This window comes from Erwinia sp. 2186 (assembly GCF_057812255.1).
Genome location: NZ_CM173824.1, coordinates 2,236,298 through 2,351,640, shown reverse-complemented (window position 1 = coordinate 2,351,640; position 115,343 = coordinate 2,236,298). Strand labels below are relative to the sequence as shown.

105 protein-coding genes, 1 tRNA gene, 1 other RNA gene, 1 pseudogene and 1 other annotated feature (1 of these 109 cut by a window edge) are annotated in these 115,343 nt (G+C 52.8%); of the genes and pseudogenes, 52 read left to right on the top strand and 56 right to left on the bottom strand.

Going from position 1 to position 115,343, the window contains the following annotated elements:
• Positions 1-43: 43 nt before the first annotated feature.
• From ACXKZG_RS10910 to ACXKZG_RS10900, 3 genes are all read left to right on the top strand, one after another.
• A complete protein-coding gene (locus ACXKZG_RS10910; protein ID WP_134824235.1) occupies positions 44-397 on the top strand; it encodes a putative quinol monooxygenase in 354 nt (117 codons plus the stop codon).
• Positions 381-1,076 (top strand): glutaredoxin 2, encoded by a 696-nt coding sequence (gene grxB / locus ACXKZG_RS10905; protein WP_488876181.1) that lies wholly within the window; start codon positions 381-383, stop codon positions 1,074-1,076. Before ACXKZG_RS10910 ends, grxB begins: the two co-directional genes overlap by 17 nt.
• A 160-nt stretch (positions 1,077-1,236) precedes the next feature.
• Positions 1,237-1,674, top strand: coding sequence for a hypothetical protein (locus ACXKZG_RS10900; protein ID WP_167738415.1), 438 nt, complete (start codon positions 1,237-1,239; stop codon positions 1,672-1,674).
• A gap of 105 nt (positions 1,675-1,779) precedes the next feature.
• Here the strand turns inward: ACXKZG_RS10900 and ACXKZG_RS10895 are convergent, their stop codons facing one another.
• From ACXKZG_RS10895 to ACXKZG_RS10885, 3 genes are all read right to left on the bottom strand, one after another.
• Complete coding sequence (locus ACXKZG_RS10895; RefSeq protein WP_134824237.1) at positions 1,780-2,889, bottom strand: S-(hydroxymethyl)glutathione dehydrogenase/class III alcohol dehydrogenase; 1,110 nt, start codon at positions 2,887-2,889, stop codon at positions 1,780-1,782.
• 332 nt (positions 2,890-3,221) lie between these two features.
• Positions 3,222-3,497, bottom strand: coding sequence for a metal/formaldehyde-sensitive transcriptional repressor (locus ACXKZG_RS10890; RefSeq protein WP_013202339.1), 276 nt, complete (start codon positions 3,495-3,497; stop codon positions 3,222-3,224).
• Between the two features lie 173 nt (positions 3,498-3,670).
• Positions 3,671-4,555, bottom strand: a complete 885-nt coding sequence (locus tag ACXKZG_RS10885; protein ID WP_488876180.1) for a LysR family transcriptional regulator — start codon at positions 4,553-4,555, stop codon at positions 3,671-3,673.
• 168 nt (positions 4,556-4,723) lie between these two features.
• Here ACXKZG_RS10885 and ACXKZG_RS10880 point away from each other — a divergent pair, with 168 nt between their 5' ends.
• The 4 genes from ACXKZG_RS10880 to ACXKZG_RS10865 all read left to right on the top strand — a co-directional run bounded on the left by ACXKZG_RS10880 (position 4,724) and on the right by ACXKZG_RS10865 (position 10,147).
• Positions 4,724-5,860: an alpha/beta hydrolase gene (locus tag ACXKZG_RS10880; protein ID WP_134824239.1), complete on the top strand. Its 1,137-nt coding sequence runs from the start codon at positions 4,724-4,726 to the stop codon at positions 5,858-5,860.
• Positions 5,861-5,946: 86 nt separating this feature from the next.
• Entirely contained in the window at positions 5,947-7,122 is a 1,176-nt protein-coding gene (locus ACXKZG_RS10875; RefSeq protein ID WP_488876179.1) for an MFS transporter, read from the top strand.
• Between the two features lie 396 nt (positions 7,123-7,518).
• Positions 7,519-7,758, top strand: a complete 240-nt coding sequence (locus ACXKZG_RS10870) for a hypothetical protein (RefSeq protein WP_013202343.1) — start codon at positions 7,519-7,521, stop codon at positions 7,756-7,758.
• 457 nt (positions 7,759-8,215) lie between these two features.
• A complete protein-coding gene (locus tag ACXKZG_RS10865) occupies positions 8,216-10,147 on the top strand; it encodes a methyl-accepting chemotaxis protein (protein WP_488876255.1) in 1,932 nt (643 codons plus the stop codon).
• A gap of 83 nt (positions 10,148-10,230) precedes the next feature.
• On the opposite strand, the gene uraH is transcribed toward ACXKZG_RS10865, so the two are convergent.
• From uraH to ACXKZG_RS10840, 5 genes are all read right to left on the bottom strand, one after another.
• Positions 10,231-10,650, bottom strand: coding sequence for a hydroxyisourate hydrolase (uraH, locus tag ACXKZG_RS10860; protein ID WP_488876178.1), 420 nt, complete (start codon positions 10,648-10,650; stop codon positions 10,231-10,233).
• 144 nt (positions 10,651-10,794) lie between these two features.
• Positions 10,795-12,006: a c-type cytochrome gene (locus ACXKZG_RS10855; protein WP_488876177.1), complete on the bottom strand. Its 1,212-nt coding sequence runs from the start codon at positions 12,004-12,006 to the stop codon at positions 10,795-10,797.
• 4 nt (positions 12,007-12,010) lie between these two features.
• Complete coding sequence (locus ACXKZG_RS10850; protein WP_488876176.1) at positions 12,011-13,903, bottom strand: NAD(P)/FAD-dependent oxidoreductase; 1,893 nt, start codon at positions 13,901-13,903, stop codon at positions 12,011-12,013.
• A 104-nt stretch (positions 13,904-14,007) separates the two neighbouring features.
• Positions 14,008-14,481 carry an ester cyclase gene (locus ACXKZG_RS10845; protein ID WP_013202348.1) on the bottom strand — a complete coding sequence of 158 codons (474 nt, stop codon included), beginning with the start codon at positions 14,479-14,481 and terminating at the stop codon, positions 14,008-14,010.
• A gap of 9 nt (positions 14,482-14,490) precedes the next feature.
• On the bottom strand, positions 14,491-15,918 hold the full coding sequence (locus ACXKZG_RS10840; RefSeq protein WP_488876175.1) for a gamma-aminobutyraldehyde dehydrogenase: 1,428 nt from the start codon (positions 15,916-15,918) through the stop codon (positions 14,491-14,493).
• 312 nt (positions 15,919-16,230) lie between these two features.
• Here ACXKZG_RS10840 and ACXKZG_RS10835 point away from each other — a divergent pair, with 312 nt between their 5' ends.
• Both ACXKZG_RS10835 and ACXKZG_RS10830 read left to right on the top strand, forming a co-directional pair.
• A complete protein-coding gene (locus ACXKZG_RS10835) occupies positions 16,231-16,959 on the top strand; it encodes a FadR/GntR family transcriptional regulator (RefSeq protein WP_488876174.1) in 729 nt (242 codons plus the stop codon).
• A gap of 21 nt (positions 16,960-16,980) precedes the next feature.
• On the top strand, positions 16,981-17,673 hold the full coding sequence (locus tag ACXKZG_RS10830) for a cache domain-containing protein (RefSeq protein WP_488876254.1): 693 nt from the start codon (positions 16,981-16,983) through the stop codon (positions 17,671-17,673).
• Between the two features lie 132 nt (positions 17,674-17,805).
• Here ACXKZG_RS10830 and ACXKZG_RS10825 read toward each other — a convergent pair whose 3' ends face one another.
• Both ACXKZG_RS10825 and puuE read right to left on the bottom strand, forming a co-directional pair.
• Complete coding sequence (locus ACXKZG_RS10825; RefSeq protein ID WP_488876173.1) at positions 17,806-19,287, bottom strand: APC family permease; 1,482 nt, start codon at positions 19,285-19,287, stop codon at positions 17,806-17,808.
• A gap of 204 nt (positions 19,288-19,491) precedes the next feature.
• Positions 19,492-20,757, bottom strand: a complete 1,266-nt coding sequence (puuE, locus tag ACXKZG_RS10820) for a 4-aminobutyrate transaminase (RefSeq protein WP_488876253.1) — start codon at positions 20,755-20,757, stop codon at positions 19,492-19,494.
• Between the two features lie 104 nt (positions 20,758-20,861).
• Between puuE and pdxR the strand changes: the two genes are divergently transcribed.
• A complete protein-coding gene (gene pdxR / locus ACXKZG_RS10815) occupies positions 20,862-22,346 on the top strand; it encodes a MocR-like pyridoxine biosynthesis transcription factor PdxR (RefSeq protein WP_488876172.1) in 1,485 nt (494 codons plus the stop codon).
• A gap of 78 nt (positions 22,347-22,424) precedes the next feature.
• On the top strand, positions 22,425-23,390 hold the full coding sequence (locus tag ACXKZG_RS10810; protein WP_488876171.1) for a magnesium and cobalt transport protein CorA: 966 nt from the start codon (positions 22,425-22,427) through the stop codon (positions 23,388-23,390).
• A 40-nt stretch (positions 23,391-23,430) separates the two neighbouring features.
• On the opposite strand, the gene ACXKZG_RS10805 is transcribed toward ACXKZG_RS10810, so the two are convergent.
• Complete coding sequence (locus tag ACXKZG_RS10805; protein ID WP_013202356.1) at positions 23,431-24,348, bottom strand: manganese catalase family protein; 918 nt, start codon at positions 24,346-24,348, stop codon at positions 23,431-23,433.
• A gap of 68 nt (positions 24,349-24,416) precedes the next feature.
• On the bottom strand, positions 24,417-24,923 hold the full coding sequence (locus ACXKZG_RS10800) for a ferritin-like domain-containing protein (RefSeq protein ID WP_013202357.1): 507 nt from the start codon (positions 24,921-24,923) through the stop codon (positions 24,417-24,419).
• An 835-nt stretch (positions 24,924-25,758) separates the two neighbouring features.
• On the opposite strand from ACXKZG_RS10800, the gene sapC reads away from it, so the two are divergent.
• The 4 genes from sapC to ACXKZG_RS10780 all read left to right on the top strand — a co-directional run bounded on the left by sapC (position 25,759) and on the right by ACXKZG_RS10780 (position 29,833).
• Complete coding sequence (gene sapC, locus ACXKZG_RS10795) at positions 25,759-26,649, top strand: putrescine export ABC transporter permease SapC (RefSeq protein ID WP_013202359.1); 891 nt, start codon at positions 25,759-25,761, stop codon at positions 26,647-26,649.
• Positions 26,650-27,642, top strand: a complete 993-nt coding sequence (gene sapD, locus ACXKZG_RS10790) for a putrescine export ABC transporter ATP-binding protein SapD (RefSeq protein ID WP_151037334.1) — start codon at positions 26,650-26,652, stop codon at positions 27,640-27,642. It begins immediately after the preceding gene.
• A complete protein-coding gene (sapF, locus tag ACXKZG_RS10785) occupies positions 27,642-28,451 on the top strand; it encodes a putrescine export ABC transporter ATP-binding protein SapF (RefSeq protein WP_013202361.1) in 810 nt (269 codons plus the stop codon). Before sapD ends, sapF begins: the two co-directional genes overlap by 1 nt.
• A gap of 218 nt (positions 28,452-28,669) precedes the next feature.
• The gene (locus tag ACXKZG_RS10780; protein WP_488876170.1) at positions 28,670-29,833 is read left to right on the top strand and encodes a CMD domain-containing protein; all 1,164 of its coding nucleotides are present in this window, start codon (positions 28,670-28,672) and stop codon (positions 29,831-29,833) included.
• Here ACXKZG_RS10780 and ACXKZG_RS10775 read toward each other — a convergent pair.
• Together ACXKZG_RS10775 and ACXKZG_RS10770 are read right to left on the bottom strand one after the other, a co-directional pair.
• Positions 29,822-30,757, bottom strand: a complete 936-nt coding sequence (locus ACXKZG_RS10775) for a LysR family transcriptional regulator (RefSeq protein WP_455863735.1) — start codon at positions 30,755-30,757, stop codon at positions 29,822-29,824. The genes ACXKZG_RS10780 and ACXKZG_RS10775 overlap by 12 nt on opposite strands.
• Positions 30,758-30,931: 174 nt before the next feature.
• Positions 30,932-32,479 (bottom strand): PTS transporter subunit EIIC, encoded by a 1,548-nt coding sequence (locus ACXKZG_RS10770; RefSeq protein WP_488876252.1) that lies wholly within the window; start codon positions 32,477-32,479, stop codon positions 30,932-30,934.
• Between the two features lie 286 nt (positions 32,480-32,765).
• Here ACXKZG_RS10770 and ACXKZG_RS10765 point away from each other — a divergent pair, with 286 nt between their 5' ends.
• The 5 genes from ACXKZG_RS10765 (at position 32,766) to pdeR (ending at position 41,802) form a co-directional block, all read left to right on the top strand.
• On the top strand, positions 32,766-35,075 hold the full coding sequence (locus tag ACXKZG_RS10765; protein ID WP_488876169.1) for an FdhF/YdeP family oxidoreductase: 2,310 nt from the start codon (positions 32,766-32,768) through the stop codon (positions 35,073-35,075).
• Between the two features lie 117 nt (positions 35,076-35,192).
• Positions 35,193-37,133, top strand: a complete 1,941-nt coding sequence (locus tag ACXKZG_RS10760) for an exoribonuclease II (protein ID WP_013202366.1) — start codon at positions 35,193-35,195, stop codon at positions 37,131-37,133.
• A gap of 177 nt (positions 37,134-37,310) precedes the next feature.
• Positions 37,311-39,377, top strand: coding sequence for a carbon starvation CstA family protein (locus tag ACXKZG_RS10755; protein WP_265910613.1), 2,067 nt, complete (start codon positions 37,311-37,313; stop codon positions 39,375-39,377).
• Entirely contained in the window at positions 39,370-39,660 is a 291-nt protein-coding gene (locus ACXKZG_RS10750) for a YbdD/YjiX family protein (RefSeq protein ID WP_013202368.1), read from the top strand. The genes ACXKZG_RS10755 and ACXKZG_RS10750 overlap by 8 nt, the downstream gene beginning before the upstream one ends.
• Before the next feature lie 159 nt (positions 39,661-39,819).
• Positions 39,820-41,802: a cyclic di-GMP phosphodiesterase gene (gene pdeR / locus ACXKZG_RS10745; protein ID WP_013202369.1), complete on the top strand. Its 1,983-nt coding sequence runs from the start codon at positions 39,820-39,822 to the stop codon at positions 41,800-41,802.
• Here pdeR and ACXKZG_RS10740 read toward each other — a convergent pair.
• Together ACXKZG_RS10740 and araD are read right to left on the bottom strand one after the other, a co-directional pair.
• A complete protein-coding gene (locus ACXKZG_RS10740; protein WP_013202370.1) occupies positions 41,799-42,668 on the bottom strand; it encodes a crotonase/enoyl-CoA hydratase family protein in 870 nt (289 codons plus the stop codon). The two genes, pdeR and ACXKZG_RS10740, sit on opposite strands and share 4 nt — an antisense overlap.
• A 199-nt stretch (positions 42,669-42,867) precedes the next feature.
• Complete coding sequence (gene araD, locus ACXKZG_RS10735; protein ID WP_013202371.1) at positions 42,868-43,569, bottom strand: L-ribulose-5-phosphate 4-epimerase; 702 nt, start codon at positions 43,567-43,569, stop codon at positions 42,868-42,870.
• Between the two features lie 479 nt (positions 43,570-44,048).
• Here araD and ACXKZG_RS10730 point away from each other — a divergent pair, with 479 nt between their 5' ends.
• The 3 genes from ACXKZG_RS10730 (at position 44,049) to osmB (ending at position 46,038) form a co-directional block, all read left to right on the top strand.
• Positions 44,049-45,026, top strand: coding sequence for a hypothetical protein (locus tag ACXKZG_RS10730; RefSeq protein WP_488876168.1), 978 nt, complete (start codon positions 44,049-44,051; stop codon positions 45,024-45,026).
• 37 nt (positions 45,027-45,063) lie between these two features.
• Positions 45,064-45,438, top strand: a complete 375-nt coding sequence (locus ACXKZG_RS10725; protein ID WP_488876167.1) for a hypothetical protein — start codon at positions 45,064-45,066, stop codon at positions 45,436-45,438.
• Between the two features lie 381 nt (positions 45,439-45,819).
• Complete coding sequence (osmB, locus tag ACXKZG_RS10720) at positions 45,820-46,038, top strand: osmotically-inducible lipoprotein OsmB (protein WP_013202374.1); 219 nt, start codon at positions 45,820-45,822, stop codon at positions 46,036-46,038.
• A gap of 116 nt (positions 46,039-46,154) precedes the next feature.
• On the opposite strand, the gene yciH is transcribed toward osmB, so the two are convergent.
• From yciH to pgpB, 5 genes are all read right to left on the bottom strand, one after another.
• The gene (gene yciH, locus ACXKZG_RS10715) at positions 46,155-46,481 is read right to left on the bottom strand and encodes a stress response translation initiation inhibitor YciH (RefSeq protein ID WP_134824256.1); all 327 of its coding nucleotides are present in this window, start codon (positions 46,479-46,481) and stop codon (positions 46,155-46,157) included.
• Complete coding sequence (pyrF, locus tag ACXKZG_RS10710) at positions 46,481-47,197, bottom strand: orotidine-5'-phosphate decarboxylase (protein WP_134824257.1); 717 nt, start codon at positions 47,195-47,197, stop codon at positions 46,481-46,483. The genes yciH and pyrF overlap by 1 nt, the downstream gene beginning before the upstream one ends.
• A 222-nt stretch (positions 47,198-47,419) precedes the next feature.
• Positions 47,420-48,589 carry a lipopolysaccharide assembly protein LapB gene (lapB, locus tag ACXKZG_RS10705; protein ID WP_013202377.1) on the bottom strand — a complete coding sequence of 390 codons (1,170 nt, stop codon included), beginning with the start codon at positions 48,587-48,589 and terminating at the stop codon, positions 47,420-47,422.
• 6 nt (positions 48,590-48,595) lie between these two features.
• Complete coding sequence (locus tag ACXKZG_RS10700) at positions 48,596-48,904, bottom strand: LapA family protein (RefSeq protein ID WP_013202378.1); 309 nt, start codon at positions 48,902-48,904, stop codon at positions 48,596-48,598.
• A gap of 143 nt (positions 48,905-49,047) precedes the next feature.
• The gene (gene pgpB, locus ACXKZG_RS10695) at positions 49,048-49,809 is read right to left on the bottom strand and encodes a phosphatidylglycerophosphatase B (protein ID WP_134824259.1); all 762 of its coding nucleotides are present in this window, start codon (positions 49,807-49,809) and stop codon (positions 49,048-49,050) included.
• 230 nt (positions 49,810-50,039) lie between these two features.
• On the opposite strand from pgpB, the gene ribA reads away from it, so the two are divergent.
• Positions 50,040-50,633: a GTP cyclohydrolase II gene (ribA, locus tag ACXKZG_RS10690; RefSeq protein WP_013202380.1), complete on the top strand. Its 594-nt coding sequence runs from the start codon at positions 50,040-50,042 to the stop codon at positions 50,631-50,633.
• A 68-nt stretch (positions 50,634-50,701) separates the two neighbouring features.
• Here the strand turns inward: ribA and acnA are convergent, their stop codons facing one another.
• The 5 genes from acnA to topA all read right to left on the bottom strand — a co-directional run bounded on the left by acnA (position 50,702) and on the right by topA (position 58,581).
• Entirely contained in the window at positions 50,702-53,386 is a 2,685-nt protein-coding gene (acnA, locus tag ACXKZG_RS10685) for an aconitate hydratase AcnA (protein WP_488876166.1), read from the bottom strand.
• Between the two features lie 496 nt (positions 53,387-53,882).
• Positions 53,883-54,047, bottom strand: a complete 165-nt coding sequence (locus ACXKZG_RS10680) for a hypothetical protein (RefSeq protein WP_160317808.1) — start codon at positions 54,045-54,047, stop codon at positions 53,883-53,885.
• A gap of 2 nt (positions 54,048-54,049) precedes the next feature.
• On the bottom strand, positions 54,050-54,163 hold the full coding sequence (locus ACXKZG_RS10675) for a YmiA family putative membrane protein (RefSeq protein ID WP_225309851.1): 114 nt from the start codon (positions 54,161-54,163) through the stop codon (positions 54,050-54,052).
• A gap of 549 nt (positions 54,164-54,712) precedes the next feature.
• The gene (gene cysB, locus ACXKZG_RS10670) at positions 54,713-55,687 is read right to left on the bottom strand and encodes an HTH-type transcriptional regulator CysB (RefSeq protein WP_053142852.1); all 975 of its coding nucleotides are present in this window, start codon (positions 55,685-55,687) and stop codon (positions 54,713-54,715) included.
• Positions 55,688-55,896: 209 nt separating this feature from the next.
• Positions 55,897-58,581, bottom strand: coding sequence for a type I DNA topoisomerase (topA, locus tag ACXKZG_RS10665; RefSeq protein ID WP_013202386.1), 2,685 nt, complete (start codon positions 58,579-58,581; stop codon positions 55,897-55,899).
• A 408-nt stretch (positions 58,582-58,989) separates the two neighbouring features.
• Between topA and ACXKZG_RS10660 the strand changes: the two genes are divergently transcribed.
• Positions 58,990-59,235 (top strand): YciN family protein, encoded by a 246-nt coding sequence (locus ACXKZG_RS10660; protein WP_013202387.1) that lies wholly within the window; start codon positions 58,990-58,992, stop codon positions 59,233-59,235.
• A 29-nt stretch (positions 59,236-59,264) separates the two neighbouring features.
• Here the strand turns inward: ACXKZG_RS10660 and sohB are convergent, their stop codons facing one another.
• Positions 59,265-60,314 (bottom strand): protease SohB, encoded by a 1,050-nt coding sequence (sohB, locus tag ACXKZG_RS10655; RefSeq protein ID WP_013202388.1) that lies wholly within the window; start codon positions 60,312-60,314, stop codon positions 59,265-59,267.
• Positions 60,315-60,531: 217 nt separating this feature from the next.
• Here sohB and ACXKZG_RS10650 point away from each other — a divergent pair, with 217 nt between their 5' ends.
• Positions 60,532-61,293 carry a YciK family oxidoreductase gene (locus ACXKZG_RS10650; protein WP_346567440.1) on the top strand — a complete coding sequence of 254 codons (762 nt, stop codon included), beginning with the start codon at positions 60,532-60,534 and terminating at the stop codon, positions 61,291-61,293.
• A complete protein-coding gene (cobO, locus tag ACXKZG_RS10645; RefSeq protein ID WP_346567442.1) occupies positions 61,293-61,883 on the top strand; it encodes a cob(I)yrinic acid a,c-diamide adenosyltransferase in 591 nt (196 codons plus the stop codon). Before ACXKZG_RS10650 ends, cobO begins: the two co-directional genes overlap by 1 nt.
• Positions 61,884-61,966: 83 nt before the next feature.
• On the opposite strand, the gene rluB is transcribed toward cobO, so the two are convergent.
• Positions 61,967-62,914, bottom strand: a complete 948-nt coding sequence (gene rluB / locus ACXKZG_RS10640; protein WP_013202391.1) for a 23S rRNA pseudouridine(2605) synthase RluB — start codon at positions 62,912-62,914, stop codon at positions 61,967-61,969.
• A 927-nt stretch (positions 62,915-63,841) separates the two neighbouring features.
• Here rluB and ACXKZG_RS10635 point away from each other — a divergent pair.
• Positions 63,842-64,456 (top strand): S1 family serine peptidase, encoded by a 615-nt coding sequence (locus tag ACXKZG_RS10635; protein ID WP_013202392.1) that lies wholly within the window; start codon positions 63,842-63,844, stop codon positions 64,454-64,456.
• A 98-nt stretch (positions 64,457-64,554) separates the two neighbouring features.
• On the opposite strand, the gene ACXKZG_RS10630 is transcribed toward ACXKZG_RS10635, so the two are convergent.
• Complete coding sequence (locus tag ACXKZG_RS10630; RefSeq protein ID WP_013202393.1) at positions 64,555-65,175, bottom strand: L-threonylcarbamoyladenylate synthase; 621 nt, start codon at positions 65,173-65,175, stop codon at positions 64,555-64,557.
• A 33-nt stretch (positions 65,176-65,208) separates the two neighbouring features.
• Complete coding sequence (gene rnm, locus ACXKZG_RS10625; RefSeq protein ID WP_013202394.1) at positions 65,209-66,120, bottom strand: RNase RNM; 912 nt, start codon at positions 66,118-66,120, stop codon at positions 65,209-65,211.
• 122 nt (positions 66,121-66,242) lie between these two features.
• Positions 66,243-66,342 (top strand) — a sequence feature (Trp leader region).
• A gap of 25 nt (positions 66,343-66,367) precedes the next feature.
• Between rnm and ACXKZG_RS10620 the strand changes: the two genes are divergently transcribed.
• The 6 genes and pseudogenes from ACXKZG_RS10620 to ACXKZG_RS10595 all read left to right on the top strand — a co-directional run bounded on the left by ACXKZG_RS10620 (position 66,368) and on the right by ACXKZG_RS10595 (position 73,405).
• The gene (locus ACXKZG_RS10620) at positions 66,368-67,930 is read left to right on the top strand and encodes an anthranilate synthase component 1 (protein ID WP_488876165.1); all 1,563 of its coding nucleotides are present in this window, start codon (positions 66,368-66,370) and stop codon (positions 67,928-67,930) included.
• Positions 67,930-69,522: pseudogene (gene trpD, locus ACXKZG_RS10615) on the top strand (bifunctional anthranilate synthase glutamate amidotransferase component TrpG/anthranilate phosphoribosyltransferase TrpD). Before ACXKZG_RS10620 ends, trpD begins: the two are co-directional and overlap by 1 nt.
• Before the next feature lie 2 nt (positions 69,523-69,524).
• Positions 69,525-70,886 carry a bifunctional indole-3-glycerol-phosphate synthase TrpC/phosphoribosylanthranilate isomerase TrpF gene (gene trpCF, locus ACXKZG_RS10610; protein ID WP_013202399.1) on the top strand — a complete coding sequence of 454 codons (1,362 nt, stop codon included), beginning with the start codon at positions 69,525-69,527 and terminating at the stop codon, positions 70,884-70,886.
• Between the two features lie 50 nt (positions 70,887-70,936).
• Positions 70,937-72,127, top strand: coding sequence for a tryptophan synthase subunit beta (gene trpB, locus ACXKZG_RS10605; RefSeq protein ID WP_013202400.1), 1,191 nt, complete (start codon positions 70,937-70,939; stop codon positions 72,125-72,127).
• Positions 72,127-72,933: a tryptophan synthase subunit alpha gene (gene trpA, locus ACXKZG_RS10600; RefSeq protein WP_013202401.1), complete on the top strand. Its 807-nt coding sequence runs from the start codon at positions 72,127-72,129 to the stop codon at positions 72,931-72,933. Before trpB ends, trpA begins: the two co-directional genes overlap by 1 nt.
• 157 nt (positions 72,934-73,090) lie before the next feature.
• Positions 73,091-73,405 carry a BON domain-containing protein gene (locus ACXKZG_RS10595; RefSeq protein WP_013202402.1) on the top strand — a complete coding sequence of 105 codons (315 nt, stop codon included), beginning with the start codon at positions 73,091-73,093 and terminating at the stop codon, positions 73,403-73,405.
• A 60-nt stretch (positions 73,406-73,465) separates the two neighbouring features.
• On the opposite strand, the gene ompW is transcribed toward ACXKZG_RS10595, so the two are convergent.
• The gene (ompW, locus tag ACXKZG_RS10590) at positions 73,466-74,098 is read right to left on the bottom strand and encodes an outer membrane protein OmpW (RefSeq protein WP_013202403.1); all 633 of its coding nucleotides are present in this window, start codon (positions 74,096-74,098) and stop codon (positions 73,466-73,468) included.
• A 339-nt stretch (positions 74,099-74,437) separates the two neighbouring features.
• Between ompW and ACXKZG_RS10585 the strand changes: the two genes are divergently transcribed.
• From ACXKZG_RS10585 to yciA, 3 genes are all read left to right on the top strand, one after another.
• Complete coding sequence (locus tag ACXKZG_RS10585) at positions 74,438-75,175, top strand: YciC family protein (protein ID WP_053142834.1); 738 nt, start codon at positions 74,438-74,440, stop codon at positions 75,173-75,175.
• Positions 75,176-75,242: 67 nt separating this feature from the next.
• The gene (locus ACXKZG_RS10580) at positions 75,243-75,779 is read left to right on the top strand and encodes a septation protein A (protein WP_013202405.1); all 537 of its coding nucleotides are present in this window, start codon (positions 75,243-75,245) and stop codon (positions 75,777-75,779) included.
• 57 nt (positions 75,780-75,836) lie between these two features.
• Positions 75,837-76,268 carry an acyl-CoA thioester hydrolase YciA gene (yciA, locus tag ACXKZG_RS10575; RefSeq protein ID WP_013202406.1) on the top strand — a complete coding sequence of 144 codons (432 nt, stop codon included), beginning with the start codon at positions 75,837-75,839 and terminating at the stop codon, positions 76,266-76,268.
• A gap of 57 nt (positions 76,269-76,325) precedes the next feature.
• Here yciA and tonB read toward each other — a convergent pair whose 3' ends face one another.
• The gene (gene tonB, locus ACXKZG_RS10570) at positions 76,326-77,066 is read right to left on the bottom strand and encodes a TonB system transport protein TonB (RefSeq protein WP_134824265.1); all 741 of its coding nucleotides are present in this window, start codon (positions 77,064-77,066) and stop codon (positions 76,326-76,328) included.
• A gap of 205 nt (positions 77,067-77,271) precedes the next feature.
• Here tonB and ACXKZG_RS10565 point away from each other — a divergent pair, with 205 nt between their 5' ends.
• The gene (locus ACXKZG_RS10565) at positions 77,272-77,568 is read left to right on the top strand and encodes a YciI family protein (protein ID WP_013202408.1); all 297 of its coding nucleotides are present in this window, start codon (positions 77,272-77,274) and stop codon (positions 77,566-77,568) included.
• A gap of 305 nt (positions 77,569-77,873) precedes the next feature.
• On the opposite strand, the gene ACXKZG_RS10560 is transcribed toward ACXKZG_RS10565, so the two are convergent.
• The 3 genes from ACXKZG_RS10560 to ACXKZG_RS10550 all read right to left on the bottom strand — a co-directional run bounded on the left by ACXKZG_RS10560 (position 77,874) and on the right by ACXKZG_RS10550 (position 78,949).
• The gene (locus ACXKZG_RS10560) at positions 77,874-78,155 is read right to left on the bottom strand and encodes a hypothetical protein (protein ID WP_134824266.1); all 282 of its coding nucleotides are present in this window, start codon (positions 78,153-78,155) and stop codon (positions 77,874-77,876) included.
• A gap of 309 nt (positions 78,156-78,464) precedes the next feature.
• Positions 78,465-78,560, bottom strand: coding sequence for a cold shock small protein YmcF (gene ymcF, locus ACXKZG_RS10555; RefSeq protein WP_422387916.1), 96 nt, complete (start codon positions 78,558-78,560; stop codon positions 78,465-78,467).
• A 215-nt stretch (positions 78,561-78,775) separates the two neighbouring features.
• Complete coding sequence (locus ACXKZG_RS10550) at positions 78,776-78,949, bottom strand: YciY family protein (RefSeq protein WP_134824267.1); 174 nt, start codon at positions 78,947-78,949, stop codon at positions 78,776-78,778.
• A 150-nt stretch (positions 78,950-79,099) separates the two neighbouring features.
• Here ACXKZG_RS10550 and cls point away from each other — a divergent pair, with 150 nt between their 5' ends.
• Complete coding sequence (cls, locus tag ACXKZG_RS10545) at positions 79,100-80,560, top strand: cardiolipin synthase (RefSeq protein WP_013202410.1); 1,461 nt, start codon at positions 79,100-79,102, stop codon at positions 80,558-80,560.
• A gap of 47 nt (positions 80,561-80,607) precedes the next feature.
• A complete protein-coding gene (locus ACXKZG_RS10540; RefSeq protein WP_041692021.1) occupies positions 80,608-80,931 on the top strand; it encodes an HI1450 family dsDNA-mimic protein in 324 nt (107 codons plus the stop codon).
• A gap of 58 nt (positions 80,932-80,989) precedes the next feature.
• On the opposite strand, the gene oppF is transcribed toward ACXKZG_RS10540, so the two are convergent.
• From oppF to ACXKZG_RS10505, 7 genes are all read right to left on the bottom strand, one after another.
• Positions 80,990-81,991, bottom strand: coding sequence for a murein tripeptide/oligopeptide ABC transporter ATP binding protein OppF (oppF, locus tag ACXKZG_RS10535; RefSeq protein ID WP_134824269.1), 1,002 nt, complete (start codon positions 81,989-81,991; stop codon positions 80,990-80,992).
• Positions 81,988-83,004, bottom strand: a complete 1,017-nt coding sequence (locus ACXKZG_RS10530) for an ABC transporter ATP-binding protein (protein ID WP_013202413.1) — start codon at positions 83,002-83,004, stop codon at positions 81,988-81,990. Before ACXKZG_RS10530 ends, oppF begins: the two co-directional genes overlap by 4 nt.
• A gap of 11 nt (positions 83,005-83,015) precedes the next feature.
• Positions 83,016-83,924 (bottom strand): oligopeptide ABC transporter permease OppC, encoded by a 909-nt coding sequence (oppC, locus tag ACXKZG_RS10525; protein ID WP_053142822.1) that lies wholly within the window; start codon positions 83,922-83,924, stop codon positions 83,016-83,018.
• A gap of 14 nt (positions 83,925-83,938) precedes the next feature.
• A complete protein-coding gene (oppB, locus tag ACXKZG_RS10520; protein WP_013202415.1) occupies positions 83,939-84,859 on the bottom strand; it encodes an oligopeptide ABC transporter permease OppB in 921 nt (306 codons plus the stop codon).
• Between the two features lie 84 nt (positions 84,860-84,943).
• Positions 84,944-86,575 carry an oligopeptide ABC transporter substrate-binding protein OppA gene (oppA, locus tag ACXKZG_RS10515; protein WP_013202416.1) on the bottom strand — a complete coding sequence of 544 codons (1,632 nt, stop codon included), beginning with the start codon at positions 86,573-86,575 and terminating at the stop codon, positions 84,944-84,946.
• A gap of 168 nt (positions 86,576-86,743) precedes the next feature.
• Positions 86,744-88,300, bottom strand: coding sequence for an ABC transporter substrate-binding protein (locus ACXKZG_RS10510; protein ID WP_371732192.1), 1,557 nt, complete (start codon positions 88,298-88,300; stop codon positions 86,744-86,746).
• Positions 88,301-89,003: 703 nt separating this feature from the next.
• On the bottom strand, positions 89,004-89,651 hold the full coding sequence (locus tag ACXKZG_RS10505; protein ID WP_013202418.1) for a YchE family NAAT transporter: 648 nt from the start codon (positions 89,649-89,651) through the stop codon (positions 89,004-89,006).
• Between the two features lie 488 nt (positions 89,652-90,139).
• On the opposite strand from ACXKZG_RS10505, the gene adhE reads away from it, so the two are divergent.
• Positions 90,140-92,824: a bifunctional acetaldehyde-CoA/alcohol dehydrogenase gene (gene adhE / locus ACXKZG_RS10500; RefSeq protein ID WP_013202419.1), complete on the top strand. Its 2,685-nt coding sequence runs from the start codon at positions 90,140-90,142 to the stop codon at positions 92,822-92,824.
• Positions 92,825-92,949: 125 nt separating this feature from the next.
• On the opposite strand, the gene tdk is transcribed toward adhE, so the two are convergent.
• On the bottom strand, positions 92,950-93,567 hold the full coding sequence (gene tdk, locus ACXKZG_RS10495) for a thymidine kinase (RefSeq protein WP_013202420.1): 618 nt from the start codon (positions 93,565-93,567) through the stop codon (positions 92,950-92,952).
• 536 nt (positions 93,568-94,103) lie between these two features.
• On the opposite strand from tdk, the gene hns reads away from it, so the two are divergent.
• Positions 94,104-94,511, top strand: coding sequence for a histone-like nucleoid-structuring protein H-NS (gene hns, locus ACXKZG_RS10490; protein ID WP_013202421.1), 408 nt, complete (start codon positions 94,104-94,106; stop codon positions 94,509-94,511).
• A 129-nt stretch (positions 94,512-94,640) separates the two neighbouring features.
• Here the strand turns inward: hns and ACXKZG_RS10485 are convergent, their stop codons facing one another.
• The 5 genes from ACXKZG_RS10485 to rssA form a co-directional block, all read right to left on the bottom strand.
• Entirely contained in the window at positions 94,641-95,648 is a 1,008-nt protein-coding gene (locus tag ACXKZG_RS10485) for an NAD-dependent epimerase (protein ID WP_134824272.1), read from the bottom strand.
• A 14-nt stretch (positions 95,649-95,662) separates the two neighbouring features.
• Positions 95,663-97,003: a UDP-glucose dehydrogenase family protein gene (locus ACXKZG_RS10480; protein ID WP_053142809.1), complete on the bottom strand. Its 1,341-nt coding sequence runs from the start codon at positions 97,001-97,003 to the stop codon at positions 95,663-95,665.
• Positions 97,004-97,029: 26 nt separating this feature from the next.
• Positions 97,030-97,938: a UTP--glucose-1-phosphate uridylyltransferase GalU gene (gene galU / locus ACXKZG_RS10475; RefSeq protein WP_053142807.1), complete on the bottom strand. Its 909-nt coding sequence runs from the start codon at positions 97,936-97,938 to the stop codon at positions 97,030-97,032.
• 194 nt (positions 97,939-98,132) lie between these two features.
• Positions 98,133-99,146 carry a two-component system response regulator RssB gene (gene rssB, locus ACXKZG_RS10470; RefSeq protein ID WP_013202425.1) on the bottom strand — a complete coding sequence of 338 codons (1,014 nt, stop codon included), beginning with the start codon at positions 99,144-99,146 and terminating at the stop codon, positions 98,133-98,135.
• A gap of 83 nt (positions 99,147-99,229) precedes the next feature.
• Positions 99,230-100,147: a patatin-like phospholipase RssA gene (rssA, locus tag ACXKZG_RS10465; RefSeq protein WP_105759751.1), complete on the bottom strand. Its 918-nt coding sequence runs from the start codon at positions 100,145-100,147 to the stop codon at positions 99,230-99,232.
• A 101-nt stretch (positions 100,148-100,248) separates the two neighbouring features.
• Here rssA and ACXKZG_RS10460 point away from each other — a divergent pair, with 101 nt between their 5' ends.
• The 5 genes from ACXKZG_RS10460 to xthA all read left to right on the top strand — a co-directional run bounded on the left by ACXKZG_RS10460 (position 100,249) and on the right by xthA (position 103,007).
• The gene (locus ACXKZG_RS10460) at positions 100,249-100,707 is read left to right on the top strand and encodes a YchJ family protein (RefSeq protein ID WP_013202427.1); all 459 of its coding nucleotides are present in this window, start codon (positions 100,249-100,251) and stop codon (positions 100,705-100,707) included.
• Positions 100,708-100,753: 46 nt separating this feature from the next.
• The gene (purU, locus tag ACXKZG_RS10455; protein WP_013202428.1) at positions 100,754-101,602 is read left to right on the top strand and encodes a formyltetrahydrofolate deformylase; all 849 of its coding nucleotides are present in this window, start codon (positions 100,754-100,756) and stop codon (positions 101,600-101,602) included.
• 203 nt (positions 101,603-101,805) lie between these two features.
• A tRNA-Tyr gene (locus ACXKZG_RS10450) sits at positions 101,806-101,890 on the top strand.
• A 40-nt stretch (positions 101,891-101,930) separates the two neighbouring features.
• Positions 101,931-102,027: non-coding RNA, RtT sRNA (locus ACXKZG_RS10445), on the top strand.
• Positions 102,028-102,188: 161 nt separating this feature from the next.
• A complete protein-coding gene (gene xthA, locus ACXKZG_RS10440) occupies positions 102,189-103,007 on the top strand; it encodes an exodeoxyribonuclease III (RefSeq protein ID WP_013202429.1) in 819 nt (272 codons plus the stop codon).
• A 93-nt stretch (positions 103,008-103,100) separates the two neighbouring features.
• Here xthA and ACXKZG_RS10435 read toward each other — a convergent pair whose 3' ends face one another.
• The 4 genes from ACXKZG_RS10435 to ACXKZG_RS10420 form a co-directional block, all read right to left on the bottom strand.
• Complete coding sequence (locus ACXKZG_RS10435; RefSeq protein WP_013202430.1) at positions 103,101-103,457, bottom strand: YnjH family protein; 357 nt, start codon at positions 103,455-103,457, stop codon at positions 103,101-103,103.
• Positions 103,457-105,370 carry a DNA topoisomerase III gene (locus ACXKZG_RS10430; protein ID WP_013202431.1) on the bottom strand — a complete coding sequence of 638 codons (1,914 nt, stop codon included), beginning with the start codon at positions 105,368-105,370 and terminating at the stop codon, positions 103,457-103,459. Before ACXKZG_RS10430 ends, ACXKZG_RS10435 begins: the two co-directional genes overlap by 1 nt.
• A 16-nt stretch (positions 105,371-105,386) precedes the next feature.
• Positions 105,387-106,433: a selenide, water dikinase SelD gene (selD, locus tag ACXKZG_RS10425; protein WP_134824274.1), complete on the bottom strand. Its 1,047-nt coding sequence runs from the start codon at positions 106,431-106,433 to the stop codon at positions 105,387-105,389.
• A 151-nt stretch (positions 106,434-106,584) separates the two neighbouring features.
• Positions 106,585-107,136 carry an NAD(P)H nitroreductase gene (locus ACXKZG_RS10420; RefSeq protein WP_013202433.1) on the bottom strand — a complete coding sequence of 184 codons (552 nt, stop codon included), beginning with the start codon at positions 107,134-107,136 and terminating at the stop codon, positions 106,585-106,587.
• A 193-nt stretch (positions 107,137-107,329) separates the two neighbouring features.
• On the opposite strand from ACXKZG_RS10420, the gene sppA reads away from it, so the two are divergent.
• The 3 genes from sppA (at position 107,330) to pncA (ending at position 110,915) form a co-directional block, all read left to right on the top strand.
• Positions 107,330-109,186, top strand: coding sequence for a signal peptide peptidase SppA (sppA, locus tag ACXKZG_RS10415; protein WP_488876164.1), 1,857 nt, complete (start codon positions 107,330-107,332; stop codon positions 109,184-109,186).
• 85 nt (positions 109,187-109,271) lie between these two features.
• Positions 109,272-110,291, top strand: coding sequence for an asparaginase (ansA, locus tag ACXKZG_RS10410; protein WP_134824276.1), 1,020 nt, complete (start codon positions 109,272-109,274; stop codon positions 110,289-110,291).
• Positions 110,292-110,300: 9 nt separating this feature from the next.
• Entirely contained in the window at positions 110,301-110,915 is a 615-nt protein-coding gene (gene pncA / locus ACXKZG_RS10405) for a bifunctional nicotinamidase/pyrazinamidase (protein WP_206401677.1), read from the top strand.
• A gap of 79 nt (positions 110,916-110,994) precedes the next feature.
• On the opposite strand, the gene ACXKZG_RS10400 is transcribed toward pncA, so the two are convergent.
• Positions 110,995-111,273, bottom strand: a complete 279-nt coding sequence (locus ACXKZG_RS10400; protein WP_013202437.1) for a YeaC family protein — start codon at positions 111,271-111,273, stop codon at positions 110,995-110,997.
• A 5-nt stretch (positions 111,274-111,278) separates the two neighbouring features.
• On the bottom strand, positions 111,279-111,689 hold the full coding sequence (gene msrB / locus ACXKZG_RS10395) for a peptide-methionine (R)-S-oxide reductase MsrB (RefSeq protein WP_013202438.1): 411 nt from the start codon (positions 111,687-111,689) through the stop codon (positions 111,279-111,281).
• 340 nt (positions 111,690-112,029) lie between these two features.
• Between msrB and gapA the strand changes: the two genes are divergently transcribed.
• Together gapA and ACXKZG_RS10385 are read left to right on the top strand one after the other, a co-directional pair.
• Positions 112,030-113,025, top strand: a complete 996-nt coding sequence (gene gapA / locus ACXKZG_RS10390; RefSeq protein WP_013202439.1) for a glyceraldehyde-3-phosphate dehydrogenase — start codon at positions 112,030-112,032, stop codon at positions 113,023-113,025.
• Between the two features lie 67 nt (positions 113,026-113,092).
• Positions 113,093-113,971 carry a D-hexose-6-phosphate mutarotase gene (locus ACXKZG_RS10385; protein WP_488876163.1) on the top strand — a complete coding sequence of 293 codons (879 nt, stop codon included), beginning with the start codon at positions 113,093-113,095 and terminating at the stop codon, positions 113,969-113,971.
• 48 nt (positions 113,972-114,019) lie between these two features.
• Here ACXKZG_RS10385 and ACXKZG_RS10380 read toward each other — a convergent pair whose 3' ends face one another.
• Both ACXKZG_RS10380 and ACXKZG_RS10375 read right to left on the bottom strand, forming a co-directional pair.
• Complete coding sequence (locus ACXKZG_RS10380) at positions 114,020-114,871, bottom strand: aldo/keto reductase (protein ID WP_488876162.1); 852 nt, start codon at positions 114,869-114,871, stop codon at positions 114,020-114,022.
• Positions 114,872-114,952: 81 nt separating this feature from the next.
• Positions 114,953-115,343 carry the 3' portion of a MipA/OmpV family protein gene (locus ACXKZG_RS10375; protein ID WP_013202442.1) on the bottom strand. Its footprint extends 359 nt past the window's final position, so 391 of the gene's 750 nt are visible here — the last part of the coding sequence; its start codon lies off the right edge, out of view; its stop codon occupies positions 114,953-114,955.

Genomic DNA, 115,343 nt, shown 5'->3' with positions numbered 1-115,343 from the left:
CTCCGTTGTACTTCCGCCTCCTCCCCGATCTCTGGAGATCTTCATGAAAAATGAAATTACCTGCGTATTCCACCTGGCCGTCAATGACGGACAATTTCCGGCGTTTAAAGAGTTAGTTTCCCGTGTGGTCGAAGCCACCAGCAAAGAGCCCGGCACCCTCAGCTATGTTTACAGCGTCAGCGACGACCAGAAAACGGCCCACATTGTTGAGCGTTATCGCCAGCAGGATGTGGTAAGCCATGTCGACATCACGTTCGCGCCTTTCGCCGAAGCCTTCCTCTCTTTGGTCACCATCACCGGCCTGACGGTTTACGGTGAGCCGGATGATGAAATTCGTGCACGATTGAACCCATTCGGTGCCGTGTATATGAAACCCTTCGATGGCTTTACCCGCTAAACTCCTTCAACAGACCAAAAAAGACACTGCTATGAAACTGTATGTTTACGATCACTGCCCGTTCTGCGTGCGTTCACGCATGATTTTTGGCTTAAAAGACGTTGCCTGTGAAATCGTTACGCTGCCAAATGATGATGAAGCCACGCCAACGCGACTCATTGGGAAAAAAATGCTGCCAGTGCTGGTCACCGAGAGCAAGGAGGCGATTGGTGAGAGTCTGGATATCGTTAACTATATTGATGCCACCTACGGTTCGCCGATGCTAACTGGATCTGAAAACTCAGCGATAGAAGGCTGGATGGATGACGCTTCGACACGCATTTATCAACTGGCGGTCCCGCGCTGGGCGAGTTCAGATTTTGAAGAGTTTCGTCAAGCGCCAGCAAGGCAGTATTTTACCGCTAAGAAAGAAGCTGTTTTTGGCCCGTTCCCGTCTTTACTTGAACAAACCGATTCGCTGGTTGCGGAAATGAATGAGAAACTTGCCGCGCTGGAAACGTTAATATCAGTGACGAAGCGTGACAGTGAGACATTATCACTGACCGATATTCGCCTTTTCCCCCTGCTGCGTTCATTATCCATCGTCAAGGGAATGCACTGGCCGCCACGGGTTGATGCCTGGCGCAGAGAGATTGCCCTGCGATCTCAGGTCAATCTCAACGACGATATCGCTATATAATGCCGGTCTGCGGGTGACGAAGAGTTAACGTCGCCCGGAACCAAAGCGATCGGCGGCGAAATCGAGAAAACTCCGTACGTCAGGCATAAGTCGGCAATCCGCTGCATGCAGAATATGCATTGGACGAGTTGGTATTTTGAAATCGCAAGAGAGTGTAAAAATGTTTAATGTCGAATATTCGCTATTGCCTGAAAGCACACAGTTTATCTGGCCAGATTCGGGGAAACGAATTGATGTGGCGAAAGGACTGGATTACATCCTGTCCGGCATTACCGCCGAGACGTCGCTCACCGCCTGGCATCTTGAAATGATGATTTACCGAACCGAAGAGATTATTGAATCTGATTCGACAATCCAACCGATTCACGGTGCGGCGATCAGCCACGGTCCTTTATTACGGGCCATCTGTGACAGCTATCTTGCGGGCGAATCCCCCGCCACGCCGGAGCCTATTGAAGCGGCATTTACTAAACTGGCCGATGAACTTTCCTACCATCCGCTGTCATTATCGACGGATGCACTACAGGTGCTGGCAGGGTTGGTATTTATCCGTGAGATAACACACCACCTGGCTATTACGGGCATCCACTACGCATGACTTTCAGGCATAAAAAAACCGGTTACTCCCAGCAGGGGTAACCGGTAACAGGTCTAAGCAGCGGTTATTTTAGGGGCGATCATTACCTCAAAAGACGGGCTGATATCAGTAATGGATAACGGTGCGGATAGATTTACCTTCGTGCATCAGATCGAATGCATCGTTGATGTCATCCAGACCCATGGTATGCGTGACAAACGGCTCAAGCTCAATATCCCCTTTCATCGCGTCTTCAACCATTCCAGGCAACTGACTGCGGCCTTTAACGCCACCGAACGCCGAGCCTTTCCACTGACGACCGGTTACCAACTGGAACGGACGCGTGGAGATCTCTTTACCTGCACCGGCGACGCCAATAATGATGGACTGACCCCAACCACGGTGTGAAGACTCAAGCGCGGCACGCATCACGTTCACATTGCCAATACATTCAAATGAGTGATCAACACCCCAGCCGGTCATTTCAATAATGACTTCCTGAATGGGCTTGTCGAAATCGTTTGGGTTAATGCAGTCGGTCGCGCCGAATTGTTTAGCCAGCTCAAACTTGCCTGGGTTGGTGTCGATAGCAATGATGCGACCCGCTTTCGCCTGACGCGCGCCCTGAATCGCTGCAAGGCCGATACCGCCCAGGCCAAAGATTGCTACCGAATCGCCTGCCTGCACTTTAGCCGTATTGTGAACCGCACCAATACCGGTGGTCACGCCACAACCCAACAGGCAAACGTGCTCGTGATTGGCTTCCGGATTGATCTTCGCCAGCGAGACTTCAGCGACCACGGTGTACTCGCTGAATGTTGAACAGCCCATATAGTGATAGATAGGCTGGCCGTTATAGGAGAAACGCGTGGTGCCATCTGGCATCAGGCCTTTGCCCTGGGTGGCACGAACGGCGGTGCACAGATTGGTTTTGCCGGATTTACAGAACAGGCACTCGCCACATTCAGCGGTGTACAGCGGGATGACGTGATCGCCTGGCTTAACGCTGGTGACCCCTTCACCCACTTCAACCACCACACCCGCACCTTCATGGCCCAACACCGCAGGGAATACCCCTTCAGGATCGTCGCCAGACAAGGTGAAGGCATCGGTATGACACACGCCGGTGTGGCTGATTTTCACCAGCACTTCGCCAGCACGCGGCGGCTCAACATCGAGCTCAACAATTTCTAAAGGCTTGCCTGGACCAAACGCAACCGCAGCACGGGATTTCATATATTGCACTCCACATAAATAGGGTTAGAGGAAGCGGAGGGAGAGATCGTGAGTCTCAGTTTCACCGCTCTCTGCAGGGATGAATGATTCATCATGGGGAAGAGTATAGATCGCATACCCCTATGGGGTATATAGACCCAGGGTATTAAATAGTGCTTAATGCATTAATTTATTGTTATAAAACGAATTTAAATGTCGCTAAAGGATCATGACGATATTTTGGCGGGTGCTTCTGATATTTGGCTGACTGAGCAGATGCGCAGTTTTTTGGACATAAAGCAGCCTGTGGGTGGGCTGCCGGCATCGAGATGACTGAACATACTAACAGGACGTTATTTGAAGTAGGATTTGACCAGCTTGACCAGCTCACCGATATCTTCACCCGCCTCGCTGTCAGGCTTCAACTTCCCGGCAAACTCTTCTTTTATATAGCTTTCGAGGATTTCAGTCATCAGGCCATTCATCGCGCCTCTGACTGCTGCCATTTGCATCAGTACCGGGGCACAATCCGCACCCGCTTCCAGCGAACGCTGTATCCCTTCGCATTGCCCCTGAATCCTTTTTATTCTGTTTAGCGCGCGTTTCTTATCTTCGGGGGAGTGTGGCATACATCCTCATATAGGGTACCGGGGTATATTATGACATGACGTTATAACTGATATCGGCTAAAACTGACAGGATAAATTATTCCCCCAGAAAGACCTTAACGCCTTCAGTGATGGACGTTAGCGGACAGTTTGCCAGAGGGGAACGGCTTCACCAATACCCACGCCCTCAACCTTCAGGTTTTCAATGCATCAATGACTATTCTTAATGCCGGTGACACATTCCGATGCGGGTAATAGAGGAATGAACCTTCCAGGCGTTGGCTGTAACGCTGTAACACTCTGACCAATCTCCCCCGCTGCAGATCATCGGATACCAGTTCCTCTGGAACATAAGCCAATCCAAGACCACGCCTGGCGGCTTCGGCCTCCATATAACTGTCAGAAAAGGCCCATTGTCCCTGAGGCCGGTGGGTGATTTTTTCTGCCTGCTGGTTAAGTTCCCATGCATACACACTGCCGTCGGCAAGCTGGTAGGCAATACAGGGATGGGCCACTAAATCCTCAGGAGTTTGTGGAAAACCATAACGACGAAAATGTTCAGGTGTAGCAACAATCGCCATCTCCATATCGGGCGTAATCCGTACCGCGATCATGCCTTGTCCGACTTCAGGGCCAAGGCGTATGCCAGCATCGAATCTCTCCGCAATGATATCGACAAACCGGCTTTCGCTGATCAGTTCCAGCCGGATATCCGGATAACGTTGTTGAAAAACCGCCAGCTTGGGCAGGAGGACTTTATCTATGGCATGCTGGCTGGCATTAATACGCACGGTGCCAGAAGGCGTCTGACGATAATGTGCCAGTGTGGCCAGTCCACTATTCAGAGCATCGAATCCGGTCTCCGCCGTCTTGTAGAGCTGCTCACCGGCCTGGGTCAGCGATAGCCTGCGTGTGGTACGGACCAAAAGTTGTACCCCTAACCTTTCCTCAAGCTCGCGGACAGAACGGCTAATGCCAGACTGAGCGAGCCCAAGCCGCTGCGCTGCGGCAGTAAAACTGCCTTCCCGCACCACCTGCATAAACAGGTAAAGCTCATTGTAGTTTTCCCGTTTGGCCATCACCGTCTCCGTGCATCTCGATCTATACCAATAGAGTATGAATCCTAGCACTCTTCACCGTCTAATCAGCACTATTTACGCTAAGTATAATCCCCCTTTCGAGCTCAAATGCAGCGCCTTCCCTTGCGGAAACTGCATTCACACCGTGTTTTTCAAGGGGAGTCTTTTATGAAAATTTTCACCCGTAAAGTCACAGCTGTCATACCCGCATTACTGCTATGCACGTCATTAAGTGGAGTTACAACAATGAGTCACGCTGAATCAACCAATCCAAATGCGCCCGTGTCGATGGTGGCGAAATGGGACAAAACCTTTGTTGAAAGCAGTAAGGTCGAACATCGTAAGGTGACCTTCCCAACCCGTTACGGGATAACTCTGGTCGGCGATCTGTATATTCCTAAAGATCGTGGAGACCGCAAGCTTGCAGCAATTGCGGTCAGCGGTCCCTTTGGCGCAGTTAAAGAGCAATCCAGCGGTTTATACGCGCAGACACTGGCAGAAGATGGGTTTGTTACCCTGGCCTTTGATCCCTCCTATACCGGGGAAAGCGGCGGCTCGCCACGCAATGTTGCCTCTCCGGATATCAATACCGAAGACTTTAGTGCTGCGGTAGATTTCCTTGGTTTACAAAAAGAGGTCGATCGCAACCGCATCGGTATTCTCGGCATCTGCGGCTGGGGAGGTATGGCGCTGAATGCAGCAGCAATGGATACCCGCGTCAAAGCGGTCGCGACCAGCGTTATGTACGACATGAGCCGCGCCATGGGCCATGGTGTTGGCGACGGAAAAGACCGCTATTCAACGGCCGACCGCCGTGCGGTATTACACTATCTGAACGAGCAGCGTTGGAAGGATGCAGAAAGCGGCAAAACCGCCTATGCGGGTCATGATATTTACGTTGATGAGAGCGGGAAAGTAACGACTTCCGAACGTATTCTACCGGAAACCTTACCCGCAAATCCCAATCCGGTGTTGAAAGAGTTCTTCGATTATTACCGTATGCCGCGCGGGTTCCATCCGCGTTCGGTTAACTCTGCCGGTGCCTGGACAGCCACAACGCCCTTATCGTTTATGAATATGCCATTGCTGAGCTATGCCAATGAAATCACGATTCCAACGTTAATTGTTACCGGTGAAAAAGCCCATTCACGCTATTTTGCGGAAGATGCCTTTAAGGCGGTTGGCAGCAAAGATAAAGAACTGGTGATTGTCCCAGGCGCTAACCATGTCGATTTATACGACAACGTTGCCGGTAAGATACCTTTCACCCGCTTTGATACGTTCTTTAAAACCCGCTTACGTTAACCTCCCGAGAATGATTGGTTTATAAAACCGCCTGTCAGCGACAGGCGGTTTCTCATTCGGGACTGATATTTAGAGAAGTTAATACTATGTCGATAGTTAAAACATCCCTTAACCCGCAGCGTGCAAACTGGAATGGTATTTTTGCGATGACCCTCTGCGCTTTCGTCCTGGTTGCTTCTGAATTTTTGCCGGTCAGCCTGCTCACGCCGGTTGCCAACGATTTAGACGTCACCGAAGGGCTGGCTGGGCTTGGAATCGCCATCTCCGGCGCACTGGCGGTATTGACCAGTCTGACAATTTCTGACATTGCCGCCAATATTAACCGCAAACACCTTCTGCTGGGGATGACGGTATTAATGGCCATATCGGGGATGATCATCGCGCAGGCTTCCAGCTATCTGGTCTATATGTCAGGACGTGCGCTGATTGGTATTGCCATCGGTGGATTCTGGTCTCTGTCTGCGGCAACGGCCATTCGTCTGGTGCCCTCGCATCGGGTATCCCATGCGCTGGCTATTTTTAATGGCGGCAATGCGCTGGCGACTGTCGTGGCAGCCCCGTTGGGGAGCTATCTTGGCGCAACCATCGGGTGGCGCGGCGCCTTCATCTGCATTGTCCCTGTTGCGCTGGTCGCCTTCATCTGGCAATGGTTGAGTCTGCCAGATATGCCCGGTAATAAGACGAATCAACCTCGCGGGAGGGTTTTTCGGCTATTAAGCCGTCCTGTTGTTTTAATTGGCATGCTGGCGTGTGGTTTATTTTTTATGGGGCAGTTTACCTTATTTACCTATGTGCGCCCGTTTCTGGAAACCGTCACTCAGGTAAACCCGTCCGGCTTATCACTGATTTTGCTTATTATCGGTGTTTCAGGTTTGGTTGGGACGTTAATCGTTTCCCTCTTTCTCAACGCGCGGTTTTACCCGACGCTCATGGCCATCCCTTTTCTTATGGCCATTATCGCCGGGCTGTTAATGCTAGCGGGTCACAACGTCTGGTTGGTTGCGCCGCTATTAGGGCTTTGGGGAATGCTTGCAACTGCCGCACCAACGGGATGGTGGACATGGATTGCACGGACGCTGCCGGAGAATGCCGAGGCAGGCGGCGGTCTGATGGTGGCCGTCGTACAGCTGTCGATCGCCCTGGGGTCAACGGCTGGCGGGATGGTGTTTGATCATCTGGGCTGGCTGAGCGCGTTTGGACTGAGCGGTCTGTTGCTGCTTAGTGCGGTTGTCCTGACATTGTTCACCTCTCGATCTCAATAAAACGCCGGGGTTTCACACTGCCCCGCAACTTCTCCTGAAGCCACGCCGCCATTTTCCCGCGAAGAGTAAATGCAGTTTGACGGATGACGTTTTCATTTTCTTTAACGAAATATTTATACGGAGACGATACATTTATTTAATCACGGGAATGTTTTACTTTTTTCAGATGAGTGCCACAATAGACATACGACATAAGTAGCACGCTATTATAAAGTGCACTATGTAGTTAAGCGATAACCCTTATCATTTGTAATGACAGCACCAGGGAATACCTACACTACAACCCCAAACACATAAAATTGCCTCCGCAGAATAGCATCAGCCGCGAACGTAAAATTGACGTATTAACAACGTCATAACCGGCGTCACAATGCGAGAGGCATCAGGAATACCTTTATGAGAAACCAACTTATAGAACGGCCGGTGGCCGTAAAGCATAACATTCGTGAACTCAGGATCGCCGCCGGCTTCTCTCAGCAAACTGCCGCAGAGCGTTTCGATCTCAGCCTGCGCGTCTGGCAGATGAAAGAGACGGGAAAGAATCCAACCCCGCTCAGCCAGGGAGAATACGAATTGCTATTGTTACTGGCCGGAGAGCATCCTAATTTTGCCCTTTTGTCTCAAAAGAAAAAATAAGCCGTTCTGCTCACAGGGTTCCTGAGGCTTGTAATGTTGTATTGAACCCTATCCAAAATTAAAGTCCATTTCCCGCCCCTTATCCGCGCCTCAGCAATTCATTAGGCTGATAATGAATGATTGTTTCTCACTAATAGCGCGCGCAACGTCGCAAAGGCCCGAAAAATAAAACCATAACACCCTGAAAAACAATACTAAAAATTAATTTGGCTTTATTTTTACCTCCAGTAAATTTAGTCGTTTATTCACCTGTCAATTCTCTGTTCGCCACCTATAATACAATTTTTCTGATTGACCGGGGAGGATGAATAAACCTCTGAAGCATCCACTAAAAGATAAAAATTAGCGTATCTACACCTGCAAAGATTGATGTTAATGGATAAAAAATAACTAAAAAAATTGCCTAATGGGTCTGTCTGACCAAAAACAATCAGTACTCTTACACCAGGAAATAAGAATGAAAAACCTACTTAACCGCACCAGTTTGCCTGCTAAGTTTTTACTGCTTGGGCTGTTTTCAGCGATTCTGTTTTTTTTGCCCACGGCTTTATTCATTCAAAGCGGCAGTCAGGCTATTGATGCAAAAAAAATTGAACTCAGCGGCATTCCGGTAGAGAAAAAAATGCTGACGCTGCTTAATAAAATCCAGCGTCACCGCGCCGAAAGCGCCATTGCGATTTCTCAACATAAACCTGACAACGCGCCTCGCCTGGCGTTGGCTGAAGATGCCAGCCGGGATCTCACAACGATCATCACCGACCTCAAGCAGGTGGATAACACTGCCCAGCCCCTAACCAGTTTGGCGACGTTCAATGATGATTGGCAGCAGTTGCAAAACGATATTTTAGCCGGGAGACTGAGCCTGTCTGACAGCCTGCAGCGCCACGCCAGCCTGATTCAAAAACTGCTGATAGCGAATCAGAATGTGCTGGATTTTTATGGCTTAACGCTGGATGCCGATCTCAATACTTATCAGTTTATTATCAGTATTTTTAGTCGCTTACCTCAGCTGACCGAAACCCTCGGACAAATCAGAGCCAGTGGCGCGTCTGTGATTGCTGCGGGCAATAACGTCACCGACGCGGATCGCAGTCGTATGGCGTTTCAAATCGAAAGTGGCAAAACCGCCCTCGCACAGTTCAATAGCAATATGGAAAAAGTGTTCACTATCGAACCCAGCCTGCGTGAAATCTTTGCCCGTTCAGATCAGGATGCGAATAAGCAGGCCAATGACGCCCTGCAACTGGCGGAGCATATCTTTGTCAGTAAAAGCGTTACCGTCGCGCCCGCCGAATACATTCGCGTTTTCACCCAGTCAATAAACCGTTACGCAGAGTTAGGGTCGAATAGCGCGGATAAACTGTCCCAGATGCTGGAAAGTCAGGCAACCGAAAAACGCCATGCTCAATTTTGGCTGCTGGCCGGCTTATTCAGTATCGCGTTACTCGCGGTGTATACGGCGGTTATGATTTCGCGATCGGTCACCGGACCGGTGGAATTGGCGGTTAATGCGGCAAGCAAAGTGGCTGCAGGCGATTTAACGACCTCATTTACGGTGACAGGAACGAATGAGATGTCCACGTTGTTAAACGCGTTGCTACTGATGCAGAACCGTTTGGCAGAGCTTGTATCGGGCATCAAATCCAATGCTGTCACCATCGCAACCTCTTCCGAAGAGATAGCCAGCGGTAACGGCGATCTCTCTTCTCGAACTGAACAGCAGGCGGCTTCGCTTGCTGAGACTGCCGCGAGTATGGAGCAGTTAGCGTCCATCATCAGTCATAACGCAGAAAATACCCGCTACGCGTCCACCATGGCAGAATCGGCAACCAATGCTGCCCTTCTCAGTGGGAATGCCATGGAATCCGTGATGGAAACAATGCATAAGATCCGCGGCAGTTCCGGAAAAATTGAAGAGATTACCAGCGTGATTGACGGCATCGCTTTCCAGACCAATATTCTGGCGCTGAATGCCGCGGTTGAAGCGGCGCGTGCCGGGGAATCAGGCAAAGGATTTGCGGTGGTCGCCTCTGAAGTACGCGCCCTTGCGCAACGTTCGGCTGCTGCAGCGAAAGAGATTAAAGGGTTAATTGAGCAGTCGGTTGATCATGCCCATGAGGGGATCGCTATGGCTAAGAATGCAGGAGATAGGGTCAGGCAGAGCGTGGAGGCCATTGAGCAGACCTCACAATTGATTCGCGATATTTCAACCTCATCCGCTGAGCAAAGCAGCGGTATTACGCAGATTAATATCGCCGTAAATCAAATGGATCAGGTAACCCAACAAAACGCCGTGCTGGTTGAGGAATCGGCCACCTCGGCAGATGATCTGGCACACCGTGCGGCTCATCTTCGGGATATGGTGGCCGTTTTCCGTACCGCATCCTGAGCCTCTGACCCAAAAGGGCCCGTCACCTCAGGCAACGGGCCCATTTGCGAAAAAAGACAGCTCGGTAAACCAGACGGTTTCCGTTAGTTACCGCGATAGGTCGAGTAACCATACTGGCTCAGCAGTAACGGGATATGGTAATGCCCGTCATTTTCCACATGGAACAACACCGGGATCTCAGGGAAAAACGTTGGCTTGCCCGCGCTCTTATAGTAATCGCCGGTTTTGAATACCACCTTGTAATCGCCTTCAGTCATCGGCTTATCCTGCGGAAACAGTGCAGCAATGCGCCCATGGCTATCCGTTTTGCCTGACGCCAGGTTAACCCAGTTATCCTTTTGGCGCTGTTGGAGTTCAACTTCCACGCCCGGCGTTGGCGTACCCGTTTCCAGGTTGAGGACATGGACGCTGAGCGGATTGGCAACGGGCGCAGTTTGCGCAGCACCGGCTGTGCAGGAGGCGGCGAAAAGCGATAAAAAGACAATTTTAGGGAAAGTGTTCATGAGTTAGCTCCGTGTTGTAATTGCTAGCTATATTCAACGACATTGATAGCTCACTCAATTTTTCTCTCAAATATCTGAAATTTCCCAGATTGTCATTCCACGCTCTGCCCGGCCGACCTCCTACCACCTTCCCGGCCTGTACGGTTATTGTTTATCCGCGTTTAAAACGTCCTTAATGTGGTCTTCATCAACCGGATGAGGAGAGTTCCCCCACTGACCTCTGACGTAGTTGACGATATCCCGCATCTGCTGTGGCTGAAGCAGGCCATGATAAGCAGGCATTTTGTAGGGAATGTTTCCCTGGGTGACCGGTGTTTCTGTGCCGAACGCGATGACCTTGATCAGATTGTCGGGCTCCTCAGCGCTGACAGACGGGTTATTCACCAATGAAGGGACATTGTCATCGGTTCCCTGCCCGGTTGTACCGTGACAGGTTGAGCAATAACGCAAATAGAGCGTCTGCCCGGAACCGCCTGCAGCGATCGCCCCGCGGGTTTCCGTTGCAGCCGCATGGGTATGTGAGGCCGGTTTTTTACCGCTGAGGCTGACCAGGTAACTGCTGATGGCATTCAGGTCATTGTTATTCAGATACTGGGTACTTTGTGTCACAACGTCGCTCATCGGGCCCGAAATCGCGGAATGCTTGCTTCGCCCTGTTTTCAGTAAATCTTTTATTTCTTCAGCCGGAATAGCCCCATTCCTGAGCGAGGGTGCATACCAACCATCAATCATCGCACCACTCAGGAAGGTGGCATCAGAACTGTCGTACGATTTTTCCTGCATGCCAATCCCCCTTGGCGTATGGCAGGCACCACAATGGCCAGGACCTTCGACAAGGTATTTACCGCGCTGAATTACCCCGTCGTCGACTCCCGCCGGGGTGTTAACCTCTTCGTTGCTATCGGTGAACATCCAGTTCCAGATACCCAGTGGCCAACGCGGAGAGAATATCCACGGTATTTCTCCCGGACTATTTTTTTGTGCGGATGCCTTCACATCCTGTTTGAAATAGGTGTAGAGCGCGTGCATATCTTCATCGTTCATTTTGGCATATGACGGATAGGGCATCGCCGGATAAAGATAATGCCCATCACGGGCCACGCCTTTTCTGACCGCTTTTTCAAAATCCGCATAACTGTATAAACCGATTCCCTCTTTCACATCCGGCGTAATGTTGGTTGAAAAAATATCCCCTAAGGGAGTATGAAATCGTTTACCTCCCGCCATTACATCGCCGCCCTCTTTGGTATGGCATGCGACGCAGTCCGAAATACGCGCCACATACTCTCCCTCTGGAGACGCGGCGAAACTGCTGGCAGAGATAATCAATGCGCTTGTCAGGATAATTTTAATCATGGCGTTAACCCAGGTTCTTCAGTTCATTGACGGCTCGCCATGCCTGATCAATGGCTGCATGAGCATAAGCACTCCAGTCGGAGTCAGAATTGGCGATGGCAATACGCCCAATTGGCTTGCGTGCTTCTTTGATGATCTCCGGCATTTTATCCATGTCATCGAAAAGTGAGCTGGCATAATAGGCGTAGCCATGGGCCCAACGGTTAACCGTGATGCCCGCAATATCCCGTTGATGATCAAATCCTGTCGAGCCAAGCATTTCCTGCAACTGCTCACGGATCATCTGTTCGTGAGTCTCGAAGGTTGTTCCTAATAACCAGGCGCGTCCGCGTTGAAACTGCTCGCGTGCGGTGAGGTTACTGCCGGGATAGGTGGGAACGTAGACCATATGAATAAGCATCGGGTCATCCGCATTACGCGGGTGATGGTATTTCCCCATACTGACGGGATAATCAAGTTTGACCCGACTGTATGGCGCGGCGGGAGAATAAAATTCATGGATACCCAAATCGGTAAAGGATCGCCAGTTGCGGATGGCCACGTTGGTATACACCAGTGGCGCCTTAACGTTCATTCGCAAATACGCTTTCTGTTCCTCCGGCGTTTCGGGGACAAGGAACGGAATCATCATGTTATAACCGGCCATGATGCTATTGCGACCGCGTACGCGATAAGGGTGTCCCTGATGGATATAGGTGACGATAACGCCGTTGTCGGTATTTTTCGCATTGATCACAATGCTGTTCAGGCGCAGTCGCGTGCTATTTTCTTTCGTGTCCAGACGGCTGTAATCAAGCGTTGAAGTCACGGCGTCTGCCATCGACTCTCCGGGTAATGCATCCGGTATCAGATGCCTGACCAGCATCCGCGTCAGGCCTGCATTGCCATCCGGGAAATGATAGGTGTAGGGTTCTTCCAGATCGGCAAGGGATTCCTCATCCAGCGGCGGCAGATGCATCGCCTCCATGCCTGGCAAGGCGCAGACCCGTGCGTCACTGCAGGAAATGCCCTCAATGCCGATGGCGAAAAAATCATTGGTACGCTGCTGAAAATAGAGCAACGCCATTTTGCTCAAACCGACTTTTTCAGACAGAAATTCGCTGTAACTGTGCTTATCCATCCACGCGAGTTTTTCGTCGACTTTCATCCCCGGCAGATAGTCTTTTGGCCTGACATGCAGTTCGATTAACGCGGCTTTGTCGTTTTCCCCGAGCGGAAAATCGTTGATGAAATCTTCAATTTTGCGGCCGTTCAGTCTGTCAGCGGGAATATCGTCTGATACTGCCCGTCCCGGATCGCCGCTGACTATGCGGGTTTCCCCGAAGTTCTTTTTATCGAAAAATACCCCACGACTCAGATTCAGGTCGGGATAAAAGTTTTGGTCAAAGCCCGCTTTCATTTTAACGACGCTGATGCCGACATCGGCCAGCAGTTTATTCACTTCAGGGCTGAAATTATGTTTTGGCGATTGAAAGGATTCACTGCCACCGTATCCAATCAGTGTGCTTTTTCCCGCAGTAAATTCGTTCCGTTTAGCATGTCCGCCAAAATCGTCATGATTATCGAGGATCAGGATCTTTTTATCTTTGCCTGCCACCTGCTGCCAGAAACAAGCGGACGCCAGACCGCTGATACCGCCACCCACGATCACCAGATCGTATTCTTCCTCAACCGTCAGGGAATCGAAGTCGAATTTTTGGTGCTCACGCCCGAGGGCATGCGCCATCTCAAATGAACCGGGGTGATTTCCGCGCAACCCCATCAAAGAGGGAGGATAATACTCCCCGGCTTTCTCAGCTATTCCGTTTTCTTCCGCCCTGGCCAGATCCCAGGGCGTTAACCCGGCAACGACCGTCAGCGCAACACCGTTAAGAAAATCACGTCGGGTAATGGACATTTTTAACCTTTAAAGTCTGTTAATTATCGGGTGAAGCAAAATGCTTAAATGTGACCCACTCTTTTCCGCCGCGCCTGATGGAAAAGAGCGTCAAGGTGGCGTTATCACTTTGAGGATTGCAGCTCAGCATCCAGTTTTTTTGAATCGTAATAATCGCCCTGATAGGTAATTTTGCCCTTTACCACCTTAATAAAGCTGACGCCTTCAAATTTGATTTTGTTATTTGTTGCCGGACTCCCCGCCCACTCACCCGAATTGGTTCCTGTAAACGTCCACTGAAAGGCAATGGTGTCTTTGTTGTAAACGGGCTTGCTGGTCATTTTCCATTGCAGGTCGGGCACCGCATGAATAAACGCGCCAATCACCTCTTTTTCTGCCCTGTCCTTGCCGTTAACGGGTGAACCCGTTGCCGCGTCGTAATAAATGACATCGTTAGCCAGATAACGCGACGCCTGCGAAGCGTTGTGTCCATTCCAGGCGGCCATATAATCGTTAACCACCGATTGCGGTGACTCTTCTGCCAGTACGCTAAACGAACTCAGCACAACCGTCATTGCCGCGATTTTTAGTAATTTCATGGTGAGCCTCTAATCGTTGATGTCGCACATAATGTGTTTTATGCGGGTGTACTCATCGAGGGAATAGGACGACAGGTCCTTGCCGTAACCCGATTTTTTGAACCCTCCATGGGGCATTTCTGCACACAGCGGGATGTGGTTGTTGATCCACACCGTGCCAAACTCGAGATCGATACTGAATCGCTGCGCGCGGGCATGGCTGCTGGTCCAGATGCTGGCGGCAAGACCATATTCGACGTCATTGGCTTTATGCAGGGCATCCGCCTCGTCTGAGAAGCGCTGGATGGTCATCACCGGGCCAAAAACCTCATGCTGTATGGCTTCGTCGTGCTGTTGCAGACCGGAAATAATGGTGGGTTCAAAGTAGAAGCCAGGCCCCTGGCCCGGATGGCCGCCGGCTTCAATGGTGGCGTGTGACGGCAGGCGTTCAATAAAGCCTTTAACCTGCTCAAGCTGACTGCGACTGTTCAGCGATCCGTAAAGGGCGTCGCGGTCATCTGGCAGGCCAAATGTGATCTCCCGCGTTCGCGACACCAGTTTTTCAAGGAAATCCTGATAGGCCGAATCCTCAACGAGAATGCGGGTTGCCGCCGTGCAGTCCTGCCCCGCATTGAAAAATCCGGCGGTGGTGATGATGTCCACGGCTTTGTTCATATCGGCGTCGGCAAACACGATCACCGGCGCTTTGCCGCCCAGCTCAAGGTGGGATTTAGTGAGGTTGGCGGCGGCAGACGCTGCGACCTGCAGGCCAGCCCGCACCGAGCCGGTAATCGAAACCAGTGAGGCGACAGGATTCGACACTACCAGCGATCCGGTATTGGCTTTTCCCAGCACCACGTTAAAGGCGCCCGCGGGGAAGAATGGCGCTGCTAATTCCGCCAGCAAAAGTGTGCTGATGGGCGTGGTATCACTTGGCTTCAACACCACCGTATTCCCTGCCGCTAATGCCGGGGCGATCTTCCAGACCGCCATCATAAAGGGGTAATTCCATGGTGTGACCTGCCCGACAATCCCCAGCGGCTCGCGGCGGATCACCGAGGTGAATCCCGCCGCGTATTCACCGGCGGCTTTACCTTCCAGGCAACGCGCGGCGCCGGCAAAAAAGCGGATGGCATCGCATGACGCTGCGATCTCTTCTTTCTCAATAAAATGCCTGAGCTGTCCTGTTTCTTTACTCTGTAACTCGGCCAGCCGCGTCACGTTTCGTTCAATTTCATCTGCCAGACCAAGCAGCGCCTTTTGCCGCTGGGCAGGCGTGGACTTTTTCCACACCGCAAACGCCTCTTCAGCCGCAGCATAGGCAAGATCCACCTCCGCCGTTCCCCCGTCTGGTGAAATGGCATAGGTTTCACCATCAACCGGACTGATCAGCTCAAAAAAATCCTCCCTCTGATTCGGGACATACTGTCCGTTGATAAAGTGCTGTAAGGTTTGCATCGCATTCTCCACGTCGGTTAATACATATAATATATTATGTAATATATATTGGCGTGGTTTTTTTCAATGACTCTCTCCTTACAACATGAAGCGCCTCGCATTTTTAACAAAATGATTACAATGTTGCCCTTCCCTCTGGCATTTTGGGGGAAACCCGATGCAGTGAATTGGCATCAGGCCTGCGGTAAATAACGGATTTCACACCCCATTTCTACGGTCTGCCTGACAAAAGGCGCCCCTATTTACTGCTTCCTTGCCAGGGTGGTTTATGTTAAGTATGGCGGCCTGCATAAGGGATTTTCAGAGAAGATTATGATTACTCACGCGGTAATTTTCGCACCGATAGGACAGGCCAGCCGTTCTGATCAGATTGTTCAGCGGCTCTCCAATGCCATTGTGACCGGACTGTTAGAACCCCACGAACAGCTGCCGAATGAAACGGATTTGGCAAAGATGATGGGCGTGTCGCACATTACCATCCGGGAAGCGCTAAATACCCTGCGGGCTAATGAACTGATACACACCGTCCGGGGCCGAAATGGCGGCAGTTTTGTCTGTGAAAATGTTCTGCATTCCGGCAGGAACCTCCACCCTTTCAGGGGCATCAGTACCGATTATCTTTCCGATCTGGGAGAGATGCACAGTGCTGTTATCAGCCACAGCGCCAGGCTGGCCTCACGTAGGATGACCGACGTAGATTTGCAGCGACTGCGCGAATTTACGGCATTGCTGGCCTCGGCAGAAACCCCGGAACAGAGAACGCAGGCCGACATGCGTTGCCTGCTTGCCATCGCGGCAAGTTCACAGTCTGCCAGGCTGGCAAATCAGGAACTGCAACTGCAGGCCGAATGGGCGTCGTTGATTGCGGTGCTTTATCGCTCTGATGACGTGCATCGTGAGGTAAACGGGCTTTATGCCACGCTTACTGATGCCCTGGCGTCGCATTCAGAACAGGCAGCCGTTCAAGCCGCTTCGCAGCTGATTGATACCTTCACCGTCTATTTATTAGAAAAGAAAATGAATTACCCTTCTGAAAAATAACCCGTATAGGCAATGTCGAAAATGAATTATTCAGAGCACATTCATGCGCTAACCCTCAAAATTGACGACATCTTTCAGTCATCTGTCGACAGTACCGGTTTATTAGCTGAGAAGATCGCCCATTGCCTTTCCGCTCATCCGCAACCGGGGCCCGAAGCATTGCTGGAAACAGGCGTAAAAGCGGCCATTCAACCGATCATCAAACTGACGCTGGATGAAAACCCCTACTGCTCGGGCGCTGGCGTTGCCAGCCACATTGAAAGCACCGCCTCAGTGGGCGAATACTGGGTGCTGGAGTGGTGGTATAAGAAAGATAACGGCTTAAAACAGGTCAGTCTGGACCTCGATCAGTCTACCCAGCAACGGCTGGATTTCCGCACCTTTGCCTGGTTCCAAACCCCGATCGCCGAAGGTAAACCCTATATCCATGGCCCTTACGTTGACTATATCTGCAATACCTCGCTGACGCTGACCGTTGCGGTCCCTATTCGGGTTGAAGGAAACGTTTTGGGGGTTGCCGCGCTGGATATTCTGGTGAGTCGGATTGAGGAAGAACTGCTGCCGTTGTGTGTGAACGAAAAAGCCGTCCTGACTAACCTTGAAGGCCGCATCATTTTTTCGTCAAATCCCCGGCTGCGCATTGGCGAACTGTTTACGGGTGAAGCGCAACAACGGGCTTACCAAAACAGCTACGCGGCACTGTACTGGCTGTAATGCTGCACGACGTGCAAACGCATTGCGCCGCGCCAAACGAGTCACCCTCCCACATCATGCAGTGCAAAAAAACCGTAGCGTCAGGCTACGGTTTTAGTCGCACGTCTTATAAGAACATCAGCCCGGCAGCCCTCAGAACTCCTCTTTTGCTCTGAGCTTGCTGGCATATTCGATCGCATCGTTTTCCGGCGCGCTTGAACGACCGAACGGGTTTGCGACCGTCATATAAACCAGCCCGGTCAGCAGCACGACTGCGAGCCCAATCAACACCGTCCAGCGGTCCAGGAAGCCCGCGCTATCAGCAGGCTGCGCCAGCAGCCAGATGCCGCAGAGACCATAAAGTAAGGCGAAGACATTCACCAGGATGCCCCATGCACCCAACGACCATTCCCCTGCTGGCTTCCAGCCTTTCAGGCGCTGACGTAACGCGGCAAGCACCACCAGCTGGAAAGAGATGTAAATGCCAATCACGGCAAAAGCGGTGATCCGCGAGAGGTTATCCGGCTGGAAATAGACCCAGACGCAGATGATCACCGGCAGAATGCAACTCACCAGCATGGCATTGTCCGGCACGCTATTTTTAGAAATTTTGGACATCCACTGACTGCCCGGCAGCATTTTATCGCGTGAGAAAGAGAAGATAAGACGGCTCAGCGCAGCCTGCAGCGAAAGAATACACGACAGCATGGCGATGATGGCGATGACGATGAAAACGGTGGAACCGGTGCTGCCCAATGCTTCGTTGAGGATTACCGGGATAGGATCGGCGGTTTTACCGGAGACAATGCTGGCCAGATCGGGTGAAGACAGCAAATATCCCATGACGGAAATCACGGCCGAAATTGCGCCGAATACAATACTCAGGATCATCGCCACCGGGATCTGCTTGCCGGGGTTCTTAACCTCTTCCGCCACATTGCCGCAGGCTTCGAAACCAAAAAACATAAACAGGCCCATCAGCGACGCCGACATAAATGCGGTGGTATAGCTGCCGTCCTTTGCCAACATGCCCATTGAATCAAACACCACAGAGAACGGCTGTGACCGGTGGAAGATCAACAGATAAATCCCCAGCGCGATAACGCTGACGATTTCACACCAAAACCCAATTTTTGCCACCCGCGCCAGGTTTTTAGTCCCCGACATGTTGACGCCCATCATCATCAATAACAGCACCACTGAGGTCATTAGCAAATTGAGCGGTGACTGAACGAAGTGAAATAGCGACGCCACAAAGGTCGAGGTGTATTCCGCAATCGAGGTAATGGTCACCACCAGCGCCCACAGGTAGATCCAGGCGGTAATCCAGGCAAACTTTTTGCCCCACAGCCGTCTCGCCCACGGGTAAAGGCCGCCGGTGATCGGATATTGCGATGCCACTTCACCAAACACTAAGGCAACCAGTAGCTGACCACAGGCAACAATCAGGATCCACCACACTGCGGGCGGCCCGGCTAAGGTAATGGCCAGTGCAAAGAGCGAGTACACGGCGGTTAAAGGAGAAAGGTAGGTAAAGCCGAGCGCAAAGTTGGAAATCAGACCGATTGACCGGTTGAACTGCTCTTTGCATTCAGGTTGATTGTTATGGCTATTTTTTTCAGATGTCTGTTCCATATGTCGCTCTCTGTTGGGGCATAATCGCAGGCGATAGTGACTAATTTATAAAACATAATAAGTTATATGTATATTGCGCGTGTCACACTTTTGTTAATGACTTGCTGCGGAAAGCGGGATAAAAAAAACCGACGAGTAATAACACTCGTCGGCGCTCGCGTGAGCGAAGTATTCCGGCACAGGGAATGAGGAAACGTTAGTCCTTCAGCTTTTTATCACCGATTTGAGGATGTTGAGGGCGGCATCAAACTGGTCGTCGGGAATGGTCAAGGGATAAAGGAAGCGGATCACGTTGCCATATTGACCACAGGTGAGTAGCAGCAGACCTTGTTCCAGCGCGCGTTTCTGGATCCGCTGGGCAGTGGTTGCGGAAGGCGCACCCGTCTTCGCATCACAAAATTCCGCCGCAATCATCGAACCCAGGCCGCGAACCTGCACCAGTTCCGCACAGGACTCTTTGCAATCCACCAGCGCAACACGTAAACGGTCGCCAAGAACGTCCGCACGCTGGCAGAGTTTTTCATCTTCAATAACATCCAGCACCGCATGCGCAGCAGCAACCGCCAGTGGGTTGCCGGCATAGGTGCCACCTAGTCCGCCCGGTGACGGCGCATCCATTATTTCTGCCTTGCCCACCACACCTGACAGCGGCATCCCTCCCGCCAGGCTCTTGGCCATCGTCATCAGGTCTGGCTGATGGGCATAATGATCCATGGCGAAGAGTTTCCCGGTGCGGGCAAAACCACTCTGCACTTCATCAGCAATCATCACGATGCCGTGCTCATCACAAAGAAGACGAATGGCTGCGATAAGCTCAGCAGGCGCGACATTAAATCCGCCTTCACCCTGTACCGGCTCAAATATAATGGCGGCCACCTGGCTGGGATCAATATCCGCTTTAAACAGACGTTCAATGGCGATCAAAGCATCGGCTGTTGAAATGTTTTGCAGCTCGGAAGGATACGGTACGTGGTAAACGGAACCGGGGAATGGGCCAAACCCTTTTTTATAGGGCGCCACTTTACCGGTCAGGGCCATCGTCATGTAGGTGCGACCGTGGAAACCGCCGCTGAAGGCGATAACGCCCGGACGCCCGGTATGCGCGCGTGCAATCTTAATGGCGTTCTCCACCGCTTCCGCTCCGGTTGAGAAGAAGGCGGTTTTCAGTGGGCCGGGGATCGGCACGGCAGCATTAATTTTTTCAGCCAGCGATACGTAGCTCTCGTAAGGCACAATTTGATAGGCGGTATGGGTGAAGGCCTGCAGTTGCTGCTCCATTGCCTTCACCAGCCGGGGATGCCGATGGCCGGTGTTCAGCACCGCAATGCCCGCCGCAAAATCGATATAGGTCTTCCCTTCGACGTCGGTGATCGTGCTGTTTTCAGCCGACGCAGCATAAAAATCACACATGACGCCAACACCGCGAGGAGTGGCACTCAGACGACGCTGCTGCAGCTCGTTATTGTTCATAGTCATTGCCTCATCTCTTTACAAAGTGTTTGTAATACCAGAGACAATCTGTCAGCGTTTGGTACCTTAAACGAGAGCCAGACTGTTTTATTTATAGGATCCAAATGCGTTCACTTGCTGGAGATGTGATCAGACAGGCATTTTTTCACCGTGTGGAAGGAAAACTGCATAAGCGACTCTATTCGGCGATCGCTGAGTCGATTCTGAATGGCAACCTCAACCCCGCTGCGCGCATGCCGCCGACGCGCGATCTGGCAAATGAGCTTGAGATCTCCCGAAATACCGTGCTGCGGGTCTATGAGCAATTGCAGGCCGAAGGGTATATTTCTACCCGGCAAAGCAATGGAACGTTCGTCACCCACAGCGTACTGGATAATCTGGATGCCCGGCCCCAGGCGTCGGTCAATGCCGAACACCCCGTGGCAGAAGATCGGTTGGTACTTTCAGACCGATGCCTGCAGCTGCTGCATCATGCCAGCGCAAGTCCCAGCCAGTGGGGACCTTTTCTTCCCGGCGTACCGGACGTCATTCATTTTCCTCATCGGGTGATGAAGAAGTTCCAGGATCGTCAGGTACGTCATCCCCTTCCGCAGCACCTGACCTACGATTCCACCGGCGGCGCGGAGGTGCTGAAGGTGGCCCTGACCGACTATCTGCGCACGGCGCGTGGGGTGCGATGTACGCCCGATCAGATCCTCATCACCCAAGGTATTCATCAGGCGCTGGACCTGGTAACGCGTTCGTTGTGCAATCCCGGTGACAGCGCATGGACTGAGGAGCCGGGGTATTGGGGAATAAAGAATATCCTGCGCATCAACGACGTCGGCATTACGCCGATGCCGGTGGATGAACAGGGTCTTATTCCCGAGCAGAACGTGGGTGCCTCGCCAAAGCTTATCTTCGTCACCCCGTCTCATCAGTATCCTTTGGGGTCGGTAATGAGCCTGAATCGCAGACAGCAACTGTTATCGATCGCCCGGACCTCAGGGAGTTGGATCGTTGAAGATGATTATGACAGTGAGTTCCGTTTTTCCGGCCAGCCCGTTCCCTCCTTGCAGGGACTTGAAGAGAACAGTCCGGTTATCTATATCGGCACCTTCAGTAAGACCCTTTATCCGGCACTGCGGCTTGGCTATGTGGTGTTGCCCAAAACGCTCTCAGCACCGCTTAAAAAGATGCACAGTGAACTGTATCGCGGTGGACACCTGCAGGTTCAGGCGGCGCTGGCCGAATTTATTGGTGAAGGATATTACGCGGCGCATATTCGCAAGATGCGCCAGCTCTATGGACGCCGCAGGCAGATTCTGGTCGATTTGATTACCCGCGTTATGGGGATCGATGCCCTGGGGCTCTACAACAGTAACGCCGGTCTTCATCTGATTTTGCAACTGCCCATTGATAGCGATGATGCTGACATTGCACGGCAAGCCAACAACAGTGGCCTGCTGGTGCGGCCCTTATCGCGCTATTTTGTCGGCACGGTGACCTCAAGGGGATTACTGCTGGGATTTGCTCATATGGATGAGCAAGAGCTTGAACCTGCTTTCCTAAAGTTGGCTGCCATCATAAAAGCCAGCCTGGCAGACTGAATCCTGTCATTGTCAGAAGGCATAAACGCACAACAGGCATTATGCTGTTAGCATCTCAGCAGCCCTCCCCGGAACAATATGATAATCAACAGCATGGTTTACCGGCCTGGCCGGCAGGATGAAGTCGTGGACATGGAAGATATTAGCGAGGTGATCAAAGAGCCTGACGCCTTTGTCTGGCTGGGTCTTTACCAGCCCGAGCCCGATTTTATGTATAAGGTGCAGGAAGAGTTCGGCCTGCATGAGCTGGCGGTCGAAGACGCCCTGACTGCCCATCAGCGCCCTAAGATCGAGCAGTACGGCGACTCCCTGTTTATCGTAGTGAAAACGGTGAAGGAGCATGAAGGCGATTTCAGCTTTGGCGAAACGCATCTCTTTGCCGGTAAAAACTTTCTGATTACCATCCGCCACGGCGCGTCTGAAAGCTATGCCCCGGTCCGCGCCCGCGCCTCGCAGAATCCGGAGATGCTGTCGCATGGTCCGGGCTATCCGCTTTATTGCATCCTCGATTTCATTACCGATCGCTATTCCGAACTGACTGCCGCGCTGGGCGAAAAAATCAGCGATATGGAAGAATCAATGTTCCGCAGCGATTTTGATCGGGACGCGGTGCAGGTTGTTTACAGCATGCGACGTCATCTGCTGGCGCTAAAGAATGCCGCCGCGCCGGTAGAGGAAATCTGCACCCAGCTGATCCGCATTCACGAACACATCATTCCCAAACCGCTGCGGGCCTATATTCGTGACGTGCAGGATCATGCCAGCCATGTGGTGGCGGATACCGATGACATGCGGGAAATGCTGACCAGCGCCATGCATGTGAATCTGGCGCTGGTGACGGTTCAGCAGAATGAGGTGGTGAAAAAGCTGGCCGGTTGGGGTGCCATTTTGGTGGTTCCAACGGTGGTATTCAGCATGTACGGCATGAATTTTACCCATATGCCGGAACTGCAGGCGCGCTATGGCTATCCTGCAACGCTGGTCGGTACGCTGTTACTGTGCGTGCTGATGTGGCGTAAGCTCAGAAAGTCCAAATGGATTTAACCCATCATCCTTAAAGGCTTCCCTGCCCTTGCACTGAATGCTATTTTTTCGCCGGCTTGCCGGCTGGCGGTTCCGATGCCGTTTCATTTTCAATCGGTGGGACGGCACCAATATCGGCGCCGGTCACCGGATTGACCTGGGGATCGGAGGCGGTTCGGGCCGCAAGGGCATCCAACGCCGCCTGCTGTTTCGCAGGAAGCGTCACGCTTGCCGTTCCGTCTCCGCCATCCACGGCTGGGGCCGGATCGGCAACGTAATCGAAGTTTTCATCCGAGTTCCAACTGCCTCTGACGTCCCCGTCGGCGGACATGTTGTAATAGGCACTGGCGTATTTCTCAATCGGCGGGAGTTTGCCCGGCGGAAAGTTATTACGGATGGAATAGAGCGCTTTTTCGAAGGAAATCTGGTGCGCGACTTCACGGGTCATCAGGAAGCCAAGTGCATCCTTAACGCCCGGATCGTCGGTCATATTGATCAGGCGTTCATATAAAATCTTCGCTCTTGCTTCGGCAGCAATATTGGAACGCAGGTCAGCGGTAACTTCGCCGATGGTATCGACGTATGCCGCAGTCCAGGGAACCCCGGCAGAATTGGTTAACGCCGGACCGCCTCCGTACAGCAGCGCAGTCAGGTGGCTGTCATTGCCGTTGCCGGTAATACTGCGGTACAGATCCCCTTCTTTCTCGGTGCCTTCTGCCAGGTCACCTTTGGCGCCTTTGTTCAGCATCCCGACCAGCGAACCGATAATTTCCAGATGGCTCAGTTCCTCGGTCGCAATATCCATCAGCATATCTTTGCGTCCCGGATCCTCATCACCCAGTCCCTGAGTGAAGTAACGGCAGGCCGCCGCAAGTTCTCCCTGAGGTCCACCAAACTGTTCCAGCAACAGATTTGCCAGCCCCGGATTTGGGCCTGCCACGCGAACCGTATACTGCAGTTGTTTTACATGTCTGAACATTGCTAACTCCGGATAACCAGTATTAATAACGAAAAAATGCCCACCGTAGCGGGCATAAAGGAACAGGCTTATTTTTTTGCTTCCACGCCGGGGGTGGCGGAGCGGATCATAAATTGTTCTGTGACGTCAGGGAGATGCTGCAGGCACCATTCGGACATGGCGATTTCCTGCTCACGAATTTGGGTGAAAACACGCACGCCTTCGGCGTCACCGACCAGTTTTGCCGCCGCAATCAGCGAGGTGTAGCTCGCGATTTCGAGGTTCTCAAAGACATACCCGCTGATGGCACCTTTCACCACTTCATCATCGGCCATCATCCCGCCCATCGCCTGACCCATGGCCGTCAGTTTGCCCATCGCGTCCTTGAAGGTGGAACTGGAGGTGTCGTAACGGTCGATGACGGACTGGACCAGCCCCTGCTGCTGCCGGGTTTCCTCAATATGCTGGTCGATACGCGCCTTAAGGTCGGGATAGTGCTCAAGCCGATCGGACATTTTCTCCAGCATGCTTTCAGCCTGCATTTCCATCGCATGGGCATCTTTTACCCAGGCGAGATAGTTTTCTAAATGCGTCATGATGATCCTCTCAGGTTGATGTTGTGCCCCTTAATTTAACTATTAATTTCCCGTGCAGTATGGGGTTCACTTTATTTCATCAGTACAATCATCGTAGATGGCATTTAACAATTACTTTGGATATTGCAGGAATAAATGGACGATTAAGATTAATCCTAACGTGGTTTTTTTTCACTCATTTTCCGCTAGCACTTAAATGCAATTACTGCACTGCCAACTTATCACCGTAGGTTGCGATAAAATATTCATTTCCGGCCAAATAAAATTCACAACATACTGAATGAAATAGATTTTAATAATTTCCGATCGCATGATATTTATTATCAAAGAGAGGGTAATGAAAAACTTAAGGCGTTGATGTCTTTACAGTGCCCTGATTTACATCAGCTAAATAGTGGGAAGCGTTTTTCCAAAAATTTTTTCTTGGGATGGCGTTATTAGATTAAAAACTAACACGTCTGCAAAATAATTTCGGCGGGCTGAGATGATTTTATTCCTCGCCACTTCACATGCAAAAACGCGGGAAATCGCGTCCGCTAAAAGCAACCGTCGCATGCGCTGGCGTTAACAATATTCCGCCAGCGTTCGTAAGCTTCTGTAATCCATCAGTGAAATTGTTCTCTGCGTTCCCTTGCCTGCGACAGTGATATAGAAGGATAATCGCCTATGCTGAGTTGTACGGGCCGATCTTCACCCGCGTCGCGCTTGTGACGCTGCCGGTGGCGGATAGCCTGACATTGAGCCCGCGCGAAGCATAAAAGAGAGCAAATTACTGATATGAATAAAGAATTTAACCCACGCCCAGGCCTGATTACCCCGCATCACGTGGCATCACATGCCCGCTGATAATATTTATGCCGAAGAGCGGCTCCCCAGCACGCTACGCAACGCCTGGCGTCTGTTCTATCACGACACCAGCGCGATGGTCGGTTTCTATGCCTTTATTGCGCTGCTGCTGATTTGCATCTTTGGCCGCTTGCTGGCGCCTTACGGGCTGGATCAACAGTTCCTGGGTTACCAATTGCTGCCACCTTCCTGGTCGCGTTATGGCGACGTGTCGTTCTTCCTCGGCACGGACGATCTCGGGCGGGATATTCTCAGCCGCCTGATAAGCGGCGCTGCGCCGACCGTCGGTTCAGCGATCCTGGTCACGTTTTTTGCTGCAGCATGTGCCATGGTTTTAGGGGTGCTGGCCGGCCTGACCAAAGGATTACGCTCGGCGATAATGAACCATATCCTCGATACGCTGCTTTCCATCCCGTCGCTGTTACTGGCGATTATCGTGGTGGCGTTTCTCGGGCCGCGCCTCGAACATGCCCTGCTGGCGGTGTTCCTGGCGATCATTCCCCGGCTGGTTCGCGCCATTTATACCGCGGTGCATGACGAGCTGGAGAAAGACTATGTGATTGCCGCCAGGCTGGACGGCGCAAGCAGCCTGAATATTCTCTGGTATGCCATCCTGCCGAATATCCTCGCCCTGCTGGTTTCTGAATTTACCCGCGCCCTGTCGATGGCGATCCTCGATATTGCCGCGCTGGGGTTCCTGGATCTGGGTGCCCAGCTCCCTTCACCCGAATGGGGCGCGATGCTGGGCGATGCGCTGGAACTGATCTATGTTGCCCCGTGGACGGTCATGCTGCCTGGCGCGGCGATTATGCTCAGCGTGCTAATCGTTAACCTGTTGGGTGACGGTATTCGTCGGGCCATCGTTGCGGGAGTTGAATAGATGCCGTTGCTTGATATTCGTAACCTGACGATTGAATTTATGACCGCCGACGGTCCGGTGAAGGCGGTGGACCGCGTCAGCATCACGCTGACCGAAGGCGAAGTGCGCGGGCTGGTGGGCGAATCCGGTTCCGGCAAAAGCCTGATTGCGAAAGCGATCTGCGGCGTAACTAAAGATAACTGGCGTGTCACCGCCGATCGGATGCGTTTTGATGATATCGATCTGCTGCACCTCTCCCCGCGTGAAAGGCGCAAGATCATCGGCCACAACGTCTCGATGATTTTCCAGGAGCCGCAGTCCTGTCTGGATCCGTCTGAAAACATTGGCCAGCAAATCGTGCAGGCCATTCCCGGATGGACCTACAAGGGTCGCTGGTATCAGCGATTCCGCTGGCGTCACCGCCGGGCGATTGAATTGTTGCACCGCGTCGGCATCAAGGATCACAAAGATATTATGGGCAGCTTTCCGTATGAGCTGACCGACGGCGAGTGCCAGAAAGTGATGATTGCCATCGCGCTGGCAAACCAGCCGCGCCTGCTGATTGCGGATGAACCCACCAACGCGATGGAACCGACCACCCAGGCACAGATTTTCCGCCTGCTGGCGCGTCTGAACCAAAACAACAACACCACTATTCTGCTGATCAGCCATGACCTGCAGATGCTCAGTCACTGGGCCGACCGCATTAACGTGATGTATTGCGGGCAAACGGTCGAGACCGCCCCGAGCGAAGCGCTGATCGTCGCGCCGCACCATCCTTATACTCAGGCGCTGATCCGCGCGATGCCCGATTTTGGTCTTGCGATGCCCCATAAAAGCCGGCTGAACACCCTGCCCGGTGCCATTCCGTCTCTGGAACACTTGCCGATCGGCTGCCGGCTGGGGCCGCGTTGCCCCTATGCGCAGAAGAAGTGTATTGAAACGCCGAGGTTGTCCGGTGCCAAATCCCATCTGTTTGCCTGCCACTTCCCACTTAACATGGAGAGTCAGTAATGGTTGAAACGCTACTGGAAGTGCGCAATCTCAGCAAAACGTTCCGCTATCGCACCGGGCTGTTTCGTCGTCAGCATGTTGAGGCGGTCAAAGAGGTCAGCTTTACGCTGAGAGAACGGCAGACGCTGGCAATCATTGGTGAAAACGGCTCGGGCAAATCAACGCTGGCGAAAATGCTCAGCGGAATGGTGGCGCCAAGTACCGGCGATATTCTGATCGATGACCATCCGCTGGAGTATGGCGATTATGGTTATCGCAGCCAGCGTATCCGGATGATTTTTCAGGACCCGTCAACCTCGCTTAATCCGCGCCAGCGCATTGGCCAGATCCTCGATTTTCCGCTGCGCTTAAACACCGAACTCTCTACGGAAGCGCGCGAGAAACGGATTATTGCCACGCTGCGCCAGGTCGGCCTGCTGCGCGATCATGCAGCGTACTATCCACATATGCTGGCACCGGGCCAGAAACAGCGTGTTGGCCTGGCGCGTGCGCTGATCCTGCAACCCAAAGTGATTATTGCCGATGAGGCGATGGCGTCGTTGGATATGTCGATGCGTTCGCAGCTGATCAATCTGATGCTGGAGCTGCAGGATAAGCACGGGATTTCGTATATCTACGTTACCCAGCATCTGGGGATGATGAAGCACATCAGCGACCAGGTGATTGTGATGCACCAGGGCGAAGTGGTGGAACGCGGCAGCACGGCAGAGGTGCTGGCCTGCCCGCTCCACGATCTGACCAAACGCCTGATTAACAGCCACTTCGGCGAACCGTTAAAAGCCGACGCCTGGCGTAAAGACCTGGCATAAATTCCGCTAAGCTTTGCCAGAACCGTGCGGAATGTCTGATTTCTGCACGGTTCACGCCCACTCCCGCGCCGTTATACCATTCCGCTATGTGTTAGCACCGATCATTCTTTGGTTCACCTCAGCGCTTGCGCGAGGATAGTCAGGCTCTTCAGGCCCGTTGACGCGCATACCCCTCTTTCTTTGGTTCACCGGGCCGGTTAACTTGAAAAGGAATGATCATGGAACAGCGCCGTTTTCCCGGCAACAGCCACTGGTATCATGAAACGCAGTCCACATTAACGCCCCATGCTGCGCCGCTGTTTCCAGAAGCGGCCGAGATTGAAGACCGCTTTCTGCTTGGTCTGGCTCAGCAGTATGCCGACACCTTAGGGCCGACCATCAGCCAATGTCAGCCTGCGATGCTGGCTTCGCGAGATTTGTATCAGCTGCTGTTGCCGCAGCAGCTGACCACCAGCAAAACCCATACGCTGACCATTTACGATCGTCTGAGCACCGCGCTGACCGTGGCTCAGGTCACCGGCATTCAGCGCTTGTGTAACCACTATGCCGCGCGTCTGAATCCCCTGTCCGGCCCCGACTCTTCCCGCGAGAGCAACCGACGCCTTACCCAGATCACCGAATACGCCCGTCAACTGGCTAGCCAGCCAACCCTGGTCGACAACGTGGCGCTGGCCCGTCTGGATGAAGTGGGATTAACGGCACCGGATATCGTCACCTTCCATCAGCTGATCGGTTTTGTCAGCTATCAGGCGCGTATTGTGGCGGGCATGAATGCCCTGCTGGCGTTGCCGGTGCGCTGGATCCCCGGCGTTACCCTGCCAGAAGATGCGGAGTCCGACTGCTTCCAGCATCGGGACGCCTGGCGCCCGTTTTTACCGCAGGTTGAGTTACGTTACGCCTCCGCCAGTCAGCTGGAAGCCTTAACCTGGTGCCAGCCTCAGGAACTGTTGCGTGATAGCGCCTGGCTGCTGGCCCACGATGGTGAAGCATTGTATGGCTGGGGAAATTTACTCAACGCGATGCAGGACGTGACCGGCACTGAAGCCGGTCGGCTGGCCTCCGCCGTCAGTGCACGCATTAACGGAAGCCCGCTCTGTTTCCAGCAGTTTGCCGATGCGTCGTTACGTGAAGCGTTGCTTGAAGGCGTGGAACAGGCGCTGAATAAAGCCACAGCGGAACAAAAAGCGGTGATCCACTGCGCGGCCCAGTTGACCCGCTCTCCTGAGCGATTCAGTGCCGCCCACCTACAACCGCTGAAAGAAGCCGGTTTTAGCGATCGCGCGGTGTTCAGTATTGTGCAAAGTATCGCGCTGGCGGCGTGGAACAATCGCCTGATGCAGGCTTTGGGTTCCACCGCGCCCGCAGTGGATTCAGCCCGTTAAACTCGGGGCGGATAGCCTTCCGCCCTGTCCTTCGCTTAACCAGCGACGCACCTCATCGAAGAAGTGCTGCGCAAGCGGCGTCGCCCTGCCCGGTTCAGCAATCACCACCGCAGCCTGACGTGACATCGGCGCAATCGCCAGCTTGCGGCTGTGCAATTCCGGGGTCATTTCCGGCAGCAAATGGCCGCACGGCGAAATCAGACAGCCCAGCCCCACCTGAATCCCCTGCACCAGCTGAAATATTGAGGTGGTTTCCAGCACCACGCGCAGCCGGATATCCGCTTCACGAAAATGCGTATCCAGATAGCGGCGGAAATAGCGTGTCTGCTCGGCAAGGCACAGCGGTACCTCGGCAAGATCGCTCAGTTCCAGCGGCGTGTCCCCAACCAGCTGGGGAAAATGCTGCGGATGAAACACCACTTCCACGCCGTCATCCCGCAAGGGTTCAGCCTGAAAATGCAGCTCGCGCAGGGTGGCCAGCTCAAAGAAACCGATGCCGACATCCACCGTGTGGCTGTTAAGCGCATCCAGCAGCTGGTCCGCGCTTAACACCGCGACGCGATAATCCAACTGGGGATAGCGTTCGCTGATGCCCTTCAGCATCAACGGCAGGGAAATACTGCACTGCGGCACCACGCCGATGCGCAGCGTGCCTTTCACGCCGTGCTTGAGTGATTCCACTTCCAGTTTCAGTCCCTGATATACCGAGACGATTTCACGCGCCCAGGAGAGCACGCGTTCACCTTCTGCGGTGAAGCCATCAAAGTTATTGCTGCGGTTGATCAGCGACAATCCCAGCTCTTTTTCCAGATTCTTCAGGCGCATCGACAGCGTAGGCTGGCTGACAAAGCTGGCTTCCGCCGCACGACCAAAGTGGCGCTCGCGCTCCAGATTGACCAGATAGGTAAGCTGTTTAATGTCCATCGTTGTTAACTTTCATGTGGTGAAGGCGGTCCTTAATGCTGGCATTCGGGTTATCAGATTGAATGAGCGGGCTATTTTCTGGAAAACCCGCTGAAGTTTACTCCCCTTAACAGTCTTCACAAGATGCTGTTCATCATACCGGCTTCGCAGCCGGTATTTTTTTATCGGCAGATTTCAGCCAACGCCCAGCGCTGTTTTCACCTCGTGGGCAATTTTTTCCACCTGCGGACCGTAAATTACCTGCACATCATGATCGCTGACCCGGTTAACGCCATTGGCACCCGTCGACATTAAGGTTTGATCGACCACTTCCCGCATTTCTTTTACCCGCACACGGAGCCGGGTGAAGCAGCAATCGACGTCCTCTATATTGGCTTCGCCGCCCAGACCGCTGATGATCACCTGGGTTCGCTGATCGGCGCTGACTTTTTGCGGCGCGGTTTCGGCTTCATCCGACTCCCGCCCTGGCGTTTCAACACGCATTTTAGTGATGACAAACTTGAAGCCATAGTAGTAAACCGGCACATATATCAGTCCGAGCACGATGGCCCACCACCACTGCGTTTTACTGCCGCCGAGAATACCGAACACCACCAGATCGATGGCGCCCCCCTGAATGTTGCCAATCATCAAATGCAGCGCGGACATCAGCATAAATGAGAGCCCGCTCAGCACGGCGTGGAACAGATAGAGCACCGGCGAGACAAAGATAAAGCAGAATTCCAGCGGCTCGGTGATCCCGGTGGTAAAGGAGGTTAGCGCACCCGCCAGCACCAGGGCTTTTACCCGCTGTTTATGCTCCGGTCGCGCGGTGTGGTACATCGCCAGCGCGGCGGCAGGCAGACCAAACATCATTACCGGAATTTTGCCCTGGGCGAGGAACTTAGTGGCATTTTGTACCGTTTCATCGGGGATCGAACCCGGATGGGTTAAGGCGGTGTTGAAGATGTTCAGCGCGCCGACAATGGTCTCATTGTTTACGGTCGCCACCCCGCCGATGGGGGTAAAGCGCACCGTTTCATTCAGAATATGGTGCAGACCGGTTGGGATGAGCAGCCGCTCACTGGTGCCATAAAGGAATGCGCCATACTGGCCGCTTTTACCAATCAGCTCGCCAACCCAGGCAATGCCTGCGCCGATGGTCGGCCAGATCATCGCCAGCAACACACCCACCAGCGGCAGCACCAGCACGGTGATAATCGGCACCAGCCGCCTGCCGCCAAAGAAGCTGATTGCCGTTGGCAACTGCGTGGTATAGAAACGGTTATGAATCATTACCGTCAACAGCCCGGAAATTACCCCACCCAGCACGCTCATATTGTAAGTAAAGATGCCCAGCATCTGAATGTATTCGGCGGAGGTCATCATCGCGGCCGTCTGCGCCATGCCTTTGGCCTGCAACGCGTCTGGCGTGGTGGTTGCCGCAGTCAGTCCCTGCGCACCCAGCGTGGCGCTTACCCCAACATGCATGGCGATAAAGCCGATCACCGCCGCAAACGCCGCCGTAGGTTTTTCGGCCTTCGCCAGGCCAATGGCGCTGGCTACCGCAAAGAACAACGGCAGATTGGCAAACAGCGCCCCGGCCACCTTACGAATAAAACCAATGATTAACTGCGGCGTATGCAGGCTGGCAAAGGCTTCGCCAGTGATCGCCGGGTTCTGCATCGCAGCCGCCACACCAAGGAAAATACCGGCGGCGGCGATTACCGAAATCGGCATCATCAGCGCCTTGCCGAACGCATGGATTTTGCTGGCAAATTCTTTCACAGGCACCTCGTCGTCACTGAAGAAAGGTTAATTATTAGCCTGTTCCTGGCAAGGAGTCTGGTAAATACACAATGCGACGGGCGATTCTTTGAGTCAGTTCACGCTTTTGCGATAAACAGCGCCTATCGCACCATTAAACCAATCAATTAGACAATTTTTTTACCGGGTTGCAGACTAATCCGACAAAAGAAGCAATAGTTTCTTAACAACTCTAAAACAATTAAGACACCTGTGAAGCCCAATGAAATTTAAAACTGAAATTAAGCCGTACAAGGCTGCGGCAGGCGGCTGGGGATCTCTTGAAGCCACCACCCGTTTTGTCTTTGACAGCAAACAAGTCCTTAAAAACATGCGTAACCTGATGCGCATGAACAAAGCCAAAGGCTTTGACTGCCCGGGCTGCGCCTGGGGTGATGACAATAAAAGCACCTTCAGCTTCTGCGAAAACGGCGCGAAAGCGGTGACCTGGGAAGCGACCCGCCGTTATGTCGATGCCAGCTTCTTTGAAAAGTACAGCGTCGCTTCCCTGTATCAGCAGAGTGACTACTTCCTTGAGTATCAGGGGCGTTTGACTGAACCCTTGCGGTATAACCGCGAAACGGATCACTACGAACCGATTAGCTGGGATGATGCCTTCAAACTGATCGCCAAACATATCAAGGCGATGGACAATCCGGATCAAATGGAGCTGTATACTTCTGGCCGCGCCAGTAATGAAGCGTCCTGGCTGTATCAGCTGTTTGGTCGCATGAACGGCAGCAATAACTTCCCTGACTGCTCCAATATGTGTCATGAAGCCAGCGGCACCGGCCTTAAACGCAGCATTGGCGTGGGTAAAGGCACCATCCGTCTGGACGATTTTGACCATGCTGATGCGATTTTCGTCTTCGGTCAGAACCCGGGCACCAACCATCCACGTATGCTGCACAGCCTGCGTCACGCTGCCGATCACGGCGCGAAAATCGTCACCTTCAATACCCTGCGCGAACGCGGTCTGGAACGCTTTGCCGATCCGCAAAAACCGCTGGAAGTGGTCACCAGCAAAGCCGGCACCATCAGCTCGACATATTACCAGCCGAACCTCGGTGGTGATATGGCGGCGATCCGTGGCATGGTCAAAGCCCTGTCGCAATCCCATAACGAACTGATTGCCGCCGGTGAAAAAGGCCTGTTTGATGAAGTGTTCATCAATGCCAAAACCGAAGGGATGGAAGAATATCTGGCGGTGGTTGAAGCGACAGACTGGGCGCAAATTGTCCAGCAGTCGGGGCTTACCGAGCAGCAAATCCGGGAAGCGGCGGCGATTTACCAAAGCGCCGAGCGGGTGATCTGTACCTGGGCAATGGGCATTACCCAGCACAAACACTCGGTTGATACGGTGCGTGAAATCACCAACCTGCAACTGCTGTTTGGACAGTTAGGAAAAAAAGGCGCGGGCCTTTGTCCGGTGCGTGGCCACAGTAATGTGCAGGGCAACCGTACCATGGGCATCGATGAAAAGCCTTCCAAGGCCTTCCTCGACAGCATGGCGGCGCATTTTGGCTTCGAGCCGCCACGCAACATCGGTCATAACACCGTTGAAGCGCTGGAAGCGATGCTGCGAAATGAAATTAAAGTGCTAATTGCGTTGGGTGGCAACCTTGCCGCTGCGGCACCGGACAGCCCGCGCACTGAAGAAGCGCTGCGTCGCTGCGAACTGACGGTGCAAATCAGCACCAAACTGAATCGCAGCCACCTGTGCCCGGGTGCGGTTGATGCGCTGATCCTGCCAACCATTGGCCGTACCGAGCAGGATATCCAGGCGTCCGGTCCGCAGTTCATCACCGTTGAAGACTCCTTCAGTATGGTTCACGCCTCTGAAGGCGTGGGCAAACCGATTGCCGATACCCAGCGTTCAGAAACGGCGATTGTCGCCGGCATCGCCAACGCCGTGCTCGGCAATCAGAAGCTGGACTGGCTGGAACTGGCCGCCGATTACAACAAGATCCGTGACCATATCGCCGCCACCATTCCGGGCTTCGCCGACTTCAATAAGAAGTGCGACATTAAAGGCGGATTCTACCTCGGCAATGCCGCAGCCGAATTCCGCTTCAACACCCTGAACAATAAGGCCCAGTTCAGCAGCGCACGCTTGCCGGACTCTCTGTTCCCGCAGTTGGGCGATGTTGAGGTGCCGTTCACCCTGCAGACGCTGCGTTCGCATGACCAGTACAACACCACCATCTACGGCCTTGATGACCGTTATCGTGGCGTTTATGGTCAGCGCGAAGTGCTGTTTATGCACCCGGACGATATGGCAAAAATGGGCTTCACCGCCGGCGATGATGTCGATATCGAAACCCTGTGGAATGACGGTATTATCCGTAAAGTGTTCAACTTCAAGTTGGTCTCTTACAATATTCCTCAGGGCAACCTTGCCGCCTATTATCCGGAAACCAATCCGCTGGTTCCCCTTTCCAGCTTCGGTGACGGCAGCGGGACGCCAACCTCCAAATCGGTGCCGGTGAAAATCACCCTCTCCGAGGCGAAACCGGGCCTGCGCATCGCCTGAGTTCACTGCGTTTTCAGAAATTAATCAAAGCCGGGTTTCCCGGCTTTTTACTTGCCGCGAAGCGGTTAATCGCGTAAAACTGTCTGCCGCTCTTAGGCCACGAAAACTGTTGAGATTATGTTCCAGGATAACCCGCTGCTCGCGCAGCTCAAAGAGAAACTCCACTCCCAGACGCCGCGTGTTGAAGGGGTAGTGAAAGGCACCGAAAAAGGCTTTGGCTTCCTGGAAGTCGACGCACAAAAAAGTTACTTCATTCCACCGCCGTTCATGAAAAAAGTCATGCACGGCGATCGCGTGGTCGCCGTCCTGCAAACCGATAAGGATCGTGAAGTTGCCGATCCGGAAAAGCTGATTGAGCCTTTCCTGACCCGTTTTGTTGGCCGCGTACAGCGCAAAGACGATCGCCTGTCGATCGTTCCCGATCATCCCCTGATGAAAGACGCGATTCAGTGTCGTGCCGATCGTAACGTGACGCATGATTTCCAGAATGGCGACTGGGCCGTGGCGGAAATGCGCCGCCACCCGCTGAAAGGCGATCGCACTTTCTACGCTGAACTGACGGCGTTTATCACCACGGCTGACGATCACTTAGCCCCCTGGTGGGTCACCCTCTCCCGTCACAATCTTGAGCGTGAGGCGCCAGACGCCACCGCCGGCGAGATGCTGGACGAGCAGCTGGAACGTGAAGACCTCACTGCCCTTGAATTCGTTACCATCGACAGCGCCAGCACAGAAGATATGGATGATGCGCTGTATGTGGAAGAAGCCGCCGACGGTGCGCTGCGTCTGACCATCGCCATCGCCGATCCGACCGCCTATGTGGCTGCCGGTAGCGAGCTGGATGCGATTGCCGCTGAGCGTTCATTCACTAACTATCTGCCGGGCTTCAACATTCCAATGTTGCCGCGTCAGCTGTCTGATGACATCTGTTCGCTGCGCCCGAACGAGCGCCGTCCGGTGCTGGCTTGCCGCGTGAACGTGGCAGCAGACGGCACCCTGAGTGAAGAGATTCACTTCTTTGCCGCGTGGATTGAGTCCAAAGCGAAACTGGCTTACGACAACGTCTCCGACTGGCTGGAAAGCGACGGTGCCAGCGAATGGCAGCCTGAGAACGACGCGATTGCGGCGCAGATCCGTCTGCTGCATCGCCTGTGCCTGGCGCGCAGCGAATGGCGTCAAACCCATGCGCTGGTGTTCAAAGATCGCCCCGACTTCCGCTTCCTGTTGGGCGAGAAAGGCGAAGTGCTGGATATCGTGGCTGAGCACCGCCGCATTGCTAACCGCATTGTGGAAGAAGCGATGATCACCGCCAATATCTGTGCCGGCACCGTGCTGCGTCAGAAACTGGGCTTCGGCATCTACAACATTCATCTGGGCTTTGATGCCGAGAAAGCGGAACTGGCGGCCACCATGCTGGAAAACCACGGCCTGAAAGTGGATCCGCTGGCGATCGCCACCCTGTCAGGTTTCCGCGAACTGCGCCGCGAGCTGGATTCACAGCCGACACAGTTCCTGGACAGCCGCATCCGTCGTTTCCAGTCGTTTGCTGAAGTCAGCACCGAGCCGGGCCCGCACTTTGGCCTGGGTCTGGAGGCGTATGCCACCTGGACTTCACCGATCCGTAAGTATGGCGATATGATCAACCATCGCCTGCTGAAAGCGATGATCAAAGGGGAAGAAGCCCGCCGTCCAAATGATGACATCACGGTGAAGATGGGCGAACGTCGCCGTCAGAACCGCATGGCGGAACGTGACGTTGGTGACTGGCTGTACTCGCGCTTCCTGCAGAGCGCGGCGGGCACCGACCAGCGTTTCGGTGCAGAAGTCATCGACGTTTCTCGCGGCGGTATGCGCGTCCGTCTGACGGCGAACGGCGCGGTTGCCTTTATCCCGGCACCGTTCATCCACGCCGTGCGTGATGAGCTGGTATGCAGCCAGGAAAATGGCACCGTGCAGATCAAAGGTGAAGTGGCTTACCGCGTGACCGATTTGATCGAAGTGACCATTGCTGAAGTCCGTATGGAAAACCGAAGCGTGGTTGCACGCCCGGTAGCCTAACGGCTTTTCAGGTGGGATAGCGTCCGTTATCCCACCTGACATCTCTTCCCCTCCTCCGCAACAGAAAAAAAGCTTCTCGCCTCACACTTCTCCCTGCCTTCGCTTTCATTAACAAACAATTACATTACTTTAAGTTCTTGTTCAGTCCTTCTTATGGATCCTGCAAGGAGTAATGTGATGAAAAACGTCAAAACCGGCGTCACCTGGTCAGCGGTGGCGTTAATCGGAGCCGGGGCGTTTGCTATGCTGGCGCTCAGCCGTGGCGAACATGTTAATGCATTGTGGTTGGTGGTGGCTTCCATCGCGTGCTACAGCATTGCTTACCGTTTTTACAGCCTGTTTATCGCTAAAAATATCTTTGAGTTAGACGACCGTCGCCGCACACCGGCAGAACGCAATAACGATGGTCTGGATTATGTTCCCACCAATAAATGGGTGCTGTTCGGCCACCATTTTGCCGCCATCGCCGGTGCCGGTCCGCTGGTTGGTCCGATCCTCGCCGCGCAGATGGGCTTTCTGCCCGGCACCATCTGGATCCTGGTGGGCGTGATGATGGCCGGTGCGGTGCAGGACTTCCTGATCCTGTTTATCTCGACCCGCAGAGACGGACGCTCGCTCGGTGAAATGGCCAAACAGGAGCTCGGTGCCTTTGCCGGTGTGGTCACCATGCTCGGGGCGTTGGGCGTAATGATCATTATTCTTTCCGCCCTCGCGCTGGTGGTGGTTAAGGCGCTGGCAAACAGTCCGTGGGGATTGTTCACCATCGCGGCAACCATCCCGATTGCGCTGTTTATGGGCATTTATATGCGTTTTATTCGCCCCGGAAAAATCGCGGAAGTGTCACTGATTGGCTTTGTGCTGATGATGGCAGCGATTATCTATGGCGGTGATATCGCGCAACATCCCTACTGGGGACCGTTCTTCACGCTGAAAGGCACGACCCTGACCTGGGTGCTGGTTATTTACGGCTTTATTGCTTCGGTTCTGCCGGTGTGGCTTTTACTGGCGCCGCGTGATTATCTGTCTACCTTCCTGAAAATAGGCGTTATTGCGGGCCTCGCGGTTGGGATTCTGTTTGCCATGCCGGAAATGAAAATGCCGGCGGTAACCCGCTTTATCGACGGTAGCGGCCCGGTGTTTTCCGGTGCCTTGTTCCCGTTCCTGTTTATCACCATCGCCTGCGGCGCGATCTCCGGGTTCCATGCGCTGGTTTCCAGCGGGACCACGCCGAAGCTGATTGAGCGTGAGAGCCATATTCGTTTTATCGGCTACGGCGCGATGCTGATGGAGTCTTTCGTGGCCATCATGGCGTTGATTTGCGCCTCGGTGATTGAACCGGGCGTGTACTTCGCGATGAACTCACCCGCCGCATTAATTGGCACCACGGTGGAAACCGCCTCCCAGGCGATCAACAGCTGGGGCTTTGTGGTGACGCCTGAAATGCTGACCGGCATTGCCCGGGACGTAGGCGAAAGCACTATCCTCTCACGTGCCGGCGGTGCGCCAACCTTCGCGGTAGGCATGGCGCATATCATTACCGAAGTGTTTAACAGCCGGGTGATGATGGCGTTCTGGTATCACTTCGCAATCCTGTTCGAAGCGCTGTTTATTCTTACCGCGGTCGATGCCGGCACGCGCGCCTGTCGTTTTATGGTGCAGGATTTGGTCGGCGTGGTGGTGCCTTCATTGGCCAACAACCGTTCCTGGTTAGGCAATATGGCCGGCACTACGGTGGCGGTGGCCGGCTGGGGCTTCTTCGTTTATCAGGGCGTGGTCGATCCGCTGGGCGGCATCAACACGCTGTGGCCGCTGTTCGGCATTGGTAACCAGATGCTGGCGTCGATGGCGTTGATCCTCGGCACCGTGGTGTTGTTCAAAATGAAGAAGCAGCGTTATGCCTGGGTGACCATCCTGCCGACCGTCTGGCTGTTTATCACCTCGATGACCGCGGGCTGGCAGAAGATTTTCCATGAGAAGCCGAGCATTGGTTTCCTGGCGCAGGCCAATAAGTTCTCTAAAGGGATCGATAACGGCATCATTATTGCCCCGGCAAAATCCGTGGCAGATATGCAAACCATCGTCTTCAGCAATCAAATCAACGCCGCGCTCTGCGCCTTCTTTATGCTGGTGGCGGTGACAATGTTGATTTCTGCCTTCTTCGTGATCCGTCGCGCGCTGAACAGCGCAACACCGACCACTCACGAAACCGCCGTTTCCTTGCGCAGTGAGGCTCGCCATGTCTGATGCTATTTATGCGATACCTAAACGACGTTCTCTGATCATTTATCGCTGCCTGGCGATGAATAGCACAAAATCACCAGAGAAATTAACGTTACGCCTTCTTATGTCACGTGTGGCGCAAACCTTCCGTCTGATGGTGGGCGTACAGGATTATCCTGGTTATCTTCGGCACATGAATCAGCAACATCCTCAGACTAAACCTATGACAGAGAAAGAGTTTCATCGCTACTGTCTTGATGCCCGCTTCCCGAGCAAAGCTGGGAAGTTAGGCAAATGCCCCTGCTAATCCACGCCCCCGATCGCCAGATCGGGGCATTTTATTCTCCCCGTTAATTTCTGCTCGAAAAATATATCTGAGATACACCTTGAGATTATACTGGTTGCCGAATACTGTTGCTAAAATAAGAAGATACAGCCTTCATTGCATCCCTCAAGGAGACACCAGATGACCGATGAACCGGGGCAATCATTACTTTATACCTATTTTGGTACCACCAGCCCTCATTGGCGTTTAATGGCAGACAGCGATGCACTCCTTTTTGCTGAGGATGAACAGGCAAGTACACATATCGCCGTGGCGCTGACTGGCCCACAGGCCAGCCTGATCCGCAGCATGACGGTAATTACGTCCAGCGTTAACCTGACACTGTCCCTGTACGGTGAGCCTCTTTCTATGCATCTGGTCGGCAGAAGAGTTAACCAAACCTCATGGGCCGGCAGCGCGTCTGCGTGGGGAGATACCTCCGCCGTGGCGCGCGATCTGGTACTGGGACTCTCATTTGCCGAACAGGTGGTTTCTGAAGCCAATTCGGTGATTGTGATTGTCGATCAGCGCGGCAACATTCAGCGCTTTAATCGATTGAGCGAAGAATATACCGGCCTGAAAGAACAAGAAGTCATTGGCCGTAATGTGTTCCAGCTGTTTATGACCAAGCAGGAAGCCTCGTCGTCCCGCCGTAATATCAGCGGCTTTTTCCGCGATGGCAGCTCTTACGAAGTTGAACGCTGGATCAAAACCAAAAAGGGCCAGCGCCTGTTCCTGTTCCGCAATAAATTTGTCCACAGCGGCAGCGGGAAAAATGAGATCTACCTGATCTGCTCAGGGACAGACATTACTGAAGAACGTCGCGCTCAGGAGCGCCTGCGCGTGCTGGCGAATACCGACACCATTACCGGCCTGCCAAACCGCAATGCGATTAACCACGCTATCGCTGAGGCGCTGGAACAGCGTGTTGAGCAGCAGATTGGCATCGTCTATCTCGACCTCGACAACTTTAAGAAGGTCAACGATGCCTACGGGCACATGTTTGGCGATCAGCTGTTGCAGGCGGTCTCGCTGGCGATTTTAAGCTGTCTGGATAAAGATCAGACCCTGGCTCGCCTGGGCGGTGATGAATTCATCGTGCTGGCCACCGCCGCCAGTCAGGCTTCACTGGAAGCGATGGCATCGCGCATCCTCGATCGTCTGAAACAGCCGTTCCGTATCGGCCTGATTGAAGTCTATTCAGGTTGCTCCATTGGCATCGCGGTCAGCCCGCAGCACGGCGAAGATAAAGAAAGCCTGATGCGCAATGCTGACACCGCCATGTATACAGCCAAAGAAAATGGTCGTGGTAAATTCTGCATCTTCTCTGCCGAAATGAACCAACGGGTATTTGAATATCTATGGCTGGATACCAACCTGCGCAAAGCGCTGGATCAGAATCAGCTGATTATCCATTATCAGCCAAAAGTTGACGGAAATGGCGAGGTGAAAAGCGTGGAGGCGCTGGTGCGCTGGCTTTCGCCGGAACGTGGTCTGGTGCCACCAGGTGATTTTATCTCTTATGCCGAAGAGTCGGGATTAATTGTGCCGCTCGGTCGCTGGGTGATGCTGACTGCGCTTGAACAGGTCGTTCGCTGGCGGGAGAAAGGCATCGATTTACGCGTGGCGGTGAATGTCTCCGCCCGTCAGCTGACCGATCAGAGTATTTATACCGATCTGAAACTGGCGCTGGAGCAGTTGAATCTGTCACGCTGCCCGATTGATATTGAACTGACTGAAAGTTGCCTGATCGAAAATGAAGAAAAGGCGCTGGCGTTGATGTTGCAGTTCCAGCAGCTGGGCGCAGAGGTGCATCTCGACGACTTCGGCACCGGATATTCCTCGCTTTCGCAACTGGCTCGCGTGCCTATCGATGCAATTAAGCTCGACCAGAGTTTTGTCCGCAACGTAAACGATCAGCCCGTATCGCAGTCATTAGTTAAGGCGATTGTGGCGGTGGCGAAGGCGCTGGATTTGCAGGTTATTGCTGAAGGGATCGAAACTAAAGAGGAAGAGGCCTTTGTCCTGGCGAGTGGTGTGGATACCCGCCAGGGTTATTTATATGCCAGACCCATGCCCGCCGACGATATCGAGCATTGGCTGGCGAACCGGACTAACGCTTAGCCGACTTTACGTAAAACCTGCGCACTGTGACGGTTCTGCAACTGCACCAGACGCTCCATATAGGCAATATCTTTCGGTTCAATGGTGAACGCGAAGTCTACCCAGTCTTCCGTGATATCCATCAGCTCTGCGCGCGTCAGCTGTAACACACGCTGACGCGCTTTCAGCATCGCCTTCACGCCGTTCAGTTTTGGCTTCATGGTGTCGATAAACGTACGCGTCGCCTGGTAACCATCACCCGGCTGGAACAGCTTATCGACCAGTCCACGTTGTTCAAACCATTCGGCGGTATGGGACTCCCCTTCACAGATCAGCTCTTCCGCCAGTTTCATCCCTGAACGACGGGCGACCAGTGAATAGCCCCCCATGCCAGGAAACAGGTTGAACGCAATTTCCGGGAAGCCCATGCGGGCGGTGTTTTGCGCCAGGATAAAGTGGTGGGCCAATGCAGCCTCGAAGCCACCACCCAAAGCGCTGCCTTCAATCATGGCAATACTGACTGCGCCGGTATCAAAGCCGCGTGCGGCGGCATGGATGCAGTCCACGCAGGCCCGGGCATACGCCCTCAGTGCTTCACGCCGTCCATTTTTAATCGATTCAACAAAGAACCGCAGATCGCCACCGGCGTTAAACATCGTCGGAACCAGCGAACCGGTCACCCAAAAGTCGATGGGTAAGCCAGAACGCTGAGCGGCATAACTGAGGTTCATGATCTCTTCGATCAGCTCGTGATTGAAGCTTGGACGCGGTTGCGCGCGAAGTAACATCCACATGGTGCGACGCCCTTCCTCGTAGTACGCGGAGAGCTGTGTGGTTTGTCCAACTTCGCTAAACAACCTGCATGTAGTCTGATTAATTACTGTCATTATCATATCCTCTGGTTATGGGAGCGCTTAAGCGCGGTTCCAGCGTAATCCAGAGCGGGTAATCACAAAATCTGGTTTTGATTTTTAAGATAAAACAGGTGGGCAGGATGAGCAGTCAAGCGAAAAATAGTGCTAAATATTGCCAGACCGTAATTCAGACAAAACGTTTGCCTGAATTACGTTAACGGGCCTGATAAAATTATTTTTTCTGACCATACCAGGCGTTAGTGCCGTGCTTACGCAAATAGTGATTATCCAGCAGTGGTTGCTGGATGGCAGGCAGGTTGGCCGTGAGTTGCTGACTGAAGATCCCCATGTAGGCCACTTCTTCCAACACCACGGCTGAGTGAACGGCCTCATCTGCTGTTTTGCCCCAACAGAATGGCCCATGCGAATTCACCAGCACCGCAGGAACCGCCAGCGGATCGATTTCACGCTGCTGGAAGGTTTCGATAATCACTTGCCCGGTTTCCCACTCGTATCGCGTCTGAATCTCTTCAGGCGTCATTTGTCGGGTGCAGGGAATGGCGCCATAGAAATCATCCGCATGGGTGGTTCCCCAGGCAGGAATATCCCGGCCAGACTGGGCCCAGATCGTCGCATGGCGGGAATGGGTATGGACGATACTGCCTACCTCAGGCCAGGCCTGATAAAGTGCGCGATGGGTATCCGTATCAGACGAAGGTCGTTTGTTGCCTTCAACCACCTCCCCCGTGGCGACGTTAACCACCACCATATCGTCACGCTGCATAACGTCATAGCTGACACCCGACGGTTTAATCACCATCAGCCCACTGTCGCGATCCAGCGCACTGACGTTACCCCAGGTAAAGACCACCAGACCGTGTTTTGGCAGCGCCAGATTGGCTTCCAGTACCTGTTGTTTTAACTGTTCTAACATTTTTCTTCTCCAGCCCCATTTTCTCCATTTTCCCCCGCGACTTACGGACTGGGTATGGAGCTATTCGCTGGATGCCCGGCAGGAACTCGCTGTAGGCCAGTAAATGCGTGAACAACAGGGATCCCCTCTGCGCACGAATAATCAAAAACAGTGCGTAAACATTTTTCTCTTTACAAAATAAGACATTACTTTACGAGTGTAATCGTTTCCACTCGCGATTGATTTATATCAACTTAAACCAATCCTAAACGGCGTAATTTGCGCACCGACGAGAAATGGCATGTCGATTCCATTCCGACATTGTTTCCATCGTTTTCATTCCTGGTGAGCTTTCCCCCTGAATGCCTGGCAGGTATCAGGGGGCTTTTTCCGGGCAGTGAAATAAGTTCCGGTTAGATTTTGATGCCCTGTTATTACCGTGAAATGGGGAATCTGACCGTCATGAATGCGCACAAACCCAAATTACGGAATACCTGAAAATGAAAACCAGTATCAAAATGCTCGCCCTGGCTGTTGCCACTGTTTCAACCTTTGCTGCTGTTGCGGCACCAGAATCACCGTCACTCACTGGTTTAACAGGTGGCGCGTTGTCTGATTCAATTAACAACAATTTTGGCAATTCATACATCAATGCTAAAAATACCCAGGGCGTAGGCTACGCAACTCCTGACGCAGTTCCATCAAAACAGCCACAGGTGCCGCAGATTTCACCACAACGCACACCGCAGAAAACTCCTGTTGCAATGGTGCAATCAGTACCACAGCGGATGAATGTTCCGCAGGCAATTCCACAGGCCACGCCACAGATACAACAAAAAACACCAGTTGCTCAGTTGCAGCCATCAGTACTGCAAAGCGTGCCGCAGACTACTCCACAGATCCAACAACAAACGCCGGTCGCTCAATTGCAGCCTTCAGTACCGCAGGCCGTGCCGCAGACTACTCCGCAGATCCAGCAACAAACGCCGATCGCGCAATTGCAGCCTTCAGTACCGCAAGCCGTGCCACAGACTACTCCGCAGATCCAGCAACAAACGCCGATCGCGCAATTGCAGCCTTTAGTACCGCAGGCCGTGCCTCAGTCGGTACCACAGCGAACGCCAACCCGCATCAATGTCTATATGACAGTATTACAAAAAACGCCGGTTGCACCTGTTGCAGTTAACCAGCGCGTGCCAACTATCAACGTCGCGGCATCAACCCTAAACCCGTCAACGCAGGTTTCAGTAACGATCAACGGCGTTACGCAGGTAACAACCGCCGCGCAACTTGCTGCGACGATTCCCGGCGTACAGGTGGCGGTTCCTTACGTCTCAGCCTTCCAGATTAGCCACACAGGTAACCGCCACGACAAAGCGGGCCATAACAAAGGAAGCATTGGCCATCAGGGTCGTGGCGCAGAGAATGCCCAGGCATCAGCCCATAACAGCCCTAATGGCCGTGCGCATGGTCTCTGATTGCTGATTAACTGAATGCAATAAACCGAGGTACAAAATGACCCACATCCCAAGCCGTTACCTTTCACGCGCGCTGTTGATCCTGGCGATTACCGCAATGTCTGCCGGGCCAGCCTATGCCATCAGTGCTAAATATCGCGCTCAGCTTGAGGCAAGCGGCTGTACGCAGATGACCGATGGCGTGAGCTGCGATATCCATAAAACCAAGGCGCAGAACGCCTCACGGCAGACGCAACCTGAAGAGATTGATGCGATGATCGGGCAGCCAATCAGTGACACTGCCGAACGTCTGCTGGCAGAGGGCTGGAAGCCGCAGAACGGACGCTGGTATCAGGGCGATCGGGTATTGACGCTGACGGTGGGTGATGAGGTCGTTAAACATGCCAGGTTAGCGCAACGAAACGACCGTTAACAGAGCGTTTCAGTGGCCATGCATCTCAGGGAACGGGGTGCGCGATTTGATGGCGGAAACTGGATGGTTCAGGGAAATGCGTTTTAGGACCAGAAATGTCTAAGCATTTAGGATTTTTTACCTGTGAAGATGATCAGCGGTGAATACAATACAGAAAGGCAATAGAACCCGAGGTTATAGTTAGACTTCTATCTATATCCGCTCTGTTGTCAGCGATTAATTGCGTTCCAACTGCGGGCTATGCACAGCATTTTTTATAGCGGTTAATTTCCTTTAAGTGAGATAAACCACTCATAAATATGCCCGGATTGGGCCTTCAACGCAAAGCAGACGCTATACTGAGAAAGATATCTCTGTAAAAGACATTAAGGAGAATTGATGATGTCAATGACCGCAAAACGTATTACCGCTGGCGTGTTAGCCGCAACTCTGGTGCTTTCACTGAGCGCATGCTCGAACTGGTCTAAACGCGATCGTAATACGGCAATTGGTGCTGGTGCTGGTGCTATTGGCGGAAATATTCTGTCCAACGGTAGCGGACTGGGTACCGTGGGTGGTGCCGCTGTTGGTGGTATTATCGGCCACCAAATCAGCAAATAATAACCATAATAAATTCAGACTATGCAATGCATCTACAGCAAAAGGCCGCGAAATTCGCGGCCTTTAATATGGCTTAAGATGACCCGCCTTAGGGGGAGTGCTGCAACGATGTCGCTTCAGCCTCCTGCCAGCTTCACCTTCAAACCCTTTGCTTCAAGTAACGTTTTTAACAGGTCGCGCTTGTCGCCCTGTATTTCAATCACGCCCTCTTTCACCGAGCCGCCGCAGCCACATTTTTTCTTCAATTCCGCCGCCAGCTTTTCGATTTCTACATCATTCATCTCCAGCCCGGTAATCAGGCAAACACCCTTGCCCTTTCTGCCGCTGGTTTGCCGTTGCAGCCGCACGATGCCGTCGCCCTTAGGCCGCTGGACTTCCTGCTTAGGCTCATCAATACGGCCTGACTCCGTCGAGTAAACGAGGCGACTGTTATTATCGGCCATTATGCCTCCTGTAATGATGCAAGAATGGTTTTCAGCGTGGCTTGCGGATCGGCCGATTGGGTAATTGGACGCCCGATCACCATATAATCCACGCCAGCCTGCTGCGCCTGTTGCGGCGTCATGATCCGACGCTGGTCGCCCGCGTCGCTGCCTGCAGGACGAATCCCCGGCGTCACCAGCTTGAAGTCTGAGCCAAAAGCCTGTTTAAAGCGAACCGCTTCATGCGCTGAGCAAACCACACCGTCCAGCCCGCAATGCTGGGTCAGACGCGCTAAACGCTCGGCATGGTCAGCCGGGGACGCATCGATACCAATATCTTTCAGGTCTGAAGCCTCCATGCTGGTCAGCACGGTGACGGCAATCAGCTGCGGCGCATCTTTGCCAAAAGGCAGAAGCGCCTCACGCGCGGCGGTCATCATCCGCGCTCCGCCGCTGGCGTGGACATTGACCATCCAGACACCCAGCTCTGCGGCCGCCGCAACGGCGTGCGCGGTAGTATTAGGGATATCGTGGAATTTCAGGTCGAGGAAGACGTCAAAACCCCGCTTGTGCAGGTCTTTCACCAGCTCAGGTCCGAAAAGGGTGAACATCTCTTTGCCTACTTTCAACCGGCAGCTCTGTGGGTCAATTCGATCCACAAAAGCCATAGCGGCAGCGCGATCGTTATAATCCAGCGCGACCAGAATGGGGGAACCGGTGACCGAAAGTGATTGCATAGAAGAGCCCTCTGAAGAGTGATGCGCCTTTGGCACAAGAGATAAACGGCAAGCATTCTACCTGCGACACCGCCAAAATCACAGGTTGGCGCGTCAGTTTTCGTCAGTCTCCCCTGCCAGGCCGCAAACAACGCCGATGCCACAGGTATCTTATTAATAATATTATTTAGTATGTTGTAACTAAAGTCGGGGTGTAAAACAGGCCAGTGACCCAATTACGGGTTACTGGCCGTCGAGACCGCGAATAGGTTTTACCGAAGACCACGCACGGCATGAAGGACAATGCCAGTAAAGTGCATGGGCGGTGAAGCCACATTTGTGGCAGCGATAACGGGGCTTGGTGCGGATTTGCTCGCCAACCATATCACGCAGCACCATCAGGCTCTCTTTCGCCCTGCCATCTTCCGCTTCATGCAGGTGATAATCCATCAAACGATGGAACACCCGCATCGTCGGATGGCGCTGAAGCTGACGATTGATATACAACTGAGCCACTTCCCCGCCCTCGTCATGTTCAATCACATCAGACAGGTACAGCTCTGCCGCCGCTCCGGTATTCTCTTCCACGCAACGCTTGAGGTACTCTGCCCAGGCATTCGGCTGATCGAGCTGCTGATAACAGGTTTCCAGCATTTCCAGCGTTTCACTGACCAGCTCTTTATCCTGCTCAAGCACGCGCTGCAGGTGGCCAACGGCTTTGGCATACTCGCCTTTGGCCATATGGATACGGCCCATCATGATTGACACGCGTGCGCTCTGCCGGTCGGCTGACTCACCCTTCCGCAGCAGGCCCATTGCGCGATCGAGATCGTCACTGCCCATTGCCTGCAAGGCCAGTTCGCAATAGAAATGCGCAATTTCCATCCGCTGCTTATCTTTGCCCAGCTTCACCAGTCGCTCGGCCACTTCAATCGCTTTAGGCCAGTCGCTGGTTGCCTGATGGATGATCAACAGCTGTTGTAAGGCACCCACGCGGAAATCCGTTTCATCCACCAGCTGGCTGAACATCTCTTCTGCACGATCGTAAAAGCCGGCGGCCATATAGTCGCGGCCCAGCTGTTGTACCGCTAACAGGCGCTGATCGTAAGTGAGTGAGGCACTTTCCATTAATGCCTGGTGGATACGGATAGCGCGGTCAACTTCGCCACGCGAGCGGAAAAGGTTGCCTAACGTCAGGTGCGCTTCAACGGTGCCACTGTCCTCTTTCAGCATATCAAGGAACAGATCGACCGCTTTGTCCTGCTGATTGGAGAGCAGGAAGTTAACGCCCGCCACATAATCGCGTGACAGGCGGCTTGCTTCCTGTTGCTTGTCCTGTTGCGCGCTACGGCGCCCCATATACCAGCCGTAGGCGGCGGCAACAGGTAATAACAGAAACAGCAGTTCCAACATAAGAGATTATTCCTTAACGGCAGGGACTTGTGACACTGTCACGGTCTCTTCTGCCTGCCCCAGCTGTTGCTGAAGGCGTTTTAATTTACGCTGAGTGTGGCCCAGTGAAACACGTACGCGCAGCCAGAAGAGACCGCAAATAGCCCAACCAAGTAAGAATCCGGCGGCAAACAGTACGGCCAGCAGCGTGGATACGCGGTATTCTCCCTGCGCTAACAGGTAGTTGAATGAAACAACCTGATCGTTGTGCGCCCCAAGCGTAATAGAGATGATAAAGATCACCAATACCAGTAAAAAAATCAGCAAATATTTCACAGTCCATCCCATAGTCTGGTGTTAACCAGATGAATTATGCCAAAAAAAAAGCGCTGTTGCTTGTCCGATGCGTCTGGAAACGCGGAGACCATGAAAAATTCCTGCACATCCCTCAGTTATGGGGACAAAAGCCAGAAATTCAATCACTCCGCATCGCGCTGCTCGATTTCCTGCTCTTCCTGCGGCGGCACGGTCAACGGTCCGCAATAGCGCTGCACCAGCCAGGTTGCCAGGGTAACCAGCGCCCAGCTGATCGCGGTAGCGGTAATCAGATCCTGTGGCCAATGCATGCCCAGCACCAGTCGACTGCCCATCACACCGACGGCCCACGCCACTAATATCACCACCGTGACGATGCGGCGACGCGGCCAGAGCAGCCCAATCCCCAGCAATGCCCAGCTGGCGGCAAACATCGTATGGCCTGAGGGAAACGCATAACCGGTCTCAAATTCCCAATGTTGCTTTAACCAGTCAGGCAACTGCGTATTGTTGATCAGCGCATTGCGCACCAGCGTGCTGCGTTCCGGGCGTTTCTGCTCGTAGAACGTTTTTTCATCAAGCCCATTACTGTGTTCAAGCCACAGAACATAAGGACGAGGCTCCTGCACCTGCTCCTTTATAAAGCTCTTGGCATACTGCCCGACCAGAATGGCCGAAATCACAATCACCAGCAACAGGAGTGCCGGTTTGAAACGAAAACGCAGGCACCATAAAAACCAGCCACACAGCACCGCACTGGTCAGCGTTCCCCACGGGCTGGTCACCGTTTCGGTCAACCAGAACAGCATTTTATAACCGATGCCCATTTCAACCGGTTGCCAGTGCCAACCCGATAGCCAGACGGCTGCTGGCATAATAAGCAATATCAGTGCACCCAATGTGGTGCGCAGCGCAATTTCTCTCATAGTCATCCTTTACTGGACCGGGTGTTTGATCAAAACAAGATAAGTTTATGATAAAAAATAATAACATACTGACTGACAAGGTGATAATTGTGCGGTATCACTACAATCGCTCTAACTCGTTAACCGCCTTCGCCCTGATTGTGGCAAAATAAGCGTTATGAATTGTGTCAGTTTGCTGACAGCGCGCTACCATGATGATAGCGCAACACTTGATGGTTCTGGAGAGTCACATGCAGCTTAAACGGGTAGCAGAAGCCAAACTGCCCACGCCATGGGGAGATTTCCTGATGGTTGGTTTTGAAGAACTGGCAACCGGTCACGATCATGTGGCACTGGTTTATGGAGATATTACCAACAGCGATGCGGTACTTGCTCGCGTACATTCCGAATGTCTGACCGGCGATGCGCTGTTCAGCCTGCGTTGTGACTGTGGCTTCCAGCTTGAAGCTGCGCTGAACCACATCGCCGAAGAAGGACGGGGCGTGCTGCTCTACCATCGTCAGGAAGGACGCAATATTGGTTTGCTAAACAAGATCCGCGCCTATGCCTTGCAGGATAAAGGCTATGACACGGTTGAAGCTAACCACCAGCTTGGCTTTGCTGCTGATGAACGCGACTTCACCCTGTGCGCCGATATGTTCAAGCTGTTAGGCGTGAACGAAGTGCGTCTGCTGACCAATAATCCGCGGAAAGTTGAGATCCTCAGCGAAGCCGGGATCAACATCGTTGAACGCGTCCCGCTGATCGTCGGGCGTAATCCCGAAAACGCGCACTATCTGGATACCAAGGCGGCCAAAATGGGCCATCTGCTGTCAAAAGACTGAGCCGCGATTAGCACAAAAAAAGGGCCGACTGAGATCGGCCCTTTTTCATTTCAGATTGCTTTTGATGACTACGCGTCCAGCATATTACGGATGACATAGTGCAAAATGCCATCGTTTTTGTAATAGGTCAGTTCATTGCCGGTATCGATGCGGCAGCGGGTTTCCAGCACTTCCTTGCGGCCATCAGCATAGGTCAGCGTCACGTTCACCGTCCCGCTAGGCTTAAGCTGCGTCAGATTTTCCACGTCAATCCATTCGTCGCCGGTTAATCCCAACGTTTTACGGGTTACGCCCTGCGGGAATTCCAGCGGCAGGATCCCCATACCGATCAGGTTGGATCGGTGGATACGTTCGAAGGATTCAGAAATCACCACGCGTACACCCAACAAACGCGGTCCTTTGGCGGCCCAGTCACGACTTGAGCCGGATCCGTACTCTTTGCCCGCGATGACGGCCAGAGGCGTACCTTGCTGCTGATATTTCATCGCCGCATCGTAAATGGCTAACTGCTCATCACCCGGCACAAATCGGGTTACGCCACCTTCCACACCCGGCACCATTTCGTTGCGAATACGAATGTTCGCGAAGGTCCCGCGCATCATCACTTCATGGTTACCACGACGCGAACCGTAGGAGTTGAAGTCGTTACGTTCTACGCCATGATCGAGTAAATAGCGCCCTGCCGGACTTTCCGCTTTGATACTGCCCGCAGGAGAGATGTGGTCAGTGGTCACCGAATCGCCCAGCATTGCCAGGATCCGCGCACCTTTAATGTCTTTAACCGGATCGGGCACTTTGCCCATATGATCAAAGAACGGTGACAGGCGAATATAGGTCGATCCTTCATCCCAGTCATAGGTCGCGGCTTCGCTGACTTTGATTTGCTGCCATTCTGGCGTGCCTTCAAACACCTCGGCGTACTCTTTATGGAACATATCGGTCGACACCAGCTGCACAGCTTCGGCAATCTCTTCCGGCGAAGGCCAGATATCTTTCAGGTAGACCGGATTACCGGCCTTATCTTGCCCGATGGGATCCTGTTGCAGGTTGATATTCATGTTACCGGCGAGCGCATAAGCCACCACTAATGGCGGTGATGCCAGCCAGTTCGTTTTCACATAAGGGTGAATACGACCTTCGAAGTTACGGTTGCCGGACAATACGGCGCCAACGGTCAAATCGCCCTGTTTAATGGCGGTTTCCACTTCGTCAGGCAGCGGGCCTGAGTTACCGATACAGGTGGTGCAGCCATAGCCCACAAGGTTAAAACCGAGCTGATCAAGATAGGTTGTTAAGCCTGCGGTCGCGAGATAATCCGAAACCACTTTGGAACCCGGCGCAAGGGACGCTTTCGCCCAGGGCTGGCGTTTCAGGCCCAGCGAAACGGCTTTCTTCGCCAGTAATCCGGCGGCCATTAATACGCTTGGGTTAGAGGTATTGGTACAGGAGGTGATGGCGGAGATAACCACAGCACCGTCTTTTAGCGTTTGCTGCAGGCCGGTTTTGCTGTCGGTATAGGTAATGGCCTTGTGCTGTTTCTGCGACTGATTGATTTCAAGCTCGTTACTGGCCTGGAAGGCTTTAGGCACATCGCCCAGCGCCACACGATCCTGAGGACGTTTCGGTCCGGCCAGACTGGCTTCGACTTCATTCATGTCCAGCGCCAGCGAGCTGGTGAACACCGGTTCATCGCCAGGATTGCGCCACATTCCCTGAGCTTTGGCATAGGCTTCAACCAGCGAGACCTGTTCGCTACTTCTGCCTGTCAGGGTCATATATCCCAGCGTAACCGCATCCACCGGGAAGAAGCCACAGGTTGCACCGTATTCTGGCGCCATATTGGCAATGGTCGCGCGGTCAGCCAGCGGGAGGTCGTCCAGCCCGTCGCCATAAAACTCGACGAATTTGCCTACCACCCCATGTTTACGCAGCATTTGCGTAACGGTCAGCACTAAGTCAGTGGCGGTGATGCCGGGTTTAAGTTTGCCGGTAAGCTTAAAGCCGACCACGTCCGGGATCAGCATCGAGACCGGCTGGCCGAGCATTGCGGCTTCGGCCTCAATCCCACCGACGCCCCAACCGAGAACGCCGAGCGCATTGATCATTGTGGTGTGGGAATCGGTCCCCACCAGAGTATCTGGATAAGCAAGCTCTTCACCATCTTGCTGCTCATGCCATACCGCTTTGCCGAGATACTCCAGATTGACCTGATGGCATATTCCGGTGCCTGGCGGAACCACGCTAAATTTATTGAAGGCTTTCTGCCCCCAGCGTAAGAAAACGTAACGCTCATGGTTACGTTCCATCTCCAGCCGGACGTTTTCTTCAAACGCATCGTCGTCACCAAATCGATCTACGGTGACCGAGTGGTCAATTACCAGATCGACGGGCGATAACGGATTCACTTTGGCGACATCGCCACCCAGCCGTTTAACCGCTTCGCGCATTGCCGCCAGATCGACGACCGCCGGCACGCCGGTAAAGTCCTGCATCAGTACGCGCGCCGGACGATAAGCAATTTCACGATCGGCATGCGCCTGTTTCAGCCAGCCGGCCAGCGCCACAATATCAGCTTCAGTGACTGAGTCTTCATCCTGCCAACGAAGCAGGTTTTCCATCAGGACTTTCAGGGATTTAGGCAAACGAGTCAGGTCACCCAGTTGCTCCGCGGCGCGGGGCAAACTGTAGTAGCTATAACGTTGGCCTTTAACATCCAGTGTTGTCCTGGCTTTATTATGTAGGGTCGACGACATTACTCCTCCTTTTTTCAACTCAAATCATAACCTGAGTTATTACAGGGTCTGATTTAAAGATAGTACAAACGAAAGGTAACGTTTTGATAACAACACGAAACGACAACATTGGAAACAACCGGTAAAAACAAAAACGCCCCACTGTACTAGCCAGTGAGGCGTTTCTATATAAATTCGTTTGTTTATGTATGCATTAAAGATGCATCAATAATCCTGCCCAGACGGCGCTTGTCCAGAATAAGGCGGAAAAAGTCCAGGTACTGAACCAGGTCATTTGAGTTAAATTCATTTGCACTCCCCAGGTCTCTGCGACCTTAAAAACGTACTTCATATAAACCATTGCTAAATGCGAATGATTTCACCGTTTTTTTGATGGTTTTCCCATCATTCAGGCAGTAAAGTGCCCGGCCAGATTAGGTGGCCAATTGCAACGTAGGTAACTATTTGTATTATAATTTTCAGCCAACTGGCCGAAGAAAGAATTAGACGCTTATTATTATTTGGTTTTCTTGTCGATCATTGAATCTATAAAACTGCGCTGCAATTCACTCAGGCCCCATGACTCTGGAACAATGACTTCATCGGAAGATTTGCCTTTGCAAAAGCGCTCTTTCATCTTGCTGGTTTGCTGTGACTTCTGATTGCAAGTCTGAAGATGCATAGTTAACCCCACACACGCCAAATCATGAATGCAGCTGCAATCCAAAACACCGCTGAACCAGCGAATACTGCCAGCCAGGCTTTGCGTTTCATGTTAGCGCTACGCTGAACTTTCATGGTCTTATGACCGAAAACGGGTTGTACTGTTAATTTAGTGTTCATAGTTTTTGATAATCACTCTCATTGAAAACGATTGTTTGAACCAATCAGAAATTAGGATGAATCCTAAACATTATTCTGAGCGAAATCCAGTAATTTTTATTGAACAAAACGATTAATGGCATTTATCAAACAAGAAAAACTATATCCTTTGTGATTAATCAAACTTAAGTCAATTAATTACGCCTTAACCCAAATAACATTGATCTCATCAGCTTTCAGATCCATTTAAAACTAGAGTTTTCTTTACCTTCCCTTAAGAACCGCCCTTCTCCGCTGTTCTATAACAAGAGTATGAGAATCATCCTAGACAGACGCAAAGTCCGTCGACCAAAAGTGTGTACCAATTCTCATTTAATGAATAACAATCAGAAAACATGTGATACATGTTTCATTTACGTAAAAAGAATAAAAAGGGTTAATCGTTAAGAGCAATTTAAAGGTCCATTGAAATAAAAAGGGCCGCATGAGCGGCCCTTGACATAACACTAATATTCACGGGGGAAATTATCTTGCAGGAAGTTTAATGTCTTTAAACATCGCTTCAATGTCTTCATTGGAGCGTAAACCTACTGCAGTATCAACCACATCGCGCGTCAGGTGCGGTGCGAAGCGTTGGATAAAGTCATACATATAGCTGCGCAGGAAGGTGCTACGGCGGAAACCGATTTTGGTCGTACTGAAGCTAAATACATCAGTTGCTTCAATCCTTACCAGGTCAGGATCGGAAACCGGATCGACCGCCATGCTCGCAATCACCCCAACACCCAGTCCCAGCCGTACATAGGTTTTAATCACATCCGCATCGGTGGCAGTAAAGACTATCCGTGGCGTCAGCCCTGCACGGTTAAAGGCAGTGTCCAGTTCTGAACGGCCCGTAAATCCGAACGTATAGGTGACTAATGGGTATTCTGCAAGTTCTTCAATCGATACTTTGGCCTTACCCGCTAGCGGATGATCGGGGGTAACGACTATCGCCCGGTTCCAGTGATAGCAAGGGAGCATGATCAAATCGTCGTACAAATGCAGCGCTTCTGTGGCAATCGCAAAGTCGGCGTTGCCTTTGGAAACGGCTTCAGCAATCTGCGTTGGCGAGCCCTGATGCATATGCAGCGACACGCGAGGATAGCGTTCAATAAAGCCTTTAATCACGTTAGGCAGCGCATAGCGTGCCTGGGTGTGCGTGGTGGCTACATACAGCGAACCTTTATCAGGCCAGGTATGCTCACCGGCGACTGACTTGATGGCATCGACTTTAGACAGCACTTCACGGGCGATACGGATAATTTCTTGCCCTGCCGGCGTCACCTGAGTCAGGTGTTTGCCACTGCGGGCAAAAATCTGGATCCCCAGCTCATCCTCCAGCATGCGCACCTGCTTACTAATGCCCGGTTGAGAGGTATAGAGCCCTTCTGCGGTGGAGGAGACGTTCAGGTTGTGATTGACCACTTCAACAATGTAACGCAGCTGCTGCAATTTCATTTTTCATTCCATCTGAGGTTTGAAGCTACGCGCCGAAGTCCATGCAGAAAGCGGTGAAAACATCGCTGCAGCAGTGGGGAGTCCGGTCTAATGCGATTTTATAATAAGGAAAGGGATATCTATAACAACTATAACAAAATCAGGGGAGATGTATAGCTCAGCAAGGCGCAGTGGAGGAAGAAAGGGCCAGCTGGCGCTGGCCCATCAGATTACTTCTTCGCCGCTTTTTTCGCAGTGGCTTTGGTGGCCGTGGCTTTATTGGCGGCAGCTTTAACCGGAGCGGCTTTGGTCGCGGTCGCTTTGCTGGCGACTTCCCATTTGCCATCTACGTAAAACGCTGACCAACCCGTCGCCTTACCGTCTTTCTCGGTACTGACGTACTGCTGTTTGGTTTTGCGGCTGAAACGCACGACCGCTTTGTTGCCTTCTTCATCGCTGACCGGCGCATCGGCCAGGTAGCTCAGTTTTTCAGGCAGACGATCGCGGAAGCGTTGCAGCTCTTCCACCAGCGGCGCACGTGTTTCACGTGATTTCGGGAAGGTGTTGGCGGCCAGGAACACGCCAGCAGCACCGTCACGCAGCACGAAATACGCATCTGACTTCTCACAGGTCAGCTCTGGCAACGGCACCGGATCTTCTTTCGGTGGCGCAACATCGCCATTACGCAGGATCTTACGGGTGTTTTTGCATTCCTCGTTGGTACAGGCCATGTACTTACCGAAACGTCCCATTTTCAGGTGCATTTCAGAACCACATTTTTCGCACTCAACAATCGGGCCATCGTAGCCCTTGATGCGGAATTCACCCTGTTCGATCTCGTAACCATCACAGCCTGGATTGTTACCACAGACGTGCAGCTTACGCTGGTTATCGATCAGATAACTGTCCATCGCAGTGCCACACTTCTGGCAACGATGACGGGCACGCAGCGCGTTGGTTTCAGCATCATCACCCTCAAGAATATTCAGCACTTCATTCTCAGGGATTAAGTTGATGGTCTGCTTACAACGCTCTTTTGGTGGTAATGCATAACCTGAACAGCCGAGGAACACACCGGTACTTGCGGTACGGATACCCATTTTGCGGTTACAGGTCGGGCAGTCGATCGAGGTCAGGATCATCTGGTTCGGCTGCATGCCGCCCTCTTCAGGATCCTTATCCGCTTTTTCCAGCTGCTGGCTGAAGTCAGCAAAGAACTGATCCAGCACGCCTTTCCACTGCGCTTCGTTATTCGCAACCTTATCGAGGTTGTCTTCCATATGCGCGGTAAAATCGTAGTTCATCAGCTCGCGGAAGTTAGCTTCCAGGCGATCGGTAACGATTTCGCCCATTTTCTCCGCATAGAAACGACGGCTCTCAACGCGGACGTAGCCACGATCCTGAATGGTCGAGATAATCGACGCATAGGTAGAAGGACGACCGATACCGCGTTTTTCCAGCTCGCGCACCAGCGACGCTTCGCTGAAGCGAGCCGGTGGCTTGGTGAAGTGCTGACTTGGCTTCAGCTGTTGCAGCTTCAGCTCTTCGCCCACTTCAACCGGTGGTAAGGTCCGGTCTTCATCGCCTTTACGCAGCGCAGGCATCACCGCCGTCCAGCCATCAAAACGCAGCGTACGGCCTTTGGCCTTCAGTTTGAAGTCTCCAGCCGCCACGGTCAGCGTGGTGGAGTCATACTGCGCTGGCATCATCTGACAGGCGACAAACTGGCGCCAGATCAGCTGATATAATTTCTGCGCATCGGCTTCCATATCCTTCAACTGCTCGGACTGAATAGCCACATCAGAAGGACGAATCGCTTCGTGCGCTTCCTGCGAGTTTTCTTTGCTGCTGTACACATTGGCGGCTTTCGGCAGGTACTTCGCGCCAAACTCAGTTTCAATGTAGCCGCGAACCATGCTAACCGCATCCTGGCTCAAATTCGTTGAGTCAGTACGCATGTAAGTGATGTGACCCGCTTCATACAAACGCTGTGCCATCATCATGGTTTTCTTCACGCCGTAACCCAAACGGGTACTTGCCGCCTGTTGCAGCGTGGAGGTGATAAACGGCGCGCCTGGCTTGCTGCTGGTCGGCTTATCTTCACGATCGGCCACCACATAGCGGGCTTTTTCCAGCAGGCTAACCGCAGCATGGGTCTGCTCGCCGTTGACCGGGCGGAATGGCTTGTCATGCTGATGCGTGACTTCCATCGGCAGACCGGTGCCTTTCGGCGTGTTCAGGTCGGCGTGCAGTTCCCAGTATTCTTCTGGGGTGAACGCTTTAATTTCGCGCTCACGCTCAACCACCAGACGCACGGCCACAGACTGGACGCGGCCAGCAGACAGTCCACGGGCAATTTTTTTCCACAGCAGCGGGGAAACCATATAGCCCACTACGCGGTCCATAAACCGGCGTGCCTGTTGCGCATTCACACGGTCAATATTCAGTTCACCCGGCTTTTCAAACGCCTGACGAATCGCATTCTTGGTGATTTCGTTAAACACCACGCGGCTGAAGCGTGAGTCATCGCCACCGATCACTTCCCGCAGGTGCCAGGCAATGGCTTCCCCTTCGCGGTCAAGGTCCGTTGCGAGATAGATGTGGTCAGCGTTTTCGGCCAGAGCCTTCAGCTCTGCAACCACTTTCTCTTTGCCAGGAAGGATTTGGTAATCCGCTTCCCAACCATGAAAAGGATCGACGCCCATGCGGCTGACAAGCGCCGCTTTCTCGTCCTTTTTGACTTTTTTTGCTGGTTTACTGGTTGTAGAGTCAGCGCTCTTTTTAACTGTTGATCCACTGGTCGGCAAATCCCGGATATGACCGACGCTGGACTTCACCACGTAGTCATTTCCAAGATATTTATTGATCGTTTTGGCTTTTGCCGGGGACTCAACTATTACGAGAGCTTTGCCCATATTTACCTTTACCTGATTAAAACATCCGAGAGTAAAATGTGCCGTTTGCCAGAGCAAGCGAGACGCGTTAACGATATGGCGACCGGGGAAATAATTTTCAACCCGACGCTTTCTGCTCTGTTGATGCTCCCTGCTTAAGAAGCCAACCTGCTGATTAACGACACTTTTTACAACCTGTTCTGTGCATTTCAAACATTGCGTAAAGCTAGTTTTACGCCCGGAACCCGAAACGCCCACACTGTACCTGATAAAATTCGATACGCAACTTAATTAGCATCTGCCCGCGATTTACGCCAGAAAGTCGGCTAAAAAGAGTCGGCTGGCGCATACACCTATAAAGCATGTGGAATTGTTAAGCGCGGACGTAATATACTCTTACGCACACGCCTACTATAAAGGAGAGAAAACGTGAATCAGACCCAGACGATAGATCGTCCCGCCCTGCTGGTGATTGCCAATGAGCTGATTGCCGGGCATAAGGATGTCTTCCCAGGATTAGTGGCGACCGATGTGGAACAGAAAGGGGACGTGCTGATATTTCGCGGCGACTACTTTTTAGATGAACAGGGATTACCTGGCGAGAAAAGTACGGTGGTGTTTAACGTGTTCAAGTATCTGGCGGTTGAGCTCTCTCCCCTGTACCGGATCGCGTAACCGCGCCCGCTGAGCGGGCGCAGTGTCTTTTACAGCAGGGGTTTTTCACCACGCTGCCAGAGACGCAGCAGCAGACGTTCTGCGCTACCGGCGGCACTCTGGGTAAAACGGTCGATCATTTTCTTACGACGGGTGAACCGAACGGAAATCACCTCATGATTGGCCATCTGATCGATAATCAAATCATCACTGGTGCCGATGGCATCAACCAGCCCTTTCTCAAGTGCCTGAGTACCGAACCAGTGTTCGCCGGTGGCAACGCTGTCGATATCCAGTGAAGGACGCATCTGATGCACAAACTGTTTGAACAGCAGATGCGTTTCATTCAGATCTTCACGGAATTTCTCACGCCCCTGTTCCGTGTTCTCACCAAACAACGTCAGCGTGCGCTTGTACTCGCCAGCCGTGTGCAGCTCTACATCAATTTCATTGCGCTTCAGTAAGCGATTGAAGTTAGGGATTTGCGCCACCACCCCAATCGAACCGACAATGGAGAATGGCGCCGCAACGATACGATCGGCCACACACGCCATCATATAACCACCGCTGGCGGCAACTTTGTCTACGGCGACGGTCAGGCGAATACCTTTATCCCGCAGGCGCTGAAGCTGTGAAGACGCCAGACCGTAACCATGTACAACGCCGCCCGGGCTTTCCAGACGCAGCAGCACTTCGTCCTGCGGTTTCGCCACCGCCATTACGGCAGAGACTTCTTCACGCAGCGAGCTGACTTCATGGGCATCCATGCTGCCTTTGAAATCCAGCACGTACAGCGTAGGCTTAGTACTCTCGCTTTTCAGGCCCTGCTTCGCCCGTTGTTTGGCGGCTTTTGCTTCCTGTTTATCCTTCTTCTTTTGCTCTTTGTGCCACAGTTTTTGATCCTGATGCTTCATTTTTGCCAGCATCATGTCATCTTTCATTTCCTGGTAGTTTTCACCCAGGTGAGTCAGCTTTAACTGCCCGCCCTGAGCACGCTTGCGCATCGCCAGGTTAGTGATCAGAATGGCAATTGCTGCGATAGCAACCACTACGGTGACCGTTTTGGCCAGAAAAAGCCCATAATAAGAGAGTAAATCCACTCATTCCGCCCTATTTAACATCGTATTAGATCAGCAGCTATTGTAGCCGAGTCACGGCCAGGAGTCGCCCGAATCCCCTTCCTGCCGCACGCTTTTACCCTTATTGAAGATTGAACTGCTCACCAATTTAGGGCATAAAGCACATTATCTATTGCGGGCAATGGCTTAGCAGCGAAGCTGCCAGCGCGATCCATCACCACCGCCAGAGGAATTCAACGTGTACTATCAACCTAAAGACAACCTGCTCACTGGCCGAATCATTCTGGTCACCGGAGCCAGCGATGGAATTGGCCGCGAGGCCGCCGTGACCTATGCACGTTATGGTGCTGAGGTCGTCCTCCTGGGCCGTAATGAAGAGAAACTGCAGGCCGTGGCCGATGACATTGCGGCGACCGGTAAACCGGCACCGCAGTGGTTTATTCTGGATTTAGAGCAGGCTTCTCCCGCGCGTTGCCAGCAGTTGGCCGCAGAGGTGGCGCAACATGTGCCGCGCCTCGATGGTGTGCTGCACAATGCCGGTCTGCTGGGCGATATTGTGTCCATGGAAAAGCAGGATCCTCAGGTCTGGCAGCAGGTGATGCGCGTCAACATTGATGCCACTTTCTTTCTGACCCAGGCGCTGCTGCCGTTGCTGCTTAAATCCCCTTGCGCCTCGCTGGTGTTTACCACGTCCAGCGTGGGACGCCAGGGCCGCGCCGGTTGGGGAGCTTACTCCGTGTCGAAATTCGCCACTGAAGGCATGATGCAGGTGCTGGCTGATGAATATGACAGCAAACATTTGCGGGTTAACTGCATCAATCCTGGCGGCACGCGCACTAAAATGCGCGCCAGTGCCTTCCCGGAAGAAGATGCCAACAAGCTGAAAACGCCGGCTGATATCATGCCGCTGTATCTGTTCCTGATGGGCGATGACAGCAAGCGTAAAACCGGGATCAGCTACGATGCGCAACCCGGACGTAAACCCGGAGCGGCCGAATAATGGCAGATGATCGGCACCAGCAGCGTCAGCAAAAGTTGAAAGAGAAAGTCGATGCGCGTATCGCCTCAGCGACGGAAGTGCGCGGCATTTTGATGGTCTTTACCGGAAACGGCAAAGGCAAAACCACTGCAGCATTTGGCACCGCCACACGTGCGGTTGGCCACCAGAAACGCGCCGGTGTGATCCAGTTCATTAAAGGTGAATGGCCTAACGGCGAGCGGAATCTGCTGGAGCCGCATGGCGTCGAGTTTCAGGTGATGGCCACTGGCTTTACCTGGGACACCCAGAACCGCGAAACCGATACAGCAGCCTGTTTGCAGGTCTGGCAGCACGGCAAGCGCATGCTGCAAGATGAGACGTTGGATTTGGTGGTGCTGGATGAGCTGACCTATATGGTCAGTTTTGATTACCTGCCGCTGGAAGAAGTCCTCACCGCGCTGACTAATCGCCCTGCCCATCAAAGCGTAATTATCACCGGCAGAGGCTGTCACCGGGACATTCTGGACCTTGCAGATACCATTACCGAGATGCGACCGACGAGGCATGCTTTTGATGCCGGCATTCAGGCTCAGCAAGGCATCGACTGGTAGCGAGTGTCGCGCCTGTTAGCAAATAAAAAACCCCCTGATGCAAAACATCAGGGGGTTTTTTCTTCAGGTCAGGTTACCGGCGTTTAACCCCGTTTAGCGGACGGTTTGCCTGAGGTACGCGCTGAAGATTTGCCTGCGGGTTTAGCCGCAGCCGCTTTACCGGATGCTTTGCCCGAAGGGCGACGGCTACCCGGCGCAACCTGCGAGTGGCGCTTAACCGCACGGCGGATCTGGTTGGCTTTGGTGCGACGGCGATCTTTTTCTACCGCAACTTTACTGGTGATTTCTGGCGGCAAGTCGACCAGTTCGCGCAGATAGTTGGTTGGAGCCAGTTCCAGTTCAGTCCAGCCGCCACGTGGCAAGCCTTTCGGTAACTGGATGTCGCCGTAACGGGTACGGATCAGACGGCTAACCTGCACGCCGACGGATTCCCACAGACGACGCACTTCGCGGTTACGGCCTTCGGTCAGGGTAACGGTGTACCACTGGTTGATGCCTTCACCGCCGGTGAATTTCAGGGTTTTGAAAGAGGCCGGGCCATCTTCCAGCTGAACGCCACGGCTCAGCTGACGGATTTTATCATCATCAATGGCGCCGAATACGCGCACGGCATATTCCCTTTCAACTTCACGGCTTGGGTGCATCAGACGGTTGGCCAGTTCACCATCAGTGGTAAACAGCAGCAGACCGCAGGTGTTCACATCCAGACGGCCAACGGCAATCCAGCGCGCGCCGCGCAGTTTGGGTAAACGGTCAAATACGGTAGGACGCCCTTCAGGATCGTTACGCGTGCAAAGCTCGCCTTCTGGCTTGTAGTACGCCAGTACACGACAAACTTCTGCGGTGGATTCTGCTACGGAGACCAGATGGCCATCAACGCGGATCTTAATAGAAGGGCTGGAGTCCACGCGGTCACCCAGCGTGGCGAGTTTGCCGTCCACGCTGACGCGTCCGGCAGAAATCATGGTTTCAATTTCGCGGCGGGAACCGTGTCCGGCGCGTGCTAATACTTTCTGTAATTTTTCGCTCATGGCGCTAACCTCTGTGTCGCCTTCCCAGGCGTCATGCTATTCAAGTGGCCCGTGACAGCAGCAGAGGTTGCTGTGCCGCGCCCTGCGCGATGCACACCACCGATCCTCTGCCCTTTTTCAGGGGAAGCGCATTCTACACTAAGTTGACTTCTATTGATAACGGTATGCGCGTGTTTCAACACCCTCGCAGATACATCAGTTTCACCGCAACGAAACAGGCCGTTTTACCGTCGCGGCGACAACGCAATCAGCCATTACCGCCGGACAGACTCATTTGTCTGACTTAACAGAGGCTTGCCACAAACCCGCTGTCACGCTAATGATTTCATTGGAAAAAATAACCAATGTTACTAACCTGTTAAATAATATTAGATGGATTTCGCCGATAATAATGATCCTTGTCATTAAGCCTTAACGCCCGCCAGCGCTCGTTTTCGCATGAAGATAAAGCCAAATAGACCATCATGTAGCTGACTCAACCAGCTTTAAAAGTATCGATAGCTGTTAACACCACTTTTAAATGCAACAATAGCAGATTGTTCTGTCGTAATTAAAATGCACCTTGATATAAGTCAGGTTAAATCAAAATATTCAGACCAATTATATAGAAGGTTGAGTTAAATCTTGATCATCACTATTTTTAACTCTGCCGTGCATTTATTATATTTGCGGCATTAATAAGTTTGTGTAGAATTCACTCAAGCAATTCGGTAATGAATTAACTGGATTGTTAAATAAATATTATAATTTAGTTTAAGTACGTAAAATTTAAAACATAAGACTTATTGCTAGTTTATTAATAAAAGAGGAGCCCGACTCCTCAAAAAAATACGCTGAACTTGTGTCAGCATCGGCATTACACGTCATCTATCTTCACCAGGGATTTACTGACGTGTCCGACTAAGTGTGATCATCATGAAAACTATAATGACCCTTCCGGCATTAGCTGTGCTAATGCTGACCGGCTGCTCTGTCGGTAAATATGAGTACAGCAGTGAAGCCATGAAACGTGTCGATATGAACTTTACCGGGATCCCCACCATCCTGGGCATCGGCGCGCTTGGCACCAGCATCCCCATCACCCCTGAGTACAGCCTCACCGCGGCCCACGTGGCGAAGCTTTCTGTAGAAAAAGTAAAGGCCTACCATCCCTATTGCGACCTCGCAATTATTTATCATAAGAACGATCTTAAATCCTTGCCCAAATTCCGTAATGGCGAAATTGGCGACCCGGTAAAGATGTACGGCTACAGCTTTATTAGCGCCATGCCGGTGGAATCGTCTGGGGTAAATCTGGCCCTGACCGGTATTCGTAATGAATGGAATAAACGCCCATGCGTGGCGATGGTTTCGAATGCGGGCGTGGTAAAAGGGATGTCAGGCGGTGCCGTTTATAATCACGATGACACCATTGGCGGTGTGATCGTTGGCTTCACCAAAGAGATAAAACGCCACAAGAATTCAGCAGTTCCTCTTAAGGATGTCTCGCTTTATATTCCGTATGAAGACTTTAAGGACTGGCTGACCAAGTCGACGACTTAACGCAAATAAGATGGATTCACACATTTAACGGACGATTAAATGAAGCTTATTAAATCCGGGCCCACCGAAGAATAATTCCTTTGGTGAGCCCGCTAATATTATAAGAACGGCTGGACGTCGCCGACACCCTCACGCACAACTTCTGGCGTATTTTCGGTAAGGTCGATCACCGTGGTGGGATGCTGCCCAAGATAGCCGCCGTGAATAATCAAATCCACCAGCTTACCAATGCTGTCCTGAATGGCTTCCGGATCCGACTCGGTAAAGTCATTACCGGGTAACATCAACGACGTCGACATCATCGGCTCATTCAGTGCTTCCAGCAGCGCCAGCGCAATCGGATTCGACGGTACACGCAGTCCAATCGTCTTACGCTTGTCGTTCATTAAACGGCGTGGCACCTCTTTGGTCGCCTTCAGAATGAAGGTGTAGTTGCCTGGCGTATTGTTTTTGATCAGCCTGAAAGCGGTGTTGTCCACATGCGCATAGGTCGATAACTCAGACAGGTCGCGGCAAACCAGCGTGAAGTTGTGGTTACCATCCAGCTTCCTGATCTTACAAATCCGTTCCATCGCACTTTTATCTTCCAGCTTACATCCCAGCGCATACCCCGAATCCGTCGGGTAGACAATCACGCTGCCTTTATTCAGTAACTCAACGGCCTGCTTAATCAGTCTTGGCTGCGGGTTTTCCGGATGAATATAGAAAAATTGACTCATAACTAACCTCTTATCTGACGCACCGCAGAGAGATCACTCGGGTGCGATTTCCGGGAAGCGAAGCCAGACTGCTTCGACGCCACCCGGAAGCCATAATTTTTTTCCCAACTCGATCCACGGGCAAGGCTGATGGAAATCAGAGCCTTGCGAGGCCGCGAGTTGATAATCCTGTGCATAACGTGCCAGCTGCGTGCGCTCGTTCGGCGCCTGCTGACACTGAGCCACTTCCATCGCATCGCCGCCCTCTTCACTGAAGTGAGCGATCAGGCGCTTCAGCCACTTGGCAGAAAGCCCGTATCGACCTGGATGGGCCAGTACGGTGCGCCCGCCAGAATGATGAATGGCATCAATGGCTTGTTTAATTGTACACCACTGTGGCGGAGCGTAACCGGTTTTGCCGCGGGCCAGGTAGTTTTTGAAAACCTGCGCCATGTTATCGGCCTTGCCCTGCGCAATCAGGAAGCGGGCAAAGTGTCCCCGGGTGATGGCGCCACCTTCTGCCAGCGCCAGCGCGCCGGCCAGCGCATCGGGGATATGTGCTTTCTCTAAACGCTCAGCGATCAGTTCGGCTCTCGCCATGCGGCGTTCGGTTTGCTGCTGTAGAAATTCGGTCAGGATCGGGCTGGCGCAATCGACGCCCAGGCCGACAATATGAATCTCGTGGTTTTCCCACAGCGTCGAGACTTCCACCCCGGCCATTAACTTCAGTGGCAGCTGATGCTTAGCAATCGCCTCACGCGCGGGCTGCACACCGTCAATGGTGTCGTGGTCGGTAATTGCCAGCACGCCAACGCGATGCTCTACCGCCCGCAATACCAGCTCTTCAGGCGTAAGCAGCCCATCGGAAGCACGGGTGTGGCTGTGTAGATCATAAATTGGGTAGGGATTCAGCGGGGTTGGATCGGTCAAAACGGCTCCGGCGTTGGCGGATAAATGTCGCAGCATGATACCCAGAATTATCTGCGCGGGGAAAAAGAGTATTGACTTTTTTACCGCGAACCAGTTAACTAGTACGCAAGTTCACATGAAAGGGTATCGCAATCATGACTATGACACAGACGATGATGACTGGTTGGTGGCGCACTTCTCCCTGAATGGGCGAAGGAGTCATGCACGCAACCAGACGTTGTGCAGATACCCAGGCCCGCCAAAAGCGGGCCTTTTTTTTAGTAAAATGTAGAGAACAGACCTCATGCAAAATGCCAAACCTACAGTGAAGTTGATTACCGGCAACGCACCTTATCGCGAGGATCCGGCCGCCGTGTTTCATCAGTTGTGTGGTGCGCGCCCGGCTACGCTGCTGCTTGAGTCTGCTGACATCGACAGCAAAAAAAATCTGCAAAGCCTGCTGATCGTCGACAGCGCGCTGCGCATCAAGGCGCTGGGAAACAGCGTGACCGTTCAGGCGCTTTCAGAGAATGGCCGCGCCATCCTGCCTTTGCTTGATGCCGCACTGCCGGCTTCGGTCATCAGCACCGTCCGCCCCGATGGGCGCGAACTGACCTTCCCGGCCAACACCGAAGTGCAGGATGAAGATTCCCGCCTGAAAGCCACCTCGGTGTTTGATGCGCTGCGTCTGATCCCGCAGCTGGTTAACAGCCCGGCAGAAGAGCGCAAAGCCGTGCTGTTAGGCGGTCTGTTCGCCTATGACCTGGTCGCCAGTTTTGAAGACCTGCCGGCGCTGGAGAACCAGCAACGCTGCCCGGATTACTGCTTCTATCTGGCCGAAACCCTGCTGGTGATTGACCATCAAAACCAGACGGCGCGCCTGCAGGCTTCTTTGTTTACGCCTGCCCCAACCGAGTTCTTACGTCTGCAAAGCCGTATCGAACAGTTACACGCTCAGATGTTGCAACCTGCTCACCCGCTGCCGGTTCAGCAGGTTGAAGAGATGGCGCTGAGCGTCAACCAGAGTGATGAAGAGTATTGCGCAGTGGTTCGCCAGATGCAGGACGCTATCCGCATCGGTGAAATTTTCCAGGTGGTGCCTTCCCGCCGCTTCTCGCTGCCTTGCCCTTCTCCGCTGGCCGCTTATGACACGCTGAAAAACAGCAACCCAAGTCCTTATATGTTCTTTATACAGGATCAGGACTTCAGTCTGTTCGGCGCGTCACCAGAAAGCTCGCTGAAATATGATGCCATCAGCCGTCAGATTGAAATCTATCCTATTGCCGGTACGCGCCCACGCGGTCGCCATGCGGATGGTTCCCTGAACCGCGATCTGGACAGCCGCATCGAGCTGGAAATGCGGACTGACCATAAAGAGCTGGCTGAGCATCTGATGCTGGTTGACCTGGCGCGTAACGACCTGGCCCGCATTTGCGAACCCGGCAGCCGCTACGTTGCCGACCTGACCAAAGTCGACCGCTACTCGTTTGTGATGCATCTGGTGTCACGCGTGGTGGGAACCCTGCGTGAAGATCTGGATGTGCTGCACGCTTACAGCGCCTGCATGAATATGGGCACGCTGAGCGGCGCGCCGAAAGTGCGTGCGATGCAGCTGATTGCCGGCGCGGAAGGCACCCGTCGCGGTAGCTACGGTGGCGCGGTGGGCTACTTCACCGCCAGCGGCGATCTGGATACCTGTATTGTTATCCGTTCAGCCTATGTGGAAGACGGCGTGGCAACGGTTCAGGCCGGCGCCGGCGTGGTTCTGGACTCTGTGCCTCAGGCTGAAGCCGATGAGAGCCGCAATAAAGCTCGCGCAGTGTTGCGCGCTATCGCAACCGCACATCACTGCAAGGAGATTTTCTGATGGCCGATATTCTGCTGCTCGACAATATTGACTCGTTTACTTACAACCTCGTCGACCAGTTACGCGCCTTTGGCCATAACGTGGTGATTTATCGGAACAACGTGCCTGCAGATACGCTGATTGAACGCCTGCAGAGCATGGAAAATCCGGTGCTGATGCTGTCACCTGGCCCTGGCGCGCCGTCTGAAGCGGGCTGTATGCCAGAAATGCTGACCCGCCTGCGCGGCCGCCTGCCGATTATCGGCATTTGCTTAGGCCACCAGGCGATTGTGGAGGCTTACGGCGGCCATGTGGGCCAGGCAGGCGAAATCCTGCACGGTAAGGCGTCGGCGATTGCGCATGACGATTGCGGCATGTTTGCCGGGTTGACCAACCCACTGCCCGTCGCCCGCTATCACTCGCTGGTCGGCAGCAACGTGCCAGAAGAGCTGACGGTTAACGCCACCTTTAATGGCATGGTGATGGCCGTTCGTCACGATAAGGACCGGGTTTGTGGCTTCCAGTTCCATCCGGAATCCATTCTCACCACGCAAGGCGCAATTTTGCTGGAACAAACACTCGCCTGGGCGCTGGCGTAAAACAAGGAGACACTGATGAACGCTATTCTTGAAAAACTTTACCAGGCCAACACCCTGACGCAGGCGGAAAGCCACCAGCTGTTTTCAGCCATTATTACCGGACAGCTGGAACCCACTCAGTTGGCCGCCGCGCTGATTGCGATGAAAGTCCGCGGCGAACGTCCGGAGGAAATTGCCGGTGCCGCAACCGCACTGCTGGAAGATGCGAAACCCTTCCCGCGCCCGGAGTATGCCTTTGCCGATATCGTAGGTACCGGTGGTGACGGCAGCAACAGCATTAATATTTCGACCGCCAGCGCCTTTGTGGCCGCGGCCTGCGGCCTGAAAGTCGCCAAGCACGGTAACCGCAGCGTCTCCAGCAAATCCGGTTCCTCTGATTTGCTGGCCGCTTTCGGCATCAGTCTGGATCTGCCGGCTGAGCAGGCTCGTCAGGCGCTGGATGATCTGAATGTCTGCTTCCTGTTTGCGCCGCAGTATCACACCGGCTTCCGCCATGCGATGCCGGTTCGCCAGCAGTTAAAGACCCGCACAATATTCAACGTGCTTGGTCCGCTGATCAACCCGGCGCGTCCGCCACTGGCGGTGATTGGCGTTTACAGCCCTGAGCTGGTGCTGCCGATTGCGCAGACATTGAAAGTGTTAGGCTATCAGCGTGCTGCGGTGGTTCACGGCGGCGGCATGGATGAAGTGGCGTTGCACAGCGCAACCCACGTTGCGGAACTGCGCGAAGGCGAAATTACCAGCTACCAGCTGACGCCAGAAGACTTTGGTCTGAACAGCTACCCGCAGGAGGCGCTGGCAGGTGGAACGCCGGAAGAAAACCGTGACATTCTGACCCGATTACTCCAGGGTAAAGGCGAGCGCGCGCACGAAGAAGCGGTTGCCGCTAACGTCGCTCTGCTATTGAAAATTTTTGGTCATGAAGATTTACGTGAGAATGCTCAGCACGCGCTGCGCACCATACGGAGTGGTCAGGCTTACGAGCGCGTTGTCGCTCTGGCAGCAAGAGGATAATCATGCAGGAAACCGTACTGAATAAAATTGTGCAGGACAAAGCGGTCTGGTTGAGCGAACGCCAGCAACAGCAGCCGCTGTCCTCCTTTCAAAATGACGTCAAACCGTCCACCCGCAGCTTTTACCATGCGCTGCAGGGCGCCAGGACCGTTTTCATTCTTGAATGCAAAAAAGCCTCGCCGTCCAAAGGGCTGATCCGCGAAGACTTTGATCCTGCGACCATCGCCGGGATCTACAAGCACTACGCGTCTGCGGTTTCAGTACTGACCGACGAGAAATATTTCCAGGGAAGTTTTGATTTCCTGCCAATCGTCAGTGCCGCGATCACCCAGCCGGTACTGTGTAAAGACTTTATGATCGATCCGTATCAGGTGTACCTGGCACGTTTCTATCAGGCGGATGCCATCTTACTGATGCTTTCAGTATTGAATGATGACCAGTACCGCCAGCTAGCGGCCGTAGCGCACAGCCTGAATATGGGCGTGCTGACGGAAGTGATCAGTGATGAAGAGCTTGAACGCGCTACCGCATTAGGCGCAAAAGTCATCGGCATCAACAACCGCGATTTGCGCGACCTGTCGATCGATCTGGACCGCACGCGTCGCCTCGCGCCTAAAGTGGCGCATGGCGTTACGGTGATCAGTGAATCCGGTATTAACCGTTATTCTCAGGTGCGCGACCTTAGCCACTTTGCTAACGGCTTCCTGATTGGCTCTGCCCTGATGTCCGAAGACGACCTCTCTGCTGCGATTCGCAGGGTGATGCTCGGTGACAACAAGGTCTGTGGGTTGACGCGTGAAGAAGATGCCCGCAGCGCGCATGAAGCCGGAGCCATTTACGGTGGGCTGATCTTCGCCGAAGGTTCTCCTCGTCAGGTTGATGTTGAGCAGGCCCGTCTGGTCATGGCTGGCGCACCGCTGAAGTACGTTGGCGTGTTCCGTAATAACACCGTCAGTGACATTGTCACTTATGCTAATGCGCTTAACCTGCAGGCGGTGCAACTGCACGGCGATGAAGACCAGACGTTTGTTGCCGCCTTGCGCGCCGAACTGCCTGAAACGGTGAAGATCTGGAAAGCCTTCAGCATCAAGGAATCGCTCCCTGCCCGTGACTGGCCACACATCGATCGTTACGTGTTGGATAACGGTAACGGCGGCAGCGGCAAACGCTTTGACTGGTCCCTGCTGCAGGGCGAATCGCTGAACAATGTGCTGCTTGCCGGTGGTCTGGGTGCAGACAACTGTGTTGAAGCCGCCCAGCTCGGCTGTGCCGGTCTTGATTTCAATTCCGGGGTGGAAAGTGCCCCTGGAATTAAAGATGCCTCGAAGATTGCCTCGGTGTTCCATACCCTGAAGGCGTACTGACCGTTGGGGCGGCGACAAACTGCGGCCCCTGTAACGATAAGAGAAGCGAAATGACCTTATTAAATCCCTATTTTGGTGAGTTTGGCGGCATGTATGTGCCGCAAATCCTGATGCCAGCCCTGAATCAGCTGGAAGAAGCCTTTGTCAGCGCCCAGCGCGACCCGGAATTTCAGGCTGAATTTACCGACCTGCTGAAAAACTATGCCGGTCGCCCTACCGCGCTGACGCTGTGTAAGAACCTTACCGCGGGCACCAAAACCCGTTTATACCTGAAACGTGAAGATTTGCTGCACGGTGGCGCGCACAAGACCAACCAGGTGTTGGGACAGGCGTTGCTGGCCAAGCGCATGGGCAAAACCGAAATCATCGCGGAGACCGGCGCCGGACAGCACGGCGTTGCTTCCGCCTTAGCCAGTGCGTTACTTGGTCTGAAATGCCGCATTTATATGGGCGCCAAGGACATCGAACGTCAGTCGCCTAACGTCTTCAGAATGCGTCTGATGGGTGCAGAAGTGATCCCGGTACACAGCGGTTCGTCAACGCTGAAAGATGCCTGTAATGAGGCGCTGCGCGACTGGTCCGGCAGCTATGATACCGCACACTATATGCTTGGCACCGCTGCAGGCCCGCACCCGTTCCCCACTATCGTTCGCGAATTCCAGCGCATGATTGGTGAAGAGACTAAAGCGCAGATCCTCGATCGCGAAGGTCGCCTGCCGGATGCGGTGATCGCCTGTGTCGGTGGCGGCTCGAACGCTATCGGAATGTTTGCTGATTTCATCGATGACGCGTCGGTCGGCTTGATTGGTGTCGAGCCAGCCGGTCACGGTATTGAGTCTGGTGAGCACGGCGCGCCGTTAAAACATGGCCGCGTGGGCATCTACTTTGGCATGAAGTCGCCAATGATGCAGACCGAGGATGGACAGATTGAAGAGTCCTACTCCATTTCTGCAGGCCTCGACTTCCCTTCAGTCGGCCCGCAGCACGCCTATCTGAACAGCATTGGTCGTGCGGAATATGTTTCGATTACCGATGATGAAGCGATGGATGCCTTTAAAATCCTCTGTCGCAGCGAAGGTATCATCCCGGCGCTGGAATCTTCCCACGCCCTTGCCCACGCCTTGAAAATGATGCGTGACGCGCCAGAGAAAGAACAGCTTCTGGTGGTAAATCTTTCCGGACGCGGCGATAAAGATATCTTCACCGTTCATGACATTCTGACCGCTAAGGGAGAAATTTAATGGAGCGTTACGACCTGCTTTTTAAACGCCTTGCTGAGAAGAAAGAAGGTGCGTTTGTCCCTTTCGTGACGCTGGGCGATCCCACGCCGGAACTCTCCCTGCAGATCATTGATGCGCTGGTAGAAGGCGGCGCAGATGCGCTGGAGTTAGGCATCCCATTCTCGGATCCGCTGGCGGATGGACCCACGATTCAAGGTGCAGCCCTGCGTGCCTTCGCGGCCGGCGTGACACCGTCACAATGCTTTGAAATGCTGAAAACCATTCGCCAGAAATATCCGGAGATCCCGATTGGTCTGTTGATGTACGCCAACCTGGTGTTCTCCAACGGCATCGATAACTTCTATGCGCGTTGCGAAGAAGTGGGTGTGGATTCGGTGCTGGTCGCCGACGTGCCGATTGAAGAGTCTGCTCCGTTCCGTCAGTCAGCCATGCGTCACAACGTAGCACCGATCTTTATCTGTCCGCCTAACGCCAGTGATGACCTGCTGCGTGAGATTGCTTCTCATGGCCGTGGCTACACCTACCTGCTGTCCCGCGCGGGCGTAACCGGCACGGAAAGCCGTGGCGTCAGCCATTCGCTGCAGCATCTGGTGGATAAACTGCACGAGTATCATGCCGCTCCTCCCATTCAGGGCTTTGGTATCTCTGAGCCAGGCCAGGTCACAGAGGCGCTGCAGGCCGGTGCCGCCGGTGCTATCTCGGGTTCTGCCGTGGTGAAGATCATCGAGAAAAACCATGCCAACCCACCGGTGATGCTGGCTGAACTGAAGGCTTTCGTCAGCTCGCTGAAAGCGGCCACGCGTTAATTTGCCTTAAATGCCTTATCCGTCCGGGTAAGGCATTATTTTTTCACTCTTTATTACATCCTGCGCTGGAAATATTCCGGACTCTGGCTAAGCTTCTGAGACAGAGCGATTCTGTACACACGGCTTAAGCCAAATAGTGAATGACAGGGAGATTACAATGAAGTTGTTTAAAGTCCTGACGGGTATGGTTATTGCGGCTGTTGTCGCTATCACAGTCAGCGCCTGTGCGCCTACGCCAACGAAAGAAGGCACCGGCGGTTACCTCGATGACACCGTGATTACCACTAAAGTGAAATCCGAACTGCTTAATGCTAAAGACCTGAAATCTACTGAGATCAACGTAGAAACCTTTAAGGGTCGCGTACAGCTGAGCGGCTTCGTTTCCAGCTCAGCAGCAGCTAACCGTGCGGTGCAGGTGACCCGTACTGTTAAAGGCGTTACCGCTGTAACCAACAATATGCAGATTAAGTAATTTTTGTCTGCTGAAAACAAAAGGCGCTGATTAGCGCCTTTTTTCATTTTGAGCAGCAGATTAGAAACGGTAGCCCGCACCGAAGAAGAACACCACCGGGTTGATGCGCGTATCGATGCTCTGATGGCCGGCAGGGGAATCAAAGCCGACTTTGGTGTCGATGTCCATGTACCACACCGACGCATTCAGCATCCAGTCCGGGGTCAGCTGATAATCCAGGCCCACCTGACCGGCGAGTCCCCACGAGTTTTTCACGCTCAGATTACTTAATCCTGCGTCACGACCTGTCTGGTTGAAATCGTTATCATAGAACATAGTGTAGTTAACACCGATGCCCATATACGGCTGTACTTTGCTGGTATTGCCCATGAAATACCATTGTGCCATCAGCGTTGGCGGCAGCTGATGAACGGTAGCCAGCGTCCCGGTAGCACCCAGGCCGACCTTATGGCGGAACGGCGTCGCGCCAAGCAGTTCAATACCAATGTTGTCGGTCGCCATATAGGTAAACGTCAACCCAAGCTGGGTATTATTACTGACGTCGAATTCTCCGAGGCCAAGCACGTTATCCGATCCACCGGTAGGTCGAACCGTGGCAGAGCCTGCACGCATAAAGAAATCCCCTGCCTGATGAGCAGAAGCCGCCACGGGCAGTAATGCCACCACCGCCAGAACCAACGCTTTCACTTTCATATCCACTCCTTTGCAAAAAAATACGCTATTGCGCAATCGTTGTTTTTATTGGCGACAGTTTTACGTTAATTTTTGCAAAGATCATCCAAATCAATTCTTTCAAAGTCCTTAAAAAACATAGAGTTGATTTAGATCAATTTTCTGGCTTTATTCAACACCGCGTCGCCAGTCTTTCCCCTCTGCGGGTCAAATCACGGAAAATTGGAGTGCGCTGAAAAATGCGTTTTACTGACCGCTAATACCTTCTTTAATCGAAAGTTATGTAAGTCAGGGTGCCAGGTTGCCCGCAGACCATGTACAATCGCCGGATCGCAATAATCGGCTGTTCAAGGAGTCTACATGTCATTCACGGCAGGTTCGTTATACCGTGACACGGGGAATTTTTTCCGCCATCAACTGGTTACCATCATTCTGATGGCACTGCTCACCTCTTTTATTACCGTGCTGATTGGTCATGCGCTCACGCCTGGCGCCGATCAGTTATCGATCCTGACCGACGGTGACAATGGTTCTGGCATGAGCCTGATCGAAATGGTGCAAAATATGTCGCCCGATCAGCAACGCGTCCTGCTGAAAGCCTCTGCGGCCGGCACCTTTGCCTCGCTGGTAGGCAACACTTTGCTGCTCGGCGGCATGCTGAGCCTGCTGCCGATGGTGTCAGCCGGTCAGCGCGTCAGTGCACTGCGTGCCATTGGTGCCTCTGCACCGACGCTGCCACGCTTGCTGCTGCTGGTGTTCCTGATGACGCTGATTATTCAGCTTGGGTTTATGGCGCTGGTTGTACCCGGGCTGATTCTGGCCGTGGTGCTGTCGCTGGCACCGGTGATCCTGTCAACAGAGAAGGTCGGTATCTTTGCCGCCATGCGGACCAGTACCCGTCTGGTGTGGAGCCAGATGAAGGTGGTTGCTCCGGCGATTGCCGTCTGGCTGCTGGCTAAAGTGGTGGTGCTGTTCCTCGCCTCTTCACTGACCATCCTGCCGGCCAATGTCGCCTCGGTGTTACTGAACGCGCTCAGTAACCTTGTCTCAGCGATACTGATCATTTACCTCTATCGCCTGTATATGCTATTACGTTAATGGCCGCTGCGAGCTTCAGGGCTCGCAGTCGCTACGTAATTTCTAAGCCTGGTATCCGGAAGCCTTTATGAAGCAGTTACTCGATTTCCTTCCACTCGTGGTCTTTTTCATCTTCTATAAGCTGTACGATATTTTTGTCGCCTCAGGCGCCTTAATCGCCGCTACCGCGCTGACCTTAGTCATCAGTTGGGTGCTGTATCGCAAGCTGGAAAAAATGACCATTATCACTTTCGTGCTGGTTGCCGTGTTTGGCACCCTGACGCTGGTGTTCCATAACGATGAGTTCATCAAGTGGAAAGTGACCGTGATCTACACGTTATTTGCCGTTGCGTTGCTGTTCAGCCAGTTCTGGATGAAGCAGCCGTTGATCCAGAGCATGTTGGGTAAAGAGCTGACCCTGCCGTCTTTCGCCTGGAAAAAACTGAATATTGCCTGGGCGATTTTCTTCTTCGCCTGCGGTCTGGCAAATATCTACGTGGCGTTTTGGTTATCTCAGGAGTTTTGGGTTAATTTTAAAGTGTTCGGTCTGACCGGACTCACCCTGCTCTTTACCGTCGTCAGCGGTCTGTATATTTATCGTCTGATGCCACAAGAAGAAAAATAATCACAGAGCCCGGCAATCGTCCGGGCTTTTTGCCCTTTTTTATTGAGAAGCCTGACAATGAATGATGACAACAACAGAGTGCCGCAGGGCGAGATGGTGCTGCGTACGCTAGCCATGCCTGCTGATACCAACGCCAATGGCGATATCTTTGGTGGCTGGCTGATGTCACAAATGGATATGGGTGGTGCGATCCTGGCGAAAGAGATTGCCGGTGGTCGCGTGGTGACCGTGCGGGCCGATGGCATGACCTTTCTGAAGCCGGTTGCCGTTGGCGATGTGGTGAGCTGTCACGCACGTTGCATCCGCACCGGCACCAGCTCGATCACCATCAATATCGAAGTGTGGATCAAGAAAGTTTCTTCTGAACCCATTGGTCAGCGCTACTGCACCACGGAAGCGGTTTTTGTCTATGTTGCCGTTGATGGTGCCGGGAAATCGCGCCCGCTGCCTGAAGGGAAAAGCAACTTCAGCTACGTCGAACAGGGTTAAGGTTGTCGGGTTTAGCTGTTGATCGGACAACAAAAAGGCGGGTCTGCCCGCCTTTTTTTATTCGATGCTGCTGCCACCGTTAATCTTGAACACGATATTCATGGTCATGTCTTTGCCCGGCTTATTGGCTTCATAACGCCATTTCTTCATCGCCTGCTTCACTTCACGCTCAAACATATTGCGCGGCTCAGCCGACAGAATGCGAATGTTACCCACCTCACCAGAGCTGTCTACGTCGAACTGCACACGCACCCGGCCTTCCATCCGCAGTGCAAAGGCACGTGCGGGATAGGCGGGCTTACCAACGCTCAGGGCCTTAGGTCCGGTAGAAACCGCTGTGGATGGCGCTGGCGACGTTTTCGGCGCGGTTGAAGGCTTAGGCGCCACCGCCGTCTTCTCGTTGTTGAACGGCGAAGCCTGACGCGGTTCAGTGTGCGGCTTAACCTCTTTCTTCGGTTTTACCACTTCCTTCTTCACCGGTTTAGGCTTGGGCTTCGGCACCGGTTTAGGGATTGGCACCGGCTCAGGCTTCGGCGGTTCTGGTGCAGGTTCAGGCACCGGTTCTGGCTCGGGCTCTGCGACTGGCTCGGGCGCAGGTTGCGGTGCAGGCTGAGGTTCCGGCTGCACTTCAGGTGCGACCAGGGAGACGCTAATCGGCTGAGACGCTTTGGGCACTTCAACAACCTGGTGAAAAGAAGCATATAAGATCCCTCCAATCACCGCGGCATGCAGTCCTAATGAGAACAGCGTCGGCAGTGAAATACGGCGGGGTAAAGAATGTTCTGCAAGCGTCGTCATAATATTTCTGCTGTTAGTGTTGAAGCGCAATTGTAAATGCAAATAGCAATCAGTTTCAACAACCTCTCGGCTTAACCGCGGCGATTTAACAAGAAAAACGCCCTGAGCTGCGCCTAATCAAGCCAGAGTGCGCTTTAGTTTGCAGATTGGTTAACGATCACTTAACGTGAGTGCCGACGATATTGACCTGACAGGAGTTGTAAACGTGCTCTATGTAATTTACGCGGAAGACAATGCTGATTCTCTCGAGAAGCGTACCGCTGTACGCCCTGCTCACCTTGCGCGTCTGCAACTATTGCAGGATGAAGGTCGGCTGATTGTGGCTGGCCCAATGCCAGTGGTGGACAGTAACGAGCCAGGCAAAGCGGGCTTTAGCGGCTCAACGGTTATTGCTGAGTTCCCGTCACTGGAAGAGGCGCAGTCCTGGGCGCAGGATGACCCTTATATCGCCGCAGGCGTGTATAAGCAGGTTGCGGTGAAGCCTTTCAAACGCGTGTTCTGATTACGCGGATAAATCAGGATATTCAATCGGTTGTGATGATTGAATAGAGCCAGAAAATCCAATCGGTACACATCTAAGTACCCACCGTTTTTCTGGCTCATCATTTCATATTCACGTTTATATCGTCAGCCGGCGCATCAGTAACGGGCAATGAAAGGGCGGATAATTGACCTATGAATAGGGCTGCGGTGGGTTAGCGGGTTCGATGGCATATTGGGGAGAGCAGACGGAATGGGCGCTCTTGCCGGGGGCTAAACGTGGTGGAGCCGCATTTGCATTTCTACGGTTTCAACAACCTGGTGCCTTCAGTCATTCACCCTCTCCACTTGTCGGAGTTGCGTATGAAGTTTGTCCTGGCCACTGAGGGGCATTAAACGCCGGCTAAAAATGCCCGCACGCATAATATTGCTCCCTTCCGTTGTTAGAAGTCCTGACTCACACTTCACGTACCAGGCGGGAGCGACCTCACCACTGATATCGCTTTTACTTGGGCCTAAAAAATTGATCAGTTCGACAATTTTACCTATGTTTTCTGAAACATTGGCGGAAATGATCATCGCCAACCCTCCGGGCTGCATCTTACTCATCAAACTCTCCACATCCCCAGGAACTTCTGTTTCGAAAAAATGCCGCAGCCATTATACGGGCCATTTTATGATGAGAATAGGTATCATTACTTACATAATTAATGCCTGTGATCATGCCCTGATCCCTATCGGTTTTTCCCCTCTCTTGCTTACGTTCGGCTCTTATTGCGTAAAACGAATCAAGCTCTTTATGGGAGGTGGCGTAATTAACGTGGAGGGGTTATCACAGATGTAAAAATAAAAATGACATCGCAGAGCTGATTTGAGGGTTCTGCTCAGCGATGGTCGGCACGCATTATCTGTTCTGCATTATGAGACAGGCAATAAAGAGTAACTCACTGTCATTATGGATTTGCAGAAGATGCAGAGTGCGCCGTGGGGATTCTTGCTGGTGACATTGTGCATGGAGAAACGAAACTGGCTGCCGCAACATGATGGGCATTGGTATTTTAACTTAGAGATAGAAACCTACTTTTTTGCTTAAGAGACAACACCCTAACATCAAAACACGTTCTCGTCACCCCTTGTCACCGAGTTGAAGCCGACAAACGCCTATTTAATGAGGCGCCTGGTGTTTGCCGGGTACATTACCTGGAAAGCGATCGTCCCGGCAAATTATTTCAAGGGATCTGGGTAATGAAAAGAATAGACCGGCGTTGTTGCTGGCTCACCTGGTGGCGGATGAGATGCATCCGGCCATATCTGCGGGATTGCCCTTCCAGCCAGCGTGCTCTGCGCCGCTGAATCTGCCGTGACATGCGCCAGCGTGCAACTTCATTTCTACTCCGTCTCATCTTGCCCTCTTCGCTTGAAAAACTCGCGCCGCATTATAGACCTTTCTTAATGCCCGCCAGGTCCGATGACTTTAAAAAGGAAAAGGTTTCGCCTGCTGTCATCAACACGTAAACTCCCTCTATTCAAGCGTGAACAGGACTTCCACTTACATGACGACATTTTATTCAGTACTCAGCTGGCTGCTGGTATTTGGCTACTGGCTGCTGATCGCCGGGGTTACGCTACGTATCCTGATGAAGCGCCGCGCCGTACCGTCTGCCATGGCCTGGCTACTGATTATTTATATTCTGCCTCTTGTAGGGATCATCGCCTATCTGTCGTTCGGTGAGCTGCATCTGGGTAAACGCCGCGCCGAGCGCGCCCGCACCATGTGGCCGTCAACCGCCCGGTGGCTGAATGATTTAAAGTCCTGTCACCACATCTTCTCGCATGAAAACAGCGATGTGGCGCGTTCCCTGTTCCAGCTGTGTGAAAATCGTCAGGGCATTGCCGGCGTGAAAGGCAATCAGCTGCAGCTGCTCACGTCTACCGATGAAACGCTTAAGGCGTTAGTGCGTGATATCCAGTTGGCACGCCATAATATCGAGATGGTGTTCTATATCTGGCAGCCTGGCGGCCTGGCCGATGAAGTTGCAGAATGCCTGATGGCCGCAGCGCGTCGTGGCGTGCATTGCCGACTGATGCTGGATTCAGCCGGTAGCGTGCAGTTCTTCCGTAGCCCGTGGGCGGCAATGATGCGCAATGCCGGTGTGGATGTGGTGGAGTCACTTAAGGTCAGCCTGTGGCGCGTGTTTTTACGCCGCATGGATCTGCGTCAGCACCGCAAAATCGTGCTGATTGATAATTACATCGCGTATACCGGCAGTATGAACCTGGTCGATCCGCGTTACTTTAAGCAGGATGCCGGCGTAGGTCAGTGGATCGATTTGATGGCCCGTATGGAAGGCCCCGTTGCCACCGCCATGGGCATCATCTACTCCTGTGACTGGGAGATTGAGACCGGTAAACGCATTTTGCCGCCACCGCCCGACGGCAACATCATGCCGTTTGAAGAGGAAAGCGGTCATACCATCCAGGTGATCGCTTCCGGGCCCGGCTTCCCGGAAGACCTGATCCATCAGGCGTTGCTCACCGCGGTGTATGCCGCCCGTGAGCAGCTGATTATGACCACGCCCTACTTTGTGCCCAGCGATGATTTGCTGCATGCCATCTGCACCGCCGCCCTGCGCGGCGTCGACGTCAGCATTATTGTGCCGCGCCATAACGATTCAATGCTGGTTGGCTGGGCGAGCAGGGCCTTTTTTGCCGAGCTGCTGGCCGCCGGCGTGAAGATTTACCAGTTTGAAGACGGTCTGCTGCATACCAAGAGCGTGCTGGTCGATGGTCAGCTCAGTCTGGTGGGCACGGTGAATCTCGATATGCGCAGCCTGTGGCTGAATTTTGAAATCACCATGGTCATTGACGATGATGGTTTTGGTGGCGATCTGGCCCGCGTACAGGACGATTATATCGCCCGATCGCGGCTGGTTGATGGCCAGCGTTGGTCAAGACGTGCCTACTGGCAGCGTATTGTTGAACGACTGTTTTACTTCTTTAGTCCGTTGCTGTAAAACGAGCGGAATTGCACAGCGCCCGCAGGGGCATTATGGGAAATGTTATGGATTTGAATAACCGCCTTACCGAAGATGAAACCCTTGAACAGGCCTACGATATTTTCCTGGAGCTGGCGGGTGATAATCTTGATCCAGCCGATATCATTTTGTTCAATCTTCAGTTTGAGGAGCGCGGCGGCGCCGAACTCTTCGATCCTTCAGAAGACTGGTCTGAGCATGTGGATTATGATCTGAACCCGGACTTCTTCTGTGAAGTGGTGATTGGTCTGGGCGATGCTGATGGCGAGCCGATCAATGATGTCTTTGCCCGCGTGCTGCTGTGCCGTGAGAAAGACAACAAGCTGTGCCATATCCTGTGGCGTGAATAATTTTTTCAGTGCAGAGAGTTAAAAGGCCGGGCAAATTGCCCGGCCTTTTTCGTTTGGCTTATAGCGGATCGACCTTAAGACAGGACACCGCATGATGGAAGCTTCCCTCCAGCAACGGACGGGTTATCGCGCATTCCGGTCCGGCAATCGGGCAGCGCGTTCTGAATACGCAGCCTGACGGCGGATTGATTGGCGAAGGCAGTTCCCCTTCCAGCAGCTGAATCACCTTGTTTTTTTCCAGGTCCGGATCGGGGATCGGCACGGCTGACATCAAGGCTCTGGTGTAAGGATGCTGTGGATTCTGATACACCTCTTTATAGGTGCCCAGCTCCACCGCATGGCCCAGATACATCACCAGTACGCGGTCGGAAATATGCTTAACCACCGCCAGGTCATGCGCGATGAAGATCAGTGACAGGCCCATTTCACGCTGCAGTTTCTGCAACAGATTGACCACCTGCGCCTGAATCGACACGTCCAGCGCAGAAACCGGTTCATCACAGATGATCAGTTTTGGCTCGAGGATCAACGCACGGGCAATACCGATTCGCTGACACTGGCCGCCAGAGAATTCATGGGGATAACGGTTAATCAGGTTTGGCAGCAGGCCCACCTTCATCATCATCGTTTTTACCCGCTCCTTCACTTCCTGGCGCGGCATTTTAGGATGGTAGGTGCGCAATGGCTCCGCGATGATATCGCCAATGTTCATGCGTGGATTCAGTGAAGCCAGCGGATCCTGGAAAATCATCTGGATATCGCTGCGCGCTCTGCGCCACTCTTCTTCACTCTGCCCCAGCAGATCGCGACCCAGCCAGGCAACGCGCCCTTCGGTAGCCTTGACCAGTCCGATGATGGCGCGCGCCAGCGTCGACTTGCCGCAACCGGATTCACCGACCACGCCTAACGTCTCACCTTCGTACAGGCGCAGGCTGACACCATCAACGGCTTTCAGGGTTTTTGACGGTTGCCAGAACCACTGCTTACCGTCTTTGATATCAAAATGGACTTTGAGATCGGCAATTTCTAACAGAACTTTCTTTTCAGCTACCGCGCTCATACCAGCTCCTCCACGGGTTTAAAGCAGGCACGCAGGCGTCCTTCACCAAATGGCTCCAGCGGCGGCGCGGTGGAACAGATTTCCATCGCATGTTGGCAACGAGGCTGGAACGGACAGCCTTTTGGTAAACGCAGCAGGTTTGGTGGATTACCGGAGATGGTCACTAACGAGTCACCTTCCTCTGCATCCAGACGGGGCACCGCATTCAGTAAACCAATCGAGTAAGGATGCGTTGGCTGATAGAACACGTCACGCGCAGTGCCATATTCCATCGTTCTTCCGGCATACATTACCAGCACGCGGTCACAGATCCCGGCGACGACGCCCAGATCGTGGGTGATCATAATGATGGCGGTATTGAATTCGCGCTTCAGATCGTTCAGCAGCGTCATGATCTGCGCCTGCACCGTCACATCCAGCGCGGTGGTCGGCTCATCTGCAATCAGCAGCTTCGGCTTGCACAGCAGCGCCATGGCAATCATTACGCGCTGGCGCATGCCGCCGGAGAATTCATGTGGATACATTTTCATTCGCTTGCGCGCTTCCGGCATTTTCACCGCATCCAGCATCCGCACTGACTCTTCGAAGGCCTGAGCACTGTTCATGCCCTTGTGCAGCTTCAGCACTTCCATCAGCTGTTCACCGACCTTCATATACGGGTTCAGTGAGGTCATCGGGTCCTGGAAGATCATCGCAATCTGCTCGGCACGCAGTCTGTTCAGCTTATTCTCTGGCAGATTGAGGATTTCATTGCCATTAAACAGCGCAGAGCCGCCAATGCGGCCGTTGTTCGCCAACAGCCCCATCAGGGCAAAGGCCGTCTGTGATTTTCCGGAACCGGACTCACCCACGATGCCAAGGGTTTCACCGGCACGCAGGTTAAAGTTCAAATCGTTCACGGCAGTGACATCACCGTCTGGCGTACCAAAGGTGACGCGCAGATCTTTTACGTCCAGCAGAAGGTCGGTTCCCGCTTTTTTTGCCATTGCTGGCTGCATTTCAATTACGCTCATCGGGAAACTCCTTAACGATCTTTCGGGTCGAGGGCATCACGCAGGCCATCGCCGATAAAGTTGAAACAGAACAGCGTCACCACCAGGAAACCGGCCGGGAACATCAGCAGCCATGGCGAGACTTCCATGGAGTTCGCCCCGTCGCTCAGCAGCGCGCCCCAGCTACTCAGCGGCTCCTGGGTGCCCAGGCCAAGGAAGCTCAGGAAGGACTCAAACAGGATCATGCTTGGCACCAGCAGCGAGGCGTACACCACCACCACGCCCAGTACGTTCGGCACGATGTGACGCAGTACGATGCTGAAGGTGGAGACCCCGCCAACGTGGGCGGCTTCAATAAACTCTTTGCGCTTCAGGCTCAGGGTTTGGCCGCGCACAATACGCGCCATATCCAGCCAGGAAACCAGGCCGATAGCGACGAAAATCAGCAGAATATTGCGGCCGAAGAAGGTCACCAACAGGATCACGAAGAACATGAACGGGAAGGAGTTAAGGATTTCCAGCAGGCGCATCATCACCGAGTCGGTTTTGCCGCCCAGATAGCCTGCCAGCGAGCCGTACAGCGTGCCGACCAGCACCGCCACCAGCGCAGAAGCAATCCCCACCATCAGCGAGATACGTCCGCCAATCGCCACACGCACCAGCAGATCGCGGCCCGATGAATCGGTGCCGAAGTAGTGTTTTGACACCATATCCGGCGCAGCTGACATCATGCCCCAGTCGGTATCGTCATAGGTAAAGGACGACAGCATCGGCGCAAAGATGACAAACAGGGCAATCAACAGCAGCACGACCAGGCTGGCTAAGGCGGCACGGTTGTGGATAAAGCGTCGACGCGCATCCTGCCACAGGCTACGGCCTTCTATTTCCAGCTTTTCGCTGAAGGCTTCGAGAGCTTCGCTCTTTTTCTTACTCAACATCATGGCGAGCTCCGCGATTAATAACGAATTTTTGGATCGATAACGGCATACAGCACGTCAACAATCGCATTGAACAGAATGGTCAGCACACCTACCAGAATGGTCAGGCTCAGCACCAGCGAGTAGTCGCGGTTTAATGCGCCATTCACAAACAGCTGACCGATACCCGGCAGACCATAAATGGTTTCGATCACCATCGAACCGGTGATGATCCCGACAAAGGCCGGGCCGAGGTACGAGAGCACAGGCAGCATGGCGGGTTTCAGCGCATGGCGCAGCACGATGCGGCGCATCGGTAACCCTTTGGCGCGTGCCGTACGGATAAAGTTAGAGTGCAGAACCTCAATCATTGAGCCGCGGGTAATACGCGCGATGCTGGCGATATAGGCCAGTGACAGAGCGACCATCGGCAGGATCATATATTTGACCTCGCCACCGTTCCAGCCACCGCCCGGCAGCCATTTCAACGCTATCGCGAAGATCAGAACCAGCAACGGCGCAACCACGAAGCTGGGTATCACCACGCCGGTCATTGCCACCCCCATCACCACAAAGTCCCACTTGGTGTTCTGCTTTAATGCGGCGATGACGCCAGCAGCTACCCCGAGGATCACCGCGAGAAGAAATGCAGCCAGTCCCAGTTTTGCGGAGACCGGGAACGCATGGCCGACCAGATAGTTAACCGAATAGTCTTTGTATTTGAACGAAGGACCGAAATCTCCGTGGGCCAGCTGCACCAGATAGTTGGTGTACTGCTTCCAGATCGGATCGTTCAGATGGTATTTGGCTTCGATATTGGCCATCACCTCAGGCGACAGCGTGCGTTCACCGGTAAAAGGACTTCCCGGTGCTAAGCGCATCATAAAGAAGGAGATAGTAATCAGAATAAGTAACGTCGGAATCGCTTCCAGAAAACGACGAAAGATGAATTTTACCATTGCCCTTACCTGCTGGCTTGTGCCTCAGCACTGCTTAAAATATACACGCTGGGGGAAGGTCGCCCTTCCCCCAAATTGTTGCGATTAATGCTTGATGATATACAGATTTTTGTCGTACACGTTGTCCAGCGCATCTTTACCGGTGTAGCCACCGACGTAGGTTTTCACCAGACGGGCGTTCACGTAGTAGTAGACCGGAACGATTGCTGAGTCTTTATCAAGGATTTGCTCGGCTTTGGCGTACAGGTCGCTACGGCTTTTCTCATCACTGGCTTTCGCAGAATCGGCCATCACTTTATCGAATGCCGCTGACTTATAGTGAGCCGTGTTGGAGCTGCTGTCAGAGATCATGGTGTTCAGGAACGAGCTAGGTTCGTTGTAGTCCGCACACCATGCGGCACGGGAAACGTCAAAGTTGCCCTGGTGACGCGTATCCAGGAAGGTTTTCCACTCCTGGTTGTTCAGCTTGATGTTCACGCCGAGGTTTTTCTTCCAGATCGACGAGGCGGCAATCGCCAGCTTTTTGTGCAGATCGGAAGTGTTATACAGCAGCTCGAAGGTCAGTGGCTTGTCGGCAGTGTAGCCCGCTTCCGCCAGCAGTTTTTTCGCTTCGGCATTACGTTTGTCCTGAGACCAGCTGAACCACTCTGGCTTGGTCAGGTTGGCACCGTCGGTCGCTGGCGGCGTGTAGCTGTAGGCCGGCAGCTGACCCTGTGCCAGCACCTTGTTAACCATAATGTCACGGTCCAGGCCCAGCTTCAGCGCTTCACGAACGCGTGGGTCGGTGAATGGTGCTTTTTGGTTGTTGATTTCGTAGTAGTAAGTACACAGGTACGGATCAACATGCAGCTCTTTCGGGTTATCGCGCTGCAGTTTTTTGAACAGCTCGATTGGCATGTTGTTGTAGGTCATGTCGCTGCCATCGTTACTGAAGTAGCGGTTAACGTCGCTGACTTCAGAGGAAATTGGCAGGAAAGTCACTTTATCCAGTTTGGTGTTGGCGTTGTCCCAGTAGTCCGGGTTACGCACGACCACAATACGTTCGTTGATCACGTGCGCCTGTAATTTGAACGCGCCGTTACCGACCCAGTTTTCCGGCTGAGTCCACTTCTCACCGAATTTGTCCACGGCTGGCTTATAAACCGGAGACATGGATGGGTGGATCAGTAATTTGAAGAAGTAAGGAACCGCTTCGCTCAGCGTCACCTGTAAGGTGTTGGCATCCAGCGCCTTCACGCCCAGTGTGTCAGGGCTTTTCTTGCCGGCGATAATGTCATCGATGTTTTCCAGATGACCGTATTGCAGGTAGCTGGCATAGGGCGACGCGGTTTTAGGATCGGCCAGGCGCTGCCAGCTATAAACGAAGTCCTGCGCGGTTACAGGCTCACCGTTGGACCATTTGGCATTCTTACGCAGATGGAACGTCCAGACTTTGCCGTCTTTGTTTTCCCAGCTTTCTGCCACGCCAGGGATTGGATGCCCCTGAGTATCACTGATCACCAGACCTTCAAGCAGGTCACGGCTGACGTTGGATTCAGGCACACCTTCAATTTTGTGTGGGTCAAGGGACTGAACTTCATCGCCATTGCCCTTTACCAGCTCCTGTTTTGCCGCTAAATCGACGCCCGCAGGCACCGTAGCAGCCATAGCCAGATTGCCTGCCAGCGCAGTCATAATGCCAAGAGCAATCAGGCTTTTTTTCGTGATGTTGGTCATGAGTTACCTACTCCAGTTTTTATCATTGCTAATGTGGTCTGAATAATCATCAGCTACCCCCGTTATCGGGTTATTTGCCTGGCGAACCGGAACGTGGATCCGCCTGGTGATGGTGCTTTACCCTGCCTGTTTCTTTCTTTGCGATCGGTCGAAAACGTTCGCCCAATCTCAATGCTTAACGATGTAAAAATACTTCACGTCGGTCAGATCCTGAGGATCTTTGCCGGTAAACCCGCCAACCCAGGGTTTTACCAAGCGTGCGCTGACGCGGTAATAAACCGGCACGATAGCCGAATCACGATCGAGCTGCTGTTCAGCCTGCTGATAAACAGCCGGACGCTCACGATCAGAAACGGTCAGTGATTTCGCGATCAGCGCATCGAATTTGTCGCTTTTATAAAACGCCGTATTGCTGGAAGAGTTGCTTAACATGGCGTTGAGGAAAGTCGAGGGCTCGTTGTAATCCGAACACCAGGTTGCACGCGCCACGTCGAAATTGCCCTGATGACGGGTATCGAGCATGGTTTTCCATTCCTGGTTATCCAGCGAGACTTTGGCCCCCAGGTTTTTACTCCACATTGATGCAGCGGCAATGGCCTGTTTTTTATTCACATCAGAGGTGTTGTAGAGCAGGCTGAAGGTCAGTGGTTTCGCGCTGCTGTAACCGGCTTCCGCCAGCAGTTTTTTGGCCTGCTCGTTACGCTGCTGCTGAGTCAGCTTCATCCAGTCTGGCTGGGTTAATTCAGCACCATCAATAAATGGCGGCGTGAAGCCACCGGCCGGGATCTGTCCCTGGCCCATAATTTTGTCGGTGATGATGCTGCGGTCGAGCGTCAACTTCACCGCGGTACGTACCCGGGGATCGTTAAACGGCGCGCGTTTGTTGTTCAGCTCATAATAGAAGGTGCAAAGCAGCGGGCTGATGCGCACCTGCGTGCCCAGCGTTTTCTTCAGCGTTGGGAATAAATCCGGCGGTAAAGCGCTGTTGGTCATGTCGATCTCACCGCTACGGTAGCGGTTAACGTCGCCGGACTCTGACGCGATCGGCAGGAAGGTGGCGGTTTCAATCACCGATTTGGCATTGTTCCAATACAGCGGGTTGCGCTTGACCACGATCTTCTCGTTAATCACCCACTCACCTAGCGTATAAGCGCCGTTACCAACATAGTGGCCCGGCAGTGTCCACTGCTCGCCCCACTGCTCTATCGCCTTGCGATAGACCGGTTTCAGCGAGGTATGCGCGGTTAGGGCGATAAAATAAGGAACGGGTTCGCTCAGGGTCACCTGAAGGTGGCGGTCGTCCAGCGCCTTCACGCCCAGCTCACTGGCCGGCTTCTTCCCCGCCAGGATGTCATCGATATTTTCAATGTGGGCATATTGCAGGTAGCTGGCATAAGGCGAAGCCGTTTTAGGATCGACCAGACGCTGCCAGCTGTAGACAAAATCAGCGGCGGTGACAGGCTCACCATTGCTCCACTTTGCGTCGGCACGCAGGGTGAACGTCCAGACTTTCCCCTGCTCGCTTTGCCAGCTTTCCGCCACGCCCGGAACCACATGCCCGTTGTTGTCAGTGGTTGTCAGACCTTCCAGCAGGTTCAGAATGATGTTGCTTTCCGGCACACCCTCAACTTTTTGCGGATCAAGTGAAGACACTTCCGTGCCGTTGTTTATCACCATGGACTGCTGTGCGGCCAGGTTAATGCCTGCGGGTACTGAAGCGGCCATTGCGCTGCCGGTACCGATAGTCAAACTCAAGATAACGGCCTGACTCAGATGCTGACGGGAAAACGGAATGCATTTCATTAAGCGTTGATAACCTGTGTTCGTGGATCGGCAGCCAAATCGGAAAAAGTGGTAGTCAATTGCACATCCGATGCCAGTTTTAAACAAAGCATTCGAAAACTATCAGAACGCTGATTTTTACGCCAAAGCAAAATGACAAAAATGTTACCTAATTCTCTTTTATCACAACTAATTAATATGATGAAATGTTATTTAACAAGTGAAATTAACACACAACCTAATGATAAATAGATAGTTAAGTGCATTAACGCCTATAAAACACCCACTTTGACTGGTGTCATAGTGCAAAATTTAATCTAATTTCTTAACTTTGCGCTGTTTTCAGCTTTAGATATTACGTTAATGGTTTTTTGCAGGATATAAATCTGGTAATGCGCAACTGACACGGCGATATACAGTGTTAAAAAAGTAACAATTCATCAATAAGCATTGCTGGGTGAGGGAGTTGCAGACGTTTGCAGTAATTACATTAATAACCGCAACGGCAAGTTAAGCGAAATGAATAATTGCACTAACACAGTGCTTAAAAAGGCTCATTTGCACTGATTTGGTGCTTCATTTTGTTGCAGCCAAAAAAAAAGCGCAGATTATGCGCTTTTCAGGGGGTTTTTCAGTGTGGGTTTATTTACGTGACTAATCCCGGGAATAAAGCCCGCAATCCGGTGACCACAAACTCAATACCCAATGCCATCAGCAACAGGCCCATAATACGGGTGATGACGTTTATACCCGTCTGACCCAGCACTCTGACCATCAGAGGGGCCGCCCTGAATAACAGCCAGCAGCAGAACGCAAACAGTGCAATTGCCACGCTGAATCCCAACAGGTTTTGCCAGCTGTGATAACGGGTACTCCAGACGATGGTTGAGCTGATCGCACCCGGCCCAGCCATTAAAGGTAACGCCAGCGGAACCACGCCAATACTTTCTCTGATTGCGGACTCTGATTTTTCTTGTTTGTTCTGCTTATCTTCGCCCAGTTTCCCGCTGATCATAGACATCGCAATCGTCACCACCAGGATCCCGCCGGCAATACGGAAGGAATCGATAGAGATGCCAAAGATATGCAGGATGCCATCACCGAGAAACAGCGAGGTCCAGAGGATAATCGCCACCGATACGTTGGCGGTCAGATTGGTTTTATTACGGGCAGCTGCAACCTGATAACTGGTCATGCTGATAAACACCGGAATGATCCCCACCGGATTCACCAGAGCAAACAGCCCAACAAAAAATTTGATATAGCCGGAAAGGTCTAAAAGTGCCGGATTCACGTGATGCTCCTGAAAGGGCCAATTTACTGGCGGCTAATGTACGGGAAAACCCCTGTGTTTGCCATGGCATTACTTCGAATTTTCATCTGGATTAACGCGCATTTATCAGTGCTTTTCACTGTCTTTCAGGCTGCATAAGGTTCTTAAGATCTGCCGCGCAAAACGTAACGACACTTATTCGAACCCCATCCTCACAAAGGCGATAATTGTTGCTGCTGAAAGGTGTCAGCTTGGGGTAAAGATGATCTAAATCAAAATTGGCTTACCTCTAAGTGAGTAAGCTTTGAATCACCAAATGGAGTGGTAAGTCGATGCCCTGGTCGTGGTGAGTAAAGTCAGGTGCAGACTCTTTCAGTAAACCTGTAGAACTTTTTAGCAGGAATTCAAGTTAGTCACAGCGAGATCACAACACATTAACAACGCATGACTATACTTCCTGATTCTGACTTGTTTACTAATAGAGTTTAACTTCCATCAGGAGATGCATTATGGCCGTTACTAATGTTGCTGAACTTAACGCACTTGTTGAACGTGTTAAAAAAGCACAGCGCGAATACGCCAACTTCACTCAAGAGCAGGTCGACAAAATTTTCCGTGCTGCAGCGCTAGCTGCAGCAGATGCACGCATTCCACTGGCTAAAATGGCCGTTGCGGAATCCGGTATGGGGATTGTTGAAGACAAAGTTATCAAAAACCACTTCGCTTCCGAATACATCTATAACGCTTACAAAGACGAAAAAACCTGCGGTATCCTCGGTACTGATGAGACCTTCGGCACCATCACTATCGCTGAACCTATCGGCCTGATCTGCGGTATCGTGCCAACGACTAACCCAACTTCTACCGCCATCTTCAAAGCGCTGATCAGCCTCAAAACCCGTAACGGCATTATCTTCTCACCACATCCACGAGCGAAAGACGCGACCAATAAAGCGGCCGATATTGTGCTGCAGGCTGCTATCGCCGCCGGTGCGCCAAAAGATATCATCGGCTGGATCGATGCCCCGTCTGTTGAGCTGTCAAACCAGCTGATGCACCACCCAGAGATAAACCTGATCCTTGCGACCGGTGGTCCAGGCATGGTTAAAGCGGCCTACAGCTCCGGTAAACCAGCAATTGGTGTGGGTGCAGGTAATACCCCGGTAGTTATCGATGAAACGGCAGATATCAAGCGTGCTGTGGCATCTATCCTGATGTCCAAAACCTTCGATAACGGCGTAATCTGTGCGTCTGAGCAGTCCGTCATCGTGGTCGACTCCGCTTATGACGCGGTTCGCGAGCGTTTCGCCAGCCACGGCGGCTACATGCTGCAGGGCAGCGATTTAAAAGCTGTGCAGGATATCATCCTGAAAAACGGTGGGCTGAATGCCGCTATCGTGGGCCAGCCAGCGGTGAAAATTGCCGAGATGGCCGGCATCAACGTGCCTCCAAGCACCAAGATTCTGATTGGCGAAGTGCAGCTGGTTGATGAATCCGAGCCCTTCGCCCATGAAAAACTCTCTCCTACCCTTGCCATGTACCGTGCGAAAGATTTCCACGATGCGGTTAGCAAAGCGGAAAAACTGGTCGCTATGGGCGGTATCGGTCACACCTCTTGTCTGTACACCGACCAGGATAACGAGCGTGAGCGTGTTAACTACTTCGGCGACAAAATGAAGACCGCACGTATCCTGATTAACACCCCGGCTTCACAGGGTGGTATCGGTGACCTGTACAACTTTAAACTGGCGCCGTCTCTGACGCTGGGCTGTGGTTCCTGGGGTGGTAACTCCATTTCTGAAAACGTCGGACCTAAACATCTGATCAACAAGAAAACCGTGGCTAAGCGAGCAGAGAATATGTTGTGGCATAAACTTCCTAAGTCTATCTACTTCCGTCGCGGCTCATTGCCTATCGCTCTTGAAGAAGTGGCGACCGATGGAGCAAAACGCGCCTTTATCGTCACTGACCGCTATCTGTTCAACAACGGTTACGCCGATCAGGTGGTGTCAGTGCTGAAATCTCACGGCATTGAAACTGAAGTGTTCTTCGAAGTAGAAGCTGACCCAACGCTGAGCATTGTGCGTAAAGGGGCTGAGCAGATGAACTCCTTCAAACCTGATGTGATTATCGCCCTGGGCGGCGGTTCACCGATGGACGCCGCGAAAATCATGTGGGTGATGTACGAACATCCGGAAACCCACTTTGAAGAACTGGCGCTGCGCTTTATGGATATCCGTAAACGCATCTACAAATTCCCGAAAATGGGCGTGAAAGCAAAAATGATTGCTATCACTACCACCTCCGGTACCGGTTCAGAAGTGACACCATTTGCGGTAGTGACCGACGATGCAACTGGCCAGAAATATCCGCTGGCTGACTATGCCCTGACCCCGGACATGGCGATTGTCGATGCCAACCTGGTGATGAACATGCCTAAGTCACTCTGTGCCTTCGGCGGTCTGGATGCGGTTACCCACTCTCTGGAAGCCTATGTGTCTGTGCTGGCCAATGAGTACTCTGATGGTCAGGCGCTGCAAGCGCTGAAACTGTTGCAGGAAAACCTGCCGGCCAGTTACAACGAAGGCGCGAAAAACCCGGTAGCCCGTGAGCGTGTGCACAATGCTGCCACCATCGCCGGTATCGCGTTTGCCAACGCCTTCCTTGGGGTTTGCCACTCAATGGCCCACAAACTGGGTTCAGAGTTCCATATTCCACACGGTCTGGCTAACGCCCTGCTGATTTGTAACGTTATCCGCTATAACGCTAACGATAACCCAACCAAACAGACAGCATTCAGTCAGTACGATCGTCCGCAGGCTCGTCGTCGTTATGCCGAAGTGGCTGACCATCTGCGTCTGAGCGCACCTGGTGACCGTACGGCGCAGAAAATTGAGAAACTGCTGGCCTGGCTGGAAGAGATGAAAGCGCAACTGGGTATCCCTAAATCAATCCGCGAGGCTGGCGTACAGGAAGCTGATTTCCTGGCGAAAGTCGATAAGCTGGCTGAAGATGCCTTCGATGACCAGTGTACCGGTGCTAACCCACGCTATCCGCTGATTGCTGAGCTAAAACAAATCATGCTGGATACTTTCTACGGCGTTGAGTACCAGGAAGTGTTTGCCAACATCGCCGAAGCGATTGAAGCCCAACCGGTCGCGGTTAAGAAAGTCGAAAAGAAAGTGAAAAAGTAAAAGTTGCTTAAAAAAAACCCGCCAACCGGCGGGTTTTTTATTGGCGCAATTCGTAAGAAAAACTAATCAACCTTTGAAATAACATGCAGGCTTAGTTTTCTCATAAACTACCTGGATGACGGTCTTTATTTAATCCCGTTCTTACCATGTACTGCCTGTAAACATCCCTGCTCTATCGCTGCTTTGTAATGCTTTCTACAGACGGACACGTAACGCTCATTGCCACCAATGACAACCTGTTCACCTTCTTTAAAAGGTGCGCCATTTTGATCTAACCTTAATACCATTCCCGCTTTTCTTCCGCAGTGACAAACGGTTTTTAATTCAACCAGCTTATCTGACCAGGCTAATAAGTACTGGCTACCGGTAAATAATTCACCGCGAAAATCTGTACGCAATCCATAACAGAGTACAGGTATATCCAGATTATCTACTACATCAGATAAGGCTTTTACCTGTTCACGGGTAAGAAACTGGCTTTCATCGACTAACACACAGTGAACCGGTTCCAGCAGATGCTGAGCGCTAATCTCATCAAAAAGTGCCGACTCGTTATTATACAATTTCGCGGGTGAAGACAGGCCTATTCTCGAACTCACCTTGCCCGAACCGAATCGGTTGTCAATCTCGGCGGTGTAGACGATAGTCCGCATCCCCCGCTCCTGGTAGTTATAAGACGACTGCAACAGGGCGGTAGATTTGCCGGCGTTCATCGCGGAATAGTAGAAATACAGCTGAGCCATTTGCGCTCGCTCCCTTAGGAATGTTTCGAAGAATGCTCAGAATTGTACCACAGGGTACTACGGTCGAAAGGGCTTTAATCATCACGCAACGGTGACGCGACGGGCGTGAGAAAATGTACAACCTGCTGACAATGTTGTTGAAATATCCCTTCTTTTTCCAGATTTAGTTTTTCCAGTCTTTGTCACTTTTAGGCATTAAACGAATAAAAAGGCTAAATCGACTCTGCTAATATTCGCGGAATTTCCTGAAAGATATTGCTGTAAACCTGAAAAAATGTCCGCGGTTTACCTGGCTGATTCTATTATACAAGGCGTGAACGCCCGTCGGGCTTTGTCTTACATCTGATAGCGATTACAAAGCAGGCATTATTTTTAGCAGCCAGCCTTTTATGCGGATTAATTACAACAGGGGCAGTTGGCGGATTTTCCTTATTCTGAAATCCTTACAAAATTAACTATTGCAGTTCGTATTTACGCACTCTATTATTATCGGGCAGAACAATTCTCCCACCTTTATAATTTTTGAGATTCATATAATGAGCGAAGCACTTAAAATTTTGAACAACATTCGTACCCTGCGTGCTCAAGCCAGAGAATGTACCCTGGAAACGCTGGAAGAGATGCTGGAAAAACTGGAAGTTGTTGTTAATGAGCGCCGCGAAGAAGAAAGCCATGCTCAGGCTGAAAACCAGGAACGCACACGCAAGCTGCAGCAGTATCGCGAAATGCTGATTGCTGATGGCATCGATCCTAACGAATTGCTGTCCACCCTGGCCGCTGTTAAAGCACCAGGCAAAGCAAAACGCGCTGCCCGTCCGGCCAAATACAAATATACTGATGAAAATGGCGAAGCGAAAACCTGGACAGGTCAGGGTCGTACTCCAGCCGTGATCAAAAAAGCTATCGAAGAACAAGGTAAGCAGCTGGACGATTTCCTGCTGTAATCGTGACTTCAAGTGCTTCTGAGAAACCCATCCTTGCGATGGGTTTTTTATTACCCATTTTCAAGCCATCACTTTTCCCAAAGCAAAAAAAAAGGAGCCTCAGCCCCTTTATCCTACGCTGCCGATCGTTCAGACCTTATAGAAAGAACGATACCAACTGACAAAGTTAGCAATCCCTTCTTCGACACCGGTTTGAGGTTTAAAGCCAATGGCATTAAACAGCGCACGAGTATCAGCGCTGGTTTCCAGCACGTCACCCGGTTGCATTGGCAGCATGTTCTTCTTCGCACTGATGCCTAACGCCTTCTCCAGCGCCTCTATATACGCCATCAGCGTGACAGGGTTGCTGTTACCAATATTGTATACGCAATACGGCGCTGAGCTGCTTGCAGGGCTCCCCTGCTCAACGGTCCAGTCTGGGTTCGCTTGCGGGATCACATCCTGCAGGCGAACAATCGCTTCGGCGATATCATCAATGTAGGTGAAGTCGCGGCGCATCTGGCCATTGTTGTAGACATCAATTTGTTCTCCGGCCAGCATGGCGCGGGTGAACTTAAATAAAGCCATGTCCGGCCTTCCCCATGGGCCATATACGGTGAAGAACCGCAGCCCGGTGGTTGGAATACCGTACAGGTGAGAATAGGTGTGGGACATTAATTCGTTGGCCTTCTTGGTTGCCGCATACAGCGACACAGGATGGTCAACGGAGTCATCGGTAGAGAATGGCATCTTATTGTTCAGCCCATAAACGGAACTGGATGAGGCATACAATAAGTGGCCAATGTGATTATGTCGGCACCCTTCAAGAATATTCAGGTGACCAATCAGATTCGCATCTGCATAAGCTAAAGGATTATCGAGCGAATAACGTACACCAGCCTGAGCACCCAAATGAATAACACGCTCAAAAGCCTGGTCGCGGAACAGTTGGGCGATGCCCTCTCTGTCAGCAAGATCCAGCTTGATAAAGGTAAACTGCGCATGAGGCTCAAGAAGTTTGAGGCGGGCAAGTTTCAGGTTAACGTCATAATAGTCATTCAGGTTGTCGATACCGACAACCTGGTGACCGGCGGACAGCAGGCGCTCCGCTACGTGGAAGCCAATAAATCCTGCTGCGCCGGTTACCAGATATTTCATACTGCCCTCGTTAGTTATGCAATTTGGATAGAAGCGCCGCGGCCGATTGCATAATAAACAAAACCGCGCTTACTGATTCTTTCTGGATCATACAGGTTACGACCATCAAAAATCACGGGTTCTTTCAGAGCATTTTTAATGACATCAAAATCCGGTGCACGGAAGTTCTGCCATTCGGTACAGATGACCAGGCCATCAGCACCTTGCAGAGCGGCTTCTTTGGTTCCCATCAGCTTCAAATCGCTGCGATGGCCATAGACGCGCTGTGCTTCGTCCATTGCTTCCGGGTCGAAAGCCTGAACGGAAGCACCTGCCTGCCAGAGTGCTTCCATCAGCACACGGCTTGACGCTTCACGCATGTCATCGGTGTTTGGCTTGAAAGAAAGCCCCCACAGTGCAAAAGTTTTGCCCTGCAGATTGTCACCGAAATGACGTTTGATGAAGGTTGGCAGCTTGTTCTTCTGCGAATCGTTGACGTCTTCAACCGCCTGCAACAGACGTGGCTTGTAACCAATCTGTTCTGCAGTGCGGATCAGCGCCTGAACGTCTTTCGGGAAGCAGGATCCGCCATAGCCGCAGCCAGGATAGATGAAGGAGTAACCGATACGGGAGTCAGAACCAATGCCCTGACGCACTTTCTCGATATCTGCACCCAGGCGTTCTGCCAGGTTGGAGATCTCATTCATAAAGCTGATTTTAGTGGCCAGCATGCAGTTTGCCGCATACTTGGTCAGCTCAGCACTACGAATATCCATTAAAATCATGCGATCATGATTGCGGTTGAAGGGCTCGTACAGCTCGCGCAGCAGCTCAACAACTTCATCATTGTCTGTACCCACAACAATACGCTCAGGACGCATACAGTCGCTGACTGCTGCACCTTCCTTGAGGAATTCAGGGTTAGACACCACATCAAACGCAATCTCAGCACCACGTGCTTTCAGCGTCTCTTCCATTACCGCACGAACACGGTCTGCCGTTCCAACAGGAACCGTAGACTTGTCGATCACAACTTTGTGATCCTGCATGTGTTCTGCGATGGTGCGTGCTACAGCGGTAACATATTTCAGATCCGCAGAGCCGTCTTCATCCGGAGGTGTTCCCACGGCGATAAACTGCATCGTACCGTGATTCACACCTTCTTCCGCGTTGGTGGAGAACTTGAGGCGACCGCTCTCATAGTTCTGCATCACCAGAGGCGTCAGGCCCGGTTCAAAAATAGGAATGATCCCTTTCTTCAGATTCTCGACTTTACTTGCGTCGACATCGATACAAAGAACGTCATGTCCGACTTCGGCCAGAACCGCAGCCTGAACCAGACCAACATAGCCGATACCAAATACGGTGACTTTCATTGAATTGTCCCGGTTAGAAATTAAATTTACTTACTATTGCCAACAGTGCTTTCGAGCCACTCTTTAAAGTCGCTACCCAGAGAATCGTGACGTACGCCGTATTCAACGAAAGCCTGCATGTAGCCCAGCTTGTTACCACAGTCATGGCTCACGCCTTTCAGGTGATAAGCTTCTACAGTCGATTTTTCCATCAGCATAGCGATGGAGTCAGTCAGCTGAATTTCATCACCTGCACCTGGAGGCGTTTTCGCCAGCAGTGGCCAGATATCAGCAGACAGAACATAACGGCCAACAACCGCCAGGTTTGAAGGGGCTTTATCCGCTTTAGGCTTCTCAACCACACCGACCATCGGTGCGCTCTGACCAGCAGACAGTTCAGCACCCTGGCAGTCAACCACACCGTAAGCTGTTACGTCAGCAACTGGCTCAACCATGATCTGGCTGCGGCCGGTTTCATCGAAACGACGCATCATATCGGCCAGGTTCTCAGTAGCCAGGTTTGATTCGTATTCATCGATGATTACGTCAGGCAGGATAACGGCGAAAGGTTCGTCACCGACAACCGGGTAAGCACACATTACTGCGTGGCCCAGACCTTTAGCCAGACCCTGACGGACCTGCATGATGGTTACGTGTGGCGGGCAGATAGACTGGATTTCTTCCAGCAACTGACGCTTAACACGTTTTTCCAACATCGATTCCAGCTCGAAACTGGTGTCGAAGTGGTTTTCGATGGCGTTTTTAGAGGAGTGCGTTACCAGCACAATCTCAGTGATCCCAGCTGCGATACATTCGTTAACGACATACTGAATTAACGGCTTATCAACCAGTGGCAACATTTCTTTTGGAATGGCTTTGGTTGCAGGCAACATACGCGTTCCCAAACCAGCTACAGGGATAACCGCTTTTTTTACTTTGGACTTATAGGCAGACATCTAAGTACCTCTCTTTATAGGCCGTTCAAGTTATTACTTGATATGTCGAGTTAAAAACGAGATGAGTATACCAGTGGAACCCTGACGGATTTATCCTGGATGAACCCTTTCAGCAAAAATTAAGACTATTACCCAAGTGTAAAGCTTATCTTTGGCCCTGTCTGCCAGCAGCAAACAGGATTTCTGACGAGTGGTTAATCCGTGGACAACATCAGGCGCAGCCTGCCACCAGCGCCCCAAACCTGGCATTGCCAGGCTTCACAACGCTGGCTTATTTGATTTAGGTGGGTGCTGCCCAATGTACCAAGTGGAACACCGTTGCTGAGTTGAATTTGATGGGTGTTGACGTTAAGGGTGGCGTTTAAACCAGCGGAAACGAGGATCAAATTCTTTAATCCTTGATGGTAATAGCCGACCAGCAGTGGGAACTGCCCTTTTAGATTGGCCTGGCGTAACAGCAAATTGACCTGTTTTAACAAGCCATTTAATTCAGGCAGTCGTGGCGACTGGCCTGATAATTGATCCTGCAACAGTCCGTTGAACAGCGCGCGCAGTAATAAAGCGGCCAGCACGCCATTATCGCCCGCGCGGGTCACGTCCAGGCAATAGAATGCCAGATCTTTCTCGGACAGCGCGGCGATATCCAATACCAGGCCCGGCTCTTCGGCCATCGTCAGCTGACGGTAATTGATGCGACAGTTGGCGATAACCTGCTGTACAGGCGGCTGCAGTTGCTTAAGCAGTTTCGACGCGGCATTCGGATCCCGCACCAGCGCATCCCAGTCCTGGAATAGCTGTTCGTCTTCTTCCACTTTTGAAGTGAACATCGATGGATAGAGGCATTCGTAGACGGCCTCGCGTAAGCGGGCCAGATCTTTCAGCGGTTTTAACAACACGTCCTGCACCCCGAGGCGTAGCACCTGGGCAATGTCAGCCATGTTTTCCGTTGCGGAGATCACCAGTATCGGCATGGTGTTGCCTTTACTACGCATATGTTCAACCAGCTTCAACCCGTCCATCTTTGGCATAGCCAGGTCGCAAATCATCAGGTCATGCGCAGACTCATTGAGTTTTTCAAGCGCTTGCAGTCCATCGTCTGCCAGCATTATCTCAGCCCCAAGAGCCGCTAGATAGTTGTCAAGAAGAGAGCGGAAAACGACTTCGTCTTCAACAATCAGAATCTTTTTTCCGCTTAATGGCTTGTCCATCATCCCCCCCTGTACACCGGATTAGTCAATAGTGGCTCATAATCCACATTCTCGCCTCTAAGAATTGCCTGAAGAGTCATATTTCACTCATCCGGCAACGCAGCTTGACGAACCAGCGGCAGTAATTCATCCATCTTCTTCTCTACCGCCAGCTTACCCGCCTCGATAGCCTCTTCTGCGCGATGGAAATCCAGTGTGGAAATCTGAGGGCAGAATGGCTGAATCAATACGTCTGGCGGATCGCCTGCCATACGATTTCTCTTCAACCGGTTCTCAAGCACCTGAATAGAAGTGGACATGATTTCCATCGCGCCAGGCGTTTGATTAACCTTGCGGTGGGCTACTCTGGCGAGGCTCTGACGCAGGCGCCCTCCCCAGCTGGTTGCTGCAGCTTCGACTTCATCTGCGGATTGCGGCGTCACTGACAGCAGATCCTGTTGCATCAGGTGCGCGTCGTGTTGCAGGTCAACGGCAATAACGATATCGGCGCCCAGTGCCCGGGTCAGCGACACCGGCACCGGATTGACCACCGCGCCGTCCACCAGCCAGTAACCGTTATAGGCTACCGGGGCTAACAGACCGGGCATGCTGCATGACGCCCGCACCGCCATATGCAGATCGCCTTCAGTCAGCCACAGCTCACGCCCGGTGCTGAGGTTGGTCGCCACCGCGCCGAAAGGCAGATCGCACTCTTCAATGTTTTCGTGATTAACCAGCCGGCGAACGTGGTTGAACACCCGTTCTCCCCGCAGCAGGCCACCGCGACGCCACGAGAAATCCATCAGGCGGATCACATCCCAATAGCTGAAGGAACGAACCCAGGTTTCGAGGATGGGAAGACGTTTACTGGCATACGCTGCGCCCACCAGCGCCCCAACGGAGCACCCCGCGACCACATCGACTTTAATCCCAGCCCGCTCCAGCGCATTGATAACACCAATATGCGCCCATCCCTTGGCGGCACCCGATCCCAGTGCCAGTCCAATTTTTACCTGTCTCATTCTACCCCTGACGATTGCTTAACTTACAAATGGCATCATCGTGACTGCTCGGTTACCATGACGCCCAAAATCTTTCGACTTTTACACTCACTGGAGTCAACGTGTCAGAACTTTGCCCGTGCGGAAGCGGAATGCAGTATAGCGTATGTTGCCAGCCCTTTCTTAAAGGTGACGACATTCCTGCCATACCAGAAGCCTTAATGCGTTCGCGCTACACTGCCTATGTGCTGAAAGATGCCGACTATTTGGTCGCCACCTGGCATCCCTCCTGCGATCCGCAACGTTTTCATGCCAGCCTTGAGCAAAGCTTTGAGGCGACCCGCTGGTTGAGTTTACAGATTATTTCGGCAGAAGAACCTGGGGATAAATCCGAAGGGTTTGTGACATTCTTTGCTCGTTTCTCTGAAAATCAGCGCGAAAGCTTTATTCATGAGCGTTCCCGCTTTGTCCGGGTAGAACAACGCTGGTACTATATTGACGGCACATACCCTGAAACAGGGCGAAATGACCGCTGCCCCTGCGGCTCCGGCAAAAAATTCAAGAAATGCTGCGGCCAGTAAGGTCGCTGATCTTATAAAGAATTGCTTCGACAGGATCACCACTGCAATGCAAGCGCAAACACTGCAACGAAAAGTATTACGGACCATCTGCCCAGACGCAAAAGGTCTGATCGCCAAGATCACCAATATTTGCTACAAGCACGAGCTGAATATCGTACAGAACAATGAGTTCGTCGATCATCGCACCGGACGCTTTTTCATGCGTACCGAGCTGGAAGGGATATTTAACGACACCACGCTGTTGGCGGACCTGGACAGTGCGCTGCCAACCGGCTCCATTCGCGAGTTAAATTCAGCGGGTCGTCGCCGTATCGTTATTCTGGTTACCAAAGAAGCCCATTGTCTGGGTGATTTGCTGATGAAGAGCACCTACGGCGGGTTGGATGTTGAGATCGCTGCGGTGATTGGTAACCACGAAACCTTGCGCACGCTGGTTGAGCGTTTTGATATTCCGTTTATCCTGGTCAGCCATGAAGGGCTTTCCCGCGAAGATCACGATAACAATATGGCGGCAGAGATCGATCGCTACCAGCCTGATTACGTGGTTCTGGCCAAGTATATGCGTGTACTGACCCCAGGATTCGTGCAGCGTTACCCAAATCAGATCATCAACATTCATCATTCGTTCCTGCCCGCCTTTATTGGTGCACGTCCTTATCATCAGGCGTATGAGCGCGGCGTGAAAATCATCGGTGCGACGGCACACTATGTGAATGATAATCTTGATGAAGGTCCGATCATCATGCAGGACGTCATCCACGTTGATCACACCTACACGGCAGAAGATATGATGCGTGCAGGCCGTGACGTTGAGAAGAACGCGTTAAGCCGCGCGCTGTATCAGGTACTGGCGCAACGTGTATTTGTTTACGGCAACCGCACCATTATTCTATAAGCAGCAACGCATTTCATTTGTAGCAAGGCTGCTGTTTTGTATGACAAAGCAGCAGCCAGAATAAAAAAGCGGCAAACAAACCTTTTTCGTTAAATTCAGGCTTTACAGCCTCCTCTCATTTGATATGATGCGCCCCGCTTACAGGCACAGCAGCAAGGCCAGTGACTGAAGCGCAGTAATTGAGAAATAAAGCAAAACCCTGTGGTGGGGTTCCCGAGTGGCCAAAGGGATCAGACTGTAAATCTGCCGTCATCGACTTCGAAGGTTCGAATCCTTCCCCCACCACCATCTCATTTATCTCCCGCACTCCTATGCAAAGTACCCTTTTCCATATTCCCCACGGGGGAGGATGAGAAGCTTCGACCTCGAAGGTTTGACCCGAAGGGTGAGTCGCAAAGCGACGAAAAATCTTTCCTGCTCCGCAGCCGCGAACTTTTCACCTTCTGCATAAATCATCAGCCCCGACCAAACATCGCCTCTTCAAAGTACCCTTTACCCTACCGACTCCCTCCACTAAATAGGTTTTTAACTCCCGCTTTTTTTGCTACCATCCGAACCCTGTTTCCTTCGATATCTGGTCAGCACAATGAAATTTGTTTCTTTTAATATCAATGGGCTGCGCGCCCGTCCGCATCAGCTTGCCGCCATCATTGAGCAGCACCAGCCAGACGTGATTGGCCTGCAAGAAACCAAAGTGCATGACGATATGTTCCCGTTGGAAGAAGTGTCAAAGCTGGGTTATCACGTCTTCTATCATGGCCAGAAAGGTCACTATGGCGTTGCCCTGTTAACCAAAGACGAGCCTCTTGCCGTACGTCGCGGTTTTGCCGGCGATGATGAGGAATCTCAGCGCCGGATGATTATGGCCGACATTGCCACGCCTGTGGGTACCCTGACCGTGCTTAACGGCTACTTCCCACAGGGCGAAAGCCGCGACCACCCGACTAAATTCCCGGCAAAAGAGAAGTTCTACCGCGATCTGCAGAGCTACCTGGAAAACGATCAGAAACCGACAAATCCGGTGGTGATTATGGGCGACATGAACATCAGTGCCACTGACCTGGATATCGGTATTGGTGAAGATAACCGCAAGCGCTGGCTGCGCACCGGCAAATGTTCATTCCTGCCAGAAGAGCGTGAGTGGATGGACCGTCTGATGGGTTGGGGACTGGTGGATACCTGGCGCGCAGAGAATGCGGAAGCTAACGATCGCTTCTCGTGGTTTGATTACCGCTCAAAAGGGTTTGATGATAACCGTGGACTGCGTATCGATCTGGTGCTGGCCAGTCAGCCTCTGGCTGCCCGCTGTGTGGCAACCGGCATCGACTATGATATTCGCAGTATGGAAAAGCCTTCAGACCATGCGCCAATCTGGGCACAGTTCAACCTGGATGAGGCGAAGTAAGTTTCGCCTGGTTCAGACCGTCAGGTCATCGTGAAAAATAACCACAGAGGCACGGGCTTCTGTGGTTACTATCTCAGAATGCTTAACGGTGGATTACTTGATGGTTTTCCAGATCAGATTATTAGTCCCGTAAGATTTTTCATCCCGCGAACACTGTAATAACACCCCTTCCATCTTCACCACCGATCCTTCGGTATAGCTCCGATTTTCGTAGGTGCAGCAGGTATTGCACGGCGGCTGATTGTTGTTCTGTCCTTGCGTCCAGACTTCCGGCGGCATATCCACCACCACATCCGCATTCGGGCTGTTGCTGTTATTTCCCTGATTGTTACCGCTATGATTACCGCCGTTATTGCCGTGGCCAGTGCCGAGATTCCAGCCCTCACCGGCGGCATACAACGGGCTCACCAGCAACATCCCGGCCAGCATTAATGCGCCTGATAATTTCATCACTCAGTTTCCTTCGCTTTAGTCGCCTTACGGCGCGGCTTTTTCGGTTCAGCCGCCGGAAGCCCACGGAAGGCATGCGCAGCAGGTTGCTGCCGTGCCTGATAAATCAGATTATGCAGCGTCTCAACCAGCGGCAACATAAAGTCCTGGTAGCGGCACTGCTTTTCACTGATTTTAGTCAGCGTGGATTCCCAATGGGCGGTCATGTCGGGACGCGCCGCCATTTCTGGCAGCGAGTGGATCAGCGCCCGCCCGGCGGGACTGGAGTGAATATAGCGCCCTTTTTTAAACAAAAAGGCGCGCTTGAACAACAATTCAATAATCCCGGCGCGCGTAGCTTCTGTCCCTAAACCATCGGTCGCACGCAGCACTTTCTTTAGATCTTTATCCTGAACAAATCGCGCAATGCCGGTCATCGCAGATAATAAGGTCGCATCGGTGAACGGTCGCGGCGGCTGAGTCTGCTTCTCTACCACTTCTCCCCGTTCACATAACAGCTCGTCACCTTTGGCAACCACCGGCAGCGGCGTGCCATCATTTTCCTCATCGCGTTCTTTACTGCCCAACAGCGATCGCCAGCCGGCCTCCGCCAGGAAGCGAGCCTTGGCGACAAATTTCCCGCCGGCAATATCCAGCTCGATCACGCATTTGCGGTACACGGCATCAGGGCAGAACTGCATCAGGTATTGCGTGGCAATCAGACGATAAATCGTGCTTTCGTTCTCGGTCAGCCTGACCTGAGAACTTCTGGCTGTCGGGACGATAGCGTGGTGAGCATCGACCTTTTTGTCATCCCAGCAGCGATTACGGCGATCGCTGTCAAAATCCGCGGGCGGCGTCAGATCGGGTTGATGGGCATTGATGGCGTTGAGTACCGCATGGCGTCCGGCAAAGTGCTCATCGGGCAGATAGCGACTGTCGGAACGTGGATAGGTGATCAGCTTGTGGGTTTCATACAGCTTCTGGCAGGTATCCAGCACCGTTTGTGCGCTCATGCCAAAGCGTTTCCCGGCTTCAATCTGCAGGCTGGAAAGGGAGAACGGCAAGGGTGCGGTGTCATTCTCTCTTTTATCGTTATAGCTGGTGACATTGGCCGGTTGACCACCAATCCGCGCCAGCACATGATCCGCCAGCGGACGGTGCAGCAAACGCCCTTCTTCATCCTGATAGGGTTCACAAGAATCGCTGGGCTGCCATAAGGCAACAAAGCGTTCATCTTTCGGTGTGACGATATGGGCTTTGACTTCAAAGAAGTCTTTGGCGATGAAGTTTTCGATCTCCTCATCACGGCGAACCACCAGCCCCAGAACGGGCGTCTGGACACGTCCCACGGACAGCAGGCCATCGTAGCCGGCGTTACGGCCCAGCAAAGTGTAGGCGCGCGTCATGTTGATGCCGTACAGCCAGTCGGCCCGTGCTCTCGCCAGGGCGGAAACACACAGCGGGATAAATTCTTTATTCTCGCGCAAGCGGCTGACGGCACGCTCCACGGCGGAGGGATTGAGATCGTTAATCAGGCAGCGCTGAACATTGGCGCGCTTTTCCGGCGGCAGAGACAGATAGTCCAGCACCTCGTCCACCAGTAGCTGACCTTCACGGTCCGGGTCACCTGCGTGAACCACTTCCGTCGCCTGCTCCAGCAAGCCTTTAATGACGTTCAGCTGTTTTGCCACTGAGGGACGCGGTTTTAGCTGCCATTTTTCCGGCACGATGGGCAGATCGGCCAGTGACCAACGCGCAAAACGGCTGTTGTAACTGTCTGGTTGCGCCTGCTCCAACAGGTGACCGACGCACCAGGTGACCATCTGATCCTGGCCGCAGGCAATAAAGCCGTCGCCCCGGCGATGAGGTTTAGGGAGGACATCCGCGATAGCGCGGGCAAGACTGGGTTTTTCGGCAATAAACAAACGCATCCGGCAGTGACTTCCTTCAGGAAACTAATTCAATTAACGCACGTCCGGCACTAGCCGGCAGCAGTTCCCCGATAGCCGTGAGGGTGATCCCCATTGCCCCGGCGCTTTCGATAACAACCGCTTCCGCTTCAGGTCTGACCGCTAACAGCAGGCCACCTGAGGTTTGGGGATCGCATAGCAGTTTACGCTGTTCGTCACGCATTGCGCCCAATAAATGGCCGTAGCTGGCAAAATTACGGTCCGTGCCGCCCGGCACGCAGCCTTGCGCAATGTATTCGTCGACGCCAGCCAGTCTTGGCACCCGATCAAACCAGACATTGGCATGCAGGTTGGAGCCGGTGCAGATCTCGCTGAGGTGGCCCATCAGGCCAAAGCCGGTCACGTCAGTCATCGCGGTTACCCCGTCGATGTCGGCGAAAACCGCGCCCGCGCTGTTCAGCTGGCACATCACTTCCGTTGCCAGCCCTTGATGTTCAGGCTTAAGTTTTGCGCGTTTTTCCGCGGTGGTCAGCACGCCAATGCCAAGCGGTTTCGTGAGGAAGAGTTTACAGCCGGCCTGCGCAGAGCTGTTCTTTTTCACTTTATCAGGTGCGATCACGCCGGTGACGGCAAGACCAAAAATCGGCTCGGGTGCGTCAATGGAATGACCGCCCGCCAGTGAAATCCCAGCCCTGGCACAGACGCTGCGCCCCCCTTCAATCACTTTTCGGGCAATTTCAGGCGCCAGCTTGTCCAGCGGCCAGCCAAGGATCGCAATTGCCATAATTGGCTTACCGCCCATCGCGTAGATATCACTGATGGCATTGGTCGCGGCGATACGGCCAAAATCGAACGGATCGTCGACGATTGGCATAAAGAAGTCGGTGGTGCTGACCACCGCCGTGCCGTTCCCCAGATCGTAGACCGCCGCGTCATCCCGCGTTTCGTTGCCCACCAGCAGATTGGGATCGCTGCGTAGTGGATGATCGCTGTGCAGTATGGTCTCCAGCACACTGGGTGAAATCTTACAGCCGCAGCCAGCACCGTGGCTGTACTGCGTCAGGCGTATCGCGTTCTCACTCATGGGCAACCTCCCTCCTGGTTTACCGGCAATATGGTAGCGCTTTCGTCTGGCGGGAGTAAGTCTCAGGGTATTTTTCCGCGACCGTTCGCTCATTATCCCGACAAAAATCAGGGCTGGCGTTCACCCTGACCGTTCAGAAGAGCGTTGTCACTCAGAAATAACGGATAAATGGCGCCGTATCGGGAGGAATAACCGTGGTGGAAGATTTTAGCTGCGGCGTGCCAAGGTAGAGGAAACCGACAATCACATCCTGCTCGCGACAGTCGAATGCCTGACGCACATCCTGATGCTCAGTCCAGGCACCGCTGCGCCAGATGCCGTTGAAGCCCTGAGCAAGAGCCGCCATCTGCATGGCCATCACCGCACAGCCTGCTGAGACAACCTGTTCCCAATGCGGAACCTTAGCGTTCTCTTCACAATGTGCCACCACGGTGATGATCATCGGTGCACGGAAAGGCGACTGCTTCGCTTTTTCAATCGCCTTCTCTTCCATGCGATCTTCACGCGCAGCATTTTCCAGTAATGCGCTGAAACGCTCACGGCCTTCATTCTCGATGACGATAAAACGCCATGGCTGCATCGTGCCGTGGTCTGGTGCGCGCATGCCGGCTCGCATGATGTTCTCAAGGGCCTCTCCGGCGGGTGCCGGCTCGCTTAAACGTGACGCGGAACGGCGGTTAACCAATAAATCCAGAGCGTCCATAATTCCTCCTGATAATGAGTTTCATTTAGCTGAAACTAGCACAGGATGATGATTTGTTACAGCATTCCGCTTTTTCCTGCTGACAATTTGGCCCCTGCTATTTAGGATGTCAGCATTCCCACCCGGTTTGGGCCGCTCAGCCCGCTGGCATCGCCCCTTTTCCGGGCTTTTTTATCGCGATTATGGAGATAATATGCGCACTTTGTGGCGATTTATCGCTGGATTTTTTAAATGGACCTGGCGATTACTGAATTTCGTCCGGGAATTTATTCTCAACCTGTTTTTAGTGGTGCTGATCCTGATCTGCACGGGCATCTATTTCCAGTTCAGCAGCTCTTCAACCCCTGCGGAACCGCAAAAAGGTGCGCTGATTGTTGATCTGAGTGGCGTGGTGGTTGATAAGCCTTCCGTCAGCAATAAGCTCAGTAAGATCGGGCGTCAGTTACTGGGCTCCAGCAGCGACAAGCTGAAAGAGAACTCGTTGTTTGACGTTGTCGATGCCATCCGTCAGGCCAAAGGTGACGCCAATATCACCGGTATGGTCTTAGATCTGCGTGACTTCGCCGGGGCCGATCAGCCTTCCCTGCAGTACATCGGCAAAGCGCTGCGCGAATTCCGTGACAGCGGCAAGCAGATTTATGCCACCGGCGACAGCTACAGCCAGGCGCAATATTATCTCGCCAGCTTCGCCAACAAAATCTACCTTTCTCCGCAGGGGACCGTTGACCTTCACGGCTTTGCCACTAACGGCCTGTACTACAAATCGCTGCTGGATAAGCTGAAAGTCAGCTCACATGTCTTCCGTGTCGGTACCTATAAATCCGCAGTTGAACCTTTCCTGCGTGACGATATGTCCCCTGCTGCCCGTGATGCAGACAGCCGCTGGATTGGTGAGCTGTGGCAGAACTACCTCAATACCGTTTCGGCTAACCGCCAGATTACGCCGGAACAGCTGTTCCCTGGCGCGCAGGGCGTGCTGGATGGACTGCAAAAAGTCGGCGGCGATACTGCGGTGTATGCCAAAGACAGCAAACTGGTTGATGAACTGGCTTCCCGCTCGCTGGTCGATCAACAGCTGACCAAAATCTTCGGCTGGGATAAGCAGGCTAAAGATTACAAAGGCACCAGCATTTACGATTACCAGGTGAAGGATAACGGCTCAACAGACGGCAATATCGCGGTGATCATGGCCAGCGGCGCCATCATGGATGGTGACGAAACCGCGGGTAGCGTCGGTGGCGACACGACGGCCATGGAGATCCGTGAAGCCCGCCTTGATCCTAAAATCAAAGCGATTGTCTTCCGCGTCAACAGCCCAGGCGGCAGCGTGACGGCCTCCGAAACGATCCGTGAAGAGCTGGCAGCAGCGAAAGAAGCCGGGAAACCGGTGGTGGTTTCCATGGGTGGCATGGCGGCATCGGGTGGTTACTGGATTTCCACGCCAGCTAACTACATCATCGCCAGCCCAAGCACCTTGACCGGCTCTATCGGCATCTTCGGCGTGATTAACACCGTTGAGAACACGCTGGATTCAATTGGCGTGCATACCGATGGCGTGTCCACCTCGCCTCTGGCTGATATCTCTACCACTAAGGCATTACCGCCGGAAGTGCAGCAGATGATGCAGATGAGCATCGAGAACGGCTATAAGAACTTCCTCGGTCTGGTCGCTCATTCCCGTAACAAGACGCCAGAGCAGATCGATCAGATTGCTCAGGGCCACGTCTGGACGGGTACGGATGCCAAGGCTAACGGTCTGGTGGATGCGATGGGTGATTTCGACGATGCCGTCGCCAAAGCCGCCGAGCTGGCAAAACTGAAGGACGCCAAACTGAGCTGGTATCAGGACGATCCAAACTTTATGGATCTGCTGTTCAGCCAGATGGACGTGTCTGTGCGTGCCGCGCTGCCTGAAACCCTTAAGGCCTGGCTGCCGGCACCGATGGTCGACGTAATGGCGTCAATGAGAAATCAGCCGGGTCTGTTTGATAACCTGAACGATCCGCAAAACCGCTATGCGATGTGCCTGACCTGCGCGCAGGTGAAATAAAACAGCCAGCCCGGCCATCTGGTCGGGCTGCTTTTCCTCTTCTTTCCCCTTATACTTCGCCTTTTCGGCAAGCCTGAGTGAATTCATGCAAAAGAAATCTATTTACGTCGCCTATACCGGCGGAACCATTGGCATGCAGCGTTCCGATCAGGGCTTCATCCCTGTTTCCGGACATTTGCAGCAACAGCTGGCCAATATGCCAGAGTTCCATCGCGCCGAAATGCCCGACTTCACCATCCATGAATATCAGCCGCTGATTGATTCATCAGACATGACGCCGCTGGACTGGCAATCGATTGCGGATGATATTCGTAAAAATTACGATCAATACGACGGCTTTGTGATCCTGCATGGTACGGACACCATGGCGTTCACTGCTTCGGCACTGTCATTTATGCTGGAGAATCTTGCCAAGCCGGTAATCGTGACAGGGTCACAAATTCCGCTCGAACAGTTGCGTTCGGATGGGCAGCAAAACCTGCTAAACGCCCTTTTCGTTGCCGCTAATTATCCCATTAATGAAGTGGCGTTGTTCTTCAACAACACTTTGTACCGTGGAAACCGCACCACCAAAGCACATGCCGATGGATTCAACGCCTTTGCTTCACCGAATCTGGCTCCCTTGCTGGAAGCCGGTATTCATATTCGTCGCCTTAATACACCACCCGCACCTACCAGGGATGGCGAATTAATCGTTCATCCGATTACCCCTCAGCCGATTGGTGTAGTCACCATCTATCCGGGTATTTCCTCGGACGTGGTCAGCAACTTCCTGCTACAACCGGTGAAGGCACTGATCCTGCGCTCTTATGGCGTCGGCAATGCCCCACAGAACCCGGCTTTCCTGAAAGAGCTGAAAGAAGCTTCCGCGCGGGGCATTGTGGTGGTAAACCTGACGCAGTGTATGTCCGGTAAAGTGAATATGGGCGGTTACGCCACGGGCAATGCGCTGGCGCTGGCGGGTGTGATCAGTGGCTATGATTTAACGGTGGAAGCGACGCTGACCAAGCTGCACTTCCTGCTCAGCCAGAACCTCTCCAGTGATGAGGTGCGGCGACTGATGCAGCTCAATCTGCGCGGTGAACTGACTCCTGACGAGAAGTGATAAAAAATGATGGCTACCCGGCAGGCTCTGCTTCTGATTGACTTACAGAATGACTTTTGCAGCGGTGGCGCGCTGGCGGTGAAGGATGGCGATGACACCCTCGCGATTGCCAACCTGTATGCGGCAGAGTTCAGCCAGCGACAGCAGCCTGTGGTAGCCACGATTGACTGGCACCCTGCCAGTCACGGCAGCTTTGCGTCGAATGCAGGACATCAACCCTGGACCGAAGGCGAACTGGCGGGATTGCCGCAGGTCTGGTGGCCCGATCACTGTATCCAGCAAAGCTATGGTGCGGAGCTACATCCAGCGCTGGAGCAACGCTATATCACTGAGCGTGTCTACAAGGGTGACGATCCCCTGATAGACAGTTACAGTGGTTTTTTTGATAACGGCCGGCGCAAGAAAACGCGTCTGGATAGCGTATTAAAAGCGCAGGGGATTACTGCATTGACCGTGATGGGGCTGGCGACGGATTATTGCGTGAAGTACAGCGTGCTGGACGCGCTCGCGCTGGGCTATACCGTCACGGTGCTCTCTGCCGGCTGTCGGGGAGTAAATCTGGCCGCAGGCGACGCTGAACGCGCTCTGGAAGAAATGGCGACCAAAGGGGCGATCGTTCTTTAAAGATCCCCTCAAACGTCGTCAGTGGCATTTAAGGGGCCACAATGAGCCCCTTCGTCGCAGATTATTCCTGCAGGAATAATTACTGGAGCTTGATGCGAGTCACGTGATCATCGGTGATGCCAAACTCTTCTTTGAGCTGTTTTTTACTTTTCATCACCATCTCGCCACCCTTACCCACACTCATATGTTGCGGATTGTCGTTATGGCGAGCTTGCCAGAGCATAACTAACTGCAGGCTGTTCTCTTTTTGCTCTGGCGTAAGCGCGACGCCATCGGCCCATTTCCCGGTTTCAACCGCGGTCACCAGCCGTTGATAGACTTCCGGGGTCAGCGTGCCGATCATCTCATCAAGTTCCATCGCCGTTATCCCTTAATGTTATTACCATCGTCGTCGGAGAAGCTTAACGACGCGGAGTTCACGCAATAGCGCTCGCCAGTTGGTTGTGGGCCGTCCGGGAACACATGTCCCAGATGGGCATCACAGTTGCCACAGCGGATTTCAATGCGCTGCATACCATGAGATTCATCTTCAATATACTTAATAGAATCATCATGATAAGGCTGGTAAAAACTCGGCCAGCCGCAGCCAGAATCATATTTGGATTCCGACAGGAACAGCGGTGAATTACACACGAGGCAGTGATAAATCCCCTCGCCTTTGTTGTGTAACAGCTTGCCTGAAAAAGGCGGCTCGGTGCCACGCTGCTGCGTCACATAGCGCTGCATCTCGTTCAGGTCGGTCTCTGGGGTAAATTCGTTCGGGTCTTTAGCCATTTTAGGGGTCTCTGGCAGTGTGAAACTGAAAATATCGGCTAGTATTCTAACAAATACTTAACAACGTCAGGGCTTTTTTTCGTCTCAGGCGGAGTCTGAAAGTGATCCGAAGACGAAAATGTGATTCAGATCACCCTTTGAATTCATCACCCCTTTATATTCGGGCAAGACGACCCAACATCAAGGTTTAGTGGTGGTCACGGAATGTGCTTTTTGACGAATATTCCTGTGTGAAGGTTTGATTTGTCGCAACTATTGAAGCGATTCCGCTTGACGCCTGGTAAGGTTTTTGTAATTTTACAGCCAACCTTTTATTCACTAACAACAGCTGGTGGAATATATGACTATCAAAGTAGGTATCAACGGTTTTGGCCGTATCGGTCGCATCGTTTTCCGTGCTGCTCAGCAGCGTTCTGATGTAGAAATCGTTGCAATCAACGATCTGCTGGACGCAGAGTACATGGCTTACATGCTGAAGTATGACTCTACTCACGGTCGTTTCGACGGCACTGTAGAAGTTAAAGACGGCCATCTGGTTGTTAACGGCAAAACCATCCGTGTTACCGCTGAACGTGATCCAGCTAACCTGAAGTGGGGCGAAATCGGTGTTGATGTTGTTGCTGAAGCAACAGGTATCTTCCTGACCGACGAAACCGCGCGTAAACACATTGAAGCTGGCGCCAAAAAAGTCGTGCTGACTGGGCCATCGAAAGATGACACCCCAATGTTCGTGATGGGCGTAAACCACAAATCTTACGCTGGCCAGGATATCGTTTCTAACGCATCTTGCACCACTAACTGCCTGGCACCACTGGCTAAAGTTATCAACGACAAGTTCGGCATCGTTGAAGCACTGATGACCACTGTTCACGCAACTACCGCAACTCAGAAAACCGTTGATGGCCCGTCTCACAAAGACTGGCGCGGCGGCCGCGGCGCATCTCAGAACATCATCCCTTCATCTACCGGTGCTGCTAAAGCAGTAGGTAAAGTGATCCCTGAGCTGAACGGCAAACTGACGGGTATGGCGTTCCGCGTTCCTACCCCTAACGTTTCCGTTGTTGACCTGACTGCACGTCTGGCTAAGCCTGCTTCTTACAAAGAAATTTGTGCAGCAATCAAAGCCGCCGCTGAAGGCGAAATGAAAGGCGTTCTGGGCTACACCGAAGACGAAGTGGTTTCTACCGATTTCAACGGTGAAACGCTGACTTCTATCTTCGATGCGAAAGCCGGTATCGCACTGAGCGACACTTTCGTGAAACTGGTTTCCTGGTACGATAACGAAACTGGTTACTCCAACAAGGTCCTGGACCTGGTTGCTCACATCGCTAAATAAGCGACGTGAACTGATGATGAGGGCGACTACGGTCGCCCTTTTTTTTGGCTGACGCTAAGGAAAACAGATGAACGAAAAAATCTTTTCGCTTCCGGTTATTACCCAGATAACGCCCTATATTTCCCAGCGAAAAATTGGCGACCTGCCCGTTGTGGTGATCGCACATCCTAAAGTTCGTGCCGCCGTCACCCTACAGGGTGCCCAGCTGATAGCCTGGCAGCCCGCTGACGAAAAGCCGGTGATTTGGCTGAGCGAGAAAACCGCCTGGACGGCCGGCAAAGCGATTCGTGGTGGCGTGCCGATCTGCTGGCCATGGTTCGGTCCGGCAGGTGAACCGGCGCACGGTTTCGCCCGAACGCTTCCCTGGACGTTGTCGGCGCATGATGAAAACGACGACAGCGTGATGCTGACGCTGGTGCTGGAAAGTAATGAGCAGACGAAAAAGTTGTGGCCGCATGACTTCACGCTGTTTGCCCGTTTCCGCTTTGCTGACCGTTGTGAGATTGAACTGGAAGCCCACGGTGATTTCGAGGCGACTGCTGCCCTGCACAGCTATTTCTGCGTAGCCGATATTGACGGTGTGGAAGTGACTGGCTTAGGTAACAGCTTTATCGATAAAGTGGCTAACGGCAGCGTCGGCAGCTCACCGGACGGCAAACAAACCTATCCCGATCGTGTTGACCGTATTCATACGCAACCGGAAGATTGTAGCGTTATCAACGACAAAATCGGTAAGCGAGTAATTGAAGTTTATCACCACCATCAAAGTGACGTTGTCACCTGGAATCCGGGTCCGGAACTCTCCTGCAGTATGGGAGATATGGCGAACGAAGGTTACAAAACGATGGTTTGTGTTGAGACGGCACAAATTTCTCAGCCGATGGTCAGCGCTGGTGAATCCCCTTCACGCCTTGCCGCGACGATCCGGGTACGTAAAGGTAGTTGATAAGTCATGCTGACTCACCCAGGGGAAATCACTCTTCCCCTGGCGTGTTTAAACCACGTCTAACGGCATTTTTTCTGATGGTGGTGGGAACGCCTGATTGATCATCCCCAACTCTTCATTGCTTAACGTCACCTCCAGCGCAGCGGCATTTTCAGCGACATGCGCTATCGAACTGGCTTTAGGAATAGCAACTATCCCATCTTTACGGATCGCCCAAGCCAACAATACCTGAGCCACGCTGATGCCCTTTTGTTGTGCAATTGCCGTAAGGACCGGGTGCGTGAGCAGTGCATGGCGGAGTTTTCCTGCCTGAGCCAGCGGGCAATAGGCCATTATGGGTATCTGCTGCTGTTGGCAGTCTGGAATAAGATCGTATTCGATCCCGCGTGATGCGAGGTGATACAGGACCTGATTTGCCGCACAGTCCGTGCCGCCCTCCTCTGACAACAACTCGCTCAAATCGTCGCTGTCAAAATTCGACACTCCCCAACGTAAAATTTTTCCCTGACGTTGTAGCGACTGCATTGCAAGGATGGTTTCCTCCAGCGGCACATTTCCCCGCCAGTGCAGCAGATAAAGATCCAGATAATCGGTCTTTAAACGCCGCAGGCTTCTTTCACAGGCGTCTACCGCATCGACAGCACCGGCATTCCACGGGTAGACCTTTGATACTAACCAGGCGCTTTCGCGTCGGCCTTGCAGCGCTTCACCCACCACTTCCTCGGCACCGCCTTCGGCATACATTTCCGCCGTGTCGATAAGCTTCAGGCCCAACTCGAGACCGGCCTGTAATGCAGCGACCTCTTGTTTGCGTTGGTTGGCGTTTTCGCCCATGTACCAGGTTCCCTGACCGATGGCAGGTAAACGGGAATCACCGGAAAAAATAACGGATTTGCTCATTTGAACCTCCTGCACTGATTTTGATCGCCACAATCGTGCAAAAGGGCGCAAAGCGCCCTTATTTAGTGCAATGAAAGCGGATCAGAAGGTGTAACTGACTCCGGTCCAGATTGTGACCTGAGAATTATTGTCCACCATTGGACTGTCTTTCACTTCAGAACTTAAACGGGTATAGCGTCCAGACAGCGTGGCGTTCCAGCTCTGGTTGATGCTGTAGGCCGCCGTCAGTTCCAGATACGGGTTCCAGCTGCCATCAGCCTGATAGCTGCTCAGCCCGCTGCGACGTGATTCGCTCTTCGACACACCATAATAGTAGTCATTCTGGTTGTCGCTGCTGTAAAGCGCACCAATGCCCGGCGTCAGGCTCAGATCGCCAAACTGGAAGCGATAAAGGTAGGTTGCATCCCAAATGAAGCCATCACTGTTGCCCAGCAGATCGCCAGCCAACACGGTACGCACAATCCCCCAATCC

Bases quoted from the DNA above. Each gene is read 5' to 3' on its own strand.
- ACXKZG_RS10910 (WP_134824235.1), top strand. From the start codon at position 44: ATGAAAAATGAAATTACCTGCGTATTCCACCTGGCCGTCAATGACGGA.
- grxB (WP_488876181.1), top strand. From the start codon at position 381: ATGGCTTTACCCGCTAAACTCCTTCAACAGACCAAAAAAGACACTGCT.
- ACXKZG_RS10900 (WP_167738415.1), top strand. From the start codon at position 1,237: ATGTTTAATGTCGAATATTCGCTATTGCCTGAAAGCACACAGTTTATC.
- ACXKZG_RS10895 (WP_134824237.1), bottom strand. From the start codon at position 2,889: ATGAAATCCCGTGCTGCGGTTGCGTTTGGTCCAGGCAAGCCTTTAGAA.
- ACXKZG_RS10890 (WP_013202339.1), bottom strand. From the start codon at position 3,497: ATGCCACACTCCCCCGAAGATAAGAAACGCGCGCTAAACAGAATAAAA.
- ACXKZG_RS10885 (WP_488876180.1), bottom strand. From the start codon at position 4,555: ATGGCCAAACGGGAAAACTACAATGAGCTTTACCTGTTTATGCAGGTG.
- ACXKZG_RS10880 (WP_134824239.1), top strand. From the start codon at position 4,724: ATGAAAATTTTCACCCGTAAAGTCACAGCTGTCATACCCGCATTACTG.
- ACXKZG_RS10875 (WP_488876179.1), top strand. From the start codon at position 5,947: ATGTCGATAGTTAAAACATCCCTTAACCCGCAGCGTGCAAACTGGAAT.
- ACXKZG_RS10870 (WP_013202343.1), top strand. From the start codon at position 7,519: ATGAGAAACCAACTTATAGAACGGCCGGTGGCCGTAAAGCATAACATT.
- ACXKZG_RS10865 (WP_488876255.1), top strand. From the start codon at position 8,216: ATGAAAAACCTACTTAACCGCACCAGTTTGCCTGCTAAGTTTTTACTG.
- uraH (WP_488876178.1), bottom strand. From the start codon at position 10,650: ATGAACACTTTCCCTAAAATTGTCTTTTTATCGCTTTTCGCCGCCTCC.
- ACXKZG_RS10855 (WP_488876177.1), bottom strand. From the start codon at position 12,006: ATGATTAAAATTATCCTGACAAGCGCATTGATTATCTCTGCCAGCAGT.
- ACXKZG_RS10850 (WP_488876176.1), bottom strand. From the start codon at position 13,903: ATGTCCATTACCCGACGTGATTTTCTTAACGGTGTTGCGCTGACGGTC.
- ACXKZG_RS10845 (WP_013202348.1), bottom strand. From the start codon at position 14,481: ATGAAATTACTAAAAATCGCGGCAATGACGGTTGTGCTGAGTTCGTTT.
- ACXKZG_RS10840 (WP_488876175.1), bottom strand. From the start codon at position 15,918: ATGCAAACCTTACAGCACTTTATCAACGGACAGTATGTCCCGAATCAG.
- ACXKZG_RS10835 (WP_488876174.1), top strand. From the start codon at position 16,231: ATGATTACTCACGCGGTAATTTTCGCACCGATAGGACAGGCCAGCCGT.
- ACXKZG_RS10830 (WP_488876254.1), top strand. From the start codon at position 16,981: ATGAATTATTCAGAGCACATTCATGCGCTAACCCTCAAAATTGACGAC.
- ACXKZG_RS10825 (WP_488876173.1), bottom strand. From the start codon at position 19,287: ATGGAACAGACATCTGAAAAAAATAGCCATAACAATCAACCTGAATGC.
- puuE (WP_488876253.1), bottom strand. From the start codon at position 20,757: ATGAACAATAACGAGCTGCAGCAGCGTCGTCTGAGTGCCACTCCTCGC.
- pdxR (WP_488876172.1), top strand. From the start codon at position 20,862: ATGCGTTCACTTGCTGGAGATGTGATCAGACAGGCATTTTTTCACCGT.
- ACXKZG_RS10810 (WP_488876171.1), top strand. From the start codon at position 22,425: ATGATAATCAACAGCATGGTTTACCGGCCTGGCCGGCAGGATGAAGTC.
- ACXKZG_RS10805 (WP_013202356.1), bottom strand. From the start codon at position 24,348: ATGTTCAGACATGTAAAACAACTGCAGTATACGGTTCGCGTGGCAGGC.
- ACXKZG_RS10800 (WP_013202357.1), bottom strand. From the start codon at position 24,923: ATGACGCATTTAGAAAACTATCTCGCCTGGGTAAAAGATGCCCATGCG.
- sapC (WP_013202359.1), top strand. From the start codon at position 25,759: ATGCCCGCTGATAATATTTATGCCGAAGAGCGGCTCCCCAGCACGCTA.
- sapD (WP_151037334.1), top strand. From the start codon at position 26,650: ATGCCGTTGCTTGATATTCGTAACCTGACGATTGAATTTATGACCGCC.
- sapF (WP_013202361.1), top strand. From the start codon at position 27,642: ATGGTTGAAACGCTACTGGAAGTGCGCAATCTCAGCAAAACGTTCCGC.
- ACXKZG_RS10780 (WP_488876170.1), top strand. From the start codon at position 28,670: ATGGAACAGCGCCGTTTTCCCGGCAACAGCCACTGGTATCATGAAACG.
- ACXKZG_RS10775 (WP_455863735.1), bottom strand. From the start codon at position 30,757: ATGGACATTAAACAGCTTACCTATCTGGTCAATCTGGAGCGCGAGCGC.
- ACXKZG_RS10770 (WP_488876252.1), bottom strand. From the start codon at position 32,479: ATGATGCCGATTTCGGTAATCGCCGCCGCCGGTATTTTCCTTGGTGTG.
- ACXKZG_RS10765 (WP_488876169.1), top strand. From the start codon at position 32,766: ATGAAATTTAAAACTGAAATTAAGCCGTACAAGGCTGCGGCAGGCGGC.
- ACXKZG_RS10760 (WP_013202366.1), top strand. From the start codon at position 35,193: ATGTTCCAGGATAACCCGCTGCTCGCGCAGCTCAAAGAGAAACTCCAC.
- ACXKZG_RS10755 (WP_265910613.1), top strand. From the start codon at position 37,311: ATGAAAAACGTCAAAACCGGCGTCACCTGGTCAGCGGTGGCGTTAATC.
- ACXKZG_RS10750 (WP_013202368.1), top strand. From the start codon at position 39,370: ATGTCTGATGCTATTTATGCGATACCTAAACGACGTTCTCTGATCATT.
- pdeR (WP_013202369.1), top strand. From the start codon at position 39,820: ATGACCGATGAACCGGGGCAATCATTACTTTATACCTATTTTGGTACC.
- ACXKZG_RS10740 (WP_013202370.1), bottom strand. From the start codon at position 42,668: ATGACAGTAATTAATCAGACTACATGCAGGTTGTTTAGCGAAGTTGGA.
- araD (WP_013202371.1), bottom strand. From the start codon at position 43,569: ATGTTAGAACAGTTAAAACAACAGGTACTGGAAGCCAATCTGGCGCTG.
- ACXKZG_RS10730 (WP_488876168.1), top strand. From the start codon at position 44,049: ATGAAAACCAGTATCAAAATGCTCGCCCTGGCTGTTGCCACTGTTTCA.
- ACXKZG_RS10725 (WP_488876167.1), top strand. From the start codon at position 45,064: ATGACCCACATCCCAAGCCGTTACCTTTCACGCGCGCTGTTGATCCTG.
- osmB (WP_013202374.1), top strand. From the start codon at position 45,820: ATGTCAATGACCGCAAAACGTATTACCGCTGGCGTGTTAGCCGCAACT.
- yciH (WP_134824256.1), bottom strand. From the start codon at position 46,481: ATGGCCGATAATAACAGTCGCCTCGTTTACTCGACGGAGTCAGGCCGT.
- pyrF (WP_134824257.1), bottom strand. From the start codon at position 47,197: ATGCAATCACTTTCGGTCACCGGTTCCCCCATTCTGGTCGCGCTGGAT.
- lapB (WP_013202377.1), bottom strand. From the start codon at position 48,589: ATGTTGGAACTGCTGTTTCTGTTATTACCTGTTGCCGCCGCCTACGGC.
- pgpB (WP_134824259.1), bottom strand. From the start codon at position 49,809: ATGAGAGAAATTGCGCTGCGCACCACATTGGGTGCACTGATATTGCTT.
- ribA (WP_013202380.1), top strand. From the start codon at position 50,040: ATGCAGCTTAAACGGGTAGCAGAAGCCAAACTGCCCACGCCATGGGGA.
- acnA (WP_488876166.1), bottom strand. From the start codon at position 53,386: ATGTCGTCGACCCTACATAATAAAGCCAGGACAACACTGGATGTTAAA.
- ACXKZG_RS10680 (WP_160317808.1), bottom strand. From the start codon at position 54,047: ATGCATCTTCAGACTTGCAATCAGAAGTCACAGCAAACCAGCAAGATG.
- ACXKZG_RS10675 (WP_225309851.1), bottom strand. From the start codon at position 54,163: ATGAAAGTTCAGCGTAGCGCTAACATGAAACGCAAAGCCTGGCTGGCA.
- cysB (WP_053142852.1), bottom strand. From the start codon at position 55,687: ATGAAATTGCAGCAGCTGCGTTACATTGTTGAAGTGGTCAATCACAAC.
- topA (WP_013202386.1), bottom strand. From the start codon at position 58,581: ATGGGCAAAGCTCTCGTAATAGTTGAGTCCCCGGCAAAAGCCAAAACG.
- cobO (WP_346567442.1), top strand. From the start codon at position 61,293: ATGGCAGATGATCGGCACCAGCAGCGTCAGCAAAAGTTGAAAGAGAAA.
- rluB (WP_013202391.1), bottom strand. From the start codon at position 62,914: ATGAGCGAAAAATTACAGAAAGTATTAGCACGCGCCGGACACGGTTCC.
- ACXKZG_RS10635 (WP_013202392.1), top strand. From the start codon at position 63,842: ATGACCCTTCCGGCATTAGCTGTGCTAATGCTGACCGGCTGCTCTGTC.
- ACXKZG_RS10630 (WP_013202393.1), bottom strand. From the start codon at position 65,175: ATGAGTCAATTTTTCTATATTCATCCGGAAAACCCGCAGCCAAGACTG.
- rnm (WP_013202394.1), bottom strand. From the start codon at position 66,120: ATGCTGCGACATTTATCCGCCAACGCCGGAGCCGTTTTGACCGATCCA.
- ACXKZG_RS10620 (WP_488876165.1), top strand. From the start codon at position 66,368: ATGCAAAATGCCAAACCTACAGTGAAGTTGATTACCGGCAACGCACCT.
- trpCF (WP_013202399.1), top strand. From the start codon at position 69,525: ATGCAGGAAACCGTACTGAATAAAATTGTGCAGGACAAAGCGGTCTGG.
- trpB (WP_013202400.1), top strand. From the start codon at position 70,937: ATGACCTTATTAAATCCCTATTTTGGTGAGTTTGGCGGCATGTATGTG.
- trpA (WP_013202401.1), top strand. From the start codon at position 72,127: ATGGAGCGTTACGACCTGCTTTTTAAACGCCTTGCTGAGAAGAAAGAA.
- ACXKZG_RS10595 (WP_013202402.1), top strand. From the start codon at position 73,091: ATGAAGTTGTTTAAAGTCCTGACGGGTATGGTTATTGCGGCTGTTGTC.
- ompW (WP_013202403.1), bottom strand. From the start codon at position 74,098: ATGAAAGTGAAAGCGTTGGTTCTGGCGGTGGTGGCATTACTGCCCGTG.
- ACXKZG_RS10585 (WP_053142834.1), top strand. From the start codon at position 74,438: ATGTCATTCACGGCAGGTTCGTTATACCGTGACACGGGGAATTTTTTC.
- ACXKZG_RS10580 (WP_013202405.1), top strand. From the start codon at position 75,243: ATGAAGCAGTTACTCGATTTCCTTCCACTCGTGGTCTTTTTCATCTTC.
- yciA (WP_013202406.1), top strand. From the start codon at position 75,837: ATGAATGATGACAACAACAGAGTGCCGCAGGGCGAGATGGTGCTGCGT.
- tonB (WP_134824265.1), bottom strand. From the start codon at position 77,066: ATGACGACGCTTGCAGAACATTCTTTACCCCGCCGTATTTCACTGCCG.
- ACXKZG_RS10560 (WP_134824266.1), bottom strand. From the start codon at position 78,155: ATGAGTAAGATGCAGCCCGGAGGGTTGGCGATGATCATTTCCGCCAAT.
- ymcF (WP_422387916.1), bottom strand. From the start codon at position 78,560: ATGCACAATGTCACCAGCAAGAATCCCCACGGCGCACTCTGCATCTTC.
- ACXKZG_RS10550 (WP_134824267.1), bottom strand. From the start codon at position 78,949: ATGAGACGGAGTAGAAATGAAGTTGCACGCTGGCGCATGTCACGGCAG.
- cls (WP_013202410.1), top strand. From the start codon at position 79,100: ATGACGACATTTTATTCAGTACTCAGCTGGCTGCTGGTATTTGGCTAC.
- ACXKZG_RS10540 (WP_041692021.1), top strand. From the start codon at position 80,608: ATGGATTTGAATAACCGCCTTACCGAAGATGAAACCCTTGAACAGGCC.
- oppF (WP_134824269.1), bottom strand. From the start codon at position 81,991: ATGAGCGCGGTAGCTGAAAAGAAAGTTCTGTTAGAAATTGCCGATCTC.
- ACXKZG_RS10530 (WP_013202413.1), bottom strand. From the start codon at position 83,004: ATGAGCGTAATTGAAATGCAGCCAGCAATGGCAAAAAAAGCGGGAACC.
- oppC (WP_053142822.1), bottom strand. From the start codon at position 83,924: ATGATGTTGAGTAAGAAAAAGAGCGAAGCTCTCGAAGCCTTCAGCGAA.
- oppB (WP_013202415.1), bottom strand. From the start codon at position 84,859: ATGGTAAAATTCATCTTTCGTCGTTTTCTGGAAGCGATTCCGACGTTA.
- oppA (WP_013202416.1), bottom strand. From the start codon at position 86,575: ATGACCAACATCACGAAAAAAAGCCTGATTGCTCTTGGCATTATGACT.
- ACXKZG_RS10510 (WP_371732192.1), bottom strand. From the start codon at position 88,300: ATGGCCGCTTCAGTACCCGCAGGCATTAACCTGGCCGCACAGCAGTCC.
- adhE (WP_013202419.1), top strand. From the start codon at position 90,140: ATGGCCGTTACTAATGTTGCTGAACTTAACGCACTTGTTGAACGTGTT.
- tdk (WP_013202420.1), bottom strand. From the start codon at position 93,567: ATGGCTCAGCTGTATTTCTACTATTCCGCGATGAACGCCGGCAAATCT.
- hns (WP_013202421.1), top strand. From the start codon at position 94,104: ATGAGCGAAGCACTTAAAATTTTGAACAACATTCGTACCCTGCGTGCT.
- ACXKZG_RS10485 (WP_134824272.1), bottom strand. From the start codon at position 95,648: ATGAAATATCTGGTAACCGGCGCAGCAGGATTTATTGGCTTCCACGTA.
- ACXKZG_RS10480 (WP_053142809.1), bottom strand. From the start codon at position 97,003: ATGAAAGTCACCGTATTTGGTATCGGCTATGTTGGTCTGGTTCAGGCT.
- galU (WP_053142807.1), bottom strand. From the start codon at position 97,938: ATGTCTGCCTATAAGTCCAAAGTAAAAAAAGCGGTTATCCCTGTAGCT.
- rssB (WP_013202425.1), bottom strand. From the start codon at position 99,146: ATGGACAAGCCATTAAGCGGAAAAAAGATTCTGATTGTTGAAGACGAA.
- rssA (WP_105759751.1), bottom strand. From the start codon at position 100,147: ATGAGACAGGTAAAAATTGGACTGGCACTGGGATCGGGTGCCGCCAAG.
- purU (WP_013202428.1), top strand. From the start codon at position 100,754: ATGCAAGCGCAAACACTGCAACGAAAAGTATTACGGACCATCTGCCCA.
- xthA (WP_013202429.1), top strand. From the start codon at position 102,189: ATGAAATTTGTTTCTTTTAATATCAATGGGCTGCGCGCCCGTCCGCAT.
- ACXKZG_RS10435 (WP_013202430.1), bottom strand. From the start codon at position 103,457: ATGAAATTATCAGGCGCATTAATGCTGGCCGGGATGTTGCTGGTGAGC.
- ACXKZG_RS10430 (WP_013202431.1), bottom strand. From the start codon at position 105,370: ATGCGTTTGTTTATTGCCGAAAAACCCAGTCTTGCCCGCGCTATCGCG.
- selD (WP_134824274.1), bottom strand. From the start codon at position 106,433: ATGAGTGAGAACGCGATACGCCTGACGCAGTACAGCCACGGTGCTGGC.
- ACXKZG_RS10420 (WP_013202433.1), bottom strand. From the start codon at position 107,136: ATGGACGCTCTGGATTTATTGGTTAACCGCCGTTCCGCGTCACGTTTA.
- sppA (WP_488876164.1), top strand. From the start codon at position 107,330: ATGCGCACTTTGTGGCGATTTATCGCTGGATTTTTTAAATGGACCTGG.
- ansA (WP_134824276.1), top strand. From the start codon at position 109,272: ATGCAAAAGAAATCTATTTACGTCGCCTATACCGGCGGAACCATTGGC.
- pncA (WP_206401677.1), top strand. From the start codon at position 110,301: ATGGCTACCCGGCAGGCTCTGCTTCTGATTGACTTACAGAATGACTTT.
- ACXKZG_RS10400 (WP_013202437.1), bottom strand. From the start codon at position 111,273: ATGGAACTTGATGAGATGATCGGCACGCTGACCCCGGAAGTCTATCAA.
- msrB (WP_013202438.1), bottom strand. From the start codon at position 111,689: ATGGCTAAAGACCCGAACGAATTTACCCCAGAGACCGACCTGAACGAG.
- gapA (WP_013202439.1), top strand. From the start codon at position 112,030: ATGACTATCAAAGTAGGTATCAACGGTTTTGGCCGTATCGGTCGCATC.
- ACXKZG_RS10385 (WP_488876163.1), top strand. From the start codon at position 113,093: ATGAACGAAAAAATCTTTTCGCTTCCGGTTATTACCCAGATAACGCCC.
- ACXKZG_RS10380 (WP_488876162.1), bottom strand. From the start codon at position 114,871: ATGAGCAAATCCGTTATTTTTTCCGGTGATTCCCGTTTACCTGCCATC.